This window comes from Bacillus sp. B2-WWTP-C-10-Post-4, assembly GCF_009183805.1.
In the GTDB taxonomy this organism is placed as follows: domain Bacteria; phylum Bacillota; class Bacilli; order Bacillales; family Bacillaceae_G; genus Bacillus_A; species Bacillus_A cereus.
In genome coordinates this window covers 1-115343 of record NZ_WEII01000001.1, presented here as the reverse complement: position 1 = coordinate 115343, position 115343 = coordinate 1, and the positions used below count along the sequence as shown (strand labels likewise).

Sequence of the window (115343 nt, the reverse complement as noted above, 5' to 3'; positions counted from 1 at the left end):
TAGTTGGAGCGTCAAACGTTATTTTAGGTGGACGCTTTAGTCCAGAAGCTTGGTATGAAGCACTGCAAGATTACGGTGTGACGGTTTGGTACAGCGCACCAACAGCATTCCGTATGTTAATGGGAGCTGGACAAGACGCAATTAAAAAATATGACTTATCACAAGTTCGTCACGTATTAAGCGTTGGTGAGCCGTTAAATCCAGAAGTAATTCGCTGGGGTATGAACGCATTTGGACTTCGTATTCATGATACGTGGTGGATGACAGAAACAGGTGGACAAGTTATTTGTAACTACCCTTGTATGGAAATCCGTCCAGGTTCAATGGGTAAACCAATTCCAGGTGTGAAAGCAGCGATTGTTGATAATGAAGGAAATGAAGTGCCTCCTTACACAATGGGTAACTTAGCAATTGCGAAAGGTTGGCCATCTATGATGCGCGGGATCTGGAATAACCAGCAAAAATATGAATCTTATTTCATGCCGGGAGATTGGTACGTATCAGGCGACTCTGCCTATATGGATGAAGATGGATATTTCTGGTTCCAAGGACGTATTGACGATGTAATTATGACGTCAGGTGAGCGCGTTGGTCCGTTTGAAGTAGAAAGTAAATTAATCGAGCATGCTGCTGTTGCAGAAGCTGGTGTAATTGGTATTCCTGATCCGGTGCGCGGCGAAATTATTAAAGCATTTATCGCACTTCGAGCAGGATACGAACCATCTGATGAATTAAAAGAAGAAATTCGTCAATTTGTAAAGAAAGGCCTAGCAGCTCATGCAGCGCCACGACAAATTGAATTTAGAGATAAATTACCGAAAACGAGAAGTGGTAAAATTATGCGACGCGTATTAAAAGCGTGGGAGTTAAACTTACCAACAGGTGACTTATCAACGATGGAAGATTAAGAGAGAAAGGTCTGAACGAAAAATGTTCAGGCCTTTCTTTTTGTCAATAATAAAGGAGCTAATATAGATGAAGATACCGAATTTAGAAGGAGACATAGTGTGTTTACGTTCTGTAGAACCTGAAAAAGATTACACCGAGTGGTATGAGGTAATGAAAAATCCCGATATGCATCGTTGGACGGGGAATACAGTCCCGAAAGATAGTAATGAAATTAAAGAGTTGTTATACACTTATAAAAATTTGAAAGATATTATGGCTTGGTCAATTATAATGAAACAATCAAAGGAAATGATAGGGACATATTGGATTTCTATGCCAACTGTGAATGAAAATAAAAAGTTAATTGTGAGTGCAGAGGCTCAACGGATTGCACGTAAGTTTTGGCGTACAGGTGTTAATCGAGAGGCGAGAAATTTAATATATAATTATATATTTTTAAATTTAGATGTGGATGAAGTTCATGCACAGGCTTGGGATAAAAATATCAATTCATGCAGGTCTATGGAGAAAGTAGGATTTAAATTAGAAAAACAAGTGAAACGCTCATTCCCTAAATACAATGAAATATTTTTGGAAAACCATTATGTACTATATAAAAAGGACTGGCTTACATAAAAGGTTATGGTTGAAAAAGATATTTGTTGATGTAAAATAAAAGAAAACTCATATATACGAGTTAAAGGGGAGAGGGAAATGAAACCAGAAAAGGAAAAGATGATACTAGGAGAAATGTACATACCGGCTGATCCAGTTTTAGTACAAGAAAGAGAGCAAGCACGTATATTAACGAGAAAATTAAATGATACGCCAGAAGAGCAATTAAAAGAGCGTAGCGAAATCGTAAAAGAATTATTCGGAACGACAGGAGATAATATTCATCTTGAATCTTCTTTTAGATGTGATTACGGCTATAACATTCATGTCGGTGAAAATTTTTACGCGAACTTTGACTGTACGATTTTAGACGTATGCCCGGTAACAATCGGAGTGAACTGTATGTTAGCTCCAGGTGTCCACATTTATACAGCAACGCACCCACTTGATCCAATTGAGCGTATAAGCGGATCAGAATACGGAAAACCAGTTACAATTGGCGATAACGTATGGATTGGCGGAAGAGCAATTATTAATCCAGGTGTAACAATTGGAGACAATGCGGTCATCGCATCTGGCGCCGTTGTAATGAAAGATGTGCCGGAGAATGTAGTAGTTGGCGGAAATCCTGCGAAGATTATTAAAAAAATAAAATAATATTTGAACGAAGTGCCTTCCTCGTCTGTATACACTTATGAAAGAATAGATGAGGGAGGCTTTTTTATGTCTAATAAATTACTTCTTACTTTTGCTTTACTTGGAATTATAGTCGTATTTTCTTGTGGTCTTTTCTTACCGATACCAATTGGATATAGAGTATCAATGCTTACAGCTGGAGTTATAATGAGTGTTGTGTTTTCAATCATTATTCCGTTTGATAGAAAACATATAGTACGAAAAAAAGGGAATAAAATCGATTTTACAAAAACAAAAGTTTATTTTCGCTGGAATGTATTTGATACGATTTCTGTCTGCCTTGCGTTGTATGCATGCATATGTGTGCAAGCGTTAAATACTTTAGTTGCAATGGGATTTACGATTCAAAACCCATATGTTCAATTTTTTACAAATCAATCACAATTGTGGGTTTTCATTGCAATTGCATATTTAATTTCCCGCATTTCATTAACGTTAAAAGGAATAAAGGAGATCAAAGATCATGGCGCAGATTGGGATTGAGGAGGAGCTCATGCTTGCGTATCAAAGTGGAGATAAGCAGGCTGGGGAAAAACTATATGTTTTAATCAAACCAGCGCTATACACATTTTTATATCGATTTAATCGAGATGAACAATTAAGTATCGACCTTGTACAAGATACGTTTTTGACGCTAGAGCGTAAGAAACATATGTATGAACCTGAGAAAGGTAAAATAAAAACGTATTTATTCCAAATCGGTTACCGTCTTATGATTAATAAATTAAATAGAAGAAAAAAGTGGCGTGCACTTTTGCCGTTTTTAGTGCCGATTCAGGAAAAGGAGTTTTCTCACGAAGATCGGCTCACAGTAAGAGAAGCAATTTTGAAAGTTCCGGAAGAACAGCGGGCTGTCCTCATTCTTTCTTATTATCATGATATGCAGCAAAAAGAAATTGCAGAAATATTAAACATTCCGATTGGAACAGTGAAATCGAGACTTCATAACGGAATAAAGAAATTGAAACAATTGCTGGAGGTGGACGAAATTGAGCGAAAATCCCTTTAAGAGTGAATATAAGTTAAAGCAACATTTAGATAGTGATCATGTAGAAATACCAGACTTTCCAAAAACGGTAAGTCGCTTCGATCGATTAATCGGATTTCTTGGTTCTCCAGCGAAAGATCCTGTAGAGGCGACCATTGGGAATGATTTATCGGTTGTGTTTCATGTATCGTTATTAGTTGGGGTTCCGGTTATTTCTCTTATTACGATACTCTTTGCGGCGTTGTAAAGGATTGGCAAGGAGGGAAACCTGACCTCTATTTGACATGCCTATATAAATGATGGTATAAAGAAAAGTATATGAATAATTGAGCGTGGAAAGGGAGAAGTAGTGATCATTTCCCTGTTTTAGAGAGCTGATGGCCGGTGAAAATCAGCACATAGATGATCGCGAATTACGCCCCTAGAGCATCTTTTTTCGATTGAATTATATTCAAAAGGGAAAAGACGGTGCTAAGCCGTTATGTAAATAAGGTGGTAGGCTTTTTTTGCCTGCAACTAGGGTGGTAACGCGATGATCAAAATCGTCCCTTATTTGAAGGGGCGATTTTTTTATGTTTTTAACCTTCACGCCAGTAATGAACTTAAAGGAGAGTATGTAGGATATGGGTATTTTACAAGATCTTGAATTTCGCGGTCTAATTAATCAGCAAACAGATGCTGAGGGCCTTGAGCAATTATTAGAAAAAGAAAGCGTTAAATTATACTGTGGTTTCGACCCGACAGCGGATAGCTTACACATTGGTCATATGTTACCAGTATTAATGTTACGTCGTTTCCAATTAGCTGGTCACCAACCAATCGCACTTGTTGGCGGTGGTACTGGTATGATCGGTGACCCGAGTGGTAAAAAAGCAGAACGTACATTAAATACGAAAGATACAGTTGCTTACTACACAGAAAGCATTAAAAACCAACTTTCAAACTTCTTAGAGTTTGAAAACGTGGACAACCCAGCAACGATGGCTAACAACTACGACTGGCTTGGTAGCTTAGATGTCATTTCATTCTTACGCGATATCGGTAAAAACTTCGGTTTAAACTATATGTTAGCAAAAGATACAGTAGCATCTCGTTTAGAAACTGGTATTTCATTCACTGAGTTCAGTTACATGATTTTACAATCATACGACTTCTTAAACTTATACCAACAACATAATTGCCGTCTGCAAATCGGTGGTAGTGACCAATGGGGTAACATTACAGCTGGTCTTGAATTAATCCGTAAATCAGAAGAAGATGCGAAAGCATTCGGTTTAACAATTCCACTTGTTACTAAATCTGACGGTACGAAGTTTGGTAAAACAGAAGGCGGCGCAATTTGGTTAGACCCAGAGAAAACAACTCCTTACGAGTTCTACCAATTCTGGATCAACACAGATGACCGCGACGTTGTTAAATACTTAAAATACTTCACATTCTTATCTCACGAAGAAATTCTTGAGCTTGAAAAGCAAGTAGCTGAAGCGCCAGAAAAACGTGCAGCACAAAAAGCATTAGGTTCTGAAATGACAAAACTTGTTCACGGCGAAGAAGCATTAGAGCAAGCGATTAAAATTTCAGCTGCATTATTCAGCGGTTCTGTAGCAGAACTGACTGCAAGCGAAATCGAGCAAGGATTCAAAGACGTACCATCTGTAGAACGTACTGCAGAAGATACAGTATTAATCGACTTACTTGTAGAAAGCAAAATCTCTCCATCAAAACGTCAAGCACGTGAAGATGTAACGAACGGCGCAATCTACGTAAATGGTGAGCGTACACAAGCATTAGACTACGTTGTAACAGAAAACGACCGCATCGAAGGTAAATTCACAATCATTCGCCGCGGTAAGAAGAAATATTTCTTAATTCGTTACTAATAAATAAAAAGCTTTGAGGAATTTCCTCAAAGCTTTTTTGTTTTAATCTCCTTTTCGAGTTCATACGGAAATCACATGTAAGCGGTATGATAAACGTATAACAATTAGAAAGGAGTGGTAAAACGAAATGTCACTAGAAGCGTTGATTATTTTTTCTTTGCTAAACGCGGGTCAACTTGCAGAGAATTCGAAGGTTGATATACATAAAGAGCAGAAAGATGCTTATGTATATGTTCAAAAAGAGGAAAATAAATAACTTTAATATATATAAATAAAAGCTACTCGAAGTAACTGTTTTGGTGTCTTCGGTAGCTTTTTAAATCATGAATAAATAGGAATCAATTCTCGCTTAAAATCTTCGTACATTTCAAAGGCAATTTTCATGATTTCTTTGAGTTCATCGTAACTGTGGAAATATAACACGGGTACTTTTCCCATGTCATTTGATAACAATCTTATAAATACGTCCCAAGGGTCTCCAACTCTAACTTCATCATTATGCCATGCTTCCCAAATTAATTCAGCAACACCATATTTTAAACTGATGTTAAATCTAAAGGCGTAGCTATCTTTGTTTTTTACTTCACCTACAATAAAAAAGTCTGCTTTTTTATTGTAACGAGCTTTATAGCCAAGAGTCTCGAATACTTCAAATACTTTTTCATTTTCATAGTTTTCAAATGTATTTTCACTATTAGAAAATTTTTCTGATAAAGCTTTATATCTTTCTACAAAGTTAATTTTCTCAAGTACCTCTTTTATTTCAAGTTCTAAATCATATGCCATCAATTATTCCTCCCTAAATCTAATCCTAATAGCATATTTACCTTTCATTTCTTTCAAATACGTCTCAAAATTTCCCCTGAATTTGTTTCTTTTTTCGTACGTGAAATTGAAGTCTTTACAAATGTATAATTTGCTTGATACAGTTCATTTTGAAGTATCTTAGTTATAATATTTTCACCAGTAAAATCAAATATTCCTTTTCCATGATATTTGATTCGAAACAAAGGAAAAGCTAGCGTAAACGTTAGTTTAAATAGTAATCAGGCGTTCTTCTTTGTGTGATTTTTATCTCCATCGCCATGCAATCGTGGTATCTTCAATGTGGATTGCTGGAATGCCGATTCCTAAATACTTCTCTTCGTTTTCATCGAAAACGGACCAATTTTCATCGTCTAGAAATTCAGGGTCAATACTTTCAAAGCCAAAAGTACTGTCTTCGTCTACCATTTCACGAAAATATTCTTGATAGGGTTTACTATATCATTTAAATGTATTGTTCCATACATCCATGGTGTTTCTGCAAAAATGTCTCTGATTTCACCTATTTCAGTATCTTTAAAGTATAATTTCATATTTGCACCCTCTTATTCATGAATTTTGAAATAGTCTTTTGGTATCTCGCCTTTTATCAAATACTCATTATCTCTTTTTGTCTTAGAGCGAGTTTTTTCCAATGAGGTGTTGTTAGTCTATCCTGCTCAATTAAACGTTCGAAATCGAATAGAACGGTATAAATTTTAGTTAAATGAAGAAATCCGGCTCTTGTGAGTCGGATTTTCTTTTTTTTATATTTAAAATAACATTGTCTTTCTTGAATATGAAATTATGAATAGATAGGAATTAATTCTTGTGGCTCCACTTTTACTATTCATGTTAAAAGTCTAAATCTTTTTCATTACCATCATAATCTACTAGTAATGATCCTTCGTCTAAGGTATCCATTAACCATTCCACCAAACCATTCCATGATCTAGAAACGCTGTGAGTCTCCCTATCCCATTGTATTACCGTTGCATCGTATCCATTGCTTGATTCTAAGTCTATACATATCGAGTCACCATAGTTTAAATCTGCGATGATTAAATACGTGTCTGGCATCTTTGTCGGTCTTCGTTCTTTTTTAAACGAATCATTTAGATAGGAGCCACCACGCTGTTTTGGGCCCCCAGCAGCTGTATGAATTTCTGACAGGACTGTTCCAGGTATAAATAATTCTCCACCATTACACACTTGGAGAAAATCTTTATATATATCAGGAATTTGAATGTTAAGTTCATTTTGAAGGCTTGTTATATCTTCTAAGCTGATTCCATTATTTAGGTTGTGAATACCATCTACATATTTATTAACTTCCTCAAAAAATGGTTGTAAATGATTGTTTTTTGAATAATATTTTCTTAGCATAAAACCATCTCCCTCTATTCATGTTTCCAAGGCGCAACGTCTCCAAAGTCAGTCATACTATCATTCTTAGGAGTATAGTAGCCATTTGTAGGATTGTGATAATTCCCACGATGGGCGTCAAGATGTTCGTTTACATCCATATTCCTTCCCTTTAAAAATTGAATGTTATCTGGTTCACCAGCAAAATCAGGATATTCATTAGCAGATTTCATATGCTGTCCCTCGTAGCCTTTCACTTTTCCTGTTTGTAATAACTCTAGTTTTTCTGCAGGGGTCCAATCTCTCGTTCCTTTTCCAGTTTTTTCAATTAATTCTTTCTCTTGTCTCCATGCGTGGCGAACAGCTTTCTGGCGAAGAGCTGAAAATTGTTTATCTGTTAACCATTTTCCGTTTACATTATATTGTTTTTTTCCATCAACAATCCGTATTTTTTCTGTATTCTTAACACTATTACCAACCTCGCTAGAAGACTGGGATTTTTGAAGGTTGTTAGCATCGGCTTTCTCCTTTATTCTATCACTAGTCCCATTAGAAGAAGAGTGGAACTTTTGAAGAGTATCCTTACCATTTTGAATTGCATTACGCCCAACAAATACACCATGTCCAACAAGACTAACTCCAGCCGTTGTAGCAGCTGCATCAAACGTAATAGCAATTGGTGATGCTAATCCACCAGTTCCTACTGTTGCGACTAGAGTTAAAAAATTAGAGCCGCCTATGACGGTAAGGCCTTCTAGAATTTCTATAATGGAAGCCGCTCCTGCTATAACATTTCCCATGAACCTTCCCGCTTGATAAGTTAACTTGCTTTCTAATTCATCATTATCAGGTGATTCTAGTCCAATAACGCTTTCGAAAGCCGCGCTGCCAGCGCCTTGAAAAAATTCTTTCATAAATTCCCAAGTACTGATAGCTGTTTTTTCATACCATGGTCTATTGGCTTCTTGTTCTCGTAAAGCAATTGCTTTTTCAATTTGTGCTTTACTTGCTGTAATTGCTTGAATAGGACCCGTCCACTCCATATTCAACCCTTGCGTACTAAATGTACCACTTGCAGGACTAAAACCTTTTCCACTTTGAACTTCCGCCAAACCTGTCGCAATGCTAGCGGCTAGTTGGAGTGCAGTATCATAATTATTACTAGAAGTATAATTAAATTCATAGAGATGTTCTAATTTTTCTTGCAGTTTTTGCCTCATGACAGTAAAAAGATTTACCATAGCGTCCATACCTGGGATCGGCATAGTTTGGTTGAGCGCTTCTGTACTTGCTATCATTCGGTCAATTTCCCGAATTTGTTCTAATATCTCTTGTTCAATTACATCTGTAGAAGCGACTTGTGATTGAAATTGATTTGGAAAAGCATCATTCTGACGAATTAATTCTTCACACAAATAAATGATTCCTTGTGCCAAAGGTCGAAAGGTTTGTACAAAAAATGATTTTGCACTGCTATATGTTTGTCCTTGTAGAACAGTATCAATTGCAAAAGCATCAATCGACTGAATAGCTTGTTCCATACCTTGAATGGTAGCGGTACATACAGCATTCATACTTTGTGTTTGGGTATGTACTTCCCCTAGATACATATTTAAACTCAAAAATCTCCCCCCTTTAATAAGTAAATGATACCAATTTAAGGAGAGAACTGTAAATGTTACATTGCAATGAGTTTATTAGAGGTAGTAATATACCTCAAAGCGAACTTATCCATATTCAAAATGACAGGTGACATAAAAAAATAAACTCACATTTCTATAGCATATAATGTGAGTTTGAAAGTTGGAAATGAAAAATAGTAGGATTAAAAATAGTTTGAACTTTTATTAATCAGATAAAATTACAAGCTGGTTTTTGTGATATAAATGGGCATTTGTATTCATAAATTGTCTAACTTTTCCGCCTGTCATTCGATATGTACATACTGCGCATACAGCAATATGCTGTCCGGGGTTTATATCTTCTGGCGAAAGTGTTTCAGAATCGAAGTAAATAGAGGGTGAAGGAATTTGCTCTATACCATTACTACTAATTCCTTTTTTTCCCCAACGAAGGTTTATAGCATATTTCCCTGACATTTCTATATATCGCACGCTGTCTACAATGCCTTCTATACAAATGGGATGTCTGTTTTCCCATTTTAGTTGTTTGACGTAATTGCACGATTGTATATAACGGTCAGGTTCATAATAAAAATCACTCCACTTTATTCTTTTTCCATGCATTTCAATTTCAATAATAGAGTGTAGTTCGGTTTGTTTTTCTAGAATATTCCGTAACTCAATTATCTTTTTCATGGTTGATAAGTATGAGTTTAAGCTCCCGCTAGAATGATAAGTTCTATCTTTTTTATTCAGTGCCTTGTTTTGATCATTCTTTGGCTTTGTAGTTTGATTTTTCAATTCTTCTAAAGGCTCATGGATCATATTTAAGCGAAATAAAAAAGTTTTATCCTCTACACTTTTTAAAATGTCATCATCGGAATCACGTGCGATAACTTTAATCTGACCGAGTGTATTGTATGAACAGAATTCCTCGTGGTTTATGCCGCCTTTTCGGTAAAAAAGCGCTGGAATTTCTACTTCATTTCTCATATGTCTTGTGCGATGCGCCACAGGTATTCTACAAACTTCACATTCTAATTCTTGTTTTAAATGCTTATTTACAGGTTCATCTATTTCTTGCGCTGAAACCTTTTCATTCAAAATTGTCGAGTAAGCTTCTTTCATTGTTACTGCCATTTTCCTCTTCTCCTAATAAAGAAAATTTACCACCATCATAAATTGTATTTATATAGGATATTTTACCATTATCAGCATTTGAAGTGGCTAGGTTTGGAATTTAATATTTGACGTATGAAAGAAATTTGGTATTTGAAGATAATCTGATTTTTATTACGTTATTTTGAAAAGAGGGGGGAATTTAATTATAAGTAGATTCTTTTTGCGCTTTTTTTAGGGGTATTAATATAACTTCAAACAAATTCACCAATATTTTAAATAAAAGGGGGATTTACATAAATATCATGAAAATTATCGTGATAATGCATAGTCCTTGTACATCGTAATAACCTTATGTAATAATGGTGATTTAGAGCATAAGGAGGGACCAAAGTGAATATAGCACTAATTATTACATCAATTTTTTCATTAGCTACATTAGTTGTATCAATTTATAACGCTAGAACCTTAAATGAAAACAAAGAAAAAGATCGTAGGATAGCTGTAGAATTATCTGAGAAAAGAAGAATGCAAAATGATTTATTCGAACACATTACAAAAGTTCTTGATTTGGGTAGAAGGTGTAGTGTGGAAACTGATGAAAAAGAAAAGCAAAAAATAAAATTTGAATTGTTAAATCATAAAATATTTATTTGGATTAACTTAGATAGAAAAAATAAGTTTACAAAAGATTTAAGGATAAACTGTAATGAATATATTACCTGGTGGGCTTCTTTTTTAGATTCATCGAATGATGAAGAAAAATCAAATTTCGAGAGAGCATCTTATAAAAATATGAAGTCAATATGGATTCTGATTGATAAATATATTGAAGAAGAAAATAAATTAATTGAAGAATTAATGTAGTCACATTCAATCGGGTGTGCTCTTTATTATGTATTAGATGTATATGCGATTGAACGTGGAAAGAACCGAATATATTAAATAATTAGCCAAGTAAAAAAGTGAACGCCTACCGAAAATATTCGTTCACTTTTTAATCTTTATAAATGTAGTTCATAATTTCCGTCAGTACTATTGGGCTTTCTAAATATTTCCTCGAATGGATTAAGTTTTTTTGAGAAACCATTTTTTAATGCAAAGTGGTAACCTTCTTCAGTTATAACTTCTTGTAATACTAATCGTTCAAATCCTTTTTCTTTAGCGAATGTTTTAAACCATTCAAGAACAATACTTCCCTTACCTTGATTACTTGGTGTAATGTTTATAGCAGTAATCGCCAAGTATGGATCGGGGAAAAATTCGCTTCTAAGGTTAATGGTGACTTTAGATTTTTTAGAAGAAATATCTAAAGAATACTTAGAAAGGCCTTCTATGAACATTATTTCATCTTGCACTAATTCTTCTAATAACAATTTAAATTTTTGAAAGTCTTGTACATGGAGAGGGATCTTGTTGGATTTTTCTTTCAAAACAAGTAACTCCTTTTACCATCTATTTTGTGTACTTATCCATTTCTATACACACGCCAGCCTTTTTTATTGTGACCCCAAACTAGCCCCAATTACATTCTTTTTTATGCCTTATCTTGCATTATTAAATGAAATAAAAAAAGCCCAGGCTCCTTGATAAACAAGGTTCCTAAGGCTTTTAATAATACTCTTTGCAGAGTACCGAGATTAACGAGAGTAGAACTCTACGATTAATGCTTCGTTGATTTCAGCTGGTAACTCAGAACGCTCAGCGTGACGAGTGTAAGTAGCTTCTAATTTGTCAGCATCGAAAGTTAAGTATTCTGGTACGAAGTTGTTAACTTCGATCGCTTCTTTAACAACAACAAGGCTGTTAGATTTTTCGCGAACGCTGATAGTTTGACCAGGTTTTACACGGTAAGATGGGATATCTACGCGAGCGCCATCAACCATGATGTGACCGTGGTTTACTAATTGGCGAGCTGCACGACGAGTGCGAGCTAAGCCCATACGGTAAACTAAGTTGTCAAGACGAGCTTCAAGAAGGATCATGAAGTTTTCGCCGTGCTTACCAGGCATTTTACCTGCTTGGTCAAATGTGCGACGGAATTGACGCTCAGTCATGCCGTACATGTGACGAAGTTTTTGTTTCTCTTGTAATTGTAAACCGTATTCTGAAAGTTTCTTACGTTGGTTAGGACCGTGAGGACCTGGTGCGTAAGGGCGTTTTTCTAATTCTTTTCCTGTGCCGCTTAGAGAGATTCCAAGACGACGAGACAGTTTCCAAGCTGGACCTGTATAACGAGCCATAGTTGACTCCTCCTTTAAAAATGTTTTTATTTACGTAAAATAAAAACAGACGTAATCGATATTTACGGGCATTTTGTTTTCATGTACCTTCGCTCCAGCAGCAGGGAGTTACGAGATACACCTCCGTAGAGGAACAAAATACAAACGATAAACTCACATTACAAGGCTGCCTTTTTATTTTACACAAACGCTATTATATCTTTTACCCAGAGTTTCGTCAAGCGAGTACGTTTTTGTTTTATGCATAAAAATTTTGGAAATTAATATAAGAAGGAATTTAAAACAATATAGAAGAAGAGATAGAAACACAAATAAAACGCTTACATAAAATAAAGGAAAACGTTCATCAAATTTTTATGGATGAATATGCGGCAATAAAAACATAAGGGGGATGTTTTTATGAAAAAGAAGCATATGGAGACAGCGTTAATTCACCACGGTTATATACCTGAGGAACATAAAGGAAGTTTAACACCACCTTTATTTCAAACTTCTACATTTACATTTGAGACTGCGCAGCAAGGAGAGGCGAGTTTTGCGGGAGTGGATCCATCTTATATTTACTCACGGCTTGGAAATCCAACTGTGAAATTATTTGAAGAACGTATGGCGGTGTTAGAAGGAGGAGAAGAGGCGCTTGCCTTCGGATCTGGTATGGCAGCTATTTCAGCAACTTTAATTGGGTTTTTAAAGGCTGGAGATCATATTATTTGTTCAAATGGATTATATGGGTGTACGTACGGTTTTTTAGAAGTGTTAGAAGAAAAATTTATGATTACGCATTCGTTTTGTGATATGGAGACAGAGGTTGATATTGAAAATAAAATTCGTCCAAATACAAAGCTTATTTTCGTTGAAACACCGATTAATCCGACAATGAAATTAATTGATTTAAAACAAGTGATTCAGGTTGCGAAGCGAAAAGGTTTACTTGTTATTGTTGATAATACATTTTGTTCACCTTATTTACAAAGACCGCTTGAGCTTGGCTGTGACGCTGTTGTGCATAGTGCGACAAAATATATTGGTGGTCACGGTGACGTTGTAGCGGGTGTAACAATTTGTAAAACGAAAGCATTAGCTGAAAAGATTCGCCCGATGCGAAAAGATATCGGCGGTATTATGGCGCCGTTTGATGCGTGGTTATTATTACGCGGGTTAAAGACGTTAGCAGTAAGAATGGACCGTCATTGTGATAATGCAGAAAAAATTGTATCGTTCTTAAGAAAACATGATGCGGTAGAAGATGTTTGGTATCCAGAAGGAGAGTTAGCATCTCGTCAAATGAAACACGGGGGCGGTGTTATTTCTTTTTCAGTAAAAGGCGGAAAAGAAGAGACACAAGCGTTTATTAATGATCTTCACTTTATTACAATTGCGGTGAGTTTAGGAGATACAGAAACATTAATTCAGCATCCAGCAACGATGACGCACGCTGCGATTCCAGCGGAACTAAGAAAAGAAATGGGCATTTTTGATAATTTAATACGCTTATCGGTCGGTTTAGAATCGTGGGAGGATATCGTTTCTGATTTAGAGCAGGCATTAAAGAAAATATCTACTGTTAATCAATAAAAAAGAGTGAGCTATCGGTTTTGTACAGGACGTACTAAATCGATAACTCGCTCTTTTCTTTTTACATATGTTTTAGGAGTGTTTCCACAAACTTTTCTAAATAGCGCTGATCTACTTCATCGAAACGATTCTTTTCAGGACTATCAATGTCAAGTACACCAATGACAGCTCCTTCTTTCACAATCGGTACAACGATTTCTGAATTAGAAGCACTATCGCAAGCGATGTGACCTGGGAATTGGTGAACGTCTGCTACAAGCTGCGTTGTTTTCGTTTCAGCTGCAACGCCGCAAACGCCTCGTCCAAATGGAATGCGCACGCAAGCAGGCATTCCTTGGAATGGTCCAAGAACAAGCTGAGTTCCTTCTGTTACGTAAAAGCCAACCCAATTAACGCGATCTAAAAATTGGTTTAATAATGCGGACGCATTTGATAAGTTTGCGACTACGTTTGATTCGCCAGTTAATAACGCATCCAGTTGTTTAATTACTGTCTCATATTGCTGCACGCGAGATCCTGCATAACTTTCTTTAGTAAACATGGAAACAGCTCCTTTTTTATCGAGATGTGTAAAATATTAGCAAAATACGATGTATTTCACATGACTTTGTCGATAGAAAATTAAAGGAATTTGTCTTAAAAGTCAAGAAATTTAAACTATAGCTGTTCAGTGAAGGGAAGTGAGCGCATGAAGCAGACGAAACAAAAAGTAATTGATGCGGCAATATCGTTGTTTAATACGAAAGGTTATGATGGAACGTCAGTGCGAGACATTGCAAAGCGAGCGGATGTGAATGTAGCGAATATTTCATATTATTTTGCTGGGAAGCAAGGTTTATTAGAACAGCTTATTACTGATTTTTTAGAAGGATATATTCATGTGATTGAAATGTCGTTTGAACAGAGAGAGTATTTGTCGGCTAAAGATGTAATGGTGCAAATGGTGCGCGGGATTTTACGATATCAATTTGAAAATAGAGAACTAACACGTTTCTTCTACCGAGAGCTTTCGCTTGATACGACATTAATTCGTGAAGTGATGACCGTTTATTTTTCTAAAGAAAGATATTATATAGAACAAATGATTAGACAAGGACAAATGAAACAAGAATTTCAGAAAGTATCATTTACAATGTTTATGACGCAATTAAAAGGTATGATAAGTATGCCGTTTTTATATCCACAATATATATCAGAAGTACTCCATTCTTTCCCGTCTGAGACATTTTTCATAGAAATGTATACGAAAGAGATTGAGCAATGGATGGAACAAGCATTATGTAAAGCGAATATGTACCATGAATGGCCAAGAGCTGTTCATATGTGAAGAATCCCCACCTAACGAACTGAGGTGGGGATTTTTATGTTTACTTTTCTTTGCCATAAATTGTTACATAATAGCGCGATAATTGTTAATGCAGCTCCAGCGATTTCAATTTTATCCACTGTATAACCTCGAAAGATAGAACCGATTAGTGCAAGGATAGGAACTAAATTCATAAATAATATGCCGTTAATAGATGAAATATAGCGATTTCCCATATTCCAGCAAAATACAGCGATAACGCCTGCGATAATCGACATATAAAAGAGCTCAAAACGAACGCTCACAACTGTACGCAGTGACGGTATAGTAACTATATTTGTGTACGTTAAGAAAGTAACAATAACGATGAGTGAAATGGAGCCAAATAAACAAGTTAATGTCGTGTACCTAAGTGGTGACCAAGATTGAAAACGAGCACCCCCGTTTGTATAAATGACCCAGCAAGTAACGCCGCATAGCATCAATATATTTGTCGATAAGTGGCTTGCAGCTCCAAATAATAATTCAATATTTCCTTTTGAAATGACAAGCATAACACCAAGTAATGCAACGAACATACAAAGGAATGTATAGTTTTGTGGGCGGCGATTTTTCGTTATCCATTGCAGTGATAAGGCAATCAGTGGCATAAGGGATTGAATCATAGCTGCATGGATTGCTCCGGAAGGTCCGGCAAGTTGTTGTCCGTAGAAAACGAGAAAACCATACCCCGCGAAACCGACTGTCCCGTAAAAGAATAGAGAAAGTGTTCTTTTTTCTAAGCGGAGTGAAGTCTTTCCTTCAGTAATTAATAGCAAAATAAGAAAAATAATAGCTGCTGATCCATAGCGAAGCGTTGTGAAGAAGAATGGATCGATAAATTGCAGAGCATTTGCCATTACAGGAAACATAAATCCCCAGGCAGTGACGGCGAGTAAGCATAGAAAGGATCCGAGTAGCATTTGTTTTTTGTTCAAGAGTATCTTTCCCCTTTACATTTCGTTATAGTAAGTTGATGAAATAAGTATAAAGAGTAATTGTTTATAGGAGGAAATATCGATTTCTTATAACGGTTATAACTTTTTGTTAGAGGTGTGTACAATGGATTTGGAGGCAGTACGATCGTTTATTGAAGTGAAGCATACGCGAAGTTTATCAAAGGCAAGTAAGATTTTACATATATCTCAACCAGCGCTTAGTAAACAAATTCAAAAGTTAGAAGCGGATTTAGAAGTTACTTTACTTAAACGTTCTGCGCAAGGAGTAGAGTTAACGGAGGCAGGAGAGTTATTTATAAAAAGAATGTTACCAATTTTGGAGCAAATAAATGAAGTGAAAACAGAAATGAGGGGGTATCAAGAGAACCGGAAGTTTTCAATGGGTATACTACCGAGTTTAGCGGAGTATTACATATCAGAATGTAAAGATATATTAGGTGATGAGTTCGAAGTGGAATGGCAAATCGGACATACGGAAGTATTAAGAGAGTTATTTAAAGCGCGGGAGATTGACGCGATGTTCATCGATTCAGTAGTAGAAGGTGCTACGTATATAAAAGAAGTGCAACAAGAGAAAATTGTTTGTGCCGTTTCAAATAATCATCCGTACAAAGAGAAGATAGTCATTCAAATAGAAGAGCTGCACAATGAAAAATTAATTGTATATCCAGAAATATGTGATGTAAGGAAAATGATTATGAACATGTTTCATGAAATAGGTGTAAAACCAACTATAGCTGTGGAAACATCTTACGCAGAACCGATGCTTGCAATGGTAAAAGCTGGCCTTGGTATCACGTTACTTCCAGAAAGGGCAGTAGAGCAGTCTGTAAGGCAAGGAAATGTACATGTAATTTCTGTTGAACCACCACTCATGCGGAAAATTTATTTCGTATCCCATACGAAAGATTGTTTGTTATTACAATCATTTGAGGATAGGTAGTGACGTAGGCGGAATATTGAGAAAGATTACAATCACATTGAAAGGAACATGAAATTTTTAAAAAAACTAGGTCAAAAACAAACCATTACATGGTATGATTAGTACATTGTTAGTTGTTAAATATAGGGGAATTCCCTTTTTATACATAATGCCTTCCATTTCATAAACGGAACGGACAAAAAAAGAGATATAACTAGGAGGCTTTTTTGCATGGATTCTATCCTGACGATCGTTATCATTGTAGTAAGCTCTATTCTAGTGCTGCTCATGATAGAGCTTGTGATAAGAAATCGTTCATATAAAGATATTGAAGCACTGGAGCAGTGGAAACAAGAGATAAAAGATAAACCTGTGGCAGATGAACTAAAACGGGTAAAAGATTTAAACATGACGGGTCAAACAGAAGAACTGTTTGGTAAATGGCGTGAAGAATGGGATGAAATTGTATCAACAACCCTTCCGAAAGCTGACAAAGATTTAGCGCAAGCGCGAAAATTCGCCTCGCAATTCTCCTTCCGAAAAGCAAAGCATGCGATGAACGAATCCATAAGTGGTTTAGATGACGCTGATAATCGTATTACGGACATTTTAAATGAATTACAGCAATTGTTAGAAAGCCATGAGAAAAATAGCTCGGAAATTGAAGGGTTACGTGATACATATCGTAGTATGAAAAAGAGTGTTCTTGCTCATAGACATATGTATGGAGCAGCAGAGCAGAAAATCGAAGAGATGCTAGACGCTGAATCTGAGAAATTTAAAACCTTTGAAGAAGCGACAAACAATGGCGACTATTTAAAAGCGAGAGAAATTGTTATTAGTTTGGAAGAAGGTTTAGCAGATTTAGAAATCATTATTCACCAAATTCCAGATTTATTGGTAGAGTGTCAAGCGACGTTACCAGTTCAGCTGGAAGATTTATTACACGGACACAATGATATGGTAAGACAAGGTTATGTATTAGATTATTTGGAAGTCCCTAAAGAAGTTCGTGATATGACGAAACAACTACAAACATGTTTAATGGATATACAGGAGCTTCATATAACAGAAGCGGCTGAAAAAGTAGAAAACTTAAAAACACGTTTAGATGGCTTCTACGATCAACTGGAACAAGAAGTACATGCGAGACATTATGTGGAGCAAAAAACACTTTCTGTTTATGATGATTTAGAAGAAATGCGCATCGAAACGATTGAAACGAAAACAGAAACACAACTTGTGAAACAAAGCTATCAGTTACAAGATAAAGACATTGAGTCTCAAAAAGTAATTGAAAAGCAAATGCACATTTTAACGAAACGTTTTGAAATGCTACAATTACGCGTTGCAGAACAAGATATTGCCTTCTCTATTATTCGCGAGGAACTAGAAGAGGTTTATGAGCAATGTGAAACGTTAAAAGTACTTCATGCAGAATATAAAGAAATGCTGCAAACGATGCGCAAAGAAGAATTTGAAGCACGTGAGAAGTTACAAGAAATGCGAAATACTATTTTCGAAACGAAACGCTTTATGCAAAAGTCGAATTTGCCAGGTCTTCCAGAGAGTATTATGGAAGATTTAAAAAGAGGGCAAATGGCAATGCAAGCTGTATATGAACAATTAGAAGTGAAGCCGTTAAATATGAACGCTGTAAATAGCAGTTTAGAAGAAGCATATACAACTGTGAACGGTGTGGCTGAAATGACAGAAGAGTTAATTGGACAAGCGTATTTAGTGGAAAAATTAATTCAGTACGGTAACCGTTACCGTAGTCATGATGAAAACCTAGCAGAAAGTTTAAATTATGCTGAGAAATTATTCCGTGAATACCAATACGATGCAGCTTTAGAACAAGCGGCTTCAGTATTAGAGCAACTTGAACCTGGCGTTGTTCAAAAAATAGCTGAATATGTAGACAATGAACAAACCCTTTCATAAAAGGGTTTGTTTTTTTATGTAATTTTGCAGACGATGTTGCTATAATGAATAGCGGAATACAGCAAGGTTATTCGTTTCAAAATAAAGTGAAACTGTAATCGGTGGGAGGATTCATCCCCACTGATTACTAGCCTTCACCAATCGGACATTTACGGGCAGTTAATCTCCCATCTAACTTCTTTGCTCTAACTGGATTTTGAGGTGAGAGTCTTATTGCCCGTTAACGCGGGATAAAGTGAAACTGTAATGGGAGGAGGGCATCCTCGCCAATTATTAGCCTTCACCAATCGAGATAAAACGGAACCTTTGCGTAGTCTTAGCGTAATGACACGTATTTATGATATGATTATACGATGTGATAGCGCTGAAAGGGGAAGAACGATGATCTATTTTGATAATAGTGCGACGACGAAGCCATATCCAGAAGCTCTTCAATCGTACGTGACGGTTGCTGGGAAATATTTTGGTAATCCTTCTTCTATTCATTCGCTTGGAGGAGAGGCAGAGCGTCTATTAACACAATCAAGAACGATTGCAGCGCAGCTTCTTCGTGTTAAACCTTCTGAAATTATTTTTACATCAGGTGGAACGGAAGGAAATAACCTTGCGATTAAAGGGATAGCGATGAGGAATCGTTCGCGTGGCAAACATATCATTACAACAAATATTGAACACGCGTCTGTGTTTGAAGCATATAAGCAATTAGAAGAACTCGGGTTTGATGTAACATATTTACCGGTTAACGAGCATGGTGTTGTATCGGTAGAAGATGTGAAACGAGCGCTTCGTGAAGATACGATTCTTGTGTCAATTATTCATGTGAACAACGAAACCGGAGCAATTCAACCCGTTGCTGAAATTGGAACGTTATTATCGAATCATCCGAAAATAAGATTCCATGTAGATCATGTACAAGGGATAGGAAAAGTACCGCTTGATTTATATGCTTCTCATATTGATCTTTGCTCAATATCTGGACATAAATTCCACAGTGTAAAAGGAACAGGTCTTCTTTATGTACGCGATGGCGTAAGATTAGATCCGATTTTATCAGGTGGTCAACAAGAGCTTAAGTATCGCTCTGGTACAGAGAATTTACCTGGCATTGTAGCGATGGTGAAAGCACTTCGCATGACAATGGAACAAGTGAAAGAAAAGGTAGCTCATTTGCAAAGTTTACAAGCAGAGCTTGTTCGTTTCTTTAAAGAGATGGAAGATGTAACGATTAACACGTCGCTTGCATATGCAGCACCGCACATTTTAAATGTATCATTTGTTGGTTTAAAACCAGAAGTAGTCGTTCATGCTTTAGAAGAACACGGTGTATATGTGTCAACGAAATCTGCTTGTTCTTCAAAAGCAAATGAAGTGAGTAGAGTGTTAGTGTCAATGGGAGTGCCGCATGCAGCAGCTGCAAGCGCTATTCGTATTAGTTTGGCACCAGAAAACACAATGGAAGAAGTAAAACAATTTGAAGGTATTGTAAAAGAGACGATGCCAAAATTATATGAAGTGATGAGGTAAAGAAATTATGTTGAAATATGAATATATTTTAGTGCGTTATGGAGAAATGACGACAAAAGGTAAGAACCGTTCTAAATTTGTAAGCACATTAAAAGATAACGTGAAGTTCAAACTGAAAAAATTCCCAAATATTAAAATCGATGCAACACATGACCGTATGTACATCCAGTTAAATGGCGAAGATCATGAAGCGGTATCTGAAAGATTGAAAGATGTATTTGGCATTCATAAATTTAACTTAGCGATGAAAGTACCATCAGAATTAGAAGACATTAAAGAAGGTGCATTAGCAGCTTTCTTACAAGTAAAAGGCGATGTGAAAACATTTAAAATTACTGTACACCGTTCTTATAAGCATTTCCCAATGAGAACGATGGAATTATTACCTGAGATTGGTGGACACATTCTAGAAAATACAGAAGATATTACTGTAGATGTTCATAATCCAGATGTAAATGTACGTGTAGAAATTCGCAGTGGTTATAGCTACATTATGTGTGATGAGCGTATGGGAGCTGGCGGTTTACCAGTTGGCGTTGGCGGAAAAGTAATGGTACTTCTTTCTGGTGGTATTGATAGCCCAGTAGCAGCTTACTTAACGATGAAACGCGGCGTATCTGTGGAAGCAGTTCACTTCCATAGTCCACCTTTCACAAGTGAGCGTGCAAAACAAAAAGTAATCGATTTAGCGCAAGAGTTAACGAAGTATTGTAAACGAGTAACGCTTCACCTTGTTCCGTTTACAGAAGTGCAAAAAACGATTAATAAAGAAATCCCATCTAGCTATTCAATGACGGTTATGCGCCGTATGATGATGCGTATTACAGAACGTATTGCTGAGGAGCGTAACGCACTTGCAATTACGACTGGTGAAAGTCTTGGGCAAGTAGCAAGCCAAACGTTAGATAGTATGCATACGATTAACGAAGTAACAAACTACCCAGTTATTCGTCCGCTTATTACGATGGATAAATTAGAGATTATTAAAATCGCTGAAGAAATCGGCACGTATGATATTTCAATTCGTCCATATGAAGATTGCTGTACTGTATTTACACCAGCAAGCCCAGCGACGAAGCCGAAACGTGAAAAAGCAAATCGTTTTGAAGCGAAATACGATTTCACACCATTAATCGATGAAGCTGTAGCGAACAAAGAAACAATGGTATTACAAACGATAGAAGTAGTGGCGGAAGAAGAAAAATTTGAAGAACTTTTCTAAACCATAAATTACCATATCTAAAACGTGTATGAAGTCATGTTATTTATCACACTCTATACTCACAAGGAGGTGATATAACATGTCACGTAGCACAAATAAATTAGCGGTTCCTGGTGCTGAATCAGCATTAGACCAAATGAAATACGAAATCGCTCAAGAGTTTGGTGTTCAACTTGGAGCTGATGCAACAGCTCGCGCTAACGGTTCTGTTGGTGGTGAAATCACTAAACGTCTAGTTTCACTAGCTGAGCAACAATTAGGCGGTTACCAAAAATAATCCCATATGATGGCTTAGAAAGAGCGGGTTCTCCCGCTCTTTCTTTTTTGTGTTGCCATTTGTCGGTAAGTTGATGTAATTTCATTTAGTAATTCGACAGAACTGAAAAATTTGTCAAAAGAAGAGGGTTCAAAATTAACAGAAAATTCTTTATTATATAAAGGAGGCATAAAGAAAAGGGAGGATATTTTATGAAGCGAGAAGAATTGTTGGCGCCACCGTCTTATAATTTAGTTTCTGAAATAGAGAAATATACGGGTGATAAAGGGAAATTAGCTTTAATTTGGCAAGATGATAAAGGGAATCGAAGGGAAGTTACATACGCTGAATTAATGCAAGGTGCGAATAAAATTGGAAACGCTTTTATAAAAAGTGGTTTGCAAAAAGGGGACAAGCTTCTTATTATGATGCCGCGTTTAATTGAAGCGTACATGACGTATATTGCTGCTATTAAAGCAGGATTTGTCGTAATTCCAAGCTCGGAAATGTTACGTAAAAAAGATATAGAATATCGAATTGGACATGGAGAAGTAAAAGCGATAGTAAGCTATGAGCCGTATATTAGGCAGTTTGATGATATAGAAGCGATGGAATCTCTTCGAAAATTTGTCCTGAGCGAGCAGTCAGTAGATGGATGGATTAATTTAAAAACAGCGTTAGAAACAGAGAGTGACAGGTTAGAAATGGCGAAGACAGATAAAGAAGATATGGTCTTTTTATCTTACACGTCAGGAACGACAGGAAATCCAAAAGGTGTCGTTCATACACATGCGTGGGCATACGCTCATTTACGTACGAGCGCTCCAAATTGGCTCGGAATTGAAGAGAATGATATTGTATGGGCAACAGCTAGTCCAGGCTGGCAAAAGTGGATTTGGAGCCCGTTTTTAGCAACGCTAGGATCAGGGGCAACAGGGTTTGTATATCACGGTAAGTTTGAACCGAAAACGTACCTGAACTTATTAGACGATAATAAGGTAAATGTACTTTGTTGTACACCGACTGAGTATAGATTAATGGCAAAGGTAGAAGATTTAAGCCAGTACAATTTAGAGGCATTACATAGCGCTGTATCAGCAGGTGAGCCGTTAAATAGAGAAGTCATTGGAACGTTCCAAAAGCACTTTCATATTACAGTGAGAGACGGCTATGGGCAAACGGAAAATACATTACTTGTTGGTGTAATGAAAGGGATGGATATTAGACCAGGTTCAATGGGGAAACCAACGCCAGGTAACCACGTCGATATCGTAAATGAGGAAGGTACTCCAGTTAAAGTAGGCGAAGTTGGTGATATTGCAGTTCACATTGAAACGCCGGCCCTCTTTAAACAATATTACAAAGACGATGAACGTACAGCGATGCAATTCCGCGGTGATTATTATATTACAGGTGATAAAGCGAAGAAAGATGAAGACGGCTACTTCTGGTTTGAAGGGCGCGGTGATGATATCATTATTAGCTCTGGTTATACAATCGGGCCGTTTGAAGTAGAGGATGCACTTGTAAAACATCCTTACGTAAGAGAATGTGCAGTTGTCGCAAGTCCTGATGAAATTCGTGGAAGTGTCGTGAAGGCATTTATCGTATTAAGAGAGAATATAGAAAAGAACGAAGAAACATTAATTCCAACACTCCAACAACACGTCAAAGAACTCACCGCACCATATAAATACCCTCGCAAAATTGAATTTGTAGATGAACTACCAAAAACGATTTCTGGAAAAATTCGCCGTATTGAACTTAGAAAACAAGAGATGGAGATTCCGTCAAAATAATTTTGAAAACAGTGAAGTAAATAGTTGAATGAAATGCAAAACAATGATAATATAAAAACGAACACAAGTTCGATTTTATAAACTTAAAAAAGAGGTGTCCGTATGATTTTAGGGATTAATCCGTACTTAGTTTTAGATGGTAGTGGGCAAGAAGCTGTACAGTTTTATAAAGAGGCTTTAGATGCAAAAGTAGAAGTCATGCAAACTTTTGGTGACATGCCTGAAAATCCAGAATACCCGATTCCAGCTGAAGCGAAAGAGCGTGTTTTACACGCTACTTTAAAAGTTGGTAATACGGATCTTATGATTTCTGATACATTCCCAGGTCAAGGACATGCAATCGGATCTCAAGTAACAATCGCAATTCAAATTAGTAATGCAGAAAAAGCAAAAGAAGTATTCGATAAGTTACAAGAAGGTGGAGAAGTTATCATGCCACTTCAAGAAACATTCTGGAGCCCAGCATACGGACAAGTAAAAGATAAATTTAATATTGAATGGCAAGTTACAACGTCTACTACTGAACAAAAGTAATTTTTAGAAAAGCACCATGTTTTGAAATGGTGCTTTTTTTATACAATAAAAAATAAAGGAGATGGGATATATGGGAGAAATTTGGTATGGCGGCACCATTTACACAATGAGAGAAGAAAATGAAAAAGTGGACGCTGTTTACGTTGAAAACGGCATAATTGTTGATGCTGGTAATAAGGGAGAATTAGAAAGCAGATATTCAAACGTAAAGTTACATGACCTAAAAGGAAAAACAATGATCCCAGGTCTCGTTGATAGCCATATGCATCTTATTGGGCATGGAGAGAGATTACTCCGTCTAGATTTATCAAATTGTACATCTTATAGCGAAGTACTGGCTCTTGTTCAGAAGCGAGTGGAAGAAGCTCCAAAGGGCTCTTGGATTATTGGAGAAGGATGGAATGAAAATAACTTTACAGATACGAAAGATGTTCACGCGCGTGATTTAGATGAAATTTCGAAAGACCATCCTATTTTATTAAAGAGAGTTTGTCGTCACGTTACATGGGTGAATTCATACATACTGCAAGAAGTGAATATAACAGAAGCGACAGAAGATCCAAAAGGCGGGAAAATTGGCAGGGATTCATCAAATAAGTTAACAGGACTTTTATATGAACAAGGGCAAGAATTAATTAAACATGTTCAGCCAGAAATTGATGAAGCTTATTTACAAAGAGCTCTGCAAACAGCGATTAAAGATTGCTGGAAATACGGACTCGTTGGCGGGCATACGGAAGATTTAAATTATTATGGTGGTTTTAGAAAAACATATAATGCGTTTTCTCATGTTATAAAAGAAATGCCATTTAAAGCCCATTTGCTCGTTCACCATGAAGTAGCACATGAACGAAAAGAATATGAAAATGAACATTATATTGAATTTGGGGCAATGAAAATTTTCTCTGACGGTTCTTTTGGCGGAAGAACAGCATTATTAAGTGAACCGTATGAAGATGCGAAGGAAACGAATGGGGTTGCGATTTTCTCACGTGAAGAACTTGCAGAATTAGTGAAGAAAGCACGAGATTTACATATGCCAGTTGCGATTCATACTATCGGTGACTTATCGCTTGAATATGTCATTGATGCACTCGAATTATATCCACCAGCAAAAGGGTTACGTGATCGCATTATTCATTGTCAGCTTGCTCGTGAGGAGTTAATTGAAAGAATGAAAAACTTGCAAGCCATTATAGATATACAGCCAGTCTTCCTTTCATCAGATTTTCCGTCAGTCATTGAAAAACTAGGAGAGCGCCGTCTTCGTTATGCGTACGCTTGGAAGACGTTACTGGAAGCAGGATTACACTGCAACGGTGGTTCAGATGCTCCTATTGAACAAGTGAATCCGTTTTTAGGCATATATAGCGCTGTTACACGTAGAAGTTTTATTGACGGTGTATGCTATATGCCTGAGGAAAGATTAACGGTATATGAGGCTGTTTCTTTATTTACAACAGGAAGTGCCTATGCAATTGGAAAAGAAGCGAAGCGAGGGCAAATTACAAAAGGATATGAAGCAGACTTTACAATATTAGACCGCAATATGTTTGAAATTGAGGCAGAAGAAATAAAAGAAGTAGAAGTAGAAATGACCGTAATAGATGGCCAAGTTGTCTATAGAAAAGATGCGTAAAAATATATGAGCGATTATCGGAATATATCGACTTACCGACAAAAACTGACAAGAATAACGGCCGGATAGTAAGAGATTATTGTCCGCGCCAATCGGGGTAAATAAATAACCGCAGAATTATGGAATTCCATAATTCTGCGGTTATTTTAATCCTATAAAAACGTTCTCTGTACTTTTTCCCAGAAAGAGTTGTTTTTTAATTTAACTGTTTTAATTTGTTTATCGCTTAAGCGTACAACAGCTTTTTCCACTTGTTTAATACTAAGCGCTTCGTTATCCATGCCGATAACAGGATAATCGTTACCGTCTGGTCTTAGTTTTAAAGTTAATGTACGTTCGTGATTTAAAATGAAAGGTGAACCGAGCGTACGGTAAGTGTTGTTGTTTAAAGATGCTAGTTCGCTTACTTGGAAACATGGAATAAGTGGGTCAACAACTGCGCCATGCAATGATTTATTGTAAGCAGTACTTCCTGTTGGGGTAGAAACTACTAAACCGTCACCTCTAAATGTTTCGAAATATAAATCATCAACGTGAACATCTACAACGAATGTTTTTATAATACTAGAACGTAATGAGAACTCATTTAAACAATGGAAAGATGTACTGTGATCTACATCTACCTGAATTGTTGGATATTTACGCACTTCAATTTCATTTTTTGTAATTTCTTGAAGGGCTGTATCAACGTGATCAATATGGAAATCGCAGTAGAACGAAGTTTCATCTTTCGTAGAAATCCCTGCGTATAAGCAATCTTCCCTAAAACCAGTTTTACGAACGGCTTGTAAGAAGGTTGCATCATCTCCAACACTGACGATAGCGTTTGCATTTTTTGGATGATCTAATATGGTAAATCCATTCTCTTCTAAAATACGATAGATTGGTTTCATTTTTTCAACGAGCGTTGCTTTGTCATCACCATAAAAGAAAAATAAATTGCGACGATCTGCCATTATGTATCCCTCCACTGCAGTTAAATTTTCTGTTTTTCGTGCTACATATCATTAGAGTCCGTTCCCTGATGATATGTTCAAATAATATATTTCGATATAAAATGTCAAAATACCTTTTTATTTTTAGAAAAATTTTTATATTCAATCTTATAGAACTCTGTTTAATGATGAATAAAGTTGTCGATAATGGGTACGGAGTGAAAGGATGATACGTATGAAGTGGCTCGTAATTGGAATAATAATTCTTCTTCTTTTTATTTTGTTTATACTATTGTCAAAAATAAAGCTTAAGGTGACATTTTTATATTCAGAAATGGAAAAGAAATGTTTGCTTCAAGTGAAAATATGGATGATTCGATATACATTTGATGTGTTGGAAAGAATTGAAAAACAGCAGAAAAAGACAGGACAGAAAATCGAAAAAGCTGAAGAGGACGGCGGACTCGATAATAAAATTATGGCGCAACTTGACAGCATTGGTGAACTGATAAAAAAGCTTCAAGAAGTTCATACTATTGTTAAAGATTTTCTCAAACGAGTGAAAATCAATGGTTGGAAATGGCATACACAAATTGGAGCAGGCGACGCAGCTAGTACTGGAATTGTCACTGGATATGCATGGGGGACAAAAGGTATGGCTGCTGGAGTTGTCGGACAATATATGCATATTGTCGACGTACCAGAATTTGAAATTACCCCAGTTTTTCAAGGAAAAGGATTTGCATCAAGATGTGAGTTAACAGCATCTTTTCGTATATTCCGCACTATAAAAACAGCGGTGAAATTGCTCATATTTATGAGGAAGCAAAGATCTGGTATGACAGAAAAATCTGTTCAAGCATAGGGGGGATATAGAATGGAACATCCAATTCAAGGTTTAATGACAACAGCAATGCAGCATTTAAAACAAATGACTGATGTAAATACAATTGTTGGTGACCCAATTAAAGCGGCAGATGGAAGTGTAATTCTTACTGTTTCGAAAGTAAGTTTCGGATTTGCTGCTGGTGGAAGTGAATTTGGTAAAGTAGAACATTCAGGCCGCCATCCATTTGGCGGGGGAAGTGGTGGAGGAGTTTCTATTAATCCTGTTGCTTTTCTTGTTATAAATGGAGATGGTGTGAAAGTATTGCACTTAGATAAACAAACACATGTCATTGATAAAATAATTGAATTAGCGCCACAAGCTGTTGATAAAGTGAAAGAAATGATGGATAAACGAAAAGAAGATGATCCTGAATTTCAAATTTAACGAATAAAGAAGCTAATCAATAGGTTAGCTTCTTTAATTTTTTTGTAAATAAAGCGATTTTATTTGCATTATCGATAGGGACAAACTATCATTTACATTGTACATATTTTGTTTAAATAAGGGAGGATTTTCAAGTGGCAAACGTAACTTTTAAAGGTAATCCAATGACTTTAGTTGGAACAGAAGTTAAAGTTGGCGATCAAGCGCCAAACTTCCAAGTATTAGCAAACGACTTATCTCCAGTAAGTTTAGAAACATACAAAGGCGAAGTGAAATTAATTAGTGTTGTACCTTCAATCGACACAGGTGTGTGTGATGCACAAACACGTCGTTTTAACCAAGATGCAGCAGGTATTGAAAACGCGAAAGTATTAACAATTAGCGCTGATTTACCATTCGCTCAAAAACGCTGGTGTGCAGCAAACGGTTTAGAAAATGTTGTAACACTTTCTGACCACCGCGACCTTTCATTCGGTGAAGCTTACGGCTTAGTAATGAAAGAACTTCGTTTACTTGCTCGTGCAGTATTCGTAGTAGATAGCAATGACAAAGTAGTTTACGTAGAATACGTAAGCGAAGGTACAAGCCATCCAAACTATGAAGCAGCATTAGAAGCAGCTAAATCTGCGAAGTAATGTGAAGAAAATGACCTCTTATAAAGAGGTCGTTTTTTCTCATATATTGCTCTGTAACGGCATCGATATATGAGAAAAAACGTTATATCATATATAACTAAAGGGGAGCTCTTTACAGGAGGTCGCTTTTTCTTTTTGGAAAAAATCACTTTGTGGTATGATATAAGTTATGTGTAAAAGAGAGAAGGAGGAATGTACGTGAGTCAGACAGTAGAAACATTATTTTCTATTTTTGATTCTTCTGCGGTAGTTTTACGTAAAGAATTAGATGTAACATATTTAGAGGCGCTTGTAGAAACAGGTGATAACTTGTTTGAGGGAGCGATTTTACAAGAGGAATTATCCGAATCAGCAATTGAAAGGCTGAATCGTGAATATAGTACGTTTAATGAAGAAACATATAAAGGTGAAGAAATTCGTAAAGCATTTCAGTTAGCCATCTTAAAAGGAATGAAAGAAGGCGTACAAGCGAATCACGAAATGACACCTGATGCAGTTGGGATGTTCATGAGTTACTTATTCCATAAATTTATGCAAGGTCAAAATGAAATTACAGTTTTAGATCCTGCAATTGGAACAGGTAACTTAATGACTACAGTGTTTAATAGCGCTAAAGAAGGACTAACAATGAGTGGATTTGGTGTAGAAGTGGATGAAGTGCTAATTAAACTTGCTTTAGTAAATGCAAATTTACAAAAGCATGCAATCGAATTCTTCCATCAAGATGGACTAGCACCACTTTATATCGATCCAGTTGATGCAGTCGTTTCAGACTTGCCAGTTGGTTATTATCCAAACGAAATCGGTGCAAGTGAATATAAATTAAAAGCAGATGAAGGAATGTCATATGCCCATCACTTATTTATTGAACAAAGTGTGAAACATACGAAAGAGGGCGGGTACTTATTCTTCTTAGTACCAAACTTCATTTTTGAAAGTGACCAGGCACCAAAATTACATGCATTTATTAAAGAAACATGCTTTATTCAAGGGTTATTACAGCTTCCTGTTTCCATGTTTAAAAACGAGAAAAATGCAAAAAGTATATTTGTTCTCCAAAAGAAAGGCGCTAATGTAACAATGCCAAAACAGGCGTTATTAGTGGAGTTGCCTAAATTCTCTAACATGAAGGCGATGGAAGACATTATGGATCAATTAAATACTTGGTTTGCAACACATAAATAAAGCTAGGTATATGTAACAGCATTAGTGATTCATGTAGTACAGTTTTATATAATATGTCATATTTTTAAATATATACAAGATTTAACTGAATTTTTTTGAAATCTGTAATATATATTTTTTCTTGGTGTTACAATTTTTTCACTTGAAATATATGTCGGACGATGTTTAAATTAAAATCGTGAGTATAAAATTTGCTAATGATGAAACGTTTTCATATTTAGTGAATTTGATCAGATAAAATCGAGCGGTTTGTGGAAACATCCACACAACTACCAAGAGAAAAAGGGGCGAAAGACTAGATGTCAAAAATCATCGCGATTAACGCAGGAAGCTCTTCCTTAAAATTCCAATTATTTGAAATGCCAAGTGAAACAGTATTAACAAAAGGTTTAGTAGAACGTATCGGTTTAGAAGATAGTATCTTCACTATTACTGTAGATGGCGAAAAACAAAAAGAAATTACAAACATTCCAGATCACGCAGTAGCAGTTAATATGCTTCTAAAAAAATTAACTGAAAACGGAATCGTTAAATCTCTAGATGAGATTGGCGGTATCGGTCACCGTGTTGTTCACGGCGGCGAAAAATTTGCTGACTCTGTTTTAATTACTGATGAAGTATTAGCTGATATCGAAGAATTAAGCGATTTAGCACCACTTCATAACCCAGCAAACGTTGTTGGTATTAAAGCATTCCAAGAAGTATTACCAAACGTACCAGCAGTAGCAGTATTCGATACAGCATTCCACCAAACAATGCCGGAATCTGCATTCCTATACAGCTTACCATATGAGTACTATGAAAAATTCGGCATCCGTAAATACGGTTTCCACGGAACTTCTCATAAATATGTAACTGAGCGTGCGGCTGAATTATTAGGTCGTCCAATTGAAAGCTTAAGCTTACTTTCTTGTCACTTAGGTAACGGTGCAAGTATCGCAGCAGTAGAAGGCGGTAAATCTATTGATACTTCTATGGGCTTCACTCCACTTGCTGGTGTAACAATGGGTACACGTTCTGGTAACCTTGACCCTGCGTTAATTCCATACATCATGGAAAAAACAGGCCAAACAGTAGAAGAAGTAGTTAACGTATTAAACAAGAAGAGTGGTATGTTAGGTCTTACTGGTTACTCTAGTGACCTACGTGACATCATTGCGAAAGAAGAAGAAGGCGACCACCGTGCGAAAGTAGCACTTGATGTATTCGTAAGCCGTATCCACAAATACATCGGTTCTTACACTGCTCGTATGAAAGGTGTAGACGCAATCATCTTCACAGCTGGTGTAGGTGAAAACAGTGCGATTATTCGTGAGCGCGTATTAGAAGGCCTTGAGTACATGGGCGTATACTTCGATGCAAAACGTAATAACGTATTCGGTGAAGAAGCATTCATCAGCTTCCCACACTCTCCAGTAAAAATTATCGTAATTCCAACTGACGAAGAAGTTATGATTGCTCGTGACGTACTACGTCTTGGAGATATTGGTTAATATATGAAAAAAAAGACGAAATCCTATAGGATTTCGTCTTTTTTCTTTTGGATGTATTTTAAAACTCCATCCGGATATAATATTTTTTCTTTCTGAATGAATGCCGTAATAGGAATCCATTTCGCATATGTTACTGTTTCCTCATCTTGTATATTTAATATTTTCATTTCATATAGTGACGTGTCTAATAAACGCAAAGAATATAGTTGAATAATTTCATGACCAATGTCTCCATCTAGATGAAAGACATTTTCTAAACAACCTAAATAATTGGTGATTTCCACTTCTGTATGAAGCTCTTCCCTAAATTCACGAATAACGGTATGTGCTGATTGTTCACCAAGTTCAATTGAACCACCAAGAGGTCGGTAAAATGTTTCATCGGCTGAATGATATTCTTGTACGAGAAGACGCCCGTGATGTATAGCAATGCCAAAAGCCTTTGCACGTGGATACATATACAATCACTCCTTATTTTTTTGTATAAGGAAGATTATAATGTGTTTTGTAGTAAAGGTGTCATGTATTTAAGAATGTGGTCTAATCGTAATTCCATCAAATAAGTTTTTCCAAAATGCTTCATTGTATTGGTATACATCCATAATAGGACATTTCATAACGCAAACACGTTGTAATCCCCAATCTTCTTGGGTGATAGTTGGTATATCGGCAGGAATTAGTAACAGGACAGAGAATGTATGTGTAACGATTTGAGATAAAATTTGTTCTAGGGAACATGCTTCTTCATATGTTCCTCCAGTTCGAGTAAATAATATGGATTCTGCCGTTTCAATTGTAGCTAGAAAACGATTAATACGATGTTCATAGTTTAACTTAATTTCTGTATAAGAAGGCCAAGAAGTTGGTGTGTTTACATCTGTTTTAAAGTCATGACAGGAGTCAATTTCATAAAGGTTGTCCCTTAATCTTAATTTTGCATCATCATCCCAAAATGAGATGAAGGATAAATTTTCGAAATTTAAAAAGCGGTCAAATCGATTTTGTAATAATACATTCACTTTTTCTAATGAGGGGCTTAGCATAAAATCAATAACGCCAAAAAATGGTGATAATTCTAATTGATATAATGCCCAAGCAGGCCAGCAGTTTTGTCCTAAGCTGAATACCGCATTATATTCTTTTTTTATATCGGATAGATTCATGTGATTTATCTCATCCTTTTTGTTAATATTTTATGCCATTCAAAAATGGTATGTGAATAAAGATAGACAAGCATATTTGCAAAGAATAAGCAGAAATATGTTACAATAGAAAAAAATCGAACGAGGTGGTTGTTACGATGCGATCGAAGCGAGAACAAGCCATTTTAGACAATATAAAAGAATGGGAAGCGCAATTAGTTGAGCAAGAAGCGACCGATTTTCAAAAAGTGTTTGATAAATGGTTACATACTACAGTTGCGAAATTACCTGAGAAAAAGCGAAAAGAATTCTTCACGAAAGCAGATGGATGGCTCTTTCATTTGCATGCATTTATTCAAAGTTCACAAGCACAGTTAGATGCACGTAATCGGATTTTAGGAACATCAAGATTATTTGATGAATCGATTGAACAGCTTGAAGATTTGAAAGCATTATCTATTGATCAATTAACATACATAGCAGAGCAGCAAACAGCACGTCATCGTCTATATTCATTTGTACAAGGCGGGGCAACAGGTGCTGGAGGTTTATTATTATTAACGGCGGATTTTCCGGTTATGATCGCGTTAAATGTGAAGGCAGTCCAACTTATTGCAACATCATTTGGACATGATGTGAACAAGCCGTATGAAATGATGCTTGCGTTAAAGGTGTTTCATGCGTCATTACTACCAGGAAGACTTCAACAATACGCATGGTACAATTTATTGCAAGAGCTGGAGCAGGAAGATTCGTTCTTTTACGAAGGAGACGAAGCAGTGCTACAAACAGCTTCTACTGAGGTTGTGTTAAAACAAATTTTGAAGACATTTTCGATTTATGCTCTTCGTCGTAAATTATTCCAAGGTATACCGGTAATTGGAATGGCAATTGGATCTACAGTGAATTATCGTTTAACAAGAAACGTTACTGAATTTGCAAATAGATTTTATCAAGTGCGCCATATAGTCGAGAAAGAAAAAAGAGCATAAAAAAAGCGAGAGGCCGAAGCCTTTCGCTTTTTTAATTTGTTGCATGTTTTTTGGACATTGGAACAGATACTGGCTGTTTTTCTGCTGTTTTTTCTGTTTTTGGATAATAAATTAAATCCAATGTTTTTGCCTGTACGGCAATCGAAAGAATAGTAAAAGCAATTTCTGTCCAATTTAAATAATATAATGAAAGCGCAAGAACAATCGCGTCAAAGACGAAGAAAATTTGCCCAATTGTAAAACGAGTTCGTTTACTTAATACAATTGTTAAAATATCGTCTCCACCGGTTGCACCGCCAAATCGCAATATAAAACCGAGTCCAATACCAGCTAACGCACCGCCAACTACTGCAGCTATAAATAAGTTATTTGATAAATCTACCGTAAATGGAGAATAATTTTCCATAAAGGAATAAAATACTCCGAATGAAATTGAACCTAGGAATGAATAACCAACCATTTTTCTACCTAAAAATGAAGCGCACAGTAAAATAATTGGGATATCCATTAATACAGTTGAAATAGATGGTGAAATATCATAAAAGTTTTGAATGAATAGTGCAATTCCTACAAAGCCACCTTCTGTTAAGTGGTTTTGGAAGTGAATGTGATATAGCGCTGCTGCTAAAATAAATGAACCGATTAAAACCATAAAAATTTCTTTAATAATTTGCCGACTTTGGATGTTCCTCATCGTTATTCCTTCTTTCCGTAGTTAGTAGTCCTTTTTGTGTTGTAAACTAACTACGAGCTCACATGTAGCTTTCAGTTAGTTTACGAAAAAACTAACTACGCTATATGTCGCTGAAGAAATAACGAATAATCCTCTCGTCCATCAATTCTCCCTACCTTCGTTTTAGTTTAAGTCTTAAAACGACTAAACAAAACGTGGAGTAGGATTCGTCATTTAGCAATCCTGCTCTTCTTTGTTTTGTTTAGTTAGTAACAATTAAGTCCTAAACAAAACGCTATGTGTAAGAAGAGTCTTTTTTTTGCCAAATTATCCTTCGGGCAATCATAATTTCCCCACTCTCGTATTTTTTTCGCTAGACTAAAGTATCTGAGCTGAAAAATACGCTACGTGTATGATTCGTCAATACGATGCCACATGCTCCTTCGAGCGATCATGATATCAAAATCCCTTCCTTCAAGATTTATACTATTATATCATACTTTTAAAAAATGTATGCGGATGGAAACCGACAATAAACGGAGGGAATCTACAAAAAATGTTATGTTTAAATATTTTTGTAGAAAAGCCTAAGTTATTTCGGAGGATTGGACAGTTTGTAACGGTTTGTCCAATAAGTAAGAAAAAAAGGGTTTTATTCCGTTGTATTCTTTTCATCACTTTTATCTTTAAAAAACGCATCCCAACTAATCACACTTAAAAAAGTTAAAGCGATAATAACGAAAGCACGCATAAGCTGTAGACCTCCTTTTGTACATAGTATATGAATCATTAGATTCGGAATGTGTCATTTTTTTACAAGTCTTAACTATTATGAGAGTATATTAATATAGATAGATGAAGGGGAGAGTGAAGGTATGCTAAAAGGAATGTTCAAAAGAAAAGAATTAATATGTATTTCATGTCAGAAAAAAATTCAATATGAAGAAGAGCTTGTTGCTTTTGTAAAGTTGCCGAAAGAAAGAAGTATATTAGTTGGCCCTTTTGATGTGTGTTTGGCAAAAACAGCACAAGAGATATATTGTAAATCATGTTATGACAAAAAAGCATGACCCAAAGTAATTGAGGGGCATGCTTTTTTCATTGGTGTGCTTTCCCCTCAGATACATTTTGAGTGAGTCGATACCAAAGCCAAAGGTCATTAATGATGGAAGCAAGATCGGCAATTTCTGAATTTAGTTTACAAGAAACTTCGAAGTCTTCTTCGTTATTTAAATAATGTTGTTTTGTATTAATATAGTGCTCAAGTTCTTTTATACGATCAGGAATTTTCCCGCGAACTTGTTCCCATTTTAGTAAAATAGCATGTTGCATTTTTTCGGGGATTTCTTCCCAGTCTTCTTGTAAATGCGGAATTTCAATTCCTAGATGTTCATCGTATAAGAAATACTTTTCCATAAGTTCACCCCCGTTTTCCTGCTTATATTGTACAGAAAAACAGAAAGAAGTTCGACGAAATTGTTTGAAAAAATTTGAAAATGACTCTTGATACATTTTGTGAAAGGTGGTAAAGTGTGAATTATTATAAAACAAAATGAATATTTATTCTTTAGGGGGATGCAAAATGAAGAAGAAAAAAGTTGTATTAGCATATTCCGGAGGTCTTGATACTTCTGTTGCAATTAAATGGTTACAAGAGAAAAATTATGATATTATCGCGCTTTGTTTAGATTTAGGGGAAGGTAAAGACTTAGCATTTGTAAAAGAAAAGGCACTTTCAGTAGGTGCAATTAAATCATATATGATTGACGTTCAAGAAGAATTCGCGAATGAATATGCATTGATGGCGATGCAAGCACACACATTATACGAAGGAAAATACCCTCTTGTCTCTGCATTATCTCGTCCGCTTATTGCAAAGAAATTAGTAGAAATCGCAGAACAAGAAGGCGCAACTGCAGTTGCACACGGATGTACAGGAAAAGGAAATGACCAAGTTCGTTTTGAAGTTTCTATCCAAGCATTAAATCCTTACTTAGAAGTGATTGCGCCTGTACGTGAATGGAAATGGTCACGTGAAGAAGAAATTGCATATGCAAAAGAAAACGATGTACCAATTCCGATTAATTTAGATAGCCCGTTTTCAATCGATCAGAACTTATGGGGACGCAGCAACGAATGTGGAATTTTAGAAGATCCATGGGCAGCGCCGCCAGAAGATGCATATGAGATGACATTGGCGTTAGAAGATACACCGAATAAACCAGAGTTTGTAGAAATCGGATTTGAAGCAGGCGTACCGACTACTTTAAATGGCACTGCATATTCACTTGCAGAATTAATTAAAACGTTAAATGCGCTCGCTGGAAAACACGGCGTTGGACGTATTGATCACGTAGAAAATCGTCTTGTCGGTATTAAATCTCGTGAAGTATACGAATGCCCAGCAGCAATGACGTTAATCACTGCGCATAAAGAGTTGGAAGATTTAACACACGTAAAAGAAGTAGCACATTTTAAACCAGTGATTGAACAGAAAATAACAGAACTTATTTATAACGGTTTATGGTTCTCACCTTTAAAACAAGCGCTTCATGCATTTTTACAAGAAACGCAAAAGAATGTAACAGGTACAGTGCGTGTGAAATTATTTAAAGGTCATGCGATTGTAGAAGGACGTAAATCTGAGTACTCTTTATACGATGAAAAATTAGCAACATATACTGCCCAGGACGAATTTAATCATGATGCAGCAGTTGGATTCATTTCATTATTTGGTTTACCGACGAAAGTATACAGCCAAGTGAATCAAAAGAAGGTGGAAGCGTGAGCAAACTTTGGGGCGGACGTTTTACAGAAGAAGCGGAAGCATGGGTTGAAGAGTTTGGAGCATCCATCTCCTTCGATCAACAATTAGTAAATCAAGATATAAACGGGAGTATTGCACACGTCACGATGCTAGCAAAGCAGAGCATCGTGACGAAAGAAGAAGCAGAGAAAATAAAGGTAGGTCTTCAATATTTATTGAAAGAAGCAAAAGAGAATAAGCTACAATTTTCAGTAGAAGCAGAAGATATTCATTTAAATATCGAAAAGATGTTAATTGAACAAATTGGCGAAGTAGGAGGGAAACTTCATACAGGCCGAAGCCGTAACGATCAAGTGGCAACGGATATGCATTTGTATTTAAAAGAAAAGGTAGAACATATTATAAAAGCTACAAAGCAATTGCAAACTGTTCTTGTTCATCAAGCAGAAAATAATATTGAAACGATTATGCCTGGCTATACGCATTTGCAACGTGCCCAGCCGATTTCATTTGCTCATCATATTCTCGCTTACTTTTGGATGTTAGAGCGTGATGTAAATCGTTATGAAGATTCGTTAAAGCGTATTAATATCTCTCCATTAGGAGCAGGAGCGCTAGCTGGGACGACATTCCCGATTGACCGAGAATATAGTGCGGAGCTTCTTGGATTTAATGGAATATATGAAAATAGTTTAGATGCAGTAAGTGATCGTGATTTCATACTGGAGTTTTTAAGTAACTCATCTATGCTTATGATGCACTTATCGCGCTTTTGTGAAGAACTTATTTTATGGAGTAGCCAAGAGTTTCAATTTATTGAAATGAGCGATCAATACGCAACTGGAAGCAGCATTATGCCGCAAAAGAAAAACCCGGATATGGCGGAACTAATCCGTGGTAAAACAGGCAGAGTATACGGTAATTTATTCAGTTTACTTACAGTAATGAAAGGATTACCACTCGCTTACAATAAAGACTTGCAAGAAGATAAAGAAGGAATGTTTGATACAGTAAAAACAGTAGAAGGATGCCTTCATATTATGGCGGGCATGCTTGAAACGATGACTGTAAACAAAGAAAAAATGGGGCAAGCTGTGACGCAAGATTTCTCCAACGCAACAGAAATTGCCGACTATTTAGCGAACAAAGGACTACCATTCCGTCAAGCTCATGAAATTGTTGGGAAGTTAGTGCTACATTGCACACAAAAAGGAATTTATTTATTAGATGTCCCGCTTGAAACATATCAAGAAATGAGCTCTTTATTTGAAGAAGATTTGTATGAAGTTCTTTCACCATATGCGGCTGTAAAGCGTCGTAATAGTGCGGGTGGAACAGGATTTGAACAAATCAAAAACGCTTTGGAGAAGGCGAAGGGGTTAACGAAAGAATTTATTAAGAATTGAGTTGGGAAGTACGCCAGTCTAGTAAAGTCTGGCGTACTTTGTTTTTTAATATATTTAAGTTACAATATAGTAAAAAATAACAATTTAGGGGAAGTCTATGAAAAAAATAGTGTTTATCATTGTATTGGTAATTAGTTTAATTGCAAATGCTAAAGTGTTTCTTTTGGACAAATATATGTATGTTGGTGAAAAAGAAAAGCGAGAAGAAGCGATTATCGCAACGATGTGGCATTTGCAAGATAAAGGATATAAAGAAAGTGATATTTTATATATAAAACCGGCCTTTTATAGCAAAATGGATTCGTATGGAATGAATGTGCAGTTTAAAGATGAACCAAATGAATCATATACATATAGAGTTTTAAAAGATACGAAAACAAATAAACTAACTGTACACCAAGATAGCAATGAGCAAGGTGGTATGGGCGGGAAACATCAAGAGCTTAAATAAAGAAAGAAAACGACTGATGGCATTCGCCTGCAGTCGTTTTTCTTTTAATCATACTTATGTCGATCTTCCGTAATTCGAATATACTCAATATCCATCAAATCTCTAAGTAATGCACCGTTACTTAGTTCAACGCCATGTTTCTCTTTAAAATGAGTACGAATCGTATCTAGCATTTCGAGTTCTTTCCCATTCACATCTAAAATAATACGTTCAGAATCATCCATGTTGCATCCTCCTTTTTTACACATATATATTTTGTCCGTCTATTTCTAAAAAATGTATGTTAACGTAATGTTAGGAAATAAGAAAGGGATGAAAAATGAGACGTATTTATTTTATAGGGTTAATTTTGTACACGCTAATTGTATTACACGTTGCATTCCCAAATATCTTTTCATTTGAGGATTTAGAAACAGTACACGTTGCGATATTTATTTTTGCTCTATTTGTAGTAGATTGCTTTATTTCTATATGGATTTCGAAAAGAAAAGATATACAAGGTGAAAAAGAAATGGAACGGAAAAAGAGAAAACATTCATTTTGGATGATGACATACTGTTTGTCTTTAGTGCTTACTGCTGCTTTTTTTAGTGAACATATTCCATTAGAAAGATTAAATATTGGATTTGGAGCGTTCGTATTCGCATACTATTTTTTTATGCACTTTCTTCCTTATATGAAAGAAAAGCGAGGAGAAGAGGAAGACCAGCTTGTAGAAGAAGCGAAAGAACAAGAGAGTAAGAGAATTGAAGGAGATATAAAGAAACTTGGAGAACAAAAATGGTATTTAAAATCAAAAATCATATATGTTCTTTGCTTCATTACGCCGCCAATCGGCTATTTGTACGTCTTCTTACTTCGTAAAAAAATGACAGAGGGTGCAAAGCAAACGTACTTAACGATCGCGACAATTATGATGGCGTTATGGTCTTTGAAGTTTCTTCCGCCTTATGTGTTGGCAATTACCGTTGTTGTCGTAGCATGTCTTGTGTTTATAGTGAAGTTTATAAAATGAAAAACACCAAGCCTATGTGGACTTGGTGTTTTATCTATAAATTAAAGCTCACCTTGCTCTTCATCACCACGAACAACAAGGACATCGCATTTCGCATAGCGAATAATATGTTCAGAGACGCTACCAATTAGGAAACGCTCAACAGCATTTAAACCAGTCGCACCACACATAATTAAATCTACTTTATGGTTTGGAGCGATTTCTTTTGAAATTTTTGATTTAGGATTACCGAATTCTAATACAGTTTCAATTTTTTCAAGACCAGCTTCAAGCGCAGTTTTTTTGTAGTCTTCTAATAAGTCTTCTGCAAATAGATTTGCCCGTTCCGCAATTGCACGGCTATAAGCTTCTACTGCTGAGTATGCTTTTACATCAACGATATGAGCAATTGTTAATGTTGCATTGTTGCGCTTTGCGACTTGAATTGCTTTTTTAAAGGCTTTTTCTGCTTCTTTAGAACCATCCACCGCGATTAAAATATTTGTATATGTATTATTCATAGTAAATTCCTCCCAATCTGTTTTATAACTGTTTACAACTTAATTATAAAACAAATTTTGGTAACGTGCTTGCCAGAAACGTTACAGAATTTTGAAAACTCTGTTTCAATTCATTTTAGTTGTAATTGGAGCGAGAACTTGTTACATATGAAGTATAGCAATTTAAAAGGGGGCAGTTTTGTGAGACATGCGCTCATTACAGCCGGTACGAAAGGTTTAGGAAAGCAAGTAACAGAAAAGTTATTGGCTAAAGGCTATTCAGTAACAGTAACGTACCATAGCGATACCACGGCTATGGAAACGATGAAAGAAACATATAAAGATGTGGAAGAGCGTCTACAATTCGTGCAAGCGGATGTCACGAAAAAGGAAGATTTACATAAAATAGTAGAAGAAGCGATGAGCCGTTTTGGCAAAATTGACTTTTTAATTAATAATGCTGGTCCATATGTATTTGAACGAAAAAAGTTAGTTGATTATGAAGAAGATGAATGGAATGAAATGATTCAGGGAAATTTAACAGCGGTATTTCATTTATTAAAACTTGTCGTTCCGGTCATGAGAAAACAGAACTTTGGCCGTATTATTAATTACGGATTTCAAGGGGCGGATAGTGCACCGGGATGGATTTATCGTTCAGCTTTTGCCGCAGCGAAAGTAGGACTTGTTTCATTAACGAAAACAGTTGCTTATGAAGAAGCGGAGTATGGTATTACTGCGAACATGGTATGTCCTGGTGATATTATAGGCGAGATGAAAGAGGCAACTATTCAAGAAGCACGTCAGCTGAAAGAGCATAACACACCGATTGGTAGATCTGGAACAGGTGAAGATATTGCAAGAACCATTTCGTTTTTATGTGAGGACGATTCCGATATGATTACCGGTACAATTATTGAAGTTACTGGTGCAGTGGATGTTATTCATAGACATCGATAGAATAAAATAAGATGAAGTTTCGAATAATTGGACAGTTTATCCATTGTGCTGAGAGGTGCGGATAATACTGTCCTTTAATATAAAATTAAATCTATCGGAAAACTCGTGTTATTTTTTTGTCAAATATTGAGATATTATGTTAAAATATAAGAGCGTAGAAAGCGCTTTAAAAAAATGATTCAGGGGTCATTTCATAACTCAAGGGGGAACTAATCATGCGTATCGGTATTCCAACAGAAATTAAAAACAATGAAAACCGTGTGGCAATGACGCCAGCGGGAGCAGTACATTTAGTACAAAATGGTCATGAAGTTTTTGTTCAAAAAGGAGCAGGTTTAGGATCTGGCTTTACGGATGAAGAATACGTACAAGCTGGTGCGAAACTTGTAGAAACTGCTGAAGAAGCATGGAATCAAGATATGGTTATGAAGGTAAAAGAGCCAGTAGCAAGTGAATACGGCTATTTCCGTGAAGGTTTAATTTTATTCACATACTTACACTTAGCTCCAGAACCAGAATTAACGAAAGCATTAATCGATAACAAAGTTGCATCAATCGCATACGAAACAGTACAATTAGACAATCGTTCTTTACCATTACTTGCACCTATGAGTGAAGTAGCTGGTCGTATGTCTGCACAAATCGGTGCACAATTCCTTGAGAAAAACAAGGGTGGTAAAGGTATTTTACTTGCAGGCGTTCCAGGGGTAAAACGCGGCAAAGTAACAATCATCGGCGGTGGTCAAGCTGGTACAAACGCAGCTAAGATTGCAGTAGGTTTAGGTGCAGATGTAACAATCATTGACTTAAGTGCAGAACGTCTTCGTCAATTAGATGATATTTTCGGTAACCAAGTAAAAACATTAATGTCTAATCCATACAACATTGCAGAAGCTGTTAAAGAATCTGACCTTGTTATTGGTGCAGTATTAATTCCAGGTGCAAAAGCGCCAAAACTTGTAACTGAAGAAATGATTCAATCAATGGAACCAGGTTCTGTCGTTGTAGATATCGCGATTGACCAAGGTGGTATTTTCGAAACAACTGATCGTATTACAACTCATGACAACCCAACTTACGAAAAACATGGCGTTGTTCATTATGCAGTTGCTAATATGCCAGGTGCAGTTCCACGTACGTCAACTCTTGCATTAACAAACGTAACAGTACCATATGCAGTACAAATTGCGAACAAAGGCTACAAAGATGCTTGCTTAGGCAACACTGCATTACTAAAAGGTATTAACACATTAGATGGATATGTAACATTCGAAGCAGTTGCAGAAGCTCACGGCTTACAATACGCTGATGCGAAAGAGCTACTTGAAAAAGCTCCTGCTTTATCATAATAGAAATACATTCGAGACCTTCCTTTATGAGGAGGGTCTTTTTTTATGGAGAAATAACATGTGAATAATTGTTATTTATTGGTGTAAATTGATTTTTATTATGATAATTTAGAATTATATAACAAAAAGAGGGGATTCAATGGGGAGCAAAAAGAGGAAGAAAAAGCAAGTTAAGAGACAAGAGTATATGAAGAGAAAACAGGAACAGAACATACCTTTTTCAAAAAAAGTAGTCCTTATGATAGAAAAAGTATTTCGATATATTTGTATGTTCTTGTATGTGATTTTTTGTGTGTTTTTATGTGGGATGGTTAAAAGTTTGGGGATAACCCCTAATGTTATTGAAGGTATTTTTGGCGTTATGCTTGTTATGGTAGAAGGAATCTTATTCTTTATATTATTTGATAAAGTATGGCCTAGTCATGAAAGTAAAAAAGATAGAAAAAGAAGCAAAAAATCTTCATCCAATTCAAGCTCATCAAGTGGATTCGGTGACTACAGTAGCAACGATTGTAGCAGCTCAAGTGATGGTGGAGACTAAGTTAGTTTTTCAGAAGAACGACTAATGAAAGGGTGAGACGGAATATGGAGATTGTGAACTTAATAGAATTAACAAAGGACATTCAAGATCAACATAAAAACTTCGTCGTTTCAAATGTAAATAGTCATTGCTTACGAATCGCTGTATTTACTGGCGAATATGATTGGCATTATCATTCTAATTCGGATGAATTATTCATTGTGCTAGAGGGAGAATTGCTTATCGATTTTGAAGATGGAGAAACAGCAGTTTTAAAGCCGAATGATTCTATTTTAATTCCAGCGTGTACGATTCATAGAACGAGAGCATTAAAGAGAACAGTAAATCTTTGTTTCGAAAATATAGAAGCTGATACGATTAAAGTGGAGCAGTTATGAAAAAATTATCTGTAGCCGAGTATAGAAAAATCATTCCGATTTTGGAAAGTAATACAAGAACGACGACATTTGCTTATGCGGTATGTGACCAAATGATAGATGGTGAGATTTTTGCCAACGAGAAGTTAACAGCAGGATTAATTCGTACAGTTAACGGTATCTATTATTTATTTGGTCATACGGATGATCAAAATTATAATGAAGATTTATTGATGTATTTAAAAATGGCTATTGAAAAAACAGAGAAGAGATTTACACTATTCGCTTCAAGTGAAGAGTGGGAAATGATGATTGAAGGGCGTTTTAGTAATGTACTTCGGAATATGCCACGAATGAAATTCCAAAGAGAAATCTTTGAAGAGCGAACACAAGATGCAAATAAAAATACATATGAAGTGAAGCGTATTGATAAAAGTGATATAGAACGAAGCAGTGAATTTACAGAGAAGTATTATAAAGAATATTGGGGATCAAAAGAACTATTTTTGAACGGTGGTTTCGGATTTTGTATAGAACAAGGTGGGATGATTATAGCTGAATGCGTCTCAATATTTAGAGGGAATAGTTTTGCTGAAATCGATATTGCTACGCATAAAGCATATCAAGGGAAAGGATTAGCTCAAGCTGTTGCGACACGGTTCGTTGAGCATTGCATGCAAAATGATATTACACCGTGCTGGGATTGTTATGTAGACAATATTCCTTCGCAAAAACTAGCTAGTAAATTAAGTTTTCATAATCCGATAGAATATAGATTGTTTGTACGTAAGAAAACGGGGGAATAAAAATGAATGTGGAATTAACGAGATTCAAAGTGAAACAAGGTAAAAGTCATCGTGTAGATGAATGGATGCAGCTTCTTAATGACAATATGAAAGAAGTGCTTTTGACATTAAACGACGAAAAGATGTACGTTGAGACAATTTTCCGGGAAATAAGAGATGGAGAAGAATACTTATATTGGTATTCTGTGCAAGGAGAAGGCGGGGCTCTTGTCGAAAATTTTCATCATGAAATTGATAAAAAGCACTTGGAATTTTGGCATGAATGTATTGATGAAGAAGCACCATCTGTTGATATGAAAACGGAAGTTGTTATGATTCAAGATGTTGTGAGGGAAGCGATGGAATAATAGAGTAATATTTTGTGAACAAAAAACAGTCTTATTTTTTTGCTGAAATATATATTATTGGAGATGCTATAGGATGAGAATTAGTAATAAATATATCACTCTCGATGAAATAGAGATAATAAGAGAATCCTTAAATAAATTGCATGAATATCATAATAATAAATCAAAATATTTTTCTGGCGATTACCCCAGAATGACATTTGAGGAACGTATTGAAAATTATAAAAAGAACTCAAAGTACGGAGAATATAGAATTGAATTATTGATTGAGTCAGAAACAGATAATATATTAGGATTTTGTATAGCGTATAGTAAAAGCGTAAGCGGAAAGATTGAAGTTTTATTTGTTGATGAAAAATACCGAAGAAACGGATTTGGTTTGAAATTAATGAATAGTGCAGTGGAATGGTTTAAAGTGAAAAAGATAGATGAAATTGAATTAACAGTAGTGTATGGAAATGAAGCTGTATCATTTTATGAAAAGCTGGGATTTTATCCTCGTTCAATTATTATGGCAACTAAGTCATAACGATAGTATGGGGAGAGATGAGTGGGAGTTTTTGTTTCAAAAAATGATTCATATTTTACTAAATTATATGTGAAGAGCACATCAAAATAAATGTGCTTTTTATTATGGGAAAATTTATAAAAGCTGTATTTGGATATCTTTAAGTGAAAATAAAGAGGGATATCGAGAATATTTTAGGATAAACTATAAAGTGAAACTTTAATCAGTGGTGAGGGCATCCCTCACTGATTATCAGCCCTCACCAATCGGGCTTTTACGAGCAGTCCGCCCCCCATCTAACTTCTTTGCTTCCGCTGAATTTTGATGTGGGGTCTTACTGCCTGTTAATGCGGGATAAAGAAATAAAAAACACCAAACCAAAAGACTTACCAATATACGGTGTAGTCGTAACAGGAAAACAGAGGATTTACAAAGTTTACAAGGGTCACCGTATATTAAGGCTGCTGTAAGAGGTGTAACAGTTGAGAAATATTGATTACGAGTAATTAATGTGAATAATCAGAAAACTTATGTTATAATATGGGAAAAGGAGGTTTATATGAGGCAAATACATGGAGCAATTTATATTTACATAACAATGTTTTTCGTGGCGATATCCTATGGATTGGGGCACGTGTATTCGCATCCTATACTAACTTTTTTAAGCGGAGCATGTATGGCGTTTGCGCTTCTTGTCCACCTTTTCTCAGTTTGGATCGTGAAATTTCAATTAAATATTAGTGAAATAGAAGAAGGCACTTTCTAAGTGGCCTTCTTTTTTTAATAATATTTTGGAAGCTCTTGTAGCAATTTTTCAATTTCGCATTCGGTTTCTTTACATATAGACAGTGTGCGTAGTCTGAAAAATAAGCTGCGTAAGAAAGATTTTATATTTCCGTATAAGTACTCATACGATTTAATATGTAATGTTTGTTTTTGGAAGGGTAATTGAGCTACTAAATCATGAAGGGCTAATATGAGTACCTCTTCCTTTAGACCATTTTGTAGCATTGCGACAATCGGATAAACGAGACGTTCGTCTTCTTCATATTTGTAGTAAATAGAATGGACACAAACTTTGTTTAATAAAGTTTGTAATATTTCTTCGTAATATAAAGTTTCCAGTTTAGGACTACGAACAAGCGCCTCAAATGTATCAGAAGCGTGAGCGATACTATGTGCCCAGCCGTGGTCTTGCACATATCCGCGGAAATCATGCTCGTTGTTCATATATAACACTAATCGATCTTTTACATGTAAAAGATCAGCCTGTGATAAGAAATTATGATTTGTATCAGCATCAATAATGAGTGCAATTAATAATGTTGTAAATGCACGGGTAAATACCGCATCTTCGTCATCCGAATGAATCTTATACAATAAATATTTGTCACTGATGCTTTCTAATAATAGTTTCTGTAATTGTGTGTGTGAAAGGTAGTCCTTTTTGATGAGATGGTAAAAAGTAGAGCAAATAAGTTTGTCCCTTAAATAGCTATCGGTAACACCGATATGTTTAAGCATATTGGAAATTAAAGAGTCCATGTTAATTGTATCCATTACGTAATGATTATTACGAATTTCTTCTAACTGTTGTTGTAACATATAAACCTCCTATTTTAGAAAATTCTGTATTTTAATAGTATAATAAGAGGAAGAAATAGACAATAAATAAGTGCTTTTGAATGGAGGGGCATGATGAAGAGAGCATTATTCTTTTTTATTAGTATTTTCTTTTTAGGAAGCTGTTCCATTTCGTATGCTACTTTTTCTAGCGAGAGCAAAAGTTGGACGGGACAATATAAGGGCCATATCAAGGACGACAGTGAAGATGGAGTGTTTACGTTTCAGTATAAGGGCGGAGATGGGAATACAGAATTTAAGAATTTAGAAATTGCTATTAATGGAGCCTTTAGTACAATGACACAAACGTCAGAAGTTCATAGAGGAGCAAAGGTTGAAATGAAGTCTTCTTGTGTAAGTTGCGCGCCTATCTCTAAAGATGAACCAATAGAGATTGTGATTAAATGGGATGATAAGTATGAGGAGAAGATGGTGCTAAATTGGAAATAGTAGAGAAATAAAAAAGGCAGCAATCAAGCTGCCTTTTTTATTATTTTACAAATTGTAACTCTTTCGGGAACTTCGTTAAAATTTCTGATCCGTCTTTTGTGATGTAAATATCATCTTCAATACGAACGCCACCTACGTTTGGTACGTAAATACCTGGCTCGATTGTGAAGACCATACCTTCTTTTAATGGAGACTCGTTGCCAGCTTTTACATCTGGATATTCGTGTACGCTAATTCCAAGTCCGTGACCAAGGCGGTGGGGGAAGAAGTCACCGTAACCTGCATCTGCGATAACAGAACGTGCAGCGTTGTCGATTGCGCCAAGTGTAACACCCGGTTTACATGCTTCAACTGCTTGTAGTTGTCCAGCAAGTACAGTGTTGTAAATGCGAGTTTGCTCTTCAGAAATCTCACCGAATGCTACTGTACGTGTAATATCAGAGCAATAACCATCAATGATTACGCCTAAATCAAATAGTACGAAATCGCCGCGTTTCATTTTGTTTGCGCCAGGAATACCGTGTGGAAGAGCAGAGTTCGCACCTGCTAATACCATCGTATCAAATGACATTTTATGTATGCCTTTTGTTTTTAATTCGTGTTCAATAATTGCTAATACTTCTAGCTCGCTGCGGTTTTCTTTAATTGCATTTACACCAACTTCAACAGCATAGTCCGCCATTTTAGCTGCTTCGCGTAAAATAGAAAGTTCTTTTTCATCTTTAATTAAACGAAGTTCGCGAACTTTCTCCTCAGCTGATTTGAAAGCTGCATTTGGGAATAATTTCTTTAATTCTTCGTAGCGCTCTACGTTTAAATGTTCTTTTTCAATTGCAACTGCATTTGCATTGATGCCGCGGTCTTTAATTGCTTTTGCAATCATATCCCATGGTCTGTCAGTATCAGTAAATCCGATAATTTCATGTGCCCAGCCAGCGTTACGCGCTTGACCTTCTTCCATTTTAGGGCAAATTAAAATAGGTTCTTTTTCTTGGAATACAAACATACCAAGAAGTCTTTCGTGTGGTTCACAGTGGAAGTTTGTCATGTAGAAGACGTTCGGTGTAGAAGTTAAGAACGCAGCTTCTACGTTTTTTTCTTTTAGCCATTGCATTAAATTTTCTAATCTAGCATTCATCGATTGGCACCCCCGAGATATTTAATTACAAATATAACTTTAACTCGGAAGAAAGTGTTATGACAAGTAAATAGATGTTAGAAAAGACAGGGAATTGAAAAATCATGTAGAATAAAAAGTGAGAATGTGAATAGGGAGGAATGTAATAATGAAAGTATCTTATCATGGACATTCAGTTGTGAAAATTGAGGCGAATGAAAAAGTTATTTTAATTGACCCGTTTTTAACAGGTAATCCGAAAACAGATTTAAAAGCTGAAGATGTAAAAGTGGATGCAATTCTTTTATCGCATGGACACGGTGATCATGTTGGAGATACAGTAGAGCTTGCGAAGAAAAATAATGCAGTTGTTGTAGCGCCATTTGAACTAGCAACATTTTTAAGTTGGCAAGGTGTAAATACACACCCGATGCATATTGGTGGTTCACATGAATTTGACTTCGGAAAAGTGAAGTTTACACAAGCATTCCACGGCTCTAGTTATATTGATGAAGAAAATAAGACGATTACATATACAGGTATGCCAGCAGGTATTTTATTTACAGCAGAAGAGAAAACTGTATACCACGCAGGAGATACTGCACTATTCTCTGATATGAAGTTAATTGGGGAATTAAATAAAGTTGATCTAGCATTTTTACCAATTGGTGATAATTTCACAATGGGACCAGAAGATGCTGTACTAGCGGCAAAATGGATTAATGCGAAAACTGTTGTACCGATGCATTACAATACGTTCCCAGTTATTGAACAAGATCCATATCAATTTGTAGAAAAGCTACAAAATTGTACAGGGAAAGTATTAGAAGCTGGAGAAAGTATTACACTATAGAAAAGAAACCCTTCATTTGAAAAAGAAAAGTGAAGGGTTTTTTATGTGTGTAGGACAGCTTTTAATACTTGTATTTGTTTTGGTGATTCTTTTCTTTTGGTACGTGGCTGTTCAGGTGTTTCATTCAATTCCATTGTAACTTTTTTCCCATCTACGAAAGCTAAAAATACAGCACCTACAACCTCTAAAAGTTTTTTCATCATGTGTTCGCTCCTTTGTTTTATTTCTTGTCTTAATTGTATAGGTAATCAAGTGTGCGAACTATCGAATGAGATGACAATAGCATTACATTGTTGTAATAGAATGACTGGTGGAATGTAAGAGTCATTTTGTTATAAAAAAAATAGTACAGGTATGCAAAGAGAGAGTGTAACAGTTTTGAAAATATAGTATACTGAAAGTACAACACATGAAGAATTTAGGGAAAAGAAAGTATGGTGAAACCATTTGGCTACCAAGCATAACCAAATTTTAGAACATATTAATAGCCTGCCAGTAGGCCATAAAATTTCTGTAAGACAAATTGCGAAAGATTTGAGTGTAAGTGAAGGGACCGCTTACCGTGCAATTAAAGATGCAGAAAATAAAGGGTATGTTAGTACAATTGAACGTGTCGGAACAATTCGAATTGAACAAAAGAAGAAAGAGAATATCGAAAAACTGACATATGCAGAAGTCGTTAACATTGTCGACGGTCAAGTACTTGGAGGCAGAGAAGGACTACATAAAACGTTAAATAAATTCGTAATCGGGGCAATGAAATTAGAAGCGATGATGCGCTATACAGAAGCTGGGAACTTACTTATTGTCGGTAACCGTACGAACGCACATCAATTAGCGTTAGAAACTGGAGCCGCTGTATTAATTACGGGCGGATTTGATACGGAAGATCATGTGAAGAAATTAGCAGATGAATTAAAACTGCCGATTATTTCAAGTAGTTACGATACCTTTACAGTTGCAACGTTAATTAACCGTGCGATTTACGATCAGCTTATTAAGAAAGAAATTGTACTCGTTGAAGATATTTTAACGCCAATTGAAGAAACGTTATATTTAAAGCCAAATGATACAGTGCAGCAATGGCATGCCTATAATGAAGAGACGATGCACGGAAGGTATCCGATTGTTGATGAAAGTAACAAAGTGCTAGGAATCGTGACTTCAAAAGATATGATCGGAGTAGCGAAAGAAACACCAATTGATAAAGTGATGACAAAACACCCAATTACAGTGAACGGTAAAATGTCTGTCGCAGCTGCGGCACGTATGATGGTGTGGGAAGGAATTGAATTACTTCCTGTCGTTGAGGAAGGAAATAAACTGCAAGGTATTATTAGCCGTCAAGATGTACTTCAGGCACTGCAAATGATTCAACGTCAGCCGCAAGTTGGAGAAACCATTGATGATATTGTAACGAATCAATTTATGACGCCAAAAGAAGCGAAGAATGAGCATCTATATCAATTTTCGGTGACGCCGCAAATGACGAACTCAATTGGAACGTTATCGTACGGTGTATTTGCAACAATTGTGACAGAAGCGACAAATCGCGTCATTCGTGCGCAAAAGAAAAGCGATTTAATTGTTGAAAACTTAACGATTTATTTCGTAAAGCCGGTTCAAATTGATAATGTTGTATCTGTTCATCCGAAAGTATTAGAAATTGGACGTAAATTTGGTAAGGTCGATGTAGAGGTGCATCATGAAGGTAATGTTGTTGGAAAAGCATTACTTATGGTTCAGTTAATCGATAAATAAAAAGATGGAACAAATCATTTTGATTTGTTCCATCTTTTTTGTTGTTTTAAATTTGAAAGGCATGATTTTAGATGGGAGTTTTAGTGAAATATGTATGGGATGGAGTGGAAAAGTGACGTGAGAAAAGACAGAATAATAATTCAATTCAGTTGTATATTGTGTTATGATTATATTGTAAGAAAATGGAATTATGAAAGGTGGTATGCATTATGTCGTCAGCCGTACTTTTTTTTGGTAGTATCGCATTATTTTACTTTCTTGTAATGATACCTATTCAATATTTATATTTACAAGGTTTACATGAAAAAAAGGAAAAGACAGGATTATCTCAGCGAGAGCTATATGAAAAAATGTCTTTTGAAGAAGAACAATTACATTTTCATGTACAAGGTAACCCATTTAATATACCATCTGCGTTTGTTGCATATATGATTTTGAAAGTTAAGCAACATAAAAAAGCATCACAATATTGATGCTTTTTTATGTTGCTTCATAGACTTCGGCTTCTTTAACTGCTAATGGCAAGAAATGTTTGTATTGGCGAAACCCGTTAAATACACTTGCACTACCAAATAGAACGAATAAAACACCAACGATAATACGAGCGGTTGAAAGTTCTAAAAAGAATTGGTTTATCCCGAAAAATAAAACGAATGAACCGAGTGCCATTGCGGATTTTCCTGAGAGCCAACCTTTCTCCATTGGGCGGTTTGTACGAAAGTATTTTGTTTTGTAAAAGAGGTACAACATAAATGAGACGATAATACAGAAGACTAATACTGGCATAGTGAACACTCCTATCGCTTTATGAAAAATAATAGAAAAGAAAAAGAAATATCTAAACTTTCTAACTTTTATTATAAAGCAATTGTTCGCATGTATGAAATACTTTCCGTTATAATGGAGGATAAAGTGAAGAAGTTGATTAAAAAGGAGATTATACATATGCATGAGCAAATTTTAGGAGCAATTAAAGAGTTTGATACAATTATTATTCATCGCCACGTGCGTCCGGATCCAGATGCGTTAGGTTCACAGGGTGGTCTTGGTACAATTCTACAAGAATCGTTTCCAGAGAAAAATATTTATACGGTTGGGTACAATGAACCGTCACTAGCATACTTACGAGTAATGGATGATATTGAAGATAGTGTATACGAAAATGCGCTTGTTATTGTTTGTGATACTGCGAATCAAGAACGTGTTGACGATCAACGCTATACAAAAGGGAAGATGTTAATTAAAATTGATCATCATCCAAATGAAGATCCATATGGAGATATTACGTGGGTAGATACGACAGCGAGTTCTACAAGTGAAATGATTTATGAGTTTTATAACTATGGAAAAGATAAAGGATTAAAAATAACAAAAGAAGCAGCTCGCCTTATTTTAGCAGGAATTGTTGGAGATACAGGTCGTTTCTTATTCCCAAATACGACAGCAAAAACACTTCGTTACGTAAGTGAGCTTGTTGATATGGGTGTGAAATTCACAGATTTATACAATGAAATGTATAAGACAAAAGAAAAAATTGCTCGTTTAAACGGTTATATTTTACAAAACTTTACGATGGTAGAAGAAGGAGCAGCTTACATTAAATTAACGAAAGAAGTATTAGAAGAGTTTGATGTACTTCCTTCTGAAGCATCTGGTGTTGTTGGAGCGCTTGGCAATATTGATGGATTAAAGGCGTGGGTTCTATTTTTAGAGGAAGACGACGTAATTCGTGTTCGTCTTCGTTCAAAAGGACCAGTTATAAACAAATTAGCAATGCAATATAACGGCGGGGGGCATCCGATGGCTTCTGGTGCGAAGGCATTTTCTTGGGAAGAAGCGGATCGTCTTTTTGCTGATTTACGTGAGATTTGTAAATAAGAGACTATATGTTAGAACGAAAAGAAGGAGCGGCGCTAAAGCCCTCCTTCTTTATTTTTCTTTCTCTATAGTAATGCTAATTTCAAGCACTGTATCAAAAGATATTGTATCGACTTTAAAACGGTATAGCCGATCGTAATGTTTGTACGTTTTATTTTCGATTACCTTTTTAAGTAGGTCTTTATTTTTTGCGATACTTTGAATGTTTTTCGTTAAAAGATGTTGGAGATCATTATGGATAGATGTAGTCATATTTTCGAGTGTGAGATTGTCTAAATCGTATTTTTCTCGATTGATAAGTTTTATTTTAATCTCTTGAATGGTTAAGAGCCGTTTATTTTCAGTGTTCAATTTTTCTTGATCTTCGAGAAGGACGTGGAGCTTTGCTTCTTGTTTTTCTATAATTTCTCTTTGTTCTGCTATTTTACTAGCTTGTTCTTCTTGAAAAACACCGTATATGTACAAAAAAATAAACCAGCTCAAAACGCCTCCAACAGCAGCCCCAGCTAATACTAAGTACCATCTTTTTGCTGTATTAGCACTTGGTACTCTCATACATGTTCCTGCGTTAGCCATTTAATAATAATGAGACCTGTTTGCATACCACCAGTTGCGAAAAAAATAAGGAGAATTTGTTTTACGATATCTTTCATATCTCCGCCAAAGAAACTTCTTTCAAAGCTATAAAAGGTATCGAATGTTCCGCCGATTGCTGCAACGAGTGCCCAAATTCTTAAATTTTGGGCGAATTGATTAATGTAAGTTAGAGCTGGTTTTCCAATAAGAAACGCACCAAATCCACCAATTAATGAACCGCCAAGTATAACCCCAAAGGCAATAAAATAACTAATAATAAGCAGAGAGAAAAAAGTATGTTCTCTTACATCCATCGTCATTCCCCTTTCTTCTTCATATATATGGACAAAGTATAAGAAGTATGTTTTGATTTCCGCTTTCCTCATCACCTATAATAAAAGTAGTCAAATAGGTAAAGAGAGGGTACAACAGTGAAGTTTGTGCATTTACAATGTCAAACCGTTTTTAGTTTATTAAAAAGTGCTTGTAAAATTGATGAACTTGTAGTCAGGGCGAAAGAACTTGGTTTTTCATCGCTGGCTATTACGGATGAAAATGTTATGTATGGTGTTATTCCGTTTTATAAAGCATGTAAGAAACATGGTATACAGCCTGTTATTGGATTAACCGCTTCTATTTTTAGTGAAGAAGAAGAAAGGTCTTATCCGCTTGTATTACTTGCTGAGAATGAAATAGGCTACCAAAATTTATTAAAGATTTCTAGCAGTATTATGACAAAGTCCAAAGAAGGTATTCCTAAGAAGTGGCTTGCGCATTATGCGAAAGGATTAATTGCTATTTCACCAGGTAAAGATGGCGAAATTGAGCAATTATTACTAGAAGACAATGAGAGTCAGGCTGAAGAAGTAGCTCGCACGTATCAAAATATGTTCGGCCATTTTTATATGAGTTTGCAGCATCATGCGATTCAAGCTGAGTTGCTTTTACAAGAGAAACTACCTGAATTTATTAGTAGGGTTAATATTCCAGTCGTTGCAACAAATGATGTGCGCTATATCAATCAAAGTGACGCGCTTGTTCACGAATGTTTACTATCTGTTGAAAGTGGAACGAAAATGACTGATCCAGATAGGCCGAGGCTGAAAACAGATCAGTATTATTTAAAGTCATCGGATGAAATGGAAGCACTATTTTCCCATGCGCCGGAAGCAATCCAAAATACAATAAAAATTGCAGAGCGTTGCCAAGTAGAAATACCGTTCCATGTAAATCAACTTCCCAAGTTTCCTGTTCCGTCTAATGAAACGAGTGATATATACTTGCGTCGTGTTTGTGAAGAAGGTTTGCGGAAACGATATGGTGAACCGAAAGAAGTGCATATAAAGCGTTTGAATCATGAATTAAATGTTATTTCTCGTATGGGATTTAGTGATTATTTCCTCATCGTATGGGATTTTATGAAGTATGCACATGAAAATCATATTCTAACAGGACCAGGTCGTGGATCGGCAGCTGGTTCACTCGTTTCATACGTATTAGAAATTACAGATATTGATCCAATTGAATACGATCTATTATTTGAAAGGTTTTTAAATCCTGAACGTGTGACGCTTCCCGATATTGATATTGATTTTCCAGACGTAAGACGTGATGAGATGATTCGCTATGTGAAAGATAAATACGGTCAGCTCCGTGTTGCGCAAATTGTAACGTTTGGTACGCTTGCAGCAAAAGCGGCAATTAGAGACATTGCCCGCGTAATGGGGCTTCCGCCGCGAGATATTGATATATTTTCAAAACTTATCCCATCAAAGCTTGGTATAACGTTAAAAGATGCATATGAAGAATCACAATCACTTCGTGAGTTTATACAAGGGAATCTTCTGCATGAGCGTGTGTTTGAAATCGCAAAACGTGTAGAAGGTTTACCACGTCATACGTCTATTCATGCGGCTGGTGTTATTATGAGTCAAGAACCGCTAACAGGCAGTGTAGCAATTCAAGAAGGACATAACGATGTTTATGTTACGCAATATCCAGCCGATGCGCTAGAAGAACTTGGGTTGCTTAAGATGGACTTTTTAGGATTACGTAATTTAACGTTACTTGAAAATATTATAAAATTTATCGCGAACAAAACAGGGAAAGAAATCGATATAAGAAACTTACCTCTTCAAGATGAAAAGACGTTCCAATTATTAGGGAGAGGGGATACAACAGGTGTATTCCAGCTTGAGTCAGGTGGTATGCGAAATGTACTTCGCGGGTTAAAACCGAATGAGTTTGAAGATATCGTAGCTGTTAACTCGTTATACAGACCAGGACCGATGGAACAGATACCGACTTTTATTGAATCGAAACATGGAAAAAGAAAAATCGAATATTTACATCCGGATTTAAAGCCAATTTTAGAAAGAACATACGGCGTCATTGTATACCAAGAACAAATTATGCAAATTGCATCGAAGTTAGCTGGGTTTTCGCTTGGAGAAGCAGATTTACTGCGCCGTGCGGTGAGTAAAAAAAATCGTGATATTTTAGATCAGGAACGTAAGCATTTCGTCCAAGGATGTTTGCAAAATGGTTATGATGAGACGTCTGCTGAAAAAATTTATGATTTAATTGTAAGATTTGCGAATTACGGTTTTAACCGAAGTCACGCTGTAGCTTACAGTATGATCGGATATCAGCTTGCCTATTTGAAAGCAAACTATACGCTGGAATTTATGACGGCATTATTATCAAGTGCAATTGGAAATGAAGATAAGATTGTACAGTATATACGAGAAACGAAGCGGAAAGGTTTTCACGTTTTGCCGCCGTCTCTTCAGAGAAGTGGTTATAACTTCCAAATAGAAGGGAATGCGATACGTTACAGTTTACTTTCGATCCGAAATATTGGAATGGCTACAGTGACGGCATTATTAGAAGAACGAGAGAAAAAAATGTTCGAAGATTTATTTGAATTTTGTCTCCGTATGCCGTCAAAGTTCGTAACGGAGCGTAATTTAGAAGCTTTCGTCTGGTCGGGATGTTTTGATGATTTTGGTGTTTCGAGAACGAATTTATGGAAAAGTATTAAAGGGGCGTTAGAGTACGCGAATCTCGCACGTGATTTAGGAGATGCTGTTCCAAAATCAAAATATGTACAAGGAGAAGAGCTATCTTTTATTGAACAACTAAATAAAGAGAAGGAAGTACTTGGCTTTTATTTATCAAGTTATCCGACAGCGCAATATGTGAAGTTAGCAAAAGAATTAGAAATTCCATCTCTCGCTCAGGCGATGCGACACAAGAAAAAAGTACAAAGAGCTATTGTGTATATAACAAGTGTTAGAGTGATTCGTACGAAAAAGTTTCAAAAGATGGCATTTATTACATTCTGTGATCAAAATGATGAAATGGAAGCGGTCCTCTTCCCGGAAATGTATATACATTTCTCGGATAAGTTGCAAGAAGGAGCAATTGTTTTAGTTGACGGTACGATTGAGCTAAGAAATCATAAGCTGCAATGGATTGTAAATGGACTACATCCGCTAGAGGAAATGGATGTTTATGAAGAAAAGAAAGACGCATCTGTTTACGTGAAATTGCCATCTCAGTATGAGAAAAAGCTTTTAAATCGGGTTACGAAAATATTGTTCGACTATTCAGGTTTTGCGAAAGTACTAATTTATTATGAAAAGGAACATAAAATGGTACAATTATCTCGGAGTTTATCGATTCATCCAAGTGAAGAATGTTTAGGAGCACTTCGTGAAATTGTCGGGGAAGAAAATGTAGTTGTGAAAATATAATGGACAATTTCCCTACACTTCGATTATTATAGTAGTAGTGTTCGTGGTCAGACCACTTGGAGAAATTGATATCAGCAAGAATAATTTGAGGAGAGTGGATAGTTTGTCAACACTTCGTGAAGAAGCACTTCACATGCATAAAGTGCATCAAGGAAAATTAGAAACTGTATCAAAAGTAAAAGTAGAAAATGCAAAAGATTTAAGTCTTGCATATTCTCCAGGGGTTGCAGAACCTTGTAAAGAAATTTATGACGATAAAAGTAAGGTATATGAATATACGATGAAGGGAAATATGGTAGCAGTTGTGACAGATGGAACAGCTGTACTTGGTCTTGGTAACATTGGACCTGAAGCATCTCTTCCAGTAATGGAAGGTAAAGCTGTATTATTTAAGAGCTTTGCTGGTGTAGATGCATTCCCAATTGCCTTAAATACAAACGATGTAGATAAAATTGTTGAAACTGTAAAATTAATGGAGCCAACTTTTGGCGGCGTTAACTTAGAAGATATCGCAGCACCAAACTGCTTCATTATTGAAGAGCGTTTGAAAAAAGAAACAAATATTCCTATCTTCCATGATGATCAACACGGAACAGCTATCGTAACAGTAGCAGGTCTTGTAAATGCACTGAAATTAGTTGGAAAGAAAATGTCTGACATTAAAGTTGTCGCAAATGGCGCAGGTGCAGCAGGTATTGCAATTATTAAACTTTTATATCGCTATGGTGTACGCGACATTATTATGTGTGACCGTAAAGGCGCAATCTATGATGGTCGTCCTACAGGTATGAATCCAGTGAAGGATGAAGTTGCAAAATATACAAATAAGAATCGTATAGAAGGTTCTTTAGCTGATGTTGTACAAGGTGCGGACGTATTCATTGGTGTATCTGCAGAAGGTGCATTAACAGAAGAGATGGTTCGTACAATGAATGACGATGCGATTATTTTTGCAATGGCGAATCCAGTTCCAGAAATTATGCCAGAATTGGCAAAAGCAGCGGGCGCAGCTGTTGTTGGAACAGGTCGTTCTGACTTCCCGAACCAAGTAAATAATGTATTGGCGTTCCCTGGTATTTTCCGCGGTGCACTTGACGTACATGCGACACAAATTAACGAAGAAATGAAGATGGCAGCTGTACAGGCTATTGCTGAGCTTGTAGCAGAAGATGAGTTAAATGCAGACTATATCATTCCGGCACCATTTGACGCGCGTGTAGCGCCTCAAGTAGCGGCTTACGTTGCAAAAGCAGCAATGGAGACAGGAGTAGCTCGCCGTCAAGTAGATCCAAATGAGATCGCTGAAAAAACAAAACAATTAGCGCTGATTGGTAAAGAATAAGCGAGGAATTTCCATTGACATCATCAAATACAAAAGTATATCTCGAAATTGTAAAAAAAATCCGTTCCATTATGGAAGAGGATGGATTGGTGGCGGGGGATCGTTTGCCGTCTGAGCGTGAGTTAAGTTCACGCTTAAACGTAGGACGTTCCTCTGTAAGAGAAGCATTGCGTGCTTTAGAACTGGTAGGATTGATTGAAACGAGACGTGGTGAAGGGACGTTTATTCGAAACTTTTATGATAACGGTCTTGTACAATTAATTGCTCCGTTCTTATTGCAAGATGAGAAAACAATTCGTGATTTATTACAAACGAAACGATTACTCGAGAAAGATATGATTCGAATTGTATGTAATTTACCGAAAGAAACGTTTTCTAAAGTGCTAAGTAAATTACATCAAGTGCTTGAAGGAAACGAAAACTCAATTCCAATGCTTCATCAAACGTTCTTTAAAACACTTATTGAACAAGTCGATAATTATTTACTATATCGCATTTGGATGATCGTAAATGATTACGTATCAACGCTTTCTTGTAAAGTTTCAAGAGATTCTATCGATATGTATAGAAAGCTTTACGCTACTTTGGAAGAAAAACAAGAAAATGATGCACTAAAAATTTACGATGAATTAGTAGAGAATATACAGTTTCACTCGTAATGTATAAAATTTGTCGAAATGACCATGACACGTTATGACAAACATTCTACCGCTTAGCGGTTAAAGTTAAACGTAAAGAGTGAGGTTATTAGACAGATTGAGAAGATAAGGCTAACATCAAACTTTGGTGTTAGCCCCATTTTCTTCTTACGCTAACCTTAGCTCTCAACGAAGGGGGTCAAATTGTGCTAAGAGATTTATTCGTGAAAAAGAAAAAGTACGCTGCAATACCTTCAGAACAAGTACGAAAAGATGTGCCAGATGGCGTTATGACAAAATGTCCGGAATGTAAAAAAATCATGTATACGAAAGAACTTCTAAAAAATTTAAAAGTATGTGTGAATTGTGGATATCATCATCCTATGAATGCATGGGAACGTCTTAATAGTATATTGGACGAAGGGTCATTCCGTGAGTATGACAAAGAAATGGTTTCATTAAATCCACTCGAGTTTCCAGGTTATGAAGAGAAACTAGAGAGCGATCGTAAGAAGACTGAATTGAACGAAGCGGTTGTAACTGGTGAAGGAACAATTGATGACATGCTTGTTGTTGTTGCAGTAATGGATTCTCGTTTTCGAATGGGGAGCATGGGCTCTGTAGTAGGAGAAAAAATCGCCCGTGCGGTTGAAAAGGCGTACGACTTACAAGTTCCATTTATTATCTTTACTGCTTCGGGTGGTGCCCGTATGCAAGAAGGGATATTAAGTTTAATGCAAATGGCAAAAACAAGCGTAGCTTTGAAAAAGCATAGTAATGCAGGAGGATTATTTATTTCTGTTATGACTCACCCAACGACGGGCGGGGTTTCAGCGAGTTTCGCTTCACTTGGTGATTATAATCTTGCAGAACCAGGTGCACTTATCGGATTTGCTGGTAGACGTGTAATTGAACAAACGGTGCGTGAGAAACTACCGGAAGATTTCCAAACGGCAGAATTCTTACTAGATCATGGTCAATTAGATGCGGTGGTGCATCGTGATGATATGAGAGAATCGCTTCGCAAGATTTTAGAAGTTCATCAAGGAGGGGAAATGGCTGTATGGCAGAGCTAGAATTTGAAAAACCAGTTGTTGAGCTAAGAAATAAGATTCGTGAACTGAAAGACTATACGAAAAACAGCCAGATGGACTTCAGTGAGGAGATTCGTATTTTGGAAGAAAAGCTAGAAAATTTAGAGGAAGATATATACGGCAATCTAAAAGTATGGGACCGTGTTCAAATTGCTCGTCATGCAGAACGACCGACAACGCTCGATTATATTGAGCACTTATTTACTGATTTTTTCGAATGTCATGGAGATCGTCTATTTGGCGATGATGCAGCGATTGTCGGCGGCATTGCGAAATATAAAGGGATGCCTGTAACTGTAATTGGGCATCAGCGCGGAAAAGATACGAAAGAAAATATTCGCCGTAACTTTGGAATGCCTCATCCAGAAGGATATCGAAAAGCACTGCGTCTCATGAAACAAGCGGAAAAGTTTAATCGTCCTATTATTTGTTTCATCGATACGAAGGGAGCTTATCCTGGTAAAGCAGCTGAAGAACGTGGACAAAGTGAAGCTATTGCCCGCAACCTATTTGAGATGGCAGGTTTAACGGTACCAGTTATTTGTATCGTTATCGGTGAAGGCGGTAGTGGTGGTGCGCTAGGTCTTGGAGTAGGAGATTACATTCATATGCTAGAAAATTCCACTTATTCTGTTATTACACCAGAGGGTGCAGCGGCAATTCTTTGGAAAGATGCAGGAAAAGCAAAGGAAGCTGCAGAGGCAATGAAAATTACAGCAGCAGATTTGAAAGAATTAGGTGTAATTGACGAAATTATTCCAGAAGCAAGAGGCGGAGCTCACCGTAATATTTTAAAACAGTCAGAAAATATAGACTTAATGATTCGAAAAACTTTTGAACAATTAAACGGAATTTCGAAAGATGAATTAATCGAAAAACGTTATGAAAAATATATGAAAATTGGGCAAGTTTCGTTTTCAAACGCTTCCATTTGGATAAAATAAGAAAAGCGTGCGTTCCACTTCGCGAATGCACGTTTTTATTATGAAAAGACACATCTTCTCCATTGTATTTTTATATTTTTTCGTGTTATTTTATTATAAGGCAAATAATCTTTATGAGGTGAGTACAAATGAAACGTATTGGTGTATTAACAAGTGGTGGAGATTCACCTGGTATGAATGCTGCCATTCGTGCAGTTGTTCGTAAAGCGATTTTCCATGATATTGAAGTATATGGTATTTACCATGGATACGCTGGATTAATTTCTGGTCACATTGAAAAATTAGAACTTGGTTCTGTTGGCGATATTATCCACCGCGGTGGTACGAAATTATATACAGCAAGATGTCCTGAGTTTAAAGATCCAGAAGTACGACTAAAAGGTATCGAGCAATTAAAGAAACACGGTATCGAAGGACTTGTTGTTATTGGTGGAGATGGTTCTTACCAAGGCGCTAAAAAATTAACTGAACAAGGATTCCCATGTGTTGGTGTACCAGGTACAATCGACAATGATATCCCTGGAACAGACTTCACAATTGGTTTCGATACAGCTTTAAACACTGTTATTGATGCAATTGATAAAATTCGTGACACAGCTACATCTCATGAACGTACATATGTTATCGAAGTAATGGGACGTCATGCTGGTGATATCGCATTATGGGCTGGTTTAGCTGATGGTGCGGAAACAATCTTAATTCCAGAAGAAGAGTATGACATGGATGATGTTATCGCTCGTCTGAAGCGTGGTAGTGAACGTGGTAAAAAACACAGTATTATCGTTGTAGCTGAAGGTGTTGGAAGTGCAATTGACATCGGTAAGCACATTGAAGAAGCAACAAACTTTGATACTCGTGTAACTGTATTAGGTCACGTACAACGTGGTGGATCACCAAGTGCACAAGACCGTGTATTAGCAAGTCGTCTTGGCGCAAGAGCAGTTGAATTGTTAATTGCTGGTAAAGGTGGACGTTGTGTAGGTATTCAAGATAACAAACTTGTTGATCATGATATTATCGAAGCGTTAGCTCAAAAGCATACAATCGATAAAGATATGTATCAATTATCTAAAGAATTATCCATCTAATCGGCGTAATGTCAGATATTTGGGAACGGTTTCATAATTTTCGGAGGTGCAATATGCGTAAAACTAAAATTGTATGTACTATAGGTCCTGCTAGTGAAAGTATTGAAAAATTAGAGCAATTAATCGAAGCAGGTATGAACGTTGCTCGTTTAAACTTCTCTCATGGTAGCCATGAAGAGCACGGAGCTCGTATTAAAAACATTCGTGAAGCTTCAAAGAAAACTGGTAAAACAGTTGGTATCTTACTTGATACAAAAGGTCCAGAAATCCGTACTCACGACTTCGTAGACGGACAAGCTGAGCTTGTAACAGGTGCAGAAGTAGTTCTTTCTACTGAGCAAGTATTAGGTACTGCAGAGAAGTTCTCTGTATCTTATGCTGGTCTTTATGACGATGTAGACCCAGGTTCTCGTATTCTAATCGATGACGGTCTTATCGAACTAGAAGTAATCGAAAAAGCTGACGGAAACATCCGTACAAAAGTTCTTAACAGCGGAACTGTAAAAAATAAAAAAGGTGTTAACGTACCAAACGTAAGCATTAAGCTTCCTGGTATCACTGAAAAAGACGTAAAAGATATCATCTTTGGTATCGAGCAAAAAGTTGATTTCATTGCAGCTTCATTCGTACGTAAAGCGTCTGACGTATTAGAAATCCGTGAATTATTAGAAGAGCATAACGCTCAATACATCCAAATCGTACCAAAAATCGAAAACCAAGAAGGTATCGACAACATAGATTCAATCTTAGAAGTTTCTGACGGTTTAATGGTAGCTCGTGGTGACATGGGTGTAGAAATTCCACCAGAAGAAGTACCGTTAGTACAAAAACGTCTAATTAAAAAATGTAACGTGTTAGGTAAACCAGTTATTACTGCAACACAAATGTTAGATTCTATGCAACGTAACCCACGTCCAACTCGTGCGGAAGCAAGTGACGTAGCTAACGCAATCTTCGATGGTACAGATGCAATCATGCTTTCAGGTGAAACAGCTGCTGGACAATACCCAGTAGAAGCGGTAACAATGATGGCTAACATTGCGGTACGTGTTGAAAAATCATTACAATATGAAGATATGTTCAAAAAACGTATTAAAGAGTTCACTCCAACAATTACAGATGCAATTAGCCAATCTGTTGCGCATACAGCACTTGCTCTTGATGTAGCTGCAATCGTAGCTCCAACAGAAAGTGGATATACTGCGAAAATGATCTCTAAATACCGTCCAAAATCTCCAATCGTAGCTGTAACATCTGACGAGCAAGTAGGACGTCGTCTTGCACTTGTTTGGGGTGTACAAGCATTTATGGCTGAGAAGCGCGCAGCTTCAACTGACGAAATGTTAGATACAGCAATTCAAACAGGTATGGATGCAGGTCTAATCGGACTTGGAGATACTGTAGTGATTACTGCTGGTGTTCCAGTTGCTGAAACTGGTACAACAAACTTAATGAAAATCCACGTTGTTGGTGAAGAAATTGCTAAAGGACAAGGAATCGGTCGTAAAGCTGCAAAAGGTAAAGTAGTTGTAGCAAAAACAGCTGCTGAAGCTGTAGCGAACGTAAACGAAGGTGATATCCTTGTTACAACAAGCACTGATAAAGATATGATTCCTGCAATCGAAAAAGCTGCGGCTTTAGTTGTAGAAGAAGGTGGCTTAACAAGCCATGCAGCTGTTGTAGGCGTATCAATCGGTATTCCTGTTATCGTTGGTGTAAACGGCGTAACAGCAACTTTAAAAAATGGCCAAGAAGTAACAGTTGATGCAGCACGCGGAATTGTTTATAATGGACATGCGGAAGTGCTATAAGTAATACGGAGAGAAGGATCGGAGTCCTTCTCTTTTTTTTACACAAAAACGAGATAGAATTAGCTTAAAACGCCTAGAATTGCTTTTAAAAGCTGTTTGTTATGGGTTTTAATATGAAAGGATATCTATATTTCATATGATGTATATAGGCGTTGTGAGGGTGTTAAAAGTGAGATGTGAGAGAGGTGTAGAACTATGAAGTGGTTGCTATTCTTGTTTATTTTAATACCAGCGATTGAGATTACGGTCTTAATTGGATCGAGTCATGTAATAGGTTTATGGTCTACGTTCGCTATGATTGTATTTACAGGTGTTGTAGGTGTGTATTTGGCGAAAAGACAAGGGTTTAAAGTGCTTGGAGAGATTCAATCTAAGTTGAATAGAGGGGAAATGCCAGGTGAGGCGGTACTAGATGGTATTTTTGTATTTGTAGGAGGTATTCTCTTAGTGCTTCCTGGGTATGTGACAGATGTGCTAGGGTTTATCTGCGTGATCCCTATTACGAGAGCTTTATTGAAGCCGCTTGTTATGAAGTGGATGGAATGGAAATTTAGAAAGAACTCTACTATTATTATTCAGAAATAGCACTTAGATTGTAGAAATCTAAGTGCTATTTTTTGTCTTGTAAGAGGAGAGGAACTTTTTGATTGAAGCTTTGTTTTACCACGCTATTTGTGGGGGGAATTTCTATCTCGAAATTGGGCTGCTCGTAAGTGTCTGATGTGGGGTGAATGATGAGCGGGGATGAACAAAACGTCTGCTCATTATATTTGCTATATAATTTTCATTTGAACTCTTGTTGTGCTTCGATTAAACTTGTGATTTTTTAGTGCTATTAATTTAGATGAATAAGATGGAGGGAAACGCTGCTAAATTAAAGTTTTGCTTTCTTATATAAAGGAACGATTGGTGTAAAAAATTCATATAAAAGGCGGAGATTGTTAGTTGAAGTCTTATTTTATGCTATTTTGTATATTTATTCATTTACATAAAAAGCAATAAATGTAAATAATAATTATAAAACAAATAGAATAAATATGTAAAAACACCACGAAATATGCGTTTTTTATGCAAAAAAACAAGAGAATTATCTTTTTTGAGTGCAATTCTCTTGTTTTATGTAATGAGTATGAAAAATAAGTACAAGGAATAATCAGTGGGAATTTCCCACTGATTACATGTAAGTTTTTTGTTGTGTATGAATTAGAAACTATTATTTTGAAGGTGAACCTTTAATATATTTCCACAAGTCATGGAAGACATTAGCTTTGTGTAATGTATTAAGTAGTACTAAGGTGACTGGGCCGATGATTAATCCTAAAAAGCCAAAAAGTTTAAAACCGACAAATAGAGCGACGAGTGTTGCTAATGGATCGAGACCGATGTTAGATGAAAGTACTTTCGGCTCCATAATTTGTCTTTGGACAATCACGACGATGTATAAAATGAGAAGACCAATGGCGAATGCGGTATCGCCAGTGAAAAATACGTATATAACCCATGGAACGAAGACTGCGCCTGTTCCTAAGTATGGTAGTAAATCTACAACTCCTGTAATAATCGCAATAGTAATGGCGTATGGTACGCGTAATATTAAAAGTCCGATTAGTACAATGACGGTTGTCATAGATACGAGTGTAAGTTGTGCTTTCACAAAACCAAACAAAGCTTTTCTTAAGTCGACAAAAATAGTTTTTCCATAGCCATGTACACGATTCGGTAGCAATTTTCTTGCTTTCTGAGCAAGACGGTGCCAATCGTAACTAATGAAGAAAGTGGCTAATAAAATGAATACAAGGACAGTTAAAGTTGTTGGCAGTGCACTAATGAAATTCGTTAACCCGCTTATAATGGCGGTTAAAAGTTCTTTCATTTGTGTTGTTGCTTCTGTTCCTAAGTTTTGAATGTTTTGTGTAATTGTATAGCGCTGTGGTTCTCCAAGATGATTAAATTTAGAGATTAAATCATCGTAGAGAGGCATAATATGATTAAGTGCAAATTGCTGAGCGAATGTAACGATATCTGGAAACTTTACTGTAACAAGTTGTAGTAAGTATGTTGTGGCAGATATTGCTTCAGTCACAAGATATGTAACAAGTCCAACGATAGCTCCAAATACGAGAATTAAGCTAACGAGTACTGCTAGTGCGCGAGGAAATTGTAGTTTTTGATTAAGGAAATTGACGACAGGATTAATCAAATAAGCAAATGCAAAAGCGATAATAAAAGGATAGATAAGCCCCGACATGTATAGTAATACATAGAACCCAGCTACCGTTGCTACAATGACAAATATGAGTCGCAATATCATATATAGTAAGTTTCGGTTCAAAGATGTATACCTCCCATTCCAATTTGGATTATCCTAATTCGTTCAACTTATAACGAGTGTGCCCCACTGATTAAAGTTTCACTTTATGTTATAGTGGAATGATGGATTTTTCCTGCTTTTTCAGTATGTGAGTGACTGTGAAAGCTTGGTGTTGATGCTTCTACTATATGGTAAAAACTTCATTTTCTCTTCTTTTTATTTTACCTGTTTCTAATTAGAAAAGAAAGAAGAGACGCCCGTTTTTTAAAATGTATACATGCTTAAATTTTGATGGTGAAAGTCTCAGTGTGTCATTTTAAAATACATGAAAAATGAAGTGATTCATGTTGAATAGGCATCGATATAGCATGTATAACGATAGGTTTAAAGGTATTTTTGTTTGGAAATGAGTTCATTATTTTCAGAAAGGAAGTGCAAACATGATTAGTCAGTCAACGTTATTTTTATTCATACTACTTATTATAGGACTTATTGCTAAAAACCAATCGCTTACTGTAGCTATTGGTGTGTTATTTTTATTGAAGTTTACGTTTTTAGGAGATAAGGTCTTTCCTTATTTACAAACGAAAGGAATTAACCTAGGTGTAACGGTCATTACAATAGCGGTGCTCGTACCGATTGCGACAGGGGAAATAGGTTTTAAACAACTTGGAGAAGCGGCGAAATCTTATTATGCGTGGATTGCTTTAGCTTCAGGTGTAGCGGTCGCTTTGTTAGCGAAAGGCGGCGTACAATTGTTGACGACGGATCCTCACATTACAACTGCGCTTGTTTTTGGGACAATTATAGCGGTTGCGCTATTTAATGGGGTTGCTGTTGGTCCGTTAATTGGGGCTGGAATTGCCTATGCGGTTATGAGTATTATACAAATGTTTAAATAAGGAATTTTATAGTAATATAAAATTTTTGAATTCTTTCTGTTCACAAAAGTCAGATAATTGTTTATAATAGGATTAGAAACTTTGAAAAGTTACATAACAGCAGAGACTTTACACCAGATAAAATAAAAACAACATAAAACAATTTTATAATGATATTGTTTTATGTTGTTTTTATCATAAAACTCTTCGGAATGTATTTTCCTCACTAACTTGTTGTTTTGAGCGTGAGGATTCGGGGAGACATTCACGCTCATGCTTTCCATGTAAACAATGGACAATAAGAGGGGAACATCGCAACAAATTTGCATGATCGTGCATTTTGCTTGCCTAAAGAGTGAACGGGCGTTCATAATTCAAAAGGGGAGCAAATAGATATAAGGAGCAAGGTTGGGAGAATTTTCAGGAAAAGGAGAGAATGTCATGACTGTTATTCGAGGTTTAGAAGGGGTAGTAGCAACAACATCATCTGTGAGCTCTATTATTGATGATACATTAACTTATGTTGGGTATAATATTGATGATTTAGCTGAGAATGCTACGTTTGAAGAAGTAGTGTACTTATTATGGCACCGCAAGCTTCCTAATGAAAAAGAACTAGCGGAATTTAATGAAATTGTATCAGAATACTATAAAGTTCCAGGTGAGATTTTAACATATTTGAAACAAGTAGATTTAAAAATTGCACATCCGATGTCTGTTTTACGAACTGCAATTTCCATGCTATCATTATACGATGAGAGCGCTGAAATTATGGATGAAAAGTCCAATTATTTGAAAGCGGTTAAATTACAGGCGCAAGTCGGAACTTTAGTTGCTGCTTACGCGAGAATCCGTAAAGGTTTAGATATTGTTGAGCCAAGAAAGGATTTATCATTAGCTGCAAACTTCTTGTACATGTTAAATGATCGCGAGCCAAATGAAGTTGAAATTGAAGCTTTTGATAAGGCGCTTGTACTTCATGCAGATCATGAGTTAAACGCTTCTACATTTACTGCACGTGTTTGCGTAGCTACACTTTCAGATGTATATTCTGGTATTACAGCAGCAATCGGTGCATTAAAAGGTCCTCTTCACGGTGGGGCAAATGAAAATGTAATGAAGATGTTAACTGAGATTGGTGAAGAAGAAAATGTAGAGTCATATATTCATAATGCTCTTCAAAATAAAGTGAAAATCATGGGCTTTGGCCACCGTGTGTATGAGCAGGGTGATCCACGTGCAAAACACTTACGTGAAATGTCTAAGAGATTATGCGTGCTTTTAGGAGAAGAGAAATGGTATAATATGTCTATCAAAATTGAAGACATTGTAACAAAAGAAAAAGGTCTTCCACCAAATGTTGATTTCTATTCAGCTTCTGTATACCATTGTTTAGGAATTGACCATGACTTATTTACACCTATTTTTGCAATTAGCCGTATGTCAGGCTGGTTAGCTCATATTCTAGAACAATATGAAAACAACCGTTTAATTCGTCCGCGTGCTGATTATAATGGACCAACGCATCAAGTGTATGTTCCAATTGCACAACGATAAGCGAATAACACTATTTTGATAGTGAAAATACGCTTTCAAAAGTCTGATTTTTTCGGAAAGATGTAATGATTAGAATATTTTAATTTGACTAACGGTTTGAACTGAGGGGTTATTCCCTCAGTTTCATACATATGAAATTTCAAACATGGGGGTTATCACATTGACGACAGGTGAAAAAATTACTGTAACTAATGGTGTTATGAATGTACCAAACAATCCGATTATTCCATTTATCGAGGGAGATGGAATTGGTCCTGATATTTGGGCAGCTGCATCTCGCGTACTAGAAGCAGCAGTTGAAAAAGCTTATGATGGTGAGAAGAAAATCGTTTGGAAAGAAGTGCTTGCAGGGGAAAAAGCATTCAACCAAACAGGCGAGTGGTTACCAGAAGAAACTTTAAACTTAATTCGTGAATATTTAATCGCGATTAAAGGTCCACTTACAACTCCAGTTGGCGGTGGTATTCGTTCTCTAAACGTAGCACTTCGTCAAGAATTAGATTTATATGTATGTCTACGTCCAGTTCGTTATTTTGAAGGTGTTCCTTCACCTGTAAAACGTCCGGAAGATACTGATATGGTTATTTTCCGTGAAAATACAGAAGACATTTATGCTGGAATTGAATATGCACAAGGATCTCCAGAAGCAGAAAAAGTTCTTGCTTTCTTAAAAGAAGCAATGGGTGTTAATAAAATCCGCTTCCCAGAAACATCTGGTATTGGTATTAAGCCGATTTCAGAAGAAGGGACAAAGCGTCTTGTTCGTGCTGCAATTCAATATGCAATTAACGAAAAACGTTCTTCTGTTACATTAGTTCATAAAGGAAACATTATGAAATTTACAGAAGGTGCTTTCAAAAACTGGGGTTATGAAGTAGCGGAACAAGAATTCGGCGACAAAGTATTTACTTGGGCTGAATACGATCGTATTGTTGAAAAAGATGGTAAAGATGCAGCGAATAAAGCGATGGCAGACGCTGAAGTGGCTGGAAAAATCATCGTAAAAGATTCTATTGCAGACATCTTCTTACAACAAATTTTAACTCGTCCACGTGAGTTCGATGTTGTTGCAACAATGAACTTAAATGGTGACTATATCTCTGATGCACTTGCTGCACAAGTAGGTGGAATTGGTATTGCACCTGGTGCAAACATTAACTATGTGACTGGACATGCTATCTTTGAAGCTACACACGGTACAGCTCCAAAATATGCAGGTTTAGATAAAGTAAACCCATCTTCTGTTCTTCTTTCAGGTGTATTATTATTAGAACACTTAGGATGGAACGAAGCTGCGAAATTAGTAACTGCTTCTGTTGAGAAAACAATTGCTTCAAAAGTAGTAACTTATGATTTCGCACGCTTAATGGAAGGTGCAACAGAAGTGAAATGTTCTGAGTTCGCTAATGAACTTATTAAAAACATGGATGTAGCGATAATCAAAAACGCATAATTAAAGCGGGGGGTAAATTATGACAATCAAACGCAAGAAGGTTTCAGTCATCGGTGCAGGATTTACAGGAGCAACAACGGCATTCTTATTAGCACAAAAAGAACTTGCAGATGTTGTATTAGTGGACATTCCACAACTGGAAAATCCAACAAAAGGGAAAGCGTTAGATATGTTAGAAGCGAGCCCAGTACAAGGTTTTGATGCTAACATTATTGGAACATCTGATTACGCAGATACTGCTGATTCTGACGTTGTCGTTATTACAGCAGGTATTGCACGTAAGCCTGGTATGAGCCGTGATGACTTAGTAGCAACAAACTCTAAAATTATGAAAAGTATTACGCGCGACATTGCAAAACATTCACCAAATGCAATTATTGTTGTGTTAACAAATCCAGTTGATGCAATGACATATTCTGTATTTAAAGAAGCAGGATTCCCGAAAGAGCGTGTTATCGGTCAATCGGGTGTATTAGATACAGCTCGTTTCCGTACATTCATCGCACAAGAATTAAATCTTTCTGTAAAAGATATTACAGGATTTGTTCTTGGTGGACACGGTGACGACATGGTACCTCTTGTGCGTTATTCTTATGCAGGCGGTATTCCGTTAGAAACGTTAATTCCGAAAGAGCGTTTAGAAGCAATCGTAGAACGTACACGTAAAGGTGGCGGTGAGATTGTAGGCTTATTAGGAAACGGTAGTGCATATTACGCACCAGCAGCTTCTTTAGTTGAAATGACAGAAGCAATCTTAAAAGATCAACGCCGTGTATTACCGGCTATTGCGTACCTTGAAGGTGAGTATGGTTATAGTGACCTTTACTTAGGGGTACCAGTAATTCTAGGTGGTAACGGAATTGAAAAAATTATTGAATTAGAACTTCTTGCAGATGAAAAAGAAGCGTTAGATCGCTCTGTAGAATCTGTACGTAACGTAATGAAAGTTCTTGTTTAATAATTGAATAGTAGTGAAAAAGATTCGGGATTCCGAATCTTTTTCTACTATTTACCAAATTGTTTTTTTGAAATAATATGAAAACGCTATCATTTGTAATATCCTATAATGAAACTTTAGATTTATACGATACATTGCCCTCATCATAGTAAATTTCGGATAAGGTATCGCTTTTAGTAGGATAATAAGGTGAAAAAATCGGAGGGGGTTGTAACATGTTAAAGAAAAAAGTTCAAATTGGTCGTAAAATGGATGAAATTACAGTAGGAGAGAAATTATCTATCACTGAAAAAATTGAGGATAAAGATTTGTTATTGTACTTAGGGTTAACGAATGATGCCAATCCATTATATATTCAGCATGATTACGCATCCCAAACTCCGTATGAAAAGCCGATTGTACCAAGCATTATGCTAACGGGAATGATTACAACGGCGGTTACGAAATATTTACCGGGTCCAGGAAGTCATATTACGAGAAAGGACCTTACATTCGTGAAACATGTTCACCATTATGAAACGTTACAAATCCACTTTGAAGTTGTGGCTGTTTCTGAGGAGGAACATACAATTGATATGCTTGTATCTGCTCATGATGAAAAAGGAGAAACTGTTGTAAAGGGTTCATTAACAGTAACGCCACCTTATAAATCTGTTTCCATTATGGAAAAAGCATTAGATAACTTTTAAAAGATGAAACTAAAAATGGCGCTAGCATACCTTTAATAAGGATGCTAGCGCCATTTTTAGTTGAAAAACCCTTCTTTGAACCCTTCAGCAAATTCTGAGCAACCCGTTTTAATCGTATCCCAGCTAGGAGCGTTAAAAGCAAGGATACATGTGACTGCTAAAGATAGAATGGATAGTATTAGTCGCATAATAGACCTCCAAATATTATTAATTTATATATTAAGATTAATAATATTATTATCGGTAATTGAAGTCAATTAAAGGAGTGGTTTTTTAGGTGAGGTGGAAAAGAGAAGAGTGATCTTTGAAACGGTAAGAGAAGCTGAAGTGTGGGCAGACGGGTTTGTGAATGAAATGTACGAGAGAGTATTTGATGGATATGAAACACCAGATTATAAAATAGCGTATGCTTTATCTTTTCTTTTAGCGCAAAATTGAGAACTCAATATTCATACGGAAGTAGAATTTAATAACGATATGGAAGTATATAAAGTATGGATAACAAAACATAATTGAGGCGAACGTAATTGTTTTTAGGAATAACAATAGCACAATCCGAATCCATGAATAGACAATTATATTGAGAGGGACCTTGTTTTCTAGTATGATGAGAATAACGGGGAAAATACTAGGATGAAGAAGGTTTCAAGTCTATAACTTGGAGGAAAAGAATGAACAATCGTATTTTAGTAGTTGATGATGAGGAATTTATCTTAACTTTAATCGAATTTAATTTACAACAAGCTGGGTTTGAAGTTATAACAGCGATGGATGGAGAAATGGCGCTTCAAAAAGCGACAACAGAACGCCCAGATTTAATTATATTAGATTTAATGCTTCCGAAAATGGATGGTATGGAAGTGTGTAAAGAATTACGATTGCAGCGCGTTATGACGCCGATTTTAATGTTAACGGCAAAAGATGATGAGTTTGATAAGGTGCTAGGCCTTGAACTTGGGGCAGATGATTATATGACAAAGCCATTTAGTCCAAGAGAAGTTGTTGCTCGTGTGAAGGCAATTTTGCGCCGCACGAAATTACAACAAGAAGAACAAGTTGCAGAAGCGCCAGACGAAGATAGCATCACAATTGCAGAACTTAAAATTTTACCGGAGTTTTATGAGGCTTATTTCCAAGGAAGAAAGCTTGAATTAACACCAAAAGAATTTGAACTACTTGTGTATCTTGCGAAAAATAAAAGTCGCGTGTTGACACGTGATCAATTATTAAGTGCTGTATGGAATTATGATTTTGCTGGTGATACACGAATTGTTGATGTTCATATTAGCCATTTGCGCGATAAAATTGAACAAAATACGAAAAAACCGACGTACATTAAAACGATACGTGGTTTAGGATATAAATTAGAGGAGCCAAAAGGGAATGAATAAATTTCGTTCCAGGCTTCTTTTTACATTTGTTTCTCTTATTGTATTTATTTTAGTTGGACTAGGTTTATTACTAGAAACTGTGTTTGAAAACTACTATATAGATCATGCTAAAGAGAGAATGGTAAAAGAGACGGAGTATGTTGCGACGTTAGCAGAAGAGCAAGGTTTTAATAATGTCTTAAAAAATCCATACGTATTTGAAAAGTTAGAAGAAAAAATACCAGCTTCTATCGAATTTTTGGATGAAAAAAAGAAAGTTCAATATAGAAAAGGACAAGAATTGGCATTTAGTCCAGAGACGATTAAAGAACTTTCTTCGGAAGTGGCAAAACAACGAAGTAAAGTAATTACGAAAGAAACGGATCGAAAGAATGAATTTTATCATGCGGTGTTCGTTCAAGATGTAGAAGGAAAACAAGGATACATTTTGGTGAAAAGTATAATTGATCCTTTAAGAGACGTACATCAAAAAACGTGGGGATTATTAATTATCGGATTTGTCATTGCTTGTCTCGTAGTTGTATTTTTAGGTATGAAAATTACAGGGCAATATATTAGGCCAATTGAATCGGTTACGAAAGTTGCAATTGAATTGGCAAAGGGTAATTATAAAGCACGTGCATACGAAAGTCATTCGGATGAAACAGGAATGCTGAGTAAAGCGATTAATATTTTAGCACGAAATTTACAAGAGATGACACTTGAACAAGAAATGCAACAAGATCGTCTGCACACGTTAATTGAAAATATGGGAAGTGGAATGATTTTAATTGATAGCCGAGGATATATAAACCTTGTAAACCGCTCTTATAAGGAAACTTTCCACGTAACAGATGAAGAATATTTAGATCGCTTATATTATGAATCGTTTCATCATACAGAAATTATTGAGCTTGTAGAAGAAATCTTTATGACAGAAGTGAAAGTGCGTAAACAAATGTTATTGCCACTTGGAATTGAACGGAAGCATTTCGAAGTATATGGAGCACCGATTATCGGGACAAACCATGAATGGAAAGGGATTGTTCTCGTATTCCATGACATAACAGAGTTAAAGAAATTAGAACAAATGAGAAAAGACTTTTTAGCGAATGTTTCTCATGAATTAAAGACACCGATTACTTCTATTAAAGGTTTTTCAGAAACACTCTTAGACGGAGCGATGGATAATAAAAAATTCTGCGAACATTTCTTGCACATTATTTTAAAAGAAAGTGAGCGCATGCAAGGATTAATTGAAGATTTATTAGATTTGTCGAAGATCGAACAACAAGGATTTAAATTAAATATGGGAACCGTTGACATGAAGGGGCTGCTTGAAGATATTCATATGGTGCTTGATAATAAAGCAGGAGAAAAAGAAATCTCTTTACAAGTGAATGTATTAAAACGTGCCTCTGTTATTGGAGATCCAAGTCGTTTGAAACAAATCTTTATTAATTTAATTAATAACGCAATCGTATATACACCGGCTGGAGGCGTTGTTTCAGTAGAGTTAGCGGAAGATAAATATAATGCTTATATAAAAGTATCGGATACTGGAATTGGTATTAGTAAAGAGGAAATTCCGCGTATTTTTGAACGTTTCTACCGGGTGGATAAAGCAAGAAGTAGAAATACTGGTGGTACCGGCCTTGGATTGTCGATCGTAAAGCATTTAGTTGAGGCGCATCAAGGTACGATTACAGTAGATAGTGAAGTTGGAGAAGGGACAACGTTTACAGTTGTTTTACCGAAATCAGCAACTGAAAAATAGGATGAAGGATGTTTACAATATATTAACAATGGCTTAATTAAATATTAATAAAGCTCTGTTAATATAATACATGAAAACCCCTTCATCCAAGGAGTAATTTTGGACGAGAATAGTTAAGCTGTTCTCGTCACTTCCCTTTATGCCAATATAAGTCTGTTTTATATATGAAAGAAAATAGCCGTTATTTTTCTTCTCTCTATTAGTCATGTTAATATAGAGAGAGGAAAGGAACGGTTTTTTTCTGTGAAAAAAATCATTTCAAATTTGTATGGGGAGGTTTTAATTTTGGAAAAAAAGGTCGTATTAGTAGATGGTAATAATATCGCGTACCGTGCTTTCTTTGCACTACCGCTTTTAAATAACGACAAAGGTATACATACGAACGCAATTTACGGTTTTACAATGATGTTAATGAGAATATTAGAGGAAGAAAAGCCAACTCATATGTTAGTGGCGTTTGATGCAGGCAAAACAACGTTCCGTCATAAAACGTATAGTGAGTATAAAGGAGGGCGTCAAAAGACTCCACCTGAATTATCAGAGCAATTCCCATTTATTCGTGAGATGCTGGATGCGTTCAATGTACCGCGTTATGAATTAGAAAATTATGAAGCGGATGACATCATGGGAACGTTAGCGAAAGAAGCGAGTGAGCAAGGGGCAAGTGTAAAAGTTATTTCAGGAGATAAAGATTTACTTCAACTTGTTTCTGATAACACGCTTGTATGTATTCCGCGAAAAGGGATTACAGAAGTGGATGAATATACGAAAGAAGCTTTATTTGAAAAATACAGCTTATCACCAAAGCAAATTATCGATATGAAAGGTTTAATGGGAGACCAGTCAGATAATATACCGGGTGTACCAGGAGTTGGTGAAAAAACGGCAATTAAATTGTTAACACAGTTTGGAACGGTTGAAGCGGTGTATGAAAATATAGATCAAGTAAGTGGGAAGAAATTAAAAGAAAAACTGGAAGAAAATAAAGAACAAGCTCTTATGAGTAAGGATCTTGCAACTATTATTACAGATGCGCCGATTACAGTTCATGTGGATGATATGGCGTATAAAGGATATGAAGCAAGTGATGTCATTCCAATGTTCGAGAGTTTAGGATTTACATCTCTTTTAAATAAATTAGGCGTTAGGCCAGAAGAAACTGCTCCAGCTGAATTAGATGATATTACATTTGATATTGTGGAAGAAGTTACAGAAGAAATGCTTCAGCAAGATAGTGCGCTTATCGTTGAAGTACAAGAAGATAACTATCATAAAGCAGACATTCAAGGTTTCGGTATTCAAAATGAAAATGGATGTTACTTTATTCAGACAGACATTGCTCTTAAGTCAGATGCTTTTAAAGAGTGGCTTGCAGATGGAGAAATGAGAAAGCATACATTTGATGCGAAGCGTGCAATCGTTGCACTGAAATGGAATGGGATAGATATGCAAGGGATTGACTTTGATCTATTAATCGCTGCTTATTTACTTGATCCAGCTGATACGGATAAAGACTTCCGTACTGTAGCGAAAATGAAAGAAACGCATGCTGTGAAATCTGATGAAGAAGTTTACGGAAAAGGTGCGAAGCGTGCTGTTCCAAAGTTAGAGGTAGTAGCGGAGCATGTGGCTCGTAAAGTTCATGTATTATATGATGTAAAGCAAACATTCGTTGAAGAGTTAAAGAAGAATGAGCAATATGAACTGTTTACAGAGTTAGAATTGCCGCTTGCACGTGTATTAGCTGATATGGAAGTAAAGGGTGTAAAAGTTGATACAGAGCGTCTTCGTAATATGGGAGAAGAACTTGCGGGTAGATTAAAGGAAATGGAACAGGAAATTTATAAGCTTGCGGGAACAGAATTTAATATTAATTCACCGAAGCAGCTTGGTGTTATTCTGTTTGAGAACTTAAACTTGCCGGTTATTAAAAAGACGAAAACAGGTTATTCTACGTCAGCTGATGTACTAGATAAGCTTATGAATCACCATGAAATTATTCCAAATATTTTACATTATCGTCAATTAGGGAAACTAAATTCAACTTACATTGAAGGTTTACTGAAAGTTGTACATGAAGATTCATCTAAAATTCATACTCGCTTTAATCAAGTGTTAACGCAAACAGGTCGATTAAGTTCAACGGATCCGAACTTGCAAAATATCCCGATTCGATTAGAAGAAGGAAGAAAGATTCGTCAGGCATTTGTTCCGTCAGAAGAAGGATGGATTATGTATGCGGCTGATTATTCACAAATCGAACTGCGTGTATTAGCTCATATTGCAAATGATAAAGGACTAGTTGAAGCATTCCAACATGATATGGATATTCATACGAAAACAGCTATGGATGTATTTGGCGTTGAAAAAGATGAAGTAACTTCAAATATGAGACGACAAGCGAAAGCTGTTAACTTCGGAATTGTATATGGTATTAGTGATTATGGTCTTTCACAAAACTTAGGAATTACAAGAAAAGCAGCAGCGGAATTTATTGAAAAGTATTTAGAAAGTTTCCCTGGTGTACAAGAATACATGGAGGACATCGTAAAAGATGCGAAACAAAAAGGATATGTGGCTACATTATTAAATCGTCGCCGTTATATTCCAGAAATTACGAGTCGTAATTTCAATTTACGTAGCTTCGCTGAGCGTACAGCGATGAATACACCAATTCAAGGTACTGCCGCAGATATTATTAAAAAAGCGATGATTATTATGGCGGATCGTTTAGAAGAAGAAGGATTACAAGCACGTCTTCTTCTGCAAGTACACGATGAATTGATATTTGAAGCGCCAAAAGAAGAAATTGAAAAATTAGAGAAGCTTGTACCTGAAGTAATGGAGCATGCAATTGAACTCGCAGTTCCGCTGAAAGTTGATTATTCTTACGGTCCAACTTGGTACGACGCAAAATAAGGAAGTGATGAAATGCCTGAATTACCAGAGGTTGAAAATGTCAGACGGACACTTGAAAATCTTGTAACAGGAAAAACGATTGAAGATGTTATTGTTACTTATCCAAAAATAGTGAAACGACCAGATGATGCAGAAATTTTTAAAGAAATGCTAAAAGGCGAGAAGATTGAAAATATAAAGCGAAGAGGTAAGTTTTTGCTTCTATATGTAACAAATTATGTTATTGTTTCACATTTGCGTATGGAAGGTAAGTTTTTACTACATCAAGAGGATGAGCCGATTGATAAACATACGCACGTCCGTTTTTTATTTACAGATGGAACGGAATTACATTATAAAGATGTGAGAAAATTTGGTACGATGCATCTCTTTAAGAAAGGTGAAGAAATGAACCAAATGCCTCTTGCTGACTTAGGTCCGGAGCCATTTGATGCGGAATTGACAACGCAGTATTTACAAGAAAGATTGCAAAAGACGAATCGTAAAATAAAAGTTGTGCTATTGGACCAGCGTCTTTTAGTAGGGCTTGGAAATATATATGTAGATGAAGTTTTATTCCGTTCTCAAATTCATCCTGAACGAGAAGCGTCGTCTTTAACAGTGGAAGAAATTGAGCGAATTTATGAGGCTACCGTTACAACGCTAAGCGAAGCGGTGAAGCGTGGCGGAAGTACAATTCGAACGTATATCAACTCACAAGGGCAAATTGGTTCGTTCCAAGAACTCCTAAATGTATACGGAAAAAAGGGAGAACCGTGTGTAACTTGCGGTACGATATTAGAAAAAACAGTTGTTGGCGGACGAGGAACGCATTACTGCCCAATTTGTCAGCCTAGAATATAGAAAAGAGATAACATCGGATAGGCATTTGTCATATACATACAGCAGAGCTATGTATAAGGGAGGAGCTTACCGATGTACCTTTATTTATCTCTTATTTTATTAGCTTTTACATTAAGCTTGGATAGCTGTAGTGTAGGGCTAACATATGGTTTAAGAAGCGTAAGAATTCCACTAAGATCAATTATAATTATCGGAATGTGTTCAGCGGCTGTTATGCTTGTTTCAATGGGAATTGGACATATGATCGCGAAAGTATTTTCACCTGTTATCGCAACGCGTATCGGTGGGCTTGTTCTTATTGGAATAGGGATTTGGGTATTATATCAATTTTTTCGAAGTGAGAAAAAAGAAGAACCGAAGCAAGAGGAGAAGGTCTGGAAATTAGAGATTGCCTCGCTAGGGCTAGTGATTCAAATTTTAAGGAAACCGACTGTAGCAGATTTTGATAAATCAGGCACCATTTCTGCAGGAGAAGCATTGCTTCTTGGTATCGCTCTTTCTGTAGACTCATTTGGTGCCGGAATTGGTGCATCTTTATTAGGGTATGCACCCGCTATGATGGCGATATTAGTTGCAATTATGAGTTCTTTGTTTTTATTTATTGGAATGAAACTTGGAACGGTTTTATCGAATATGAAGTGGTTACAAAAATTTACATTCCTGCCTGGAGTATTACTCATTATTATTGGAATTTGGAAAATGTAAGTATGGGCGTGGAACATTAGTTTCGCGCCTTTTATTATGAGGAGGATTATGATGACAGTAGTAATTGGATTAACAGGAGGCATTGCAAGCGGAAAAAGTACAGTATCTCAAATGTTTCGTGAACTGATTATACCAGTAATTGATGCAGATATTATTGCACGAGAAGTTGTAGAGCGAGGAAAACCAGCATATAACAAAATAGTAGAAGTATTTGGAACGGAAGTGTTACAAGAAGATGGAGAACTAGATCGTCCAAAACTAGGAAGTGTCGTTTTCTATAATGAAGAAAAACGATTGCAGTTAAATAAAATTGTTCATCCTGCAGTACGTGAGGAAATGAATAGGCAAAAGGAAATGTACATAAAAGAAGGTATGAAAGCGGTTGTGTTAGATATTCCTCTCTTATTTGAAAGCAAATTAACAAGTCTCGTTGACCGCATTTTAGTTGTAGCGGTTAAGCCGCATACGCAATTAGAACGTTTAATGAAACGAAATAACTTTTCAGAAGAAGAAGCAACAGCTCGTATTCAATCTCAAATGCCGTTAGAAGAAAAAATGAAAAATGCAGATGAAGTGATAAATAATGATGGCACAATTATGGAAACGAAAACACAATTGCAGGTAATTTTAAGGAAGTGGAACATTATTGACTAAAAAATTGTGAAATTAATGAAAATGCTTAGTGACATATCCCCTTTTTGTGTTATACTATTATTGGGATTGGAGATAAATAGTATAACGCATTCAAGGGGGATAACATATTATGACTCGTGTGGCAATTAATGGATTTGGACGTATTGGGAGAATGGTATTTCGTCAAGCAATAAAAGAAAGCGCATTCGAAATTGTAGCAATCAATGCAAGCTATCCATCTGAAACGTTAGCACACTTAATTAAATATGATACAGTTCATGGCAAGTTTGACGGAACAGTAGAAGCATTTGAAGATCACTTATTAGTTGATGGAAAAATGATTCGCCTTTTAAACAACCGCGATCCAAAGGAATTGCCTTGGACAGATTTAGGTGTTGAAGTTGTAATTGAAGCAACTGGTAAATTTAATTCAAAAGAAAAAGCAATTCTTCACGTTGAAGCTGGAGCGAAAAAAGTTATTTTAACAGCGCCTGGTAAAAATGAAGATGTAACAATTGTAGTTGGTGTGAACGAAGACCAATTAGATATTACAAAACATACTGTTATTTCAAATGCATCTTGTACAACAAACTGTTTAGCGCCTGTTGTGAAGGTGTTAGATGAGCAGTTTGGAATTGAAAACGGTTTAATGACGACAGTTCACGCTTATACAAATGACCAAAAAAATATTGATAACCCACATAAAGATTTAAGAAGAGCACGTGCTTGCGGACAATCAATCATTCCGACAACGACAGGTGCTGCGAAAGCGCTAGCAAAAGTTCTTCCACATTTAAACGGAAAACTTCATGGTATGGCACTTCGTGTACCAACACCAAACGTGTCTCTTGTTGACTTAGTAGTAGATGTAAAACGTGATGTGTCAGTTGAAGCTATTAACGATGCATTCAAAACTGTTGCAAACGGTGCGCTTAAAGGTATTGTAGAATTCAGCGAAGAGCCTTTAGTATCTATCGACTTTAATACAAATACACACTCAGCTATTATCGATGGTTTATCTACAATGGTAATGGGTGATCGTAAAGTGAAAGTACTTGCTTGGTATGATAACGAGTGGGGCTACTCTCGTCGTGTTGTAGATCTTGTAACGTTAGTTGTTGAAGAATTAGCGAAACAAGAAAATGTACAACATATTTAAGTGAATAAGGGGAGGGCAAGTGAATATTTGCCCTCTTTTTTTATTTTTTTCTAAAAAGGTAAAAATTATAGGAGTATATTTTCGAAAGTGGACATACCACGAAACGTTGTGATTACTGTATTTGTGAATCATTTATTTTTTTTAGGGAAAAGTAAAGAGGAAAATATGACAGAAAATCGAAAAAACTGTTGTTGCAAAATGAAAATAAACAAAGTATACTAACACTCGTAAACTTAAGAGCTGAGGTACGTAGTCACTACTTAAAGGGTTAGGACCTCTCTGGACTAACTTTCCCCCGTGGTAGTGGAGCAAGCCAAATTGCAAATTAGTTTTCAATTCGAACAGTTAGAATAAATTTACAAGGGGGAACTGTAGAATGGATACTATGGATACGATGGGTCGTCACGTGATTGCTGAACTTTGGGATTGCGATTTCGACAAACTGAATGACATGCCGTATATTGAACAATTATTTGTGGATGCAGCACTAAAAGCTGGTGCTGAAGTGCGTGAGGTTGCTTTCCATAAATTTGCACCACAAGGTGTAAGTGGAGTAGTAATTATCTCGGAATCACATTTAACAATTCATAGCTTTCCGGAGCACGGTTACGCAAGTATTGATGTTTATACTTGTGGGGATCGTATTGATCCAAATGTTGCTGCAGAATATATTGCAGAAGGTTTAAACGCGAAAACGCGTGAGAGCATCGAGCTTCCTCGAGGCACTGGTAGCTTCGAAATTAAGCAGAGAGAAACAAAAGCTCTTTAAAAAAGAACATAATTGATTTAAAATGTAAAGAGGTGTATAATGCACCTCTTTTTTAGTTTATAAAAAAGGAAAAATATAACGTACTCGTTAGTTGAATAAATTGGATTCTTGCAAATGAGGTAGTGCTCTATATACCATCTTATTTTTAAGGATGAGATGATAAAGTGATGCGCTGAAACTTAAAGTGGTAAGAGAGTTAGAATGAGTTATATAATATTGTATATATATTTTAGGTGAAGTGAGTAGAGAAAAATAAAGAGTATAGTGTAAAGGAGTGAATGTATTGCGTTGTCCATCCTGTTCTCATAATGGTACAAGAGTGTTAGATTCGCGTCCGGTAGACGAGGGGCGCTCTATTCGAAGAAGGAGAGAGTGTGAAAGCTGCTTAAGTCGCTTTACGACCTTTGAAAGGGTAGAAGAGTCACCTCTTATCGTTGTAAAAAAAGAAGGCACACGAGAAGAGTTTAATAAAGAAAAGATTCTACGTGGTTTAATTAAAGCGTGTGAAAAAAGACCAGTATCTTTAAGACAATTAGAAGAAGTAACACAAAGCGTGGAACGTGAACTGCGTAATTTAGGTATATCAGAAGTGAAAAGTGATATGATTGGTGAAATTGTCATGGAAGAACTTCGCGATATTGATGATGTTGCTTACGTACGTTTTGCTTCTGTATATCGTCAATTTAAAGATTTAAATGTATTTATTGAAGAATTAAAAGATATACTGCAAAAAGAAAGAGAGTAGAAGTTGTATTTTATTCTCTTTACATACCGTAAGTAATAGGATAAGAGAGCTAGAAGCGCAAGCTAATAGCTCTTTTTCACTAAGAATTTATATAATAAAGATAGAACGTATGAAGTAGAGGATAGATTGGATGAGAGAAAGGAAAAGCAAGAATGGAAAAACAGTCATGGATGGAGCTATTGCCGATTGATCGTTATAAAGTAAGTGCGAAAGGGCTACTGCACAATTACGACCGAAAAGTGTTAACGATGTTGTATCAGCCGTTAATAGGTAGTAGAGCTTTTAGCTTATACATGACACTATGGGGAGAGCTAGAGCAAGATCGTGTATTTGGAAAAGAGAATACGCATCATTCCCTTATGGTGACTATGCAAATGCAACTTCCTGAAATATATGAGGAACGAGTAAAGTTAGAGGCAATTGGGTTATTGAAGGTATATATTAAGAAAGAAAAAGATATTCGAATGTTCATATATGAGTTGCAACCACCTTTATCTCCGAAGCAGTTTTTTGATGATATTGTTTTAAGTATCTTTTTATACAATCGATTGAGCCGGACAAAATATAATCAAGTAAAGCAATATTTCTTAGAAGAAGAATTTGATTTTATTTCTTATGAAAATGTTACGCGTTCTTTCAATGATGTGTTTGGTTCGTTTAATCCAGGACAGCTGGAGCATGCGCAAGAAGACCTTCGTATTCCAAAAACGACAACTATGCCAAGTAACGAGAAGGGAGACGCTCCGAAAGTTTGGAATGATTTCTTTGATTTCTCTTTATTTGTAGATGGATTGTCCGCTCTTGTTCCTAAAAAGGCGATTACAGATCAAGTGAGAGACTGCGTTATAACACTTGCTTACGTGTATGGTGTAGATGTGTTATCGATGCAAAATATCGTTCTTGGTGCAGTGACAGAGATGCAAACAATTGATACGGAAAGGCTTAGAAAAGGAGCGCGCGATTGGTATCAATTTGAAAATGGTCAAGCATTACCGGTATTAAGTGAAAGAGTACAGCCTCATGCTGCACGTACGATGAAAGAGAAAGAGCCTTCATCGCAAGAGGAGATGTTAATAAAGCAGCTAGAGGAAATCTCGCCAAAACAACTATTGAAAGAGATTTCTGGTGGTGCAGAGGCAACGAAAGCGGACTTGCAGATCGTTGAAGATGTTATGATTAATCAAAAATTGACACCAGGAGTTGTGAATGTACTTATTTATTACGTTATGCTACGCTCAGATATGAAACTTGCGAAAACGTATGTCGAGAAGATTGCTGGGCATTGGGCACGTAAAAAGGTCGGTACAGTAGCGGACGCGATGGCGTTAGCGAAAGAAGAGAACCGTCAATATCAAGAGTGGGCTGAGACGAAGAAAAAAGGCCGTACGGCGAAGAAAACGGTGCGGAAAGAAATGGTGCCAGATTGGCTTAAGGAAGAAGAGCCGAAAGAACAAGAGAAAGAAACAGAGAAGAAAGATATAAATGTAGAAAAAGATGCAAGTACGCTAGAAGATGAAAGAAAACGACTAGAAGAAGTGTTAAAAAAATATAAGCGTGATTAATAGAAGAGAATGAACGCTCTTTGAGGTGAGAAAATGGAGCATATTCAAAATTCATTTGCAAAATTAATGGAAAATGAAAACTTTAAAAATAGATATGAAGTACTAAAGGCAGAAGTAATGGCGCATCCGCGTGTGAAAGAATTTATAGACGAACATAAGGGTGAAGTAACGACTTCTATGATTGAGCGCAGTCTTGTGAAGTTATATGAATATATTGGACAAAGTGTAGGTTGCGTGGATTGTCCGGATTTAGGTTCATGTAAAAATATGCTACAAGGTTATGAGCCAAAGCTTGTTATTCAAGGGAAGATGATTGATATTCAATACGATCGCTGCGTTAGAAAAGTAGCGCATGACGAGAGAAAGAAATATGAAAAACTCGTTCAAAGTGTATATATGCCAACGGATATTTTGCAGGCAACTATGGAAAACTTAGACCCTTCTGATTTAAATGCACGTATCGATGCAATTGGTGCAGCGAATGAATTTTTAAGTACATATGAACCAGGTAAAAAAGCACAAGGTTTATATTTGTACGGTAAATTTGGTGTAGGAAAAACGTACCTTTTAGGAGCAATAGCGAACGAGCTTGCTCGAAAGAAAATAAGTTCGATGCTCGTATACTTCCCGGAATTTTTACGTGAAATTAAAAGTTCAATTCAAGATAATTCGATTGGTGAAAAGATTGATGCGGTTAAACGCGTACAAGTTTTAATGTTAGACGATATCGGGGCAGAAGCGATGTCAAGCTTTGTGCGTGACGATGTGCTTGGTGCAATCTTGCAATTCCGTATGTTAGAAAACTTACCGACGTTCTTTACGTCTAATTTTGATTTTAAACAACTGGAACACCATTTAACGTATACGCAGCGTGGTGAGGCTGAAGAAATGAAGGCAGCACGTATTATGGAGCGAATTAAATATTTAGCGAAACCAATTCCAATTGGTGGGAAAAACCGTCGTCATAAGTAAAAGAGCAAGCTGAGAAGCTTGCTCTTTTGTATTATAGTGATATTTTCTTTTCAAATATGAGGTCGAAATATTCAGGTTGTCCAGAACTGCCAATCGTAGGGGCAACAATCTGTACGAACCTCCAGCCATCTCTAGCATGTTCTTGAATAATTTCTTGGTAGTCTTCAGCTGGTTTTGAGCGAGTGAACCCCCAATGTAATTCGACTTTTACGAATTTATATTCAAACATTCAGATACCCCCTTTTATTGATAAGTAAAGTATACAATAAAAATTCATAGTAGCTTGTATCATTTTTTTCTCCCTCCCTTAATATATATAAAATTAGCAAGCCATATTGAGTGGATTTTCTAACGATAGGAAATGTGATTCTACTAAGAGTGAAATTCACGCGGGACGGACTCTTATAGGATTTGTAACGTATAGATACAGTCCTTTAGAGCGGGGATAAAAGGGGGGACAAAAGTGATTGAAATTTGCTTCGAAGAAAAAAATGATGCTATGCACGTATATAGACAATTGCTGAAAAGAGCGGAAGTGTTATATAAGGAAACGAGTGTGTATTTACAGGAACAAAAAGTGGTGATTCACATACCAGTACGTGAATCGAATTATATTGAAAAAATCTTATTGCCAGTAATGGTGTATTTCATTGTGAATGTGAAACAAAATGAGTGGATTTATACGATTTTAAAAGAAAAGTTTTTTTATGAAGAACAAGAAGAGTGTCATCAAATATTGCACATGGCACATGAGATTTTAAAGGGAAGAAGAAAAGGTGTAGCTCAGGATTTAACGCGTAACGCATTTGAGTCATATATTAAGTCTTCTTTAAATAATTGGCTTTGTGATCCGCTCTCATTCTCGTTTTCATCATATATCCGTTTTCGTCTTCGTACATATAGGGAAATGGTGGCTAAACTTGCGGAAGTGGCAATTGATGAATATAAGATGGAGCAAGAATACCAAATGTTCATTGAGACGCTTCGGCAACAAGTAAGTAGCCGTAAATCACGTTTGTCTTGCGTGCATCTTATTTTTGATGAAAGCTTTATCTTTTATGATGATAAAGGTAGACGTTTAAAACAGGAGAAGTTGGTCCAATATATAGATGAGGAATTATTAAAGCAAAATGATGTATATATTGATACGAAAGTAATTGCGCCGCTTCTTTCTATTTCGCCTAAAAAGATTTATTTATATACGAAAGAACAAGACCATAATATGATTATTACTTTGCGAAATGTGTTCCAAGAACGGGTCCAATTACATGGATTACATGATTTTGAGCGCAATGTGAAAAATTTAAAAAATAAAGGTAACGCCCTTGATTTTCTAAGTTTTTGAGCATATAATTACCTACATAAATGAAATATATTGAAATGTCATGATGAGGACATGAGTAGTTTTCTACGATTTTCAGAGAGGGAAGCCTTAGGGTGTGAGCTTCCTAGTACGGGATTATTACTTACCACCTCTAAACTTTAGCAGTGAACGGTTTTTCTAGTAATTGCTAACGGACAACACCGTTATGTTGAACTTGAGCAATTAACAATTATGTTAATTGGAACAAGGGTGGAACCACGAATTCAACACTCGTCCCTTTTTACGGGATGAGTGTTTTTTATTTTGAGAAAAAGAGGAGTGACCAGTGATGGCAGATGTAGTTAAAATTACTTTCCCTGATGGAGCTGTGAAGGAGTTTCCAAAAGGCGTAACAACTGAAGAAATCGCAGCTTCTATTAGCCCAGGCTTAAAGAAAAAAGCTGTAGCTGGAAAATTAAACGATGAGATGATCGATCTTGTTACACCAATCGAAGAAGATGGTGCAGTTTCTATCATTACATTAGATTCTGAAGATGGCCTATATATTTTACGCCATTCAACAGCCCACCTTTTAGCACAAGCGTTAAAACGTTTATATAAAGATGTTAAGGTTGAGCTTGGCATTGGTCCAGTAATTGAAAATGGCTTCTACTACGATATTGATATGGAAGAAGCAATTACAGTTGAAGACTTCAAGAAAATCGAAAAAGAAATGCAAAAAATCGTGAACGAGAACTTAGAAATCGTTCGTCATGAAGTACCACGTGCAGAAGCAATTCGTCGCTTTGAAGAAATCGGCGATGAGTTAAAATTAGATTTAATTAACGATCTTCCAGAAGATGCAGTTATTTCAATCTATGAGCAAGGCGAATTTTTCGACCTTTGTCGTGGTGTTCACCTTCCATCTACAGGGAAAATTAAAGTGTTTAAATTATTAAGCGTTGCAGGTGCTTACTGGCGCGGCGATAGCAATAATAAAATGCTACAACGTATTTACGGTACTGCATTCGTTAAGAAAGCAGAATTAGATGAGCACTTACGTATGCTTGAAGAAGCGAAAGAGCGCGATCACCGTAAATTAGGTAAAGAATTAAAACTATTTACTAATAGCCAAAAAGTAGGACAAGGTTTACCACTTTGGTTACCAAAAGGTGCAACAATCCGCCGCATTATCGAGCGTTACATCGTTGATAAAGAAGCAAGCTTAGGCTATGATCACGTATATACTCCAGTACTAGGGAGCAGAGAGCTTTATGAAACTTCTGGTCACTGGAACCACTACCGTGATGGCATGTTCCCATCAATGGAAATGGATAACGAAGAATTAGTTCTTCGTCCAATGAACTGTCCTCATCATATGATGGTTTATAAAAATGATATTCACAGCTACCGTGAATTACCAATCCGTATTGCAGAACTTGGAACAATGCACCGTTATGAAATGTCAGGTGCGTTATCTGGATTACAACGTGTACGCGGAATGACTTTAAACGATGCGCACATTTTCGTTCGTCCAGATCAAATTAAAGAAGAGTTAAAACGTGTTGTAAACTTAACTCTAGAAGTGTACAAAGATTTCGGTTTAGAGAACTACTCATTCCGTCTATCTTACCGCGACCCAGCAGATACTAAAAAGTATTATGCGGATGATGAGATGTGGGAAAAAGCACAAGGTATGTTAAAAGAAGCTATGGATGAAATGGGTCTTGATTACTATGAAGCTGAAGGTGAAGCGGCATTCTACGGTCCAAAACTTGATGTTCAAGTTCGTACTGCTCTTGGAAAAGACGAAACACTTTCAACTGTACAATTAGACTTCTTACTTCCAGAACGCTTTGAATTATCATACGTTGGTGAAGACGGTAAACAACATCGTCCAGTTGTAATTCACCGTGGTGTTGTATCAACTATGGAACGTTTTGTAGCCTTCTTAATTGAAGAATACAAAGGTGCATTCCCAACATGGTTAGCTCCAGTTCAAGTACAAGTAATTCCAGTTTCTCCGCAAGTACATTTAGACTATGCGAAAAAAGTACAAGACGAATTGCGTCGTGCTGGTATCCGTGTTGAATTAGACACTCGTGAAGAGAAGATAGGTTACAAAATCCGTGAAGCACAAATGCAAAAAATTCCGTACATGCTTGTAGTAGGTGACAATGAAGTAACTGAAAACGGCGTAAACGTACGTAAATATGGTGAACAAAAATCAGAAACAATCGCATTAGATGCTTTTGTTGACATGATTAAAGTAGAAGGAAAACGATAAGAAAAAGCCGCGGTATACCGCGGCTTTTTTATGTAATATACTCGAGAGAAATTAGAAAAAATAACCATGTGACACTTATCATAAAAAAGTATTGCAAGTATGTTAGTTGTTTGTTACAATATTTCTTGTTGTTAGTAAAACACATCGCGTCTTCTTGACAGACGTCATGTCCTATGATAAACTCATCAAGGATAATAGAATATTGTTTTGTGGAACAAGTAGAAGCACCCGCTTCTCACCTGATGGACGCATTCGCAGTTAACAGGTAAATGTATTTCTTACTTAAGATTTTACAAGTGTGGGTGTCGTATGCCCGCACTTTTTTTGTTCGGGTTCTATGACTACAAAATATGTTCTGAGAAAACCTTGGAGGTGGCTTACTATTAGCAAGGATATGATGATTAACGAGCAAATTCGTGCACGTGAAGTACGTTTAGTTGGCGCAAATGGCGATCAACTTGGAATCAAGTCTCGTAATGACGCTTTAGACTTAGCTGCAAATCTTAATCTTGATTTAGTATTAGTTGCTCCAAATGCGAAACCGCCAGTATGCCGCATTATGGACTACGGTAAATTCCGCTTTGAGCAACAGAAGAAAGAAAAAGAGCAGCGCAAAAATCAAAAAGTAATTAGCATGAAAGAAGTTCGTTTAAGTCCAACAATTGATGAACACGACTTTAACACAAAACTTCGTAATGCTATCAAGTTTTTAGAGAAAGGCGACAAGGTTAAAGCGTCAATTCGCTTTAAAGGACGTGCCATTACTCATAAAGAAATCGGTCAACGTGTTTTAGATCGCTTCTCAGAAGCTTGTGCTGAAGTTAGTACAGTTGAATCTAAGCCTAAAATGGAAGGACGCAGTATGTTCTTAGTTTTAGCACCGAAAAACGATAAGTAATAGATAGAGGAGGAAATACCTATGCCTAAACAAAAAACTCATCGCGGCGCTGCAAAGCGTTTCAAAAAGACTGGATCAGGTAAACTGAAACGTTCTCACGCTTACACAAGCCATTTATTCGCTAACAAATCTACAAAAGCTAAACGTAAACTACGTAAAGCTGGTGTAGTAAGCGCTGGTGACTTCAAACGCATTCGTCAAATGCTTGACAACTTAAAATAAGTTCGGCTGATATATAGAACAATTAGGAGGTAATATTATGCCAAGAGTAAAAGGTGGTACAGTTACTCGTCAACGTCGTAAAAAAGTAATTAAATTAGCAAAAGGTTACTACGGTTCAAAAAATACATTATTCAAGGTTGCTAACCAACAGGTTATGAAATCTCTAATGTATGCATTCCGTGACCGCCGTCAAAAGAAACGTGACTTCCGTAAATTATGGATTACACGTATCAACGCAGCAGCTCGTATGAATGGTCTTTCTTACAGCCGCTTAATGCACGGTCTTAAAAATGCTGGCATCGAAGTTAACCGCAAGATGCTTGCTGACTTAGCTGTTCATGACGAAAAAGCTTTCGCTGAATTAGCAACAGTTGCAAAAAACAACATTAACTAATTAATTAGTTGAAACCTTAGAAGAATTTTCTTCTAAGGTTTTTTTATTTGTATTCAAATAGAAGTTAGAAGTGAAAGAAATTCTAAAGATTAACGACTATGTCGTTATCAATATGACAAAATCAATATAAAAGTTATAGCAGTATAGAAGAATATACATATGAAGTCAGGAGAATACTCCTGGCTTTTTTCAATTCTGCTCGTTTGGAAAGAAGAGTATCTTTCCTAGCCGAAACGACACTGCTATAATGGAAAGATGATATGGAACTTTCATCAGATGAACAATTTAAGAGCGATGACTGAAACGTATTTGTAAATTAAGGACAAGCTATTTTATAAAGAGTTAGATAGCTGACTTATTCATAAGAACTGAAACATAATAATGAACTTTGAGATGAAACAACATTGTTGCGTAAAATGCGATGTTGGAGGAGGACAATAGAATGGACTTACTACAACTATTTAAATTACAAAAAGAATTAGATGACCGTATTGCAAAAGAACATGACTTACAACCGAAAAAATTGTTAAAAGAAAAAATGTTAGCTCTTCTTGTAGAAATTGGAGAACTTGCAAATGAAACACGTTGTTTTAAATATTGGAGCAACAAACCAGCATCGGAACGTGAAGTAATATTAGAAGAATACGTAGATGGTTTGCATTTTATTTTATCAATCGGAATTGATTTAGGTATTGATAAAAACTTCCTATTCTATAAATGTGCACAAACGAATAAAACACAAGTGGAAATTTTCTTAGACACATATGCGAAAGTAATTCGTTTTACAGATCAACCATCTATTACAAACTATATTGAATTATTTACGAGCTATCTTCGACTTGGACAAGCACTTGAATTTGAGCAAGAAGAGATTGAAAAAGCATATTTAGATAAAAATGAAGTAAATCATCAGCGTCAAACACAAGGATATTAATTTAATTTTTGAATATTTCAATTTAATTATTGTATAATGAATTGACTGAAGAAAAAGGAGGGTGTTGGCAATGACAAAATTAGACGCGACATTGACAATGCTAAAAGAATTAACGGACGCACGTGGTATTGCTGGTAACGAACGTGAACCACGTGAAGTAATGAAGAAATATATCGAGCCGTTTGCGGACGAACTTTCTACTGATAATTTAGGGAGTTTAGTTGCAAAAAAAGTAGGGGAAGAAAACGGCCCAAAAATTATGGTTGCAGGTCATTTGGATGAAGTTGGATTTATGATTACACAAATCGATGACAAAGGTTTCCTTCGCTTCCAAACGGTTGGTGGCTGGTGGTCACAAGTTATGCTTGCGCAACGCGTGACGATTGTAACGCGTAAAGGAGATGTAACAGGTGTAATTGGTTCAAAACCACCGCACATTTTACCTCCAGAAGCTCGTAAAAAGCCAGTTGAAATTAAAGACATGTTCATCGATATCGGTGCTTCTAGCCAAGAAGAAGCAATGGAGTGGGGCGTACGACCAGGAGATCAAGTTGTACCTTACTTTGAATTCCAAGTGATGAAGAATGAAAAAATGTTACTTGCAAAAGCATGGGATAACCGAATTGGTTGTGCAATTGCAATTGACGTATTAAAACAATTAAAAGGTGAAAAGCATCCAAACGTTGTATACGGCGTTGGAACTGTACAAGAAGAAGTTGGTCTTCGTGGGGCAAAAACATCTGCGAATTATATTAAACCAGATATCGCGTTCGCAGTAGATGTTGGTATCGCTGGAGATACACCGGGTGTAACGTCAAAAGAAGCGCAAAGTAAAATGGGCGATGGACCACAAATCATTTTATATGATGCTTCTGTTATTGGACATACAGGTTTACGTGATTTCGTAGTTGATGTTGCTGATGAATTACAAATCCCGTATCAATATGATTCAGTAGCGGGCGGAGGAACGGATGCGGGTGCGATTCACATTGCTGTAAATGGTATTCCTTCTATGGCAATTACAATTGCAACGCGCTATATCCATTCTCATGCGGCAATGTTACACCGTGATGATTATGAAAATGCAGTGAAGTTAATTGTAGAAGTTATTAAACGTCTTGATAAAGAGGCTGTACATAACATTACATTTAATTAATAGAAAAAGCGAAGGAGATTCTCCTTCGCTTTTTTATGTTTTAAAAAGGCCGTTCTAATCCTGCTGCAGTATGAGCGCCTAAAATAATTAAACGAGTTAATTGCATCGCCATAAAATGCGGAGTATATATCATTCCTCTTTTTAACCATGACATAATCATTCCGATGTGAGCCCCTGTAACATAACTAATCAAAATATCACGAGGAACCATAAGATCTTCATCATCTGGTTGTGAAATAGACAAGCTTAATGTTAAATGCACTTGTATTGTTTTCATCATTTTATAAGAGTAGTTTCCGGCAGCTTTATCCCCAAGCATAACGTTATAAAAGTTTACATTTTCTGCGATATGTTCGAATAAAGCCAAAAATGTAGGGTGAGGTGAATCAAATGTAAGTTGAAAATCTTCTTTATTTCTATTTTTCGGTTTAATTACTTCTGCTAGCTTCTCTAACATTTCTTCAATACTTTTGTCTAATAGGTCATATTTATCATGGTAATGGCTATAAAATGTAGCGCGATTTACAGGAGCGCGTTCTGCGATATGTTGCACAGTTACATTTTCAAAGCCTTTTTCGCCTACTAAAGCGACAAAAGCATCCTGAATGAGTTGTCTCGTTCGCTTTACACGTGGATCATTTGTATTTTTAATAGACATTTTTCTTCTCCTCGTTTAATTTTCTATACTTAAACAACATATTGGTATTATATTGTTGTTTAAGCGACATTTCATACGTAAATTGTCGGTTGTAGATTCAAAATAATTATTTATAATTATAAACGATAGTCCTTCAGAAATCAGCACCGCTCGCAGGTAGATAAATTTCGATTTACGCTGCAGATGGTGTGATTTTTTTGTTAAAAGGTTAATATAATTAACAATTAAACAATCTAAACAATAAGGACATAAATAGTTTAGAAAAAAATTATATGCGATATAAGGAGAGGAATGCAATGAATCAGTTTCGAAGAATGGTAATTATCAACATTATCACATTAATTGTACTAGTTGGCGGCGGTATTGGCGGTTATTACTATTACAACCAAACGGAAAATTACTTAAAAACAGACAATGCAAAGATTGATGGGAAGGTAATTCCGGTTGCTTCACCAGTAGCAGGTAAACTAACTGACTGGAAAGCTGAAGTAGGAAAAAATTATAATGAGAACGATAAACTAGGTACTGTTACTGTAGCGGCAGCTAATGGAGAACAAACAGTAGATGTAACAATTCCACAAAATGCAACGGTTGTACAATCAAACGCAACAACAAATGCTTTCGTTGGAGCTGGTAGCCCGATTGCTTACGCATTCGATATGAACAATTTATGGGTAACAGCAAACATTGAAGAAACAGATGTTGATGATGTTCAAAAAGGTCAAGATGTAGATGTGTATGTAGATGCATACCCAGATACAACGTTAACAGGAAAAGTAGAACAAGTTGGCTTAACAACAGCGAATACATTCTCTATGTTGCCATCAAGCAACGCAACAGCGAACTATACGAAAGTAACACAAGTAGTACCAGTTAAAATTTCTTTAGATCATAGCAAATCAGTAAATATTGTTCCTGGCATGAATGTGACAGTTCGTATTCATAAGTAAGGGGGAGATGAGATGTCCTCAATTGTAATTGCAGGATATGCACTATTTTGTATAATCGTCTTCTTCCTTGTAAATCGTCTTTTACGAAAGAAAAAAACGAAAATGGGAGAAGAACAAGTCCCAGCCGTAAGTAAAATAGAAATAAGTAAAGTTGAAACAGAAGAGAAAGAAATTGAACGAAAGCAAGAAGCGGAAATTTCTAATGTAGTTGAGTTAGAAACAGGAAAGCAAGAAGAAGTAAAACAAGAAAAAGAAGTGCCGAAAAAACAAATGTCTACGCCTGTAGAGAATGTGAACGTAAAAGCAGTTGTAGCTGTATTAATTCTCGGCATGTTCGTTTCTATTTTAAACCAAACAATTATTAACGTTGCATTACCTCCGTTAATGAATGAATTTAACGTATCAACTTCAACAGCACAATGGTTAATTACAGGCTTCATGCTTGTAAATGGTATTTTAGTACCGATTAGTGCCTTTTTAGTTTCACGATTTACGTATCGTAAATTATTCGTAGCAGCAATGTTATTCTTTACGGTAGGATCTATCATTTGTGCTACTTCAGGAAACTTTACAATGATGATGACGGGCCGTGTAATTCAAGCGGTTGGTGCGGGTATTTTAATGCCGGTTGGTATGAATATCTTCATGACGTTATTCCCGCCTCATAAACGCGGAGCGGCGATGGGATTACTAGGTGTAGCGATGATTTTAGCTCCAGCTATCGGACCAACTGTAACAGGTTGGGTAATTGAAAACTATAGCTGGAACTTAATGTTCTATGCGATGTTTATTATCGGTTTAATTATTACGTTCCTATCTTTAAAATTCTTTACACTAGCTCAGCCAGTGTCTAAAACGAAATTAGATATATTCGGTGTGGTTAGTTCAAGTATTGGACTAGGAAGCTTATTGTACGGATTTAGTGAAGCTGGAAATAATAGTTGGACTAGTGCAGAAGTTGTTATTTCACTTATCATTGGTGTAATTGGTTTAGCGTTATTTATTTGGAGAGAGTTAACAACGGACAATAAAATGCTTGATTTACAAGTATTTAAATATCCAGTATTTACTTTCACTTTAGTAATTAACGCAATCGTTACGATGGCATTATTCGGAGGTATGTTATTGCTTCCAGTATATCTGCAAAACATTCGTGGCTTTACGCCAATTGAATCTGGTTTACTACTTCTTCCAGGATCATTAATTATGGGGATCATGGGACCAGTAGCGGGTAAATTATTCGATAAATATGGCATTCGTCCATTAGCGATAATTGGATTGGCAATTACGACGTATGCGACATATGAATTTACAAAATTATCGATGGATACACCGTATAGCGTTATTATGACGGATTATATTATACGTTCAATTGGTATGTCATTCATTATGATGCCAATTATGACGGCTGGTATGAACGCGCTGCCGATGAAATTAATTTCTCACGGTACAGCAACGCAAAATACGTCAAGACAAGTAGCGGGTTCAATCGGAACAGCGATTTTAATTACACTTATGACGCAACAAACGACTGCTCACGTAGCAGATTACGGCAACATGTTAACAACATCAAACCCAATTTTAGTTGATAAAATACACGGCATGGGGCAAAGTTTAGCGGCCTTAGCTGGATCAGCTCAAGCAGGAGACGCGATGAGCACACAACTATTATATGGACAAATTTCAAAGCTATCTGCAATTAACGGTATTAACGATGCCTTCTTAATCGCAACGATACTAGCAGGTATCGCTTGGGTGTTATCGTTCTTCTTACCATCAGGCAATAAACCAAATAGAAAAGCAGGGAATTAAATTCCCTGCTTTTTTGTGTTCTTTATGCAGTTAAATATAAAAGCTGGTAACCAGCTACGGAGCATAGCCCTGTTATAAACAAAATTGTTCCCATAGCACGAATACTTGATATTTGTCTGCCGCTTATAATAGCTAATAGTCCAGCTAAAGAGAAGAGACCCCAATATAAAGTTCCTGAAATTGGAATCATCCCCTCTAAATCTATTCCATAACCTATACAAATGATAGGAACAACGATAAGAGATATGCTAATGAAACCAGCTATAATAGTAAATGATTTACGACATTTCATACCAGAAATAATTAAAAAAATACCGACGATGAATTCGCATAACATTAAAGTAAAAGCTAAAATCATCCAAATTAATATTCCGAACACTTCTGTATTACCTCCGATTTGTGGGTTTCGAAAAAAGTTATATATAGAATCAATCACCTACAGACATGAGTACCCAGAAGATAACTCCTAATATACCAGCGATAAAAATAATGAATCCCATATTACGTATACTTTTAATTTTTGCTTGGAATCCACTTATCCCTGCTAATAATCCAGTTAAAGAAAATAGGGTCCAGTAAAGAGCAGTTGGAATGGGGAAGATTGTATCCATATTAATTCCTATACTTAAAAAAACAAAAGGTAGTGTGACAAAGGATAGGCTAAGTAGCCCCATTAAACCAACTAGTAATTTCCGATATTTAATTCCTGTTACTATTAAAAAAATACCACCAGCAATCCCACATAGTAAGAGAAGTGGCGTGAAAAGCATCCAAATAACACTGAACATATGTAAACTCCTTTATATGAATTAAGTTATATTTTACTACATGAGGTTTATTTTGGATATTATTAATAAATATGTATAAATTGATAGAGATGAGAAGTGATCATACGAATTAATAAAAGAGGTATCGTGAGGATACCTCTTTCTAATTCAAGAATGCCAACAAATTATTCATAATATGAAATAACATAGCTGGAATAATGGATTTTGTTTTTTTACATAAAATAGCCATTAATAATCCCATGAAGAAAGTAATGACCATTACGCCAAGTGAGTATGTATGAGCGATACCGAAGAAGAAGCTTGTTATAATCGCTGCAATCCAAAATGGGAAGCGTTCTGAGAAAAAGCGAAGTATAAAGCCACGGAAAATAAGCTCTTCAAAAATTGGTGTGAGTATTGCAAAGCCGAGAAGTAATAATATTTGATACTGCTTAAAGACATCTAAGTTTAGTGCGGAAGATTGCTGCTTTGTTGCGTCTTGGAACACATAATTTAACAAGATGTAATTGAGTAAAATGTTTATAGCGAAGAAAAGAAGTAAGTATACGTATGTACGCCATTCTCTCAGTGCTCTAAAGTTAAATGATTGTAGTAGTAATTTTTTTGCGGGTTCGAATTTAAAAATGAAGAATAACAACACGGCTAGCTGTAATACAATACTTGCAGTATTTACGATAGATTCATACAGGGCAATTTGTTTTTTATCTGTAAGACCGGCTGTATAAATTGTTAAGGGCATTGCGAGGAACACAGTAATAAGTCCGGTTCCGAAAAAAGCGAATACAACGGAGCTAATAAATTGTCCCCATGACATAGAGTATTTCTGTTCATTAGAAAGTTGTGTAGCGGGTTGCATATGTAGAATCACCTCTTTATATTTGTATATTTAATTATAAGGTATTTTGTTTTCAGGCGTAATATTTAAATATTACATATAAAGGTGTATTTTCCATAAAATAATAAAAGAGGTATCACCCTGTAGTGATGCCTCTTTCTCATTGATAACTATGTTCTGTCTTGTTATTCAATTTTGCTTGCTCTATTTGCAATTCACGCTCTACCAATCGATCTAATTGCTGAATTGCTTTAAGTGCTTTTTCATAAGAAATTGTTCGATAATGATGCGCTCCGCCCGGTTCTTCATCTGCTTCATCTGCCCATTTAATAATATTTTGAAGCGATGTTCTTTCAATTTCTTGTTCCACTAAGAAAGAATCTGTATGAAGAAGAATTGCAATAGAAATTTCTTTTGCTAGTTTTGGATGTTCTCCTAATCTAATAAGTAATTTATGTGCTCTTTCAGCACCTTTAATTGCATGGATATCATTCTTTTTATATAAGTCATAATCCCATTCGCCGCCTGTGTACCACGTATGATGTCCGATATCATGAAGGAAGCCAGCTTTTGTGGCAGCATCGACTGAGGCGTGATGCTTTTTGGCTAGGTGAAACGCATGGTAAGCGACAGCGATCGCGTGGACCATTCCAGAACGGTTTACGTATTTTTGTGTAATGTGGTGTTTAAAAATTTGTTCAAGCGTAATACGGTGCATAAAACATTCACTCCTTTTATCTTATGGTGTATATGAAGAAAAATCGATCGGTTTAAATGTATTTTGAACATTGTACTCCATCATAGTTCGTTAGTAAAGTAGAAATGTTTAGGAGAAGAAAAAATTTTTCTGCAAAAAAATCACCTTAGCTTATGCAAAGGTGATTTTCAAATTACTTATTTTTTTAATCCTTGCTCTAGTGTTTCTAACATTTCGTGCTTTTCATTTTCATCAGCGTTTTTCCAAATGACTTCAAATAAAACGCCAAGACCTGGAAGCATTTTTTCTTCACCGCTTTGAATTGCATCGACGATTGTTTCTTGTAATTGATCTTGTGAATTTCCAGATACATTCGCTAATACGGCACCGCGTAAATTAAAACTCATTGCTTTCACCTCTTCTTCAGAATTGAAACTGACGTTAGTTTTTGTTCTTTTTTATGTAAATATGTATGAAAAATAGGCTATAATGATAAGACAAGAAGAGAGGGAAATACATATTATGAAAAACATTGATTCAGTACAAAATCCGCGTGTAAAGCAGTGGAAAAAGCTGCAAACGAAAAAAGAACGCGATAAAAAAGGTTTATTTTTTGTAGAAGGATTCCACTTAGTCGAGGAAGCTTTGAAGGCAGGAATTGTAACAGAACTTATCGTTTCAGATCAGACAGACCTTCCGAAAGATTGGACAGTTAATGATGTGGAAATGTATATCGTACCTGAGGCGATTGTCAAAATACTTCGTGAAACAGAAACGACACAAGGTGTATTTGCTGTTTGTGAGAAGCATGAGAAAGAAGTAGCTCTTACTGATGGGAAATTCCTTTTATTAGATGGCCTGCAAGACCCAGGTAATTTAGGAACAATTATTCGTACAGCTGATGCAGCTGGTATTCACGCCGTTGTGCTTGGAGAAGGTTGTGTTGATGTTTACAATAGTAAAGTACTCCGCTCTACACAAGGCTCTATTTTCCACTTACCAATTGTAAAAGGGAACTTAGAAGAATGGGTAGATAAGTTAAAAGAAAACAACGTTCCTGTATATGGAACAGCTCTTGAAAATGGAGTTCCGTATGGTGAAGTAACGCCGGCTGGCAGTTTTGCATTAATTGTAGGAAATGAAGGAAATGGCGTACGCCAAGAAATTCTTGCAAAAACGGATCAAAACTTGTATATTCCGATTTACGGCGGGGCAGAATCATTAAATGTTGCGGTTGCAGCAGGGATTTTAACGTATTATTTGCAAAGCCCGGTTGCGAACAAATAAAAAACTTCTTATAATAAGTTGAAGTACATTATATTAAAAGTTAAATAACGAAAAACGTTGATAGAGAAGAGTAACTTACAAAATCGCCATATAGGGAGAGAGTGCCGTAGACTGAAAGCATTCTTATGGTAGACGGAAGTGAATTCACCTCTGGAGTTGACGCCAGGACCATGTATATGTAAAGGCGTTCCGGTCAGAATTGATCGTTATAACTAATGAGTGGGCAGACTTGTTCTGTCAATTTAGGGTGGTACCGCGAATTTACCTCGTCCCTTTTTGGGAGCGAGGTTTTTTTATTTTTAAAATTAGGAGGGTTCCAAAATGGAAGCACGTTTAAAAGAGCTAAAGCAAAAAGCGTTAGAGCTTATTGAAGAAGCGAAAGAGCTAAAGGGCTTAAACGACGTACGCGTAGCGTATTTAGGAAAAAAAAGCCCAATTACAGAAGTATTACGCGGCATGGGAAAATTGTCAGCAGAAGAGCGTCCACGTATGGGAGCATTAGTAAATGAAGTGCGTGAAGCGATTCAAACGCGTTTAGATGACAAAATTAGTAACTTAGAAAAAGCAGTAATCGAAGCGAAATTAGCTACTGAAACAATCGATGTTACACTGCCAGGTCGTCCTGTTGAAACAGGTTGTCACCATCCGTTAACAGCTGTTGTTGAGCAAATTGAAGATGTATTCATCGGTATGGGTTATGAAGTAGCTGAAGGAACAGAAGTAGAAAAAGACTACTACAACTTCGAAGCACTAAACTTACCGAAAGATCACCCAGCGCGTGATATGCAAGATACATTCTACATTACAGAAGAAACGTTACTACGTACACATACATCTTCTGTGCAAGCACGTACGATGGAAAATAATAAAGAAAAAGGCCCAATCAAAATTATTTGTCCTGGTAAAGTGTATCGCCGTGATGACGACGATGCGACGCATTCACATCAGTTCATGCAAATTGAAGGTCTTGTAATTGATAAAAACATTCGTATGAGTGACTTAAAAGGTACACTGCAAGTATTCGTGAAAAAGATGTTCGGTGAAGATCGTGAAATCCGTCTTCGTCCAAGTTTCTTCCCATTCACAGAGCCATCTGTAGAGATGGATATTTCTTGTATGATGTGTCACGGCAAAGGTTGCGGCACTTGTAAAGGAACTGGCTGGATTGAAATTCTAGGCGCAGGTATGGTTCACCCGAACGTACTTGAAATGGCTGGTTATGATTCAAAAGAATATCAAGGTTTCGCATTCGGTATGGGCGCAGAGCGTATCGCAATGTTGAAATACGGAGTAGATGACATTCGTCATTTCTATACAAATGATGTACGTTTCTTACAACAATTCAAACGAGCGTAAGGGAAGGAGAGGATAAATATGTTCGTATCATATCGTTGGTTACAAGAGTATGTAGATATTAAAGATGTAACAGCACAAGAACTAGCAGACAAAATCACGAAAAGTGGTATTGAAGTAGAAGGCGTTGAAGTATTAAATAAAGGTGTAAAAGGTGTTGTAGTTGGTCACGTATTAGAATGTGAAAAACACCCAGAAGCTGATAAATTAAGCAAATGCTTAATCGATATCGGTGAAGAAGAGCCAGTTCAAATTATTTGTGGAGCTGCTAACATTGCAAAAGGTTTAAAAGTACCAGTTGCAAAAGTTGGAGCTGTACTTCCTGGTAACTTCAAAATCAAAAAAGCAAAACTACGCGGTGAAGCTTCTCACGGTATGGTTTGTGCTCTTCAAGAGCTTGGTATTGATGGAAAGTTAGTTTCAAAAGAATACGCAGATGGTATCTTCATCTTCCCAAGTGACGCTGAAGTTGGTGCAGATGCACTTGAAATTTTAAACTTACACGATGAAGTACTTGAGCTTGGCTTAACACCAAACCGTGCAGATTGCTTAAACATGTTAGGTGTTGCTTACGAAGTAGCTGCTATTTATGGCCGTGAAGTAAAACTTCCAGCTATCGACTTACAAGAAACAGCAGAAAAAACTTCTGATTATATTTCTGTAAGCGTAGAAGCGAAAGAAGAAAACCCATTATACATTGCAAAAATGGTTAAAAACGTAAAGATTGGTCCGTCACCAATGTGGATGCAAACTCGTCTTATGGCAGCTGGCATTCGTCCAATTAGCAACGTAGTTGATATTACAAACTACATTTTAATGGAATACGGTCAACCGTTACATGCATTCGATTACGATAAATTAGGTTCAAAAGAAATCGTTGTTCGTCTTGCAAAAGAAGGCGAAAAAATTGAAACGTTAGATGATCAAGAGCGTACATTACAAAGCCACCATCTTGTAATTACAAACGGCACGAAAGCTTTAGCTGTTGCTGGTGTAATGGGCGGGGCGGATTCTGAAGTTACAAATGAGACAGTAAACGTTCTAATTGAGTCTGCATACTTTGCAGGTCAAACAGTACGTCGTACATCAAAAGACTTAGGTCTTCGTAGTGAATCAAGTGCACGTTTCGAAAAAGGAATCGATCCAACACGTACATTTGAAGCAATTCAACACGCAGCTGCTTTAATGGCGAAATATGCTGGCGGTGAAGCACTTGAAGGTGTAGTAGAAGCTGACAACTTACAAGTACAAGAGCGTACAGTATCTGTTACTGCTGAAAAAGTAAACCGTGTATTAGGTACAAATATTTCTGCGAGTGAAATGGGTACAATGTTCACAAACTTGAAATTCCCATTTACAGAAGTAGAAGGAACATTCCATGTAAATGTACCAGCACGTCGTCCTGATATTACAATTTCAGAAGACTTAGTAGAAGAAGTGGGCCGTCTATACGGTTATGACCACATTCCAGTTACATTACCTTCTGGAACGATGACTCGTGGTAAATTAACATCAGCACAAACGAAACGTCGTAAAGTACGCCGCTTCTTAGAGGGTGCTGGTTTATATGAAGCAATTACGTATTCATTAACAAGCGCTGACAAAGCGAAACAATATATGGTTGAGCCAAACGAAAAGGCGCCTGTAGGTCTTGCACTTCCAATGAGTGAAGAACGTAGCCAACTTCGTTTAAGCTTAGTACCGCAATTACTAGAAGCAGTTTCATACAATGTCGCTCGTAAAAACGACAGCGTTGCTTTATACGAAGTAGGTTCTATCTTCTTACCGACAGAAGAAGGAGAACTTCCGAAAGAAGAACAACATCTTGCAGGTGTTATGACAGGTCTTGCTCTTCACCATGCATGGCAAGGTGAGAAGAAAGTAGTAGACTTCTTCGTTGTGAAAGGTGTACTAGAAGGACTATTCGACGTGCTTGGCGTTTCAAATCAAATCACATATGCACCAGCAAAACGTGAAGGTATGCACCCAGGCCGTACAGCTGACATCGTATTAGATGGCGAAGTAATTGGTTTCATCGGTCAATTGCACCCAGAAGCAGAAAAACAATTAGATGTGAAAAATACATTCGTATTTGAATTATCTCTTGTAAAAGTATTCGGTGCAGACGCTGAGGAAACTTACTACTCAGCAATTCCACGTTTCCCATCTATGACACGTGACATGGCTGTTGTAGTAACAAAAGAAACAAAAGCTGGTGAAATGAAGCAAGTCATTGCTGAAGCTGGCGGAGAACTTCTGAAAGACGTAACACTATTCGACTTATACGAAGGTGAAAAAATGGAAGAAGGCAAGAAATCACTTGCATTCTCTATGACTTACTTCGATGCAGAACGTACATTAACAGACGAAGAAGTAACAGAAGCACATAACCGTGTACTAACAACGGTAGAAGCGAAATTCGGTGCGGAGTTACGTAAGTAATTAGAAAATTGCCGGATTCATTCCGGCAATTTTTTTATTGGATTGGTTGTCGGACACTGTCGGTAAGTCGATATATTACAAAAATCGCTCATATATTTTCCGACACCTTGCATCTTTCTCTCGAATGTAGTACATTAATTTTAGTTTAACAAAATGAAAGACGATGATAAGGAAAAGTAGTATATACTATAATCCAAAGCGAGTCAGGGACGGTGAGAGCCTGATGAGGCGGTATATGTGAAGAACACCTTGGAGTTGCTAACCGAAATTGAATTTTGTATTCAAGAGTAGACTTAGACGGGAATCCGGCCTGTTACAAACCGGGAAGTATGTATTACATACGAGTTAAAGTTGGTCTTTATGACAAATTGGGTGGTACCGCGAAGTTTAACCTTTCGTCCCTTTATGGATGAAAGGTTTTTTTGTATTTAAATATATGAGCAAAGGAGAATTTCACTATGGAAAACACATTAGTAAAAAGTCTGTATAGAGATACAGAAAAGTATGCAGATCAAACAGTACAAGTATCAGGGTGGATTCGTAACTTACGTGATTCAAAAGCATTTGGTTTCATCGAATTAAACGACGGTAGCTTCTTTAAAAGCGTTCAAATCGTTTTCGATACAGAATTAGAGAACTTCAAAGAAATTGCAAAACTTCCACTTAGCTCTTCAGTTAAAGTAGAAGGTAAAGTAATTGCAACGCCGGGAGCGAAGCAACCATTTGAAATTAAAGCAGAAAAAATTGATATCGAGGGCTTATCAGATTCTGATTACCCACTTCAAAAGAAGCGTCATACGTTTGAATACTTACGTACAATCGCTCACTTACGTCCAAGAACAAATGCATTCTCTGCAACGTTCCGCGTACGTTCTATCGCAGCATTTGCGATTCACCAATTCTTCCAAGAGCGTGGATTCGTACATGTCCACACACCAATCATCACTGGTAGTGATACAGAAGGTGCTGGCGAAATGTTCCGCGTAACAACGCAAGATTTAAATAACCTACCAAAAGGTGAAGACGGAAAAGTTGATGAGTCAAAAGACTTCTTCGGTAAAGAAACAAACTTAACAGTAAGTGGACAGCTGAACGCTGAAGCTTATGCATTAGCATTCCGTGATGTATACACATTCGGACCTACATTCCGTGCAGAAAACTCAAACACAACTCGTCACGCTGCTGAGTTCTGGATGGTTGAGCCTGAGATTGCATTCGCTGAACTAGGTGACGTAATGAACCTTACAGAAGATATGCTGAAATATGCAATGAAATACGTATTAGAGCATGCACCAGAAGAAATGGAATTCTTCAACAGCTTCGTTGATAAAACAGTTCTAGAGCGCATGAACAACGTAATCAACTCTGACTTCGGTCGCATCACATATACAGAAGCAATTAAAGTGCTTCAAGAATCAGGTGCTGACTTCAAATACCCAGTAGAATGGGGAATTGACTTACAAACAGAGCACGAAAGATACTTATCAGAAGAAATCTTCAAACGCCCTGTATTCGTAACTGACTATCCGAAAGACATTAAAGCATTCTACATGCGTTTAAATGAAGACGGTAAAACAGTAGCTGCTACTGACCTTCTAGTTCCTGGCATCGGCGAATTAATCGGCGGAAGCCAACGTGAAGAAAGAATGGACGTTTTAGTAGACAGAATTAAAGAATTAGGTATGAACGAAGAGGACTACTGGTGGTACTTAGAACTTAGAAAATACGGCGGTACAAAACACGCTGGATTCGGTCTAGGTTTCGAGCGCTTCCTAATGTACATCACTGGTATGGCTAACATCCGTGACGTAATTCCATTCCCAAGAACTCCAGGTTCTTCTGAATTCTAAAATATGAAAAAAAGCGAGAGGATTTCCTCTCGCTTTTTATTTTACATATTGTATAGTTTATTCCCTCGTAGCAAAAAGTAACGCGAAGGGGTGAATATAAATGAGTAAAAAAGTGAAAAAAGATCATTCAAGATCGGGCCTAGGTTCTCCAGAAGTTGAAGGACAAGGAACGACGACACATGAAACAGGTTCTCATAAAGTATCTTCATCAAATAAGAAGCAGAAACGAAGCTAACATAACAAAGGAGAGTCTTAAGGGCTCTCCTTTGTTATGTGTTACATCTTATTATCGTTAATTTCTTTTGTAATCTTATTTATGTCTTTGTCTAATCGATCTAAATAGAAAAACCACAGTAAACTTATGAACACGTAATAGATGGCCATCACGCCAAGATTATCAGATATATTTTCGAATGTGGATTTAGTAGTGAAAAAAGCTCCCCAAATGATAGAAATAGTGAGGTAAGAAAGTGGGCCTACGAGGTGTACGAAAGCATATAGTACCTTTTTAACTTTTACAGCGTTCATATGAAAAACCTCCTTTTTCTAATCATACATTCAAGTTCTTCACAGAAGTGTTGTAGTTTTGCTGGATTATGTATTAACAAGCGTGCATCGTGTTTCCCGATAAATCTTCGAATCCGAAAGTTTAATAAGAAAGATCGACCATAACGCTCTATTAAATCGTTGAACGCTGGTTGTTCACTTAGTAGATGAATGTTTTCTCTAATTTCGAACTGTCTTTCGTGTGGATCGCCTAGTAAAATATTTAGAATCATTTGTAGAAGTAGCAATGTAGATCCCCTCCTATGTTAGAATAATCTGTATATTATAATTATAACAAAACTATAAGGACAATAGTAGGATGAAACAAAAAACAGGAGTTTGTAGGCTCCTGTTTTTGTCGATACTATTTTAATAAGCGAAGCGCCTTCTCCGTATTAGCGAAATGCAGTTTCACAAACTCGGGTAATCGTTCTTTACCAAGCTTTTGAATTAATTTAGCAGCAGCGATATCAACTTGTTTACCAGCACCTTTCGGAAGTGGCATACCAGCTTTTTTACTTAGTTCGTCAAACTGTTTTACGAATGAGTAGCGAGCTAAAATAGAAGCAGCGGCTACTGCTAAATGGACGCTTTCACCTTTCGTGGCGAAATAAACATTTTCACGCTGTACCTGTTTTTGTTTTGCTAAATATTTATAGTATGTATCAGGTTGTGTGAATTGATCAATTAAGACGCCTTCAGGTTTTGTAGGTGCCATTTTCGCTAATAAGTTTGTAATAGCTTTATTATGTAGCAAGGCTTTTAACTTACCTTGGTTGTTTCCTTTATCAAATAGCTCGTTATATTTTTCATTATGAAGGACAAGAGAGCTGTAAGGAACAACGTGTAGAAGTTGTTTCGCAATGGCGGTAATTTGATCGTCATTTAAGTTTTTAGAGTCTTTTACACCAAGTTCTTTTAGTAGTGGAATTTGCTTCGCATCCACATATACAGCAACGACTGTCATCGGTCCAAAGAAATCTCCCGTACCAACTTCATCAGACCCTACAATAGACATTGTACTGATGGAAGTAGGCGGCGCATAACGATGGGAATCGACAGATTTTTTTACAGCTGTTTTTGGCGCGTGAGAGACAGTTTGCCAACGAGAAGCTTCTGCTTCAGCGCGGCCTCCTTGGAACATTACTTTTCCAGATTTATACGCTGTAATCGTGCAAGATGGCACCTTAGCCATAAAGATACCGCCTTGCGGAATTTTCGGGGTAAGCGAATGTTTATATTGTTGTTTCATGTCTTCAATTACTGTAGAATTTGTTTGAATTACGATAGAATTTGACATAATGGTCGCCCCTTTTTTTATATTGTTATTTTTATCATATCGGATTGTTCTTTCTGTTTCCATATTATGAAGGTTCATGGTATGATAAACTTTAGGATTCTGTACGTGATTGGAGGCCGGTGAGTTGTCACAACAAAAGGGAAAGAAAAGTCGAATTAATGTAGAAATCTATGGTCAGCAATATTCAGTTGTTGGCGATGAAAGTACAAGTCATATCCGCATGGTAGCAGCGATTGTGGATGATAAAATGCGCGAACTCAATGCCAAGAATCCTTCGCTTGACACGAGTAGACTAGCGGTATTGACGGCGGTAAACGTCATACACGATTACATAAAATTAAAAGAAGAACATGAGAAATTGAAAGAAAGTATGACAAAAAAAGGAATGGAATAACATGATTGATATTATTATCATTTTACTGCTTGTTATGGGATTTTTCCTCGGCTTACGCAGAGGGTTTATTCTGCAACTTGTAAAGTTAACAAGCTTTATTATCGCATACCTTGTTGCATACTGGTACTGTAAAGATTTAGCGCCAGCACTTGCGAAATTTATTCCGTATCCATTTGATAAAAACGTATCTGTTCCAGAATGGATTGATGCAAATAATATTGAGACAGTATTTTATCAAGCGCTTGCGTTTATCATATTGTTTATTATTACAAAAATAGCACTTTCATTACTTGGTAATTTGTTAAATATGTTTGCAGAAATACCGGTTTTAAAGCAAGTAAATGCGTTTGCGGGGGCAATCCTCGGATTTTTAGAAGTATATATTGTTTTGTTTGTCTTAATTATCATTGGAAACATTCTTCCGATTGAACAAGTACAAACACCATTACAAAAATCATCAATTAGCAAAATAATTGTAGACGATACACCGATTCTATCTGAAAAGGTGAAGGAACTATGGCAGACAGGTAGCAGAGTATAACTTCTCTTTTTTCGGAAAGAGAAGTTTTTTTCTATGAAAGAAAGGCGGGGTAATGATGAAAGTAAATAAAAAACAAGTTATCAAATTATTAGAGACAATCGGGCTTTTTATGGAACTAAAGGGTGCGAATCCATTTAAAATATCTGCATTTCGTAAAGCGGCAGCAGCATTAGAAAGTGACGATCGTAGTCTTTCTGAGATTGAAGATTTCACAAAGATTCCGGGCATCGGAAAAGGAACAGCAGCCGTTATTCAAGAATATATAGAATCGGGAACATCTGAAGTATTACAAGAACTTGAAAAAGAAGTACCGAGTAGCTTATTGCCGTTATTAAAACTACCAGGTCTTGGTGGTAAAAAGGTGGCTAAGTTATATAAAGAGCTAGGCGTTATTGATATGGAGACGTTAAAAGCTGCTTGTGAGGAAAATAAAGTACAAGCTTTAGCTGGTTTCGGTAAGAAGACAGAAGAGAAAATATTAGAAGCAATCGATCAAGTAGGCTCTCGTCCAGAGCGTTTACCAATTGCGATGGTATTGCCTATTGCCGGGGAAATAGAGGAGAAATTGTCGAATATTGCTGAAGTAATTCGTTTCTCTCGCGCTGGTAGTTTGCGCCGTGTTCGTGAAACAGTGAAAGATTTAGATTTTATCATTGCAACGACAGAACCAGCAGCGGTACGTGAGCATTTACTACAATTCGATAATATGATTGAGGTAATCGCAAGTGGGGATACGAAAGTTTCTGTTCGTCTTCAATATGAATATGATATTTCAATCGATTTCCGCTTAGTAAAACCAGAAGAGTTTATTACAACACTTCACCATTTCACAGGATCAAAAGACCATAACGTAAAAATGCGTCAAATCGCAAAAGATAAAGGCGAGAAAATTAGTGAGTACGGTGTAGAGAACTTAGAAACAGGTGAAGTGAAAACATTTGAGACTGAAGAAGACTTCTTTGCTCATTTCGGTCTACCATTTATTCCGCCAGAAGTGCGTGAAGATGGAAAAGAAATTGAATTAATTAAAGAGTATCCGAACTTAATTCAGTTTTCCGATATACAAGGTGATTTACATATGCATACAACTTGGAGTGACGGTGCTTTTTCTATTGAAGAAATGGTACAAGCGTGCCGTGCTCGTGGATATAAGTTTATGGCGATTACTGATCACTCGCAATACTTAAAAGTAGCGAATGGTTTAACGAAAGAGCGTCTTCGTGAGCAAGCGAAAGAAATTGAACGTATGAATGAAAAGTATCCAGACATTACAATTTTACGCGGAATTGAAATGGACATTTTACCAGATGCCTCGCTTGATTTTGATGATGAAGTATTAGAAGAATTAGACTATGTCATTGGAGCAATTCACTCTAGCTTCTCACAAGACCGTGAAACGATCATGAAGCGTCTGCGTACTGCACTTGAGAATAAACATGTCACAATGATTGCTCATCCGACAGGACGTCTTCTCGGGCGCCGTGAGGGTTATGATGTAGATACAGATTTATTAATTGAACTCGCAAAAGAGACAAATACAGTTTTAGAATTAAATGCGAATCCGAACCGTCTAGATTTAAGCGCGAAATTATTAAAACAAGCACAAGATGCTGGTGTAAAAGTAGCGATTAATACAGATGCTCATACACTTGAAATGTTGGAAGATATGGAAACAGGTGTAGCAGCAGCACGTAAAGGTTGGATTCAAAAAGATAACGTGATTAACACATGGGATATTGAACGTTTATTAGACTATATTAAACGTAATAAGTAACGCAAGGGGGACCTGCAACATGTTAGAAAGAACGTTGCGTGTATTAGAATACAATAAAGTAAAAGAACAATTACTTGAACATACAGCCTCTTCACTTGGCCGTGACAAAGTGAAGCATTTAGTGCCGAGCACTGATTTTGAAGAAATTGTAGAAATGCAAGATACAACGGATGAAGCAGCGAAAGTTATTCGTTTAAAAGGTAGTGCACCATTAGGTGGTATTACGGATATTCGCTCAAATGTGAAGCGTGCAAAAATTGGGAGTATGTTAAGTCCAAATGAATTACTTGATATTGCGAATACGATGTATGGTAGTCGTAATATGAAACGTTTCATTGAAGATATGGCTGATAACGGTGTCGAGCTTCCGATTTTAGAAACTCACGTCGCTCAAATTGTATCTTTATATGATTTAGAAAAGAAAATTACAAATTGTATCGGTGACGGTGGTGAAGTAGTCGATAGCGCAAGTGATAAACTGCGTGGTATTCGTACTCAAATTCGTACTGCGGAAAGCCGTATTCGTGAAAAATTAGAAAATATGACGCGCTCTTCAAATGCGCAAAAGATGCTGTCTGACTCGATTGTAACGATTCGTAACGAACGTTACGTAATCCCAGTAAAACAAGAATACCGCGGCGTATATGGTGGTATTGTTCACGATCAATCAGCTTCTGGACAAACGTTATTTATTGAACCGCAAGTCATTGTAGAATTAAATAACGCACTGCAAGAAGCTCGTGTGAAAGAGAAACAAGAAGTCGAACGCATCTTATTGATGTTAACAGAAGAAGTGGCAGTAGAAGCTGATATCGTTTTATCAAACGTAGAAGTAGTTGCGAATCTTGATTTCATTTTTGCGAAAGCTTTTTATGCAAAGCGAATTAAAGCAACGAAACCAATCGTAAATAACGAGCGTTATATGGATTTAAGACAAGCTCGCCATCCGCTAATCGATCCAGAAATTATTGTGCCAAATAACATTATGTTAGGTAAAGATTTCACGACAATTGTTATTACAGGACCGAATACAGGTGGTAAAACAGTTACGCTGAAAACAGTTGGTATTTGTGTTTTAATGGCGCAATCTGGTCTTCACATTCCAGTAATGGATGAGTCAGAGATTTGTGTGTTTAAAAATATATTTGCTGATATCGGTGATGAGCAATCGATTGAACAAAGTTTAAGTACGTTCTCCTCACATATGGTGAACATCGTTGATATTTTAGAAAAAGCTGATTTTGAAAGCTTAGTTTTATTCGATGAATTAGGTGCTGGAACAGACCCACAAGAAGGTGCTGCACTAGCAATTTCGATTTTAGATGAAGTATGTAATCGCGGTGCTCGCGTTGTTGCAACGACGCATTATCCAGAATTAAAAGCATACGGATATAACCGTGAGCAAGTTATTAATGCGAGTGTTGAGTTTGATGTAAATACATTAAGTCCAACTTATAAATTATTAATCGGTGTACCAGGCCGTAGTAATGCCTTTGAAATTTCGAAACGTCTTGGATTATCTGATCGCGTTATTGACCAAGCACGCAACCACATTAGTACAGATACGAATAAAATTGAAAATATGATTGCGAAGTTAGAAGAAAGCCAGAAGAACGCAGAGCGTGACTGGAACGAAGCAGAAGCACTTCGCAAACAATCTGAAAAACTTCATCGTGAATTACAACGTCAAATCATTGAATTTAACGAAGATCGCGATGAACGATTATTAAAAGCGCAAAAAGAAGGGGAAGAAAAAGTCGAAGCCGCAAAGAAAGAAGCAGAAGGCATTATTCAAGAACTTCGTCAATTGCGTAAAGCACAGCTTGCAAACGTGAAAGATCACGAGTTAATTGAAGCGAAGAGCCGTCTAGAAGGCGCAGCACCAGAGCTTGTTAAGAAACAAAAAGTAAACGTGAAAAACACTGCGCCGAAGCAACAGTTACGTGCAGGTGATGAAGTAAAAGTATTAACGTTCGGTCAAAAAGGTCAATTACTTGAAAAAGTAAGTGATACTGAGTGGAGCGTACAAATCGGTATTCTGAAGATGAAAGTAAAAGAATCTAACATGGAATACATTAACACACCGAAGCAAACAGAGAAAAAAGCAGTTGCAACGGTAAAAGGTAGAGACTATCACGTTTCATTAGAACTTGACCTTCGTGGTGAACGATTTGAAAATGCAATGGCGCGCGTTGAGAAATACTTAGACGATGCCCAGCTTGCAAGCTATCCTCGCGTATCAATTATTCACGGTAAGGGGACAGGAGCACTTCGCCAAGGTGTACAAGATTACTTGAAGAAGCATCGCGGTGTAAAAACCTTCCGTTACGGTGACATGGGCGAGGGAGGCCTAGGCGTAACAGTTGTCGAATTAAAATAGAAAACAACGAAACAAAGGGGAAACCATTATATGTTTATGGACAAACTTGCAAAAGTATTGTTAGCTTGTTGCGGAATATTTTTGGTGATTGGGGTTATTTATTTAGTTGTTTTTGCGAAGTGAAAAAGCGTCAATCGTGGCAGAATGATATTGCCATAGATTGACGCTTTTAATATATGTGAAAAGGAATAGAACATGAAAATCAACCAATACATAAGCGAAGCAAAATCATGCTCCAGACGTGAAACAGATCGCCTCATTAAAGCTGGACGCGTGGCTATTAATGGTGAAATATGTACGCACGGTAAACTTGTGAGCGATGGTGATGTTGTAACGATTGATGGGCAAGTTATTGTAAAAGAAGAGAAAGAAAAGGTGTACATAGCCTTTCATAAACCAGTCGGAATTACTTGTACAGCAGCTGATCATATTGAAGATAATATTATTGATTATATCAATTATCCAGAGCGAATCTTTCCAGTTGGACGATTAGATAAAGCATCGGAAGGACTTATCTTATTAACGAATGACGGCGGCATTGCGAATCGAATTTTACATGGTGATCATGAGCACGAGAAGGAATATGTTGTCACAGTCGATAAACCTTTTACGGACTGGTTTATTGATGAGATGTCCAGCGGTGTAAAGATTAAAGATGGAATGACGAAGCCGTGCAAAGTGACAAGAGTCGATCAATCAACATTTCGTATTGTTTTAACGCAAGGAATGAACAGGCAAATTCGTAGAATGAGTCGAGCTTTCGGGTTTACTGTAATAAAGCTAAAGCGAGTACGCATTATGAATATAGAGCTAAATGAGCTTGAAGTTGGAAAGTGGCGGAGCGTTACAGCTGAAGAGTTAGAAATTTTAATAGGGCAGTTATAGGGAGGGAAAATTTTCTCCCTATATTTTTTTTGTCAGAAAAAATAAAACTATTGATTTTTTAAAAAATAGCCCATATAATAAAAAACAACAAGTTTCGACAAGATATTTTATAAAAGTAATGATGAGGACATGAGTTGTATTTTACGATTCTCAGAGAGGGAAGCCTTAGGCTGTGAGCTTCCTAATACGAAAAGACAAGCTTACCACCTCTAAACTTCAAGAGTGAACTGCATACATGATGCATTGTAATTCTTGGCGGATAAAACCGTTATCAATTTACACGAGCTATAAAATGAGCTTATTTCGTTATAAATTCATTTTATTAGAATAAGGGTGGAACCACGATTTCAACACTCGTCCCTTTGTTAGGGACGGGTGTTTTTTGCGTTCTTTTACGGGGAAGTATGCTTGAAAGAGGATATGTGACGGATTTTAATTCAGAATATTTTGTTAATTTATTATTTTAGGAGGTTAGTAGAAATGAAATCATCTTTAAAGTTTTCAGAGATGTTTGCAATAAGTTTAATGTTATTTGCACTGTTTTTTGGTGCAGGTAATATGATTTTTCCACCAGCGTTAGGGCAAGGTGCTGGAACGGACGTATGGATCGCGCTGTTTGGTTTTATCGTAACAGGCGTTGGACTACCTTTATTAGGAGTAATTGTTATAGCTTTAAAGGGAGATATTAATGAGCTAGCAGGACGTGTACATCCTATATTCGCACTTGTTTTTATCACTGCAATTTATTTATGTTTAGGCGTATTCGTAAGTGTGCCGCGTACAGGAACAGTAGCTTATGAGATGAGTGTTGCACCGTTTTTACCAAGTGAGATAGCTGGTCAGTCATATCCACTTGTTATCTTTACACTTATTTTCTTTGCAGTCACTTTCTATTTAGCTTTAAATCCTTCGAAATTAGTGGGTCGTATTGGTAAGGTGCTAACTCCAATATTATTAGCTGTTATTGCAATTATCGTAGGTAAAGCACTTATTACACCAATTGGAGAATTTGGTGCACCAACAGAAGCGTATAGTGCTCCTCTCTTCAAAGGATTTATTGATGGATATTTAACTTTAGATGGACTTGCAGCACTGGTATTCGGAAATGTTGTAATTCATGCGTTAAAAGAAAAAGGCATTACAAATAAAAACAGTATTGCAAAAGTAACAATCTTTGCAGGATTTATTGCAGCGCTTGGTCTACTACTTGTGTATTTAGCACTTGCTTATCTTGGAGCTTCTAGTGTGTCACTTGGAATGGGTGCAAACGGAGGAATTATTTTAACAAATGTCGTGAATCATTTATTTGGTAGCTACGGAACTTTATTATTAGGGATCGCAATTACAGCAGCATGTTTAACAACTTCTGTAGGTATTGTTGCAGCTTGTGGTGATTACTTCTCTTCCTTATTACCAAAGCTTTCTTATCAAAAAGTCGTTTTCATTTTCTGTGTATTAGCATTTATGGTAGCAAACCTTGGGTTAACTCAGTTAAATGCATTAGCATTACCAATCTTAATCGCAATTTATCCAATTGGAATCGTACTTATCGTATTATCACTTGTTGAAAACTACGTTCGTCTTCCATTAGCGATGTATGTGGGCGGGATTGTAGGAGCATTTGCAATAAGTTTCTTTGATGGATTACACAATGCAAACCTTCAAATTGCAGCGCTAGCACCTATTTTAGATAAGATTCCATTATATAGTGTAGGAATTGGTTGGTTAGTTCCAGGCATAATCGGTATAGGATTTGGTTATATAGTTTCTAAGTTTCAAAAGCAGGAAATTGCTGTAGAGAAATAGAGAAAAGAGACTTTCTATAATAGAAAGTCTCTTTTTTGTAAAAAAAGCCGCATATAGAGAAATTCAGATGTTAAAAATTTTATACGTAATATAGTTGACAAAAAATTTATGAGTAGGCTAAGATTGACTTAGTTGTGGAAATATTGGAAGGGAAGTGAGGGAAAAGGGGTTTCTATAACTATAGTGTTGTTATGGGAAGAGGTGAAAGAAGAGGAGAAGAGATAGTTTATTTTTTTTGATTTGCATTGAGAATGATAATCAATAAATACGTTTTATCATTTTTTCTCAGTTTCTATGCCTTCGTATAAGGAATAGGGTGAGATATTATTTTTAATATTTAATGAGAATGATAATCAATAATAC

120 protein-coding genes, 3 pseudogenes and 6 other annotated features (1 of these 129 running past the window's edge) are annotated in these 115343 nt (G+C 36.5%); of the genes and pseudogenes, 89 read left to right on the top strand and 34 right to left on the bottom strand.

The window, feature by feature from the left end:
- From acsA to GBN78_RS00570, 8 genes are all read left to right on the top strand, one after another.
- Positions 1-908 carry the 3' portion of an acetate--CoA ligase gene (acsA, locus tag GBN78_RS00605; RefSeq protein WP_000862049.1) on the top strand. It extends 811 nt beyond the left edge of the window, so 908 of the gene's 1719 nt are visible here — the last part of the coding sequence; its start codon lies beyond the left edge, outside the window; the stop codon is at positions 906-908.
- Positions 909-975: 67 nt separating this feature from the next.
- Positions 976-1524 carry a GNAT family N-acetyltransferase gene (locus GBN78_RS00600; protein ID WP_053514541.1) on the top strand — a complete coding sequence of 183 codons (549 nt, stop codon included), beginning with the start codon at positions 976-978 and terminating at the stop codon, positions 1522-1524.
- A 78-nt stretch (positions 1525-1602) separates the two neighbouring features.
- The gene (locus GBN78_RS00595) at positions 1603-2160 is read left to right on the top strand and encodes a maltose acetyltransferase domain-containing protein (protein WP_152126868.1); all 558 of its coding nucleotides are present in this window, start codon (positions 1603-1605) and stop codon (positions 2158-2160) included.
- A gap of 66 nt (positions 2161-2226) precedes the next feature.
- Positions 2227-2682 (top strand): hypothetical protein, encoded by a 456-nt coding sequence (locus tag GBN78_RS00590; RefSeq protein WP_152126866.1) that lies wholly within the window; start codon positions 2227-2229, stop codon positions 2680-2682.
- Positions 2663-3208, top strand: a complete 546-nt coding sequence (locus GBN78_RS00585; RefSeq protein WP_098391375.1) for an RNA polymerase sigma factor — start codon at positions 2663-2665, stop codon at positions 3206-3208. The genes GBN78_RS00590 and GBN78_RS00585 overlap by 20 nt, the downstream gene beginning before the upstream one ends.
- Positions 3189-3434: a hypothetical protein gene (locus GBN78_RS00580; RefSeq protein WP_128267147.1), complete on the top strand. Its 246-nt coding sequence runs from the start codon at positions 3189-3191 to the stop codon at positions 3432-3434. The genes GBN78_RS00585 and GBN78_RS00580 overlap by 20 nt, the downstream gene beginning before the upstream one ends.
- Before the next feature lie 77 nt (positions 3435-3511).
- Positions 3512-3740 (top strand) — a binding site (T-box leader).
- Positions 3741-3810: 70 nt separating this feature from the next.
- The gene (gene tyrS / locus GBN78_RS00575; protein ID WP_000512092.1) at positions 3811-5067 is read left to right on the top strand and encodes a tyrosine--tRNA ligase; all 1257 of its coding nucleotides are present in this window, start codon (positions 3811-3813) and stop codon (positions 5065-5067) included.
- 127 nt (positions 5068-5194) lie between these two features.
- The gene (locus GBN78_RS00570) at positions 5195-5323 is read left to right on the top strand and encodes a hypothetical protein (protein ID WP_000050940.1); all 129 of its coding nucleotides are present in this window, start codon (positions 5195-5197) and stop codon (positions 5321-5323) included.
- A gap of 65 nt (positions 5324-5388) precedes the next feature.
- Here the strand turns inward: GBN78_RS00570 and GBN78_RS00565 are convergent, their stop codons facing one another.
- The 5 genes and pseudogenes from GBN78_RS00565 to GBN78_RS00545 all read right to left on the bottom strand — a co-directional run bounded on the left by GBN78_RS00565 (position 5389) and on the right by GBN78_RS00545 (position 9998).
- Positions 5389-5853, bottom strand: coding sequence for a hypothetical protein (locus GBN78_RS00565; RefSeq protein ID WP_065703043.1), 465 nt, complete (start codon positions 5851-5853; stop codon positions 5389-5391).
- Between the two features lie 285 nt (positions 5854-6138).
- Positions 6139-6425: pseudogene (locus GBN78_RS00560) on the bottom strand (hypothetical protein).
- Between the two features lie 301 nt (positions 6426-6726).
- A complete protein-coding gene (locus GBN78_RS00555; protein WP_076875959.1) occupies positions 6727-7257 on the bottom strand; it encodes an SMI1/KNR4 family protein in 531 nt (176 codons plus the stop codon).
- Between the two features lie 14 nt (positions 7258-7271).
- Entirely contained in the window at positions 7272-8858 is a 1587-nt protein-coding gene (locus tag GBN78_RS00550; RefSeq protein WP_152126865.1) for a T7SS effector LXG polymorphic toxin, read from the bottom strand.
- A 225-nt stretch (positions 8859-9083) separates the two neighbouring features.
- Entirely contained in the window at positions 9084-9998 is a 915-nt protein-coding gene (locus tag GBN78_RS00545) for a hypothetical protein (protein WP_076875957.1), read from the bottom strand.
- 372 nt (positions 9999-10370) lie between these two features.
- Between GBN78_RS00545 and GBN78_RS00540 the strand changes: the two genes are divergently transcribed.
- Entirely contained in the window at positions 10371-10844 is a 474-nt protein-coding gene (locus tag GBN78_RS00540) for a hypothetical protein (protein ID WP_076875956.1), read from the top strand.
- A gap of 137 nt (positions 10845-10981) precedes the next feature.
- On the opposite strand, the gene GBN78_RS00535 is transcribed toward GBN78_RS00540, so the two are convergent.
- Both GBN78_RS00535 and rpsD read right to left on the bottom strand, forming a co-directional pair.
- Positions 10982-11410: a GNAT family N-acetyltransferase gene (locus GBN78_RS00535; RefSeq protein ID WP_076875955.1), complete on the bottom strand. Its 429-nt coding sequence runs from the start codon at positions 11408-11410 to the stop codon at positions 10982-10984.
- A 207-nt stretch (positions 11411-11617) separates the two neighbouring features.
- Positions 11618-12220 (bottom strand): 30S ribosomal protein S4, encoded by a 603-nt coding sequence (gene rpsD, locus GBN78_RS00530; protein ID WP_000135317.1) that lies wholly within the window; start codon positions 12218-12220, stop codon positions 11618-11620.
- Between the two features lie 399 nt (positions 12221-12619).
- Between rpsD and megL the strand changes: the two genes are divergently transcribed.
- Entirely contained in the window at positions 12620-13795 is a 1176-nt protein-coding gene (megL, locus tag GBN78_RS00525; RefSeq protein ID WP_000726558.1) for a methionine gamma-lyase, read from the top strand.
- Positions 13796-13856: 61 nt separating this feature from the next.
- Here megL and GBN78_RS00520 read toward each other — a convergent pair whose 3' ends face one another.
- Positions 13857-14336, bottom strand: coding sequence for a GAF domain-containing protein (locus GBN78_RS00520; protein ID WP_000494342.1), 480 nt, complete (start codon positions 14334-14336; stop codon positions 13857-13859).
- 147 nt (positions 14337-14483) lie between these two features.
- Here GBN78_RS00520 and refZ point away from each other — a divergent pair, with 147 nt between their 5' ends.
- A complete protein-coding gene (gene refZ / locus GBN78_RS00515; RefSeq protein WP_000814923.1) occupies positions 14484-15122 on the top strand; it encodes a forespore capture DNA-binding protein RefZ in 639 nt (212 codons plus the stop codon).
- A gap of 11 nt (positions 15123-15133) precedes the next feature.
- Here the strand turns inward: refZ and GBN78_RS00510 are convergent, their stop codons facing one another.
- Entirely contained in the window at positions 15134-16078 is a 945-nt protein-coding gene (locus tag GBN78_RS00510; protein WP_001986680.1) for a DMT family transporter, read from the bottom strand.
- Between the two features lie 124 nt (positions 16079-16202).
- Between GBN78_RS00510 and GBN78_RS00505 the strand changes: the two genes are divergently transcribed.
- From GBN78_RS00505 to GBN78_RS00470, 8 genes are all read left to right on the top strand, one after another.
- Positions 16203-17042 (top strand): LysR family transcriptional regulator, encoded by an 840-nt coding sequence (locus GBN78_RS00505; RefSeq protein ID WP_000362537.1) that lies wholly within the window; start codon positions 16203-16205, stop codon positions 17040-17042.
- Between the two features lie 210 nt (positions 17043-17252).
- Positions 17253-18965, top strand: coding sequence for a septation ring formation regulator EzrA (ezrA, locus tag GBN78_RS00500; RefSeq protein ID WP_000377305.1), 1713 nt, complete (start codon positions 17253-17255; stop codon positions 18963-18965).
- A 381-nt stretch (positions 18966-19346) separates the two neighbouring features.
- The gene (locus GBN78_RS00495) at positions 19347-20489 is read left to right on the top strand and encodes a cysteine desulfurase family protein (RefSeq protein ID WP_000638992.1); all 1143 of its coding nucleotides are present in this window, start codon (positions 19347-19349) and stop codon (positions 20487-20489) included.
- Between the two features lie 7 nt (positions 20490-20496).
- Complete coding sequence (gene thiI, locus GBN78_RS00490) at positions 20497-21711, top strand: tRNA uracil 4-sulfurtransferase ThiI (RefSeq protein WP_000922336.1); 1215 nt, start codon at positions 20497-20499, stop codon at positions 21709-21711.
- Positions 21712-21790: 79 nt separating this feature from the next.
- Positions 21791-21988 (top strand): alpha/beta-type small acid-soluble spore protein, encoded by a 198-nt coding sequence (locus tag GBN78_RS00485; protein ID WP_000091640.1) that lies wholly within the window; start codon positions 21791-21793, stop codon positions 21986-21988.
- Between the two features lie 191 nt (positions 21989-22179).
- Positions 22180-23766, top strand: coding sequence for an acyl-CoA synthetase MbcS (gene mbcS / locus GBN78_RS00480; RefSeq protein ID WP_000817770.1), 1587 nt, complete (start codon positions 22180-22182; stop codon positions 23764-23766).
- A gap of 102 nt (positions 23767-23868) precedes the next feature.
- On the top strand, positions 23869-24300 hold the full coding sequence (locus GBN78_RS00475; RefSeq protein ID WP_000600350.1) for a VOC family protein: 432 nt from the start codon (positions 23869-23871) through the stop codon (positions 24298-24300).
- Between the two features lie 70 nt (positions 24301-24370).
- Positions 24371-25939 carry an amidohydrolase gene (locus GBN78_RS00470; RefSeq protein ID WP_074625555.1) on the top strand — a complete coding sequence of 523 codons (1569 nt, stop codon included), beginning with the start codon at positions 24371-24373 and terminating at the stop codon, positions 25937-25939.
- A 152-nt stretch (positions 25940-26091) separates the two neighbouring features.
- On the opposite strand, the gene GBN78_RS00465 is transcribed toward GBN78_RS00470, so the two are convergent.
- On the bottom strand, positions 26092-26895 hold the full coding sequence (locus GBN78_RS00465; protein WP_000785186.1) for an NAD kinase: 804 nt from the start codon (positions 26893-26895) through the stop codon (positions 26092-26094).
- A gap of 205 nt (positions 26896-27100) precedes the next feature.
- On the opposite strand from GBN78_RS00465, the gene GBN78_RS00460 reads away from it, so the two are divergent.
- The 5 genes from GBN78_RS00460 to ackA all read left to right on the top strand — a co-directional run bounded on the left by GBN78_RS00460 (position 27101) and on the right by ackA (position 31460).
- Positions 27101-27739: a DUF2953 domain-containing protein gene (locus GBN78_RS00460; RefSeq protein WP_002101410.1), complete on the top strand. Its 639-nt coding sequence runs from the start codon at positions 27101-27103 to the stop codon at positions 27737-27739.
- A 12-nt stretch (positions 27740-27751) separates the two neighbouring features.
- Positions 27752-28147 carry a GerW family sporulation protein gene (gene ytfJ / locus GBN78_RS00455; protein WP_000400935.1) on the top strand — a complete coding sequence of 132 codons (396 nt, stop codon included), beginning with the start codon at positions 27752-27754 and terminating at the stop codon, positions 28145-28147.
- A 134-nt stretch (positions 28148-28281) separates the two neighbouring features.
- Complete coding sequence (gene tpx, locus GBN78_RS00450; RefSeq protein WP_000024529.1) at positions 28282-28782, top strand: thiol peroxidase; 501 nt, start codon at positions 28282-28284, stop codon at positions 28780-28782.
- A 198-nt stretch (positions 28783-28980) separates the two neighbouring features.
- Positions 28981-29967: a class I SAM-dependent methyltransferase gene (locus GBN78_RS00445; protein WP_000084367.1), complete on the top strand. Its 987-nt coding sequence runs from the start codon at positions 28981-28983 to the stop codon at positions 29965-29967.
- A gap of 299 nt (positions 29968-30266) precedes the next feature.
- Positions 30267-31460 (top strand): acetate kinase, encoded by a 1194-nt coding sequence (ackA, locus tag GBN78_RS00440; RefSeq protein ID WP_000034575.1) that lies wholly within the window; start codon positions 30267-30269, stop codon positions 31458-31460.
- Positions 31461-31483: 23 nt separating this feature from the next.
- On the opposite strand, the gene GBN78_RS00435 is transcribed toward ackA, so the two are convergent.
- Both GBN78_RS00435 and GBN78_RS00430 read right to left on the bottom strand, forming a co-directional pair.
- Complete coding sequence (locus tag GBN78_RS00435) at positions 31484-31918, bottom strand: NUDIX hydrolase (RefSeq protein ID WP_000283470.1); 435 nt, start codon at positions 31916-31918, stop codon at positions 31484-31486.
- Positions 31919-31987: 69 nt separating this feature from the next.
- Positions 31988-32623, bottom strand: coding sequence for a DUF1796 family putative cysteine peptidase (locus GBN78_RS00430; RefSeq protein WP_001053735.1), 636 nt, complete (start codon positions 32621-32623; stop codon positions 31988-31990).
- Positions 32624-32760: 137 nt separating this feature from the next.
- Here GBN78_RS00430 and GBN78_RS00425 point away from each other — a divergent pair, with 137 nt between their 5' ends.
- Positions 32761-33594 (top strand): EcsC family protein, encoded by an 834-nt coding sequence (locus tag GBN78_RS00425; RefSeq protein ID WP_001256853.1) that lies wholly within the window; start codon positions 32761-32763, stop codon positions 33592-33594.
- A 31-nt stretch (positions 33595-33625) separates the two neighbouring features.
- Here GBN78_RS00425 and GBN78_RS00420 read toward each other — a convergent pair whose 3' ends face one another.
- A complete protein-coding gene (locus tag GBN78_RS00420) occupies positions 33626-34288 on the bottom strand; it encodes a YitT family protein (RefSeq protein WP_001244515.1) in 663 nt (220 codons plus the stop codon).
- Between the two features lie 854 nt (positions 34289-35142).
- Here GBN78_RS00420 and GBN78_RS00410 point away from each other — a divergent pair.
- Positions 35143-35337 (top strand): hypothetical protein, encoded by a 195-nt coding sequence (locus GBN78_RS00410; protein ID WP_000911985.1) that lies wholly within the window; start codon positions 35143-35145, stop codon positions 35335-35337.
- A 28-nt stretch (positions 35338-35365) separates the two neighbouring features.
- Here GBN78_RS00410 and GBN78_RS00405 read toward each other — a convergent pair whose 3' ends face one another.
- Positions 35366-35683 (bottom strand): hypothetical protein, encoded by a 318-nt coding sequence (locus GBN78_RS00405; RefSeq protein WP_000417218.1) that lies wholly within the window; start codon positions 35681-35683, stop codon positions 35366-35368.
- Between the two features lie 166 nt (positions 35684-35849).
- Between GBN78_RS00405 and GBN78_RS00400 the strand changes: the two genes are divergently transcribed.
- The 3 genes from GBN78_RS00400 to GBN78_RS00390 all read left to right on the top strand — a co-directional run bounded on the left by GBN78_RS00400 (position 35850) and on the right by GBN78_RS00390 (position 38891).
- Entirely contained in the window at positions 35850-37055 is a 1206-nt protein-coding gene (locus GBN78_RS00400; protein ID WP_000727588.1) for an argininosuccinate synthase, read from the top strand.
- Entirely contained in the window at positions 37052-38440 is a 1389-nt protein-coding gene (gene argH / locus GBN78_RS00395) for an argininosuccinate lyase (RefSeq protein ID WP_044796464.1), read from the top strand. Before GBN78_RS00400 ends, argH begins: the two co-directional genes overlap by 4 nt.
- A gap of 97 nt (positions 38441-38537) precedes the next feature.
- Positions 38538-38891 (top strand): DUF3139 domain-containing protein, encoded by a 354-nt coding sequence (locus GBN78_RS00390; RefSeq protein ID WP_000724675.1) that lies wholly within the window; start codon positions 38538-38540, stop codon positions 38889-38891.
- Between the two features lie 44 nt (positions 38892-38935).
- On the opposite strand, the gene GBN78_RS00385 is transcribed toward GBN78_RS00390, so the two are convergent.
- On the bottom strand, positions 38936-39115 hold the full coding sequence (locus GBN78_RS00385) for a hypothetical protein (RefSeq protein WP_000342765.1): 180 nt from the start codon (positions 39113-39115) through the stop codon (positions 38936-38938).
- Between the two features lie 95 nt (positions 39116-39210).
- Here GBN78_RS00385 and GBN78_RS00380 point away from each other — a divergent pair, with 95 nt between their 5' ends.
- Positions 39211-39906 (top strand): hypothetical protein, encoded by a 696-nt coding sequence (locus tag GBN78_RS00380; RefSeq protein WP_098432122.1) that lies wholly within the window; start codon positions 39211-39213, stop codon positions 39904-39906.
- A gap of 41 nt (positions 39907-39947) precedes the next feature.
- Here the strand turns inward: GBN78_RS00380 and GBN78_RS00375 are convergent, their stop codons facing one another.
- Entirely contained in the window at positions 39948-40406 is a 459-nt protein-coding gene (locus GBN78_RS00375; protein WP_001066673.1) for a universal stress protein, read from the bottom strand.
- A gap of 147 nt (positions 40407-40553) precedes the next feature.
- On the opposite strand from GBN78_RS00375, the gene GBN78_RS00370 reads away from it, so the two are divergent.
- From GBN78_RS00370 to GBN78_RS00335, 9 genes and pseudogenes are all read left to right on the top strand, one after another.
- Positions 40554-41345 carry an SDR family oxidoreductase gene (locus GBN78_RS00370; protein WP_002062486.1) on the top strand — a complete coding sequence of 264 codons (792 nt, stop codon included), beginning with the start codon at positions 40554-40556 and terminating at the stop codon, positions 41343-41345.
- Positions 41346-41560: 215 nt separating this feature from the next.
- Positions 41561-42694, top strand: a complete 1134-nt coding sequence (gene ald / locus GBN78_RS00365; protein WP_001219402.1) for an alanine dehydrogenase — start codon at positions 41561-41563, stop codon at positions 42692-42694.
- A 139-nt stretch (positions 42695-42833) separates the two neighbouring features.
- Positions 42834-43235 (top strand): hypothetical protein, encoded by a 402-nt coding sequence (locus tag GBN78_RS00360; protein WP_152126863.1) that lies wholly within the window; start codon positions 42834-42836, stop codon positions 43233-43235.
- A 44-nt stretch (positions 43236-43279) separates the two neighbouring features.
- Positions 43280-43612: a cupin domain-containing protein gene (locus GBN78_RS00355; protein WP_152126861.1), complete on the top strand. Its 333-nt coding sequence runs from the start codon at positions 43280-43282 to the stop codon at positions 43610-43612.
- A complete protein-coding gene (locus GBN78_RS00350; RefSeq protein ID WP_000736726.1) occupies positions 43609-44397 on the top strand; it encodes a GNAT family N-acetyltransferase in 789 nt (262 codons plus the stop codon). The genes GBN78_RS00355 and GBN78_RS00350 overlap by 4 nt, the downstream gene beginning before the upstream one ends.
- A 2-nt stretch (positions 44398-44399) precedes the next feature.
- Positions 44400-44744 carry a DUF6176 family protein gene (locus GBN78_RS00345; protein WP_152126859.1) on the top strand — a complete coding sequence of 115 codons (345 nt, stop codon included), beginning with the start codon at positions 44400-44402 and terminating at the stop codon, positions 44742-44744.
- Between the two features lie 73 nt (positions 44745-44817).
- Positions 44818-45273: a GNAT family N-acetyltransferase gene (locus GBN78_RS00340; protein WP_001222923.1), complete on the top strand. Its 456-nt coding sequence runs from the start codon at positions 44818-44820 to the stop codon at positions 45271-45273.
- Positions 45274-45608: 335 nt separating this feature from the next.
- A pseudogene (locus GBN78_RS30045) lies at positions 45609-45748 on the top strand (anti sigma factor C-terminal domain-containing protein); the annotation flags it as partial.
- Between the two features lie 63 nt (positions 45749-45811).
- Entirely contained in the window at positions 45812-46018 is a 207-nt protein-coding gene (locus GBN78_RS00335; RefSeq protein ID WP_001248905.1) for a hypothetical protein, read from the top strand.
- Positions 46019-46032: 14 nt separating this feature from the next.
- Here the strand turns inward: GBN78_RS00335 and GBN78_RS00330 are convergent, their stop codons facing one another.
- The gene (locus GBN78_RS00330; RefSeq protein WP_000941454.1) at positions 46033-46857 is read right to left on the bottom strand and encodes a DUF2785 domain-containing protein; all 825 of its coding nucleotides are present in this window, start codon (positions 46855-46857) and stop codon (positions 46033-46035) included.
- Between the two features lie 93 nt (positions 46858-46950).
- Here GBN78_RS00330 and GBN78_RS00325 point away from each other — a divergent pair, with 93 nt between their 5' ends.
- Positions 46951-47325 carry a hypothetical protein gene (locus GBN78_RS00325; protein ID WP_152126857.1) on the top strand — a complete coding sequence of 125 codons (375 nt, stop codon included), beginning with the start codon at positions 46951-46953 and terminating at the stop codon, positions 47323-47325.
- Positions 47326-47365: 40 nt separating this feature from the next.
- Here GBN78_RS00325 and pepQ read toward each other — a convergent pair whose 3' ends face one another.
- Complete coding sequence (pepQ, locus tag GBN78_RS00320) at positions 47366-48463, bottom strand: Xaa-Pro dipeptidase (RefSeq protein ID WP_000994024.1); 1098 nt, start codon at positions 48461-48463, stop codon at positions 47366-47368.
- A 148-nt stretch (positions 48464-48611) separates the two neighbouring features.
- Between pepQ and GBN78_RS00315 the strand changes: the two genes are divergently transcribed.
- Positions 48612-49295, top strand: a complete 684-nt coding sequence (locus tag GBN78_RS00315) for a metal-dependent hydrolase (RefSeq protein WP_000868919.1) — start codon at positions 48612-48614, stop codon at positions 49293-49295.
- Between the two features lie 41 nt (positions 49296-49336).
- On the opposite strand, the gene GBN78_RS30040 is transcribed toward GBN78_RS00315, so the two are convergent.
- Positions 49337-49498 carry a hypothetical protein gene (locus tag GBN78_RS30040; RefSeq protein ID WP_000976306.1) on the bottom strand — a complete coding sequence of 54 codons (162 nt, stop codon included), beginning with the start codon at positions 49496-49498 and terminating at the stop codon, positions 49337-49339.
- A gap of 244 nt (positions 49499-49742) precedes the next feature.
- Between GBN78_RS30040 and GBN78_RS00310 the strand changes: the two genes are divergently transcribed.
- Together GBN78_RS00310 and GBN78_RS00305 are read left to right on the top strand one after the other, a co-directional pair.
- Positions 49743-51056 (top strand): CBS domain-containing protein, encoded by a 1314-nt coding sequence (locus tag GBN78_RS00310; protein WP_128267139.1) that lies wholly within the window; start codon positions 49743-49745, stop codon positions 51054-51056.
- Between the two features lie 209 nt (positions 51057-51265).
- Positions 51266-51529 (top strand): DUF3949 domain-containing protein, encoded by a 264-nt coding sequence (locus tag GBN78_RS00305; protein WP_000093044.1) that lies wholly within the window; start codon positions 51266-51268, stop codon positions 51527-51529.
- Between the two features lie 7 nt (positions 51530-51536).
- On the opposite strand, the gene GBN78_RS00300 is transcribed toward GBN78_RS00305, so the two are convergent.
- Positions 51537-51842 carry a YtpI family protein gene (locus GBN78_RS00300; RefSeq protein ID WP_001144776.1) on the bottom strand — a complete coding sequence of 102 codons (306 nt, stop codon included), beginning with the start codon at positions 51840-51842 and terminating at the stop codon, positions 51537-51539.
- 159 nt (positions 51843-52001) lie between these two features.
- Here GBN78_RS00300 and GBN78_RS00295 point away from each other — a divergent pair, with 159 nt between their 5' ends.
- Positions 52002-52934, top strand: coding sequence for a DHH family phosphoesterase (locus GBN78_RS00295; RefSeq protein WP_030028516.1), 933 nt, complete (start codon positions 52002-52004; stop codon positions 52932-52934).
- Positions 52935-52985: 51 nt separating this feature from the next.
- Here GBN78_RS00295 and ytrI read toward each other — a convergent pair whose 3' ends face one another.
- Together ytrI and GBN78_RS00285 are read right to left on the bottom strand one after the other, a co-directional pair.
- Entirely contained in the window at positions 52986-53489 is a 504-nt protein-coding gene (ytrI, locus tag GBN78_RS00290; RefSeq protein ID WP_001265736.1) for a sporulation membrane protein YtrI, read from the bottom strand.
- Positions 53486-53899 (bottom strand): YtrH family sporulation protein, encoded by a 414-nt coding sequence (locus GBN78_RS00285; protein ID WP_002005839.1) that lies wholly within the window; start codon positions 53897-53899, stop codon positions 53486-53488. The genes ytrI and GBN78_RS00285 overlap by 4 nt, the downstream gene beginning before the upstream one ends.
- 42 nt (positions 53900-53941) lie before the next feature.
- Between GBN78_RS00285 and dnaE the strand changes: the two genes are divergently transcribed.
- From dnaE to GBN78_RS00245, 8 genes are all read left to right on the top strand, one after another.
- Complete coding sequence (gene dnaE, locus GBN78_RS00280) at positions 53942-57268, top strand: DNA polymerase III subunit alpha (RefSeq protein WP_152126855.1); 3327 nt, start codon at positions 53942-53944, stop codon at positions 57266-57268.
- 133 nt (positions 57269-57401) lie between these two features.
- Positions 57402-58610, top strand: coding sequence for an NADP-dependent malic enzyme (gene ystJ / locus GBN78_RS00275; protein WP_161508111.1), 1209 nt, complete (start codon positions 57402-57404; stop codon positions 58608-58610).
- A gap of 14 nt (positions 58611-58624) precedes the next feature.
- Positions 58625-59269 carry a FadR/GntR family transcriptional regulator gene (locus GBN78_RS00270; protein WP_000204439.1) on the top strand — a complete coding sequence of 215 codons (645 nt, stop codon included), beginning with the start codon at positions 58625-58627 and terminating at the stop codon, positions 59267-59269.
- 185 nt (positions 59270-59454) lie between these two features.
- Positions 59455-60324, top strand: coding sequence for an acetyl-CoA carboxylase, carboxyltransferase subunit beta (accD, locus tag GBN78_RS00265; protein WP_000942859.1), 870 nt, complete (start codon positions 59455-59457; stop codon positions 60322-60324).
- On the top strand, positions 60312-61286 hold the full coding sequence (accA, locus tag GBN78_RS00260) for an acetyl-CoA carboxylase carboxyl transferase subunit alpha (protein ID WP_000818804.1): 975 nt from the start codon (positions 60312-60314) through the stop codon (positions 61284-61286). Before accD ends, accA begins: the two co-directional genes overlap by 13 nt.
- Before the next feature lie 128 nt (positions 61287-61414).
- Positions 61415-62374 (top strand): 6-phosphofructokinase, encoded by a 960-nt coding sequence (gene pfkA / locus GBN78_RS00255; RefSeq protein WP_000821157.1) that lies wholly within the window; start codon positions 61415-61417, stop codon positions 62372-62374.
- Positions 62375-62427: 53 nt separating this feature from the next.
- On the top strand, positions 62428-64185 hold the full coding sequence (gene pyk, locus GBN78_RS00250; RefSeq protein WP_001232673.1) for a pyruvate kinase: 1758 nt from the start codon (positions 62428-62430) through the stop codon (positions 64183-64185).
- A gap of 195 nt (positions 64186-64380) precedes the next feature.
- Positions 64381-64770, top strand: a complete 390-nt coding sequence (locus GBN78_RS00245; protein ID WP_000871631.1) for an FxsA family protein — start codon at positions 64381-64383, stop codon at positions 64768-64770.
- Between the two features lie 628 nt (positions 64771-65398).
- Here the strand turns inward: GBN78_RS00245 and ytvI are convergent.
- On the bottom strand, positions 65399-66517 hold the full coding sequence (gene ytvI, locus GBN78_RS00240) for a sporulation integral membrane protein YtvI (RefSeq protein WP_001081388.1): 1119 nt from the start codon (positions 66515-66517) through the stop codon (positions 65399-65401).
- Between the two features lie 419 nt (positions 66518-66936).
- On the opposite strand from ytvI, the gene GBN78_RS00235 reads away from it, so the two are divergent.
- The 5 genes from GBN78_RS00235 to GBN78_RS00210 all read left to right on the top strand — a co-directional run bounded on the left by GBN78_RS00235 (position 66937) and on the right by GBN78_RS00210 (position 72034).
- Positions 66937-67398 carry a DUF441 domain-containing protein gene (locus tag GBN78_RS00235; protein ID WP_000625507.1) on the top strand — a complete coding sequence of 154 codons (462 nt, stop codon included), beginning with the start codon at positions 66937-66939 and terminating at the stop codon, positions 67396-67398.
- Positions 67399-67785: 387 nt separating this feature from the next.
- Entirely contained in the window at positions 67786-68934 is a 1149-nt protein-coding gene (citZ, locus tag GBN78_RS00225) for a citrate synthase (protein ID WP_000503652.1), read from the top strand.
- A gap of 160 nt (positions 68935-69094) precedes the next feature.
- A complete protein-coding gene (icd, locus tag GBN78_RS00220; RefSeq protein WP_000206898.1) occupies positions 69095-70387 on the top strand; it encodes an NADP-dependent isocitrate dehydrogenase in 1293 nt (430 codons plus the stop codon).
- 19 nt (positions 70388-70406) lie between these two features.
- Positions 70407-71345 (top strand): malate dehydrogenase, encoded by a 939-nt coding sequence (gene mdh / locus GBN78_RS00215; RefSeq protein ID WP_000153232.1) that lies wholly within the window; start codon positions 70407-70409, stop codon positions 71343-71345.
- 215 nt (positions 71346-71560) lie between these two features.
- Positions 71561-72034 carry a MaoC family dehydratase gene (locus GBN78_RS00210; protein ID WP_000914181.1) on the top strand — a complete coding sequence of 158 codons (474 nt, stop codon included), beginning with the start codon at positions 71561-71563 and terminating at the stop codon, positions 72032-72034.
- 56 nt (positions 72035-72090) lie between these two features.
- Here GBN78_RS00210 and GBN78_RS30850 read toward each other — a convergent pair whose 3' ends face one another.
- Positions 72091-72222 (bottom strand): hypothetical protein, encoded by a 132-nt coding sequence (locus tag GBN78_RS30850; protein WP_001237022.1) that lies wholly within the window; start codon positions 72220-72222, stop codon positions 72091-72093.
- Positions 72223-72311: 89 nt separating this feature from the next.
- On the opposite strand from GBN78_RS30850, the pseudogene GBN78_RS30540 reads away from it, so the two are divergent.
- From GBN78_RS30540 to dnaI, 12 genes and pseudogenes are all read left to right on the top strand, one after another.
- A pseudogene (locus GBN78_RS30540) lies at positions 72312-72550 on the top strand (hypothetical protein).
- Positions 72551-72705: 155 nt separating this feature from the next.
- Positions 72706-73425 (top strand): two-component system response regulator PhoP, encoded by a 720-nt coding sequence (gene phoP, locus GBN78_RS00205; protein ID WP_001065220.1) that lies wholly within the window; start codon positions 72706-72708, stop codon positions 73423-73425.
- Positions 73418-75181 carry a sensory box histidine kinase PhoR gene (phoR, locus tag GBN78_RS00200; protein ID WP_152126853.1) on the top strand — a complete coding sequence of 588 codons (1764 nt, stop codon included), beginning with the start codon at positions 73418-73420 and terminating at the stop codon, positions 75179-75181. Before phoP ends, phoR begins: the two co-directional genes overlap by 8 nt.
- Before the next feature lie 285 nt (positions 75182-75466).
- The gene (gene polA, locus GBN78_RS00195) at positions 75467-78100 is read left to right on the top strand and encodes a DNA polymerase I (RefSeq protein WP_128267137.1); all 2634 of its coding nucleotides are present in this window, start codon (positions 75467-75469) and stop codon (positions 78098-78100) included.
- A 12-nt stretch (positions 78101-78112) separates the two neighbouring features.
- On the top strand, positions 78113-78943 hold the full coding sequence (gene mutM / locus GBN78_RS00190; protein WP_001114477.1) for a DNA-formamidopyrimidine glycosylase: 831 nt from the start codon (positions 78113-78115) through the stop codon (positions 78941-78943).
- Between the two features lie 72 nt (positions 78944-79015).
- The gene (gene ytaF / locus GBN78_RS00185; RefSeq protein ID WP_000281743.1) at positions 79016-79648 is read left to right on the top strand and encodes a sporulation membrane protein YtaF; all 633 of its coding nucleotides are present in this window, start codon (positions 79016-79018) and stop codon (positions 79646-79648) included.
- 51 nt (positions 79649-79699) lie between these two features.
- Positions 79700-80302, top strand: a complete 603-nt coding sequence (gene coaE / locus GBN78_RS00180) for a dephospho-CoA kinase (RefSeq protein WP_128267136.1) — start codon at positions 79700-79702, stop codon at positions 80300-80302.
- Between the two features lie 109 nt (positions 80303-80411).
- Positions 80412-81440, top strand: coding sequence for a glyceraldehyde-3-phosphate dehydrogenase (locus tag GBN78_RS00175; RefSeq protein ID WP_000198968.1), 1029 nt, complete (start codon positions 80412-80414; stop codon positions 81438-81440).
- 385 nt (positions 81441-81825) lie between these two features.
- Positions 81826-82209, top strand: a complete 384-nt coding sequence (gene speD, locus GBN78_RS00170) for an adenosylmethionine decarboxylase (RefSeq protein WP_098413228.1) — start codon at positions 81826-81828, stop codon at positions 82207-82209.
- 283 nt (positions 82210-82492) lie between these two features.
- On the top strand, positions 82493-82954 hold the full coding sequence (gene nrdR, locus GBN78_RS00165) for a transcriptional regulator NrdR (RefSeq protein ID WP_001203687.1): 462 nt from the start codon (positions 82493-82495) through the stop codon (positions 82952-82954).
- A gap of 152 nt (positions 82955-83106) precedes the next feature.
- Complete coding sequence (locus GBN78_RS00160) at positions 83107-84516, top strand: replication initiation and membrane attachment family protein (RefSeq protein WP_000415034.1); 1410 nt, start codon at positions 83107-83109, stop codon at positions 84514-84516.
- A gap of 33 nt (positions 84517-84549) precedes the next feature.
- Positions 84550-85488 (top strand): primosomal protein DnaI, encoded by a 939-nt coding sequence (dnaI, locus tag GBN78_RS00155; RefSeq protein ID WP_000400104.1) that lies wholly within the window; start codon positions 84550-84552, stop codon positions 85486-85488.
- A gap of 31 nt (positions 85489-85519) precedes the next feature.
- On the opposite strand, the gene GBN78_RS00150 is transcribed toward dnaI, so the two are convergent.
- Positions 85520-85717: a DUF4177 domain-containing protein gene (locus GBN78_RS00150; protein WP_000464457.1), complete on the bottom strand. Its 198-nt coding sequence runs from the start codon at positions 85715-85717 to the stop codon at positions 85520-85522.
- A 234-nt stretch (positions 85718-85951) separates the two neighbouring features.
- On the opposite strand from GBN78_RS00150, the gene ytxC reads away from it, so the two are divergent.
- The 7 genes from ytxC to GBN78_RS00115 all read left to right on the top strand — a co-directional run bounded on the left by ytxC (position 85952) and on the right by GBN78_RS00115 (position 92682).
- On the top strand, positions 85952-86833 hold the full coding sequence (gene ytxC, locus GBN78_RS00145) for a putative sporulation protein YtxC (RefSeq protein ID WP_000569629.1): 882 nt from the start codon (positions 85952-85954) through the stop codon (positions 86831-86833).
- A gap of 31 nt (positions 86834-86864) precedes the next feature.
- Positions 86865-87093: a binding site (T-box leader), on the top strand.
- Between the two features lie 47 nt (positions 87094-87140).
- Positions 87141-89078, top strand: a complete 1938-nt coding sequence (thrS, locus tag GBN78_RS00140) for a threonine--tRNA ligase (RefSeq protein ID WP_000786083.1) — start codon at positions 87141-87143, stop codon at positions 89076-89078.
- Between the two features lie 210 nt (positions 89079-89288).
- Positions 89289-89409 (top strand) — a sequence feature (ribosomal protein L20 leader region).
- Between the two features lie 63 nt (positions 89410-89472).
- Positions 89473-89976, top strand: coding sequence for a translation initiation factor IF-3 (gene infC / locus GBN78_RS00135; protein WP_000973215.1), 504 nt, complete (start codon positions 89473-89475; stop codon positions 89974-89976).
- A gap of 21 nt (positions 89977-89997) precedes the next feature.
- A complete protein-coding gene (rpmI, locus tag GBN78_RS00130) occupies positions 89998-90198 on the top strand; it encodes a 50S ribosomal protein L35 (protein ID WP_001125945.1) in 201 nt (66 codons plus the stop codon).
- A 37-nt stretch (positions 90199-90235) separates the two neighbouring features.
- Positions 90236-90592 carry a 50S ribosomal protein L20 gene (gene rplT, locus GBN78_RS00125; protein WP_001138362.1) on the top strand — a complete coding sequence of 119 codons (357 nt, stop codon included), beginning with the start codon at positions 90236-90238 and terminating at the stop codon, positions 90590-90592.
- 442 nt (positions 90593-91034) lie between these two features.
- The gene (locus GBN78_RS00120) at positions 91035-91526 is read left to right on the top strand and encodes a dUTP diphosphatase (RefSeq protein ID WP_000365050.1); all 492 of its coding nucleotides are present in this window, start codon (positions 91035-91037) and stop codon (positions 91524-91526) included.
- Between the two features lie 70 nt (positions 91527-91596).
- Positions 91597-92682 (top strand): M42 family metallopeptidase, encoded by a 1086-nt coding sequence (locus GBN78_RS00115; protein ID WP_000163557.1) that lies wholly within the window; start codon positions 91597-91599, stop codon positions 92680-92682.
- A gap of 40 nt (positions 92683-92722) precedes the next feature.
- Here GBN78_RS00115 and GBN78_RS00110 read toward each other — a convergent pair whose 3' ends face one another.
- Positions 92723-93340: a TetR/AcrR family transcriptional regulator gene (locus tag GBN78_RS00110; protein ID WP_000023661.1), complete on the bottom strand. Its 618-nt coding sequence runs from the start codon at positions 93338-93340 to the stop codon at positions 92723-92725.
- Positions 93341-93636: 296 nt separating this feature from the next.
- Between GBN78_RS00110 and GBN78_RS00105 the strand changes: the two genes are divergently transcribed.
- Positions 93637-94290 (top strand): HlyD family secretion protein, encoded by a 654-nt coding sequence (locus tag GBN78_RS00105; protein WP_001071419.1) that lies wholly within the window; start codon positions 93637-93639, stop codon positions 94288-94290.
- A 12-nt stretch (positions 94291-94302) separates the two neighbouring features.
- On the top strand, positions 94303-96102 hold the full coding sequence (locus GBN78_RS00100; protein WP_000095269.1) for a DHA2 family efflux MFS transporter permease subunit: 1800 nt from the start codon (positions 94303-94305) through the stop codon (positions 96100-96102).
- Between the two features lie 22 nt (positions 96103-96124).
- Here GBN78_RS00100 and GBN78_RS00095 read toward each other — a convergent pair whose 3' ends face one another.
- The 5 genes from GBN78_RS00095 to sspI form a co-directional block, all read right to left on the bottom strand.
- On the bottom strand, positions 96125-96481 hold the full coding sequence (locus GBN78_RS00095) for a hypothetical protein (protein ID WP_009326389.1): 357 nt from the start codon (positions 96479-96481) through the stop codon (positions 96125-96127).
- Positions 96482-96530: 49 nt separating this feature from the next.
- A complete protein-coding gene (locus tag GBN78_RS00090; protein WP_000493174.1) occupies positions 96531-96890 on the bottom strand; it encodes a hypothetical protein in 360 nt (119 codons plus the stop codon).
- 142 nt (positions 96891-97032) lie between these two features.
- Positions 97033-97746 (bottom strand): CPBP family intramembrane glutamic endopeptidase, encoded by a 714-nt coding sequence (locus tag GBN78_RS00085; RefSeq protein ID WP_001182124.1) that lies wholly within the window; start codon positions 97744-97746, stop codon positions 97033-97035.
- A gap of 139 nt (positions 97747-97885) precedes the next feature.
- Positions 97886-98443 (bottom strand): HD domain-containing protein, encoded by a 558-nt coding sequence (locus GBN78_RS00080; protein ID WP_000554786.1) that lies wholly within the window; start codon positions 98441-98443, stop codon positions 97886-97888.
- A gap of 176 nt (positions 98444-98619) precedes the next feature.
- Complete coding sequence (gene sspI, locus GBN78_RS00075; protein ID WP_000009509.1) at positions 98620-98829, bottom strand: small acid-soluble spore protein SspI; 210 nt, start codon at positions 98827-98829, stop codon at positions 98620-98622.
- An 82-nt stretch (positions 98830-98911) separates the two neighbouring features.
- Here sspI and GBN78_RS00070 point away from each other — a divergent pair, with 82 nt between their 5' ends.
- The 5 genes from GBN78_RS00070 (at position 98912) to GBN78_RS00050 (ending at position 105589) form a co-directional block, all read left to right on the top strand.
- Complete coding sequence (locus GBN78_RS00070) at positions 98912-99709, top strand: TrmH family RNA methyltransferase (protein ID WP_001986644.1); 798 nt, start codon at positions 98912-98914, stop codon at positions 99707-99709.
- A 48-nt stretch (positions 99710-99757) separates the two neighbouring features.
- Positions 99758-99986: a binding site (T-box leader), on the top strand.
- A 44-nt stretch (positions 99987-100030) separates the two neighbouring features.
- A complete protein-coding gene (gene pheS / locus GBN78_RS00065) occupies positions 100031-101065 on the top strand; it encodes a phenylalanine--tRNA ligase subunit alpha (protein ID WP_152126851.1) in 1035 nt (344 codons plus the stop codon).
- Positions 101066-101083: 18 nt separating this feature from the next.
- A complete protein-coding gene (gene pheT / locus GBN78_RS00060; protein ID WP_000498190.1) occupies positions 101084-103504 on the top strand; it encodes a phenylalanine--tRNA ligase subunit beta in 2421 nt (806 codons plus the stop codon).
- A gap of 154 nt (positions 103505-103658) precedes the next feature.
- Positions 103659-103910: a binding site (T-box leader), on the top strand.
- A 52-nt stretch (positions 103911-103962) separates the two neighbouring features.
- On the top strand, positions 103963-105354 hold the full coding sequence (asnS, locus tag GBN78_RS00055) for an asparagine--tRNA ligase (RefSeq protein ID WP_000432177.1): 1392 nt from the start codon (positions 103963-103965) through the stop codon (positions 105352-105354).
- Positions 105355-105454: 100 nt separating this feature from the next.
- Positions 105455-105589 carry a YuzL family protein gene (locus tag GBN78_RS00050; protein WP_000039590.1) on the top strand — a complete coding sequence of 45 codons (135 nt, stop codon included), beginning with the start codon at positions 105455-105457 and terminating at the stop codon, positions 105587-105589.
- 41 nt (positions 105590-105630) lie between these two features.
- Here GBN78_RS00050 and GBN78_RS00045 read toward each other — a convergent pair whose 3' ends face one another.
- The 3 genes from GBN78_RS00045 to rnhC all read right to left on the bottom strand — a co-directional run bounded on the left by GBN78_RS00045 (position 105631) and on the right by rnhC (position 107200).
- Positions 105631-105882 (bottom strand): hypothetical protein, encoded by a 252-nt coding sequence (locus GBN78_RS00045; RefSeq protein WP_000994758.1) that lies wholly within the window; start codon positions 105880-105882, stop codon positions 105631-105633.
- On the bottom strand, positions 105879-106148 hold the full coding sequence (locus tag GBN78_RS00040) for a hypothetical protein (RefSeq protein ID WP_128267133.1): 270 nt from the start codon (positions 106146-106148) through the stop codon (positions 105879-105881). Before GBN78_RS00040 ends, GBN78_RS00045 begins: the two co-directional genes overlap by 4 nt.
- Positions 106149-106264: 116 nt before the next feature.
- Positions 106265-107200, bottom strand: a complete 936-nt coding sequence (gene rnhC / locus GBN78_RS00035; protein WP_016118699.1) for a ribonuclease HIII — start codon at positions 107198-107200, stop codon at positions 106265-106267.
- Between the two features lie 124 nt (positions 107201-107324).
- Between rnhC and zapA the strand changes: the two genes are divergently transcribed.
- From zapA to brnQ6, 6 genes are all read left to right on the top strand, one after another.
- Positions 107325-107594: a cell division protein ZapA gene (gene zapA / locus GBN78_RS00030; protein ID WP_000082701.1), complete on the top strand. Its 270-nt coding sequence runs from the start codon at positions 107325-107327 to the stop codon at positions 107592-107594.
- 1 nt (position 107595) lies between these two features.
- Entirely contained in the window at positions 107596-108135 is a 540-nt protein-coding gene (locus tag GBN78_RS00025) for a CvpA family protein (RefSeq protein WP_000565412.1), read from the top strand.
- A 55-nt stretch (positions 108136-108190) separates the two neighbouring features.
- Positions 108191-109909: a DNA polymerase/3'-5' exonuclease PolX gene (gene polX, locus GBN78_RS00020; protein WP_000867517.1), complete on the top strand. Its 1719-nt coding sequence runs from the start codon at positions 108191-108193 to the stop codon at positions 109907-109909.
- 19 nt (positions 109910-109928) lie between these two features.
- A complete protein-coding gene (locus GBN78_RS00015; RefSeq protein ID WP_000893716.1) occupies positions 109929-112289 on the top strand; it encodes an endonuclease MutS2 in 2361 nt (786 codons plus the stop codon).
- 195 nt (positions 112290-112484) lie between these two features.
- A complete protein-coding gene (locus GBN78_RS00010; protein ID WP_098300126.1) occupies positions 112485-113174 on the top strand; it encodes a 23S rRNA pseudouridine(2604) synthase RluF in 690 nt (229 codons plus the stop codon).
- A gap of 109 nt (positions 113175-113283) precedes the next feature.
- Positions 113284-113539, top strand: a binding site (T-box leader).
- A 115-nt stretch (positions 113540-113654) separates the two neighbouring features.
- Positions 113655-114980: a branched-chain amino acid transport system II carrier protein BrnQ6 gene (gene brnQ6 / locus GBN78_RS00005; RefSeq protein ID WP_000842650.1), complete on the top strand. Its 1326-nt coding sequence runs from the start codon at positions 113655-113657 to the stop codon at positions 114978-114980.
- Positions 114981-115343 lie beyond the last annotated feature (363 nt).

What these genes read in the sequence shown, in the direction of transcription:
- GBN78_RS00390 (WP_000724675.1), top strand. Translation starts at nt 38,538, where the DNA reads ATGAAAAAAATAGTGTTTATCATTGTATTGGTAATTAGTTTAATTGCA.
- mbcS (WP_000817770.1), top strand. Translation starts at nt 22,180, where the DNA reads ATGAAGCGAGAAGAATTGTTGGCGCCACCGTCTTATAATTTAGTTTCT.
- GBN78_RS00100 (WP_000095269.1), top strand. Translation starts at nt 94,303, where the DNA reads ATGTCCTCAATTGTAATTGCAGGATATGCACTATTTTGTATAATCGTC.
- GBN78_RS00235 (WP_000625507.1), top strand. Translation starts at nt 66,937, where the DNA reads ATGATTAGTCAGTCAACGTTATTTTTATTCATACTACTTATTATAGGA.
- GBN78_RS30040 (WP_000976306.1), bottom strand. Translation starts at nt 49,498, where the DNA reads ATGATGAAAAAACTTTTAGAGGTTGTAGGTGCTGTATTTTTAGCTTTC.
- ystJ (WP_161508111.1), top strand. Translation starts at nt 57,402, where the DNA reads ATGCATAAAGTGCATCAAGGAAAATTAGAAACTGTATCAAAAGTAAAA.
- GBN78_RS00340 (WP_001222923.1), top strand. Translation starts at nt 44,818, where the DNA reads ATGAGAATTAGTAATAAATATATCACTCTCGATGAAATAGAGATAATA.
- dnaI (WP_000400104.1), top strand. Translation starts at nt 84,550, where the DNA reads ATGGAGCATATTCAAAATTCATTTGCAAAATTAATGGAAAATGAAAAC.
- mdh (WP_000153232.1), top strand. Translation starts at nt 70,407, where the DNA reads ATGACAATCAAACGCAAGAAGGTTTCAGTCATCGGTGCAGGATTTACA.
- GBN78_RS00175 (WP_000198968.1), top strand. Translation starts at nt 80,412, where the DNA reads ATGACTCGTGTGGCAATTAATGGATTTGGACGTATTGGGAGAATGGTA.
- tyrS (WP_000512092.1), top strand. Translation starts at nt 3,811, where the DNA reads ATGGGTATTTTACAAGATCTTGAATTTCGCGGTCTAATTAATCAGCAA.
- GBN78_RS00105 (WP_001071419.1), top strand. Translation starts at nt 93,637, where the DNA reads ATGAATCAGTTTCGAAGAATGGTAATTATCAACATTATCACATTAATT.
- rplT (WP_001138362.1), top strand. Translation starts at nt 90,236, where the DNA reads ATGCCAAGAGTAAAAGGTGGTACAGTTACTCGTCAACGTCGTAAAAAA.
- GBN78_RS00085 (WP_001182124.1), bottom strand. Translation starts at nt 97,746, where the DNA reads ATGCAACCCGCTACACAACTTTCTAATGAACAGAAATACTCTATGTCA.
- polX (WP_000867517.1), top strand. Translation starts at nt 108,191, where the DNA reads ATGAAAGTAAATAAAAAACAAGTTATCAAATTATTAGAGACAATCGGG.
- rpsD (WP_000135317.1), bottom strand. Translation starts at nt 12,220, where the DNA reads ATGGCTCGTTATACAGGTCCAGCTTGGAAACTGTCTCGTCGTCTTGGA.
- thiI (WP_000922336.1), top strand. Translation starts at nt 20,497, where the DNA reads ATGTTGAAATATGAATATATTTTAGTGCGTTATGGAGAAATGACGACA.
- GBN78_RS00325 (WP_152126857.1), top strand. Translation starts at nt 46,951, where the DNA reads ATGAAGAGAGCATTATTCTTTTTTATTAGTATTTTCTTTTTAGGAAGC.
- GBN78_RS00025 (WP_000565412.1), top strand. Translation starts at nt 107,596, where the DNA reads ATGATTGATATTATTATCATTTTACTGCTTGTTATGGGATTTTTCCTC.
- GBN78_RS00475 (WP_000600350.1), top strand. Translation starts at nt 23,869, where the DNA reads ATGATTTTAGGGATTAATCCGTACTTAGTTTTAGATGGTAGTGGGCAA.
- GBN78_RS00150 (WP_000464457.1), bottom strand. Translation starts at nt 85,717, where the DNA reads ATGTTTGAATATAAATTCGTAAAAGTCGAATTACATTGGGGGTTCACT.
- GBN78_RS00360 (WP_152126863.1), top strand. Translation starts at nt 42,834, where the DNA reads ATGGGGAGCAAAAAGAGGAAGAAAAAGCAAGTTAAGAGACAAGAGTAT.
- GBN78_RS00565 (WP_065703043.1), bottom strand. Translation starts at nt 5,853, where the DNA reads ATGGCATATGATTTAGAACTTGAAATAAAAGAGGTACTTGAGAAAATT.
- GBN78_RS00465 (WP_000785186.1), bottom strand. Translation starts at nt 26,895, where the DNA reads ATGGCAGATCGTCGCAATTTATTTTTCTTTTATGGTGATGACAAAGCA.
- GBN78_RS00495 (WP_000638992.1), top strand. Translation starts at nt 19,347, where the DNA reads ATGATCTATTTTGATAATAGTGCGACGACGAAGCCATATCCAGAAGCT.
- GBN78_RS00410 (WP_000911985.1), top strand. Translation starts at nt 35,143, where the DNA reads ATGCTAAAAGGAATGTTCAAAAGAAAAGAATTAATATGTATTTCATGT.
- GBN78_RS00570 (WP_000050940.1), top strand. Translation starts at nt 5,195, where the DNA reads ATGTCACTAGAAGCGTTGATTATTTTTTCTTTGCTAAACGCGGGTCAA.
- GBN78_RS00430 (WP_001053735.1), bottom strand. Translation starts at nt 32,623, where the DNA reads ATGAATCTATCCGATATAAAAAAAGAATATAATGCGGTATTCAGCTTA.
- GBN78_RS00300 (WP_001144776.1), bottom strand. Translation starts at nt 51,842, where the DNA reads ATGCCAGTATTAGTCTTCTGTATTATCGTCTCATTTATGTTGTACCTC.
- GBN78_RS00330 (WP_000941454.1), bottom strand. Translation starts at nt 46,857, where the DNA reads ATGTTACAACAACAGTTAGAAGAAATTCGTAATAATCATTACGTAATG.
- GBN78_RS00420 (WP_001244515.1), bottom strand. Translation starts at nt 34,288, where the DNA reads ATGAGGAACATCCAAAGTCGGCAAATTATTAAAGAAATTTTTATGGTT.
- GBN78_RS00010 (WP_098300126.1), top strand. Translation starts at nt 112,485, where the DNA reads ATGAAAATCAACCAATACATAAGCGAAGCAAAATCATGCTCCAGACGT.
- GBN78_RS00355 (WP_152126861.1), top strand. Translation starts at nt 43,280, where the DNA reads ATGGAGATTGTGAACTTAATAGAATTAACAAAGGACATTCAAGATCAA.
- ytaF (WP_000281743.1), top strand. Translation starts at nt 79,016, where the DNA reads ATGTACCTTTATTTATCTCTTATTTTATTAGCTTTTACATTAAGCTTG.
- GBN78_RS30850 (WP_001237022.1), bottom strand. Translation starts at nt 72,222, where the DNA reads ATGCGACTAATACTATCCATTCTATCTTTAGCAGTCACATGTATCCTT.
- pepQ (WP_000994024.1), bottom strand. Translation starts at nt 48,463, where the DNA reads ATGAATGCTAGATTAGAAAATTTAATGCAATGGCTAAAAGAAAAAAAC.
- GBN78_RS00505 (WP_000362537.1), top strand. Translation starts at nt 16,203, where the DNA reads ATGGATTTGGAGGCAGTACGATCGTTTATTGAAGTGAAGCATACGCGA.
- GBN78_RS00045 (WP_000994758.1), bottom strand. Translation starts at nt 105,882, where the DNA reads ATGAACGCTGTAAAAGTTAAAAAGGTACTATATGCTTTCGTACACCTC.
- GBN78_RS00405 (WP_000417218.1), bottom strand. Translation starts at nt 35,683, where the DNA reads ATGGAAAAGTATTTCTTATACGATGAACATCTAGGAATTGAAATTCCG.
- GBN78_RS00600 (WP_053514541.1), top strand. Translation starts at nt 976, where the DNA reads ATGAAGATACCGAATTTAGAAGGAGACATAGTGTGTTTACGTTCTGTA.
- GBN78_RS00015 (WP_000893716.1), top strand. Translation starts at nt 109,929, where the DNA reads ATGTTAGAAAGAACGTTGCGTGTATTAGAATACAATAAAGTAAAAGAA.
- ackA (WP_000034575.1), top strand. Translation starts at nt 30,267, where the DNA reads ATGTCAAAAATCATCGCGATTAACGCAGGAAGCTCTTCCTTAAAATTC.
- rnhC (WP_016118699.1), bottom strand. Translation starts at nt 107,200, where the DNA reads ATGTCAAATTCTATCGTAATTCAAACAAATTCTACAGTAATTGAAGAC.
- refZ (WP_000814923.1), top strand. Translation starts at nt 14,484, where the DNA reads ATGAAGCAGACGAAACAAAAAGTAATTGATGCGGCAATATCGTTGTTT.
- mutM (WP_001114477.1), top strand. Translation starts at nt 78,113, where the DNA reads ATGCCTGAATTACCAGAGGTTGAAAATGTCAGACGGACACTTGAAAAT.
- phoR (WP_152126853.1), top strand. Translation starts at nt 73,418, where the DNA reads ATGAATAAATTTCGTTCCAGGCTTCTTTTTACATTTGTTTCTCTTATT.
- GBN78_RS00375 (WP_001066673.1), bottom strand. Translation starts at nt 40,406, where the DNA reads ATGAATAATACATATACAAATATTTTAATCGCGGTGGATGGTTCTAAA.
- pyk (WP_001232673.1), top strand. Translation starts at nt 62,428, where the DNA reads ATGCGTAAAACTAAAATTGTATGTACTATAGGTCCTGCTAGTGAAAGT.
- GBN78_RS00370 (WP_002062486.1), top strand. Translation starts at nt 40,554, where the DNA reads ATGAAGTATAGCAATTTAAAAGGGGGCAGTTTTGTGAGACATGCGCTC.
- GBN78_RS00070 (WP_001986644.1), top strand. Translation starts at nt 98,912, where the DNA reads ATGATAAGACAAGAAGAGAGGGAAATACATATTATGAAAAACATTGAT.
- GBN78_RS00110 (WP_000023661.1), bottom strand. Translation starts at nt 93,340, where the DNA reads ATGTCTATTAAAAATACAAATGATCCACGTGTAAAGCGAACGAGACAA.
- ytrI (WP_001265736.1), bottom strand. Translation starts at nt 53,489, where the DNA reads ATGAGAGTACCAAGTGCTAATACAGCAAAAAGATGGTACTTAGTATTA.
- GBN78_RS00555 (WP_076875959.1), bottom strand. Translation starts at nt 7,257, where the DNA reads ATGCTAAGAAAATATTATTCAAAAAACAATCATTTACAACCATTTTTT.
- GBN78_RS00595 (WP_152126868.1), top strand. Translation starts at nt 1,603, where the DNA reads ATGAAACCAGAAAAGGAAAAGATGATACTAGGAGAAATGTACATACCG.
- coaE (WP_128267136.1), top strand. Translation starts at nt 79,700, where the DNA reads ATGACAGTAGTAATTGGATTAACAGGAGGCATTGCAAGCGGAAAAAGT.
- rpmI (WP_001125945.1), top strand. Translation starts at nt 89,998, where the DNA reads ATGCCTAAACAAAAAACTCATCGCGGCGCTGCAAAGCGTTTCAAAAAG.
- accA (WP_000818804.1), top strand. Translation starts at nt 60,312, where the DNA reads ATGGCAGAGCTAGAATTTGAAAAACCAGTTGTTGAGCTAAGAAATAAG.
- infC (WP_000973215.1), top strand. Translation starts at nt 89,473, where the DNA reads ATGATGATTAACGAGCAAATTCGTGCACGTGAAGTACGTTTAGTTGGC.
- ald (WP_001219402.1), top strand. Translation starts at nt 41,561, where the DNA reads ATGCGTATCGGTATTCCAACAGAAATTAAAAACAATGAAAACCGTGTG.
- GBN78_RS00400 (WP_000727588.1), top strand. Translation starts at nt 35,850, where the DNA reads ATGAAGAAGAAAAAAGTTGTATTAGCATATTCCGGAGGTCTTGATACT.
- GBN78_RS00350 (WP_000736726.1), top strand. Translation starts at nt 43,609, where the DNA reads ATGAAAAAATTATCTGTAGCCGAGTATAGAAAAATCATTCCGATTTTG.
- GBN78_RS00545 (WP_076875957.1), bottom strand. Translation starts at nt 9,998, where the DNA reads ATGGCAGTAACAATGAAAGAAGCTTACTCGACAATTTTGAATGAAAAG.
- GBN78_RS00520 (WP_000494342.1), bottom strand. Translation starts at nt 14,336, where the DNA reads ATGTTTACTAAAGAAAGTTATGCAGGATCTCGCGTGCAGCAATATGAG.
- GBN78_RS00160 (WP_000415034.1), top strand. Translation starts at nt 83,107, where the DNA reads ATGGAAAAACAGTCATGGATGGAGCTATTGCCGATTGATCGTTATAAA.
- sspI (WP_000009509.1), bottom strand. Translation starts at nt 98,829, where the DNA reads ATGAGTTTTAATTTACGCGGTGCCGTATTAGCGAATGTATCTGGAAAT.
- GBN78_RS00090 (WP_000493174.1), bottom strand. Translation starts at nt 96,890, where the DNA reads ATGTTCAGTGTTATTTGGATGCTTTTCACGCCACTTCTCTTACTATGT.
- GBN78_RS00050 (WP_000039590.1), top strand. Translation starts at nt 105,455, where the DNA reads ATGAGTAAAAAAGTGAAAAAAGATCATTCAAGATCGGGCCTAGGTTCT.
- brnQ6 (WP_000842650.1), top strand. Translation starts at nt 113,655, where the DNA reads ATGAAATCATCTTTAAAGTTTTCAGAGATGTTTGCAATAAGTTTAATG.
- GBN78_RS00315 (WP_000868919.1), top strand. Translation starts at nt 48,612, where the DNA reads ATGAAAGTATCTTATCATGGACATTCAGTTGTGAAAATTGAGGCGAAT.
- GBN78_RS00080 (WP_000554786.1), bottom strand. Translation starts at nt 98,443, where the DNA reads ATGCACCGTATTACGCTTGAACAAATTTTTAAACACCACATTACACAA.
- GBN78_RS00115 (WP_000163557.1), top strand. Translation starts at nt 91,597, where the DNA reads ATGACAAAATTAGACGCGACATTGACAATGCTAAAAGAATTAACGGAC.
- GBN78_RS00245 (WP_000871631.1), top strand. Translation starts at nt 64,381, where the DNA reads ATGAAGTGGTTGCTATTCTTGTTTATTTTAATACCAGCGATTGAGATT.
- GBN78_RS00470 (WP_074625555.1), top strand. Translation starts at nt 24,371, where the DNA reads ATGGGAGAAATTTGGTATGGCGGCACCATTTACACAATGAGAGAAGAA.
- GBN78_RS00485 (WP_000091640.1), top strand. Translation starts at nt 21,791, where the DNA reads ATGTCACGTAGCACAAATAAATTAGCGGTTCCTGGTGCTGAATCAGCA.
- megL (WP_000726558.1), top strand. Translation starts at nt 12,620, where the DNA reads ATGAAAAAGAAGCATATGGAGACAGCGTTAATTCACCACGGTTATATA.
- pheS (WP_152126851.1), top strand. Translation starts at nt 100,031, where the DNA reads ATGGAAGCACGTTTAAAAGAGCTAAAGCAAAAAGCGTTAGAGCTTATT.
- pfkA (WP_000821157.1), top strand. Translation starts at nt 61,415, where the DNA reads ATGAAACGTATTGGTGTATTAACAAGTGGTGGAGATTCACCTGGTATG.
- GBN78_RS00335 (WP_001248905.1), top strand. Translation starts at nt 45,812, where the DNA reads ATGAGGCAAATACATGGAGCAATTTATATTTACATAACAATGTTTTTC.
- ezrA (WP_000377305.1), top strand. Translation starts at nt 17,253, where the DNA reads ATGGATTCTATCCTGACGATCGTTATCATTGTAGTAAGCTCTATTCTA.
- GBN78_RS00585 (WP_098391375.1), top strand. Translation starts at nt 2,663, where the DNA reads ATGGCGCAGATTGGGATTGAGGAGGAGCTCATGCTTGCGTATCAAAGT.
- phoP (WP_001065220.1), top strand. Translation starts at nt 72,706, where the DNA reads ATGAACAATCGTATTTTAGTAGTTGATGATGAGGAATTTATCTTAACT.
- ytfJ (WP_000400935.1), top strand. Translation starts at nt 27,752, where the DNA reads ATGGAACATCCAATTCAAGGTTTAATGACAACAGCAATGCAGCATTTA.
- GBN78_RS00435 (WP_000283470.1), bottom strand. Translation starts at nt 31,918, where the DNA reads ATGTATCCACGTGCAAAGGCTTTTGGCATTGCTATACATCACGGGCGT.
- GBN78_RS00380 (WP_098432122.1), top strand. Translation starts at nt 39,211, where the DNA reads ATGAGACGTATTTATTTTATAGGGTTAATTTTGTACACGCTAATTGTA.
- GBN78_RS00295 (WP_030028516.1), top strand. Translation starts at nt 52,002, where the DNA reads ATGCATGAGCAAATTTTAGGAGCAATTAAAGAGTTTGATACAATTATT.
- thrS (WP_000786083.1), top strand. Translation starts at nt 87,141, where the DNA reads ATGGCAGATGTAGTTAAAATTACTTTCCCTGATGGAGCTGTGAAGGAG.
- GBN78_RS00345 (WP_152126859.1), top strand. Translation starts at nt 44,400, where the DNA reads ATGAATGTGGAATTAACGAGATTCAAAGTGAAACAAGGTAAAAGTCAT.
- GBN78_RS00590 (WP_152126866.1), top strand. Translation starts at nt 2,227, where the DNA reads ATGTCTAATAAATTACTTCTTACTTTTGCTTTACTTGGAATTATAGTC.
- GBN78_RS00120 (WP_000365050.1), top strand. Translation starts at nt 91,035, where the DNA reads ATGGACTTACTACAACTATTTAAATTACAAAAAGAATTAGATGACCGT.
- speD (WP_098413228.1), top strand. Translation starts at nt 81,826, where the DNA reads ATGGATACGATGGGTCGTCACGTGATTGCTGAACTTTGGGATTGCGAT.
- GBN78_RS00210 (WP_000914181.1), top strand. Translation starts at nt 71,561, where the DNA reads ATGTTAAAGAAAAAAGTTCAAATTGGTCGTAAAATGGATGAAATTACA.
- GBN78_RS00460 (WP_002101410.1), top strand. Translation starts at nt 27,101, where the DNA reads ATGATACGTATGAAGTGGCTCGTAATTGGAATAATAATTCTTCTTCTT.
- asnS (WP_000432177.1), top strand. Translation starts at nt 103,963, where the DNA reads ATGGAAAACACATTAGTAAAAAGTCTGTATAGAGATACAGAAAAGTAT.
- GBN78_RS00305 (WP_000093044.1), top strand. Translation starts at nt 51,266, where the DNA reads ATGTCGTCAGCCGTACTTTTTTTTGGTAGTATCGCATTATTTTACTTT.
- GBN78_RS00425 (WP_001256853.1), top strand. Translation starts at nt 32,761, where the DNA reads ATGCGATCGAAGCGAGAACAAGCCATTTTAGACAATATAAAAGAATGG.
- pheT (WP_000498190.1), top strand. Translation starts at nt 101,084, where the DNA reads ATGTTCGTATCATATCGTTGGTTACAAGAGTATGTAGATATTAAAGAT.
- GBN78_RS00385 (WP_000342765.1), bottom strand. Translation starts at nt 39,115, where the DNA reads ATGGATGATTCTGAACGTATTATTTTAGATGTGAATGGGAAAGAACTC.